General features: G+C 65.5%; 108 protein-coding genes and 2 pseudogenes (1 of these 110 cut by a window edge). 44 read left to right on the top strand and 66 right to left on the bottom strand.

Annotated features, from left to right (window positions below):
* Nucleotides 1-470, top strand: partial view of a bifunctional helix-turn-helix transcriptional regulator/GNAT family N-acetyltransferase gene (locus tag AC24YW_RS18740; RefSeq protein WP_487484093.1) — the end only. The gene continues 490 nt to the left of window position 1, outside the view; only the last 470 of its 960 coding nucleotides appear in the window; its start codon lies beyond the left edge, outside the window; its stop codon occupies nt 468-470.
* Between the two features lie 226 nt (nt 471-696).
* Here AC24YW_RS18740 and moaB read toward each other — a convergent pair whose 3' ends face one another.
* Both moaB and ypfJ read right to left on the bottom strand, forming a co-directional pair.
* Nucleotides 697-1,260, bottom strand: a complete 564-nt coding sequence (gene moaB, locus AC24YW_RS18735) for a molybdenum cofactor biosynthesis protein B (protein WP_487484092.1) — start codon at nt 1,258-1,260, stop codon at nt 697-699.
* 35 nt (nt 1,261-1,295) lie between these two features.
* Nucleotides 1,296-2,237 carry a KPN_02809 family neutral zinc metallopeptidase gene (ypfJ, locus tag AC24YW_RS18730; RefSeq protein ID WP_487484091.1) on the bottom strand — a complete coding sequence of 314 codons (942 nt, stop codon included), beginning with the start codon at nt 2,235-2,237 and terminating at the stop codon, nt 1,296-1,298.
* 419 nt (nt 2,238-2,656) lie between these two features.
* Here ypfJ and AC24YW_RS18725 point away from each other — a divergent pair, with 419 nt between their 5' ends.
* From AC24YW_RS18725 to AC24YW_RS18715, 3 genes are all read left to right on the top strand, one after another.
* Nucleotides 2,657-3,787 carry a DNA methyltransferase gene (locus AC24YW_RS18725; protein ID WP_487484090.1) on the top strand — a complete coding sequence of 377 codons (1,131 nt, stop codon included), beginning with the start codon at nt 2,657-2,659 and terminating at the stop codon, nt 3,785-3,787.
* A 194-nt stretch (nt 3,788-3,981) separates the two neighbouring features.
* Entirely contained in the window at nt 3,982-4,308 is a 327-nt protein-coding gene (locus AC24YW_RS18720) for a hypothetical protein (RefSeq protein WP_487484089.1), read from the top strand.
* 128 nt (nt 4,309-4,436) lie between these two features.
* Nucleotides 4,437-5,117, top strand: a complete 681-nt coding sequence (locus AC24YW_RS18715) for a glutathione S-transferase family protein (RefSeq protein WP_487484088.1) — start codon at nt 4,437-4,439, stop codon at nt 5,115-5,117.
* A gap of 59 nt (nt 5,118-5,176) precedes the next feature.
* Here AC24YW_RS18715 and AC24YW_RS18710 read toward each other — a convergent pair whose 3' ends face one another.
* The 5 genes from AC24YW_RS18710 to AC24YW_RS18690 form a co-directional block, all read right to left on the bottom strand.
* A complete protein-coding gene (locus AC24YW_RS18710; RefSeq protein ID WP_487484087.1) occupies nt 5,177-7,186 on the bottom strand; it encodes a HAMP domain-containing methyl-accepting chemotaxis protein in 2,010 nt (669 codons plus the stop codon).
* Nucleotides 7,187-7,453: 267 nt separating this feature from the next.
* Nucleotides 7,454-10,000: an HWE histidine kinase domain-containing protein gene (locus AC24YW_RS18705; protein ID WP_487484086.1), complete on the bottom strand. Its 2,547-nt coding sequence runs from the start codon at nt 9,998-10,000 to the stop codon at nt 7,454-7,456.
* On the bottom strand, nt 9,997-10,653 hold the full coding sequence (locus AC24YW_RS18700) for a biliverdin-producing heme oxygenase (RefSeq protein WP_487484085.1): 657 nt from the start codon (nt 10,651-10,653) through the stop codon (nt 9,997-9,999). The genes AC24YW_RS18705 and AC24YW_RS18700 overlap by 4 nt, the downstream gene beginning before the upstream one ends.
* Entirely contained in the window at nt 10,545-10,793 is a 249-nt protein-coding gene (locus AC24YW_RS18695) for a DUF1127 domain-containing protein (protein WP_487484232.1), read from the bottom strand. Before AC24YW_RS18695 ends, AC24YW_RS18700 begins: the two co-directional genes overlap by 109 nt.
* Nucleotides 10,794-10,881: 88 nt before the next feature.
* Nucleotides 10,882-11,325 carry a nuclear transport factor 2 family protein gene (locus AC24YW_RS18690; RefSeq protein ID WP_487484084.1) on the bottom strand — a complete coding sequence of 148 codons (444 nt, stop codon included), beginning with the start codon at nt 11,323-11,325 and terminating at the stop codon, nt 10,882-10,884.
* 92 nt (nt 11,326-11,417) lie between these two features.
* Here AC24YW_RS18690 and AC24YW_RS18685 point away from each other — a divergent pair, with 92 nt between their 5' ends.
* Nucleotides 11,418-12,341, top strand: a complete 924-nt coding sequence (locus AC24YW_RS18685; protein ID WP_487484083.1) for a LysR family transcriptional regulator — start codon at nt 11,418-11,420, stop codon at nt 12,339-12,341.
* A gap of 103 nt (nt 12,342-12,444) precedes the next feature.
* Here AC24YW_RS18685 and AC24YW_RS18680 read toward each other — a convergent pair whose 3' ends face one another.
* Complete coding sequence (locus AC24YW_RS18680; RefSeq protein ID WP_487484231.1) at nt 12,445-13,065, bottom strand: glutathione S-transferase family protein; 621 nt, start codon at nt 13,063-13,065, stop codon at nt 12,445-12,447.
* A 127-nt stretch (nt 13,066-13,192) separates the two neighbouring features.
* Between AC24YW_RS18680 and AC24YW_RS18675 the strand changes: the two genes are divergently transcribed.
* Entirely contained in the window at nt 13,193-14,470 is a 1,278-nt protein-coding gene (locus AC24YW_RS18675) for a flavin-dependent oxidoreductase (RefSeq protein WP_487484082.1), read from the top strand.
* Nucleotides 14,471-14,664: 194 nt separating this feature from the next.
* Here the strand turns inward: AC24YW_RS18675 and AC24YW_RS18670 are convergent, their stop codons facing one another.
* Complete coding sequence (locus tag AC24YW_RS18670) at nt 14,665-15,084, bottom strand: PaaI family thioesterase (protein ID WP_487484081.1); 420 nt, start codon at nt 15,082-15,084, stop codon at nt 14,665-14,667.
* 66 nt (nt 15,085-15,150) lie between these two features.
* A complete protein-coding gene (mutY, locus tag AC24YW_RS18665) occupies nt 15,151-16,251 on the bottom strand; it encodes an A/G-specific adenine glycosylase (protein ID WP_487484080.1) in 1,101 nt (366 codons plus the stop codon).
* Between the two features lie 162 nt (nt 16,252-16,413).
* Between mutY and AC24YW_RS18660 the strand changes: the two genes are divergently transcribed.
* The 8 genes from AC24YW_RS18660 (at nt 16,414) to AC24YW_RS18625 (ending at nt 26,224) form a co-directional block, all read left to right on the top strand.
* Nucleotides 16,414-16,911 carry a DUF721 domain-containing protein gene (locus tag AC24YW_RS18660; protein ID WP_487484079.1) on the top strand — a complete coding sequence of 166 codons (498 nt, stop codon included), beginning with the start codon at nt 16,414-16,416 and terminating at the stop codon, nt 16,909-16,911.
* A gap of 139 nt (nt 16,912-17,050) precedes the next feature.
* On the top strand, nt 17,051-17,707 hold the full coding sequence (locus AC24YW_RS18655; protein ID WP_487484078.1) for a DsbA family protein: 657 nt from the start codon (nt 17,051-17,053) through the stop codon (nt 17,705-17,707).
* A 217-nt stretch (nt 17,708-17,924) separates the two neighbouring features.
* Nucleotides 17,925-21,389 carry a chromosome segregation protein SMC gene (gene smc, locus AC24YW_RS18650; RefSeq protein ID WP_487484077.1) on the top strand — a complete coding sequence of 1,155 codons (3,465 nt, stop codon included), beginning with the start codon at nt 17,925-17,927 and terminating at the stop codon, nt 21,387-21,389.
* A 121-nt stretch (nt 21,390-21,510) separates the two neighbouring features.
* Complete coding sequence (locus AC24YW_RS18645; protein WP_487484076.1) at nt 21,511-22,485, top strand: small ribosomal subunit Rsm22 family protein; 975 nt, start codon at nt 21,511-21,513, stop codon at nt 22,483-22,485.
* 138 nt (nt 22,486-22,623) lie between these two features.
* A complete protein-coding gene (locus AC24YW_RS18640; protein WP_025038150.1) occupies nt 22,624-23,184 on the top strand; it encodes a LemA family protein in 561 nt (186 codons plus the stop codon).
* Nucleotides 23,185-23,316: 132 nt separating this feature from the next.
* Entirely contained in the window at nt 23,317-24,531 is a 1,215-nt protein-coding gene (locus tag AC24YW_RS18635) for a M48 family metallopeptidase (protein WP_487484075.1), read from the top strand.
* A 208-nt stretch (nt 24,532-24,739) separates the two neighbouring features.
* Complete coding sequence (locus AC24YW_RS18630) at nt 24,740-25,492, top strand: P-loop NTPase family protein (RefSeq protein WP_291630595.1); 753 nt, start codon at nt 24,740-24,742, stop codon at nt 25,490-25,492.
* A gap of 63 nt (nt 25,493-25,555) precedes the next feature.
* A complete protein-coding gene (locus AC24YW_RS18625) occupies nt 25,556-26,224 on the top strand; it encodes a hypothetical protein (RefSeq protein ID WP_487484074.1) in 669 nt (222 codons plus the stop codon).
* Between the two features lie 18 nt (nt 26,225-26,242).
* Here AC24YW_RS18625 and AC24YW_RS18620 read toward each other — a convergent pair whose 3' ends face one another.
* From AC24YW_RS18620 to petA, 8 genes are all read right to left on the bottom strand, one after another.
* Entirely contained in the window at nt 26,243-26,782 is a 540-nt protein-coding gene (locus AC24YW_RS18620; RefSeq protein ID WP_018323310.1) for an adenine phosphoribosyltransferase, read from the bottom strand.
* Nucleotides 26,783-26,901: 119 nt separating this feature from the next.
* Nucleotides 26,902-29,067: an anthranilate synthase component I gene (locus AC24YW_RS18615; protein WP_487484073.1), complete on the bottom strand. Its 2,166-nt coding sequence runs from the start codon at nt 29,065-29,067 to the stop codon at nt 26,902-26,904.
* A 256-nt stretch (nt 29,068-29,323) separates the two neighbouring features.
* Nucleotides 29,324-29,608 carry a hypothetical protein gene (locus AC24YW_RS18610; protein ID WP_487484072.1) on the bottom strand — a complete coding sequence of 95 codons (285 nt, stop codon included), beginning with the start codon at nt 29,606-29,608 and terminating at the stop codon, nt 29,324-29,326.
* A gap of 33 nt (nt 29,609-29,641) precedes the next feature.
* Nucleotides 29,642-30,160 carry a hypothetical protein gene (locus AC24YW_RS18605; RefSeq protein ID WP_487484071.1) on the bottom strand — a complete coding sequence of 173 codons (519 nt, stop codon included), beginning with the start codon at nt 30,158-30,160 and terminating at the stop codon, nt 29,642-29,644.
* A gap of 24 nt (nt 30,161-30,184) precedes the next feature.
* The gene (locus tag AC24YW_RS18600; RefSeq protein WP_487484070.1) at nt 30,185-30,526 is read right to left on the bottom strand and encodes a DMP19 family protein; all 342 of its coding nucleotides are present in this window, start codon (nt 30,524-30,526) and stop codon (nt 30,185-30,187) included.
* Between the two features lie 117 nt (nt 30,527-30,643).
* Nucleotides 30,644-31,318, bottom strand: a complete 675-nt coding sequence (locus tag AC24YW_RS18595) for a dienelactone hydrolase family protein (protein ID WP_197949347.1) — start codon at nt 31,316-31,318, stop codon at nt 30,644-30,646.
* A gap of 259 nt (nt 31,319-31,577) precedes the next feature.
* Nucleotides 31,578-33,650: a cytochrome b/c1 gene (gene fbcH / locus AC24YW_RS18590; protein ID WP_487484069.1), complete on the bottom strand. Its 2,073-nt coding sequence runs from the start codon at nt 33,648-33,650 to the stop codon at nt 31,578-31,580.
* 62 nt (nt 33,651-33,712) lie between these two features.
* A complete protein-coding gene (gene petA, locus AC24YW_RS18585; RefSeq protein WP_487484068.1) occupies nt 33,713-34,243 on the bottom strand; it encodes a ubiquinol-cytochrome c reductase iron-sulfur subunit in 531 nt (176 codons plus the stop codon).
* 279 nt (nt 34,244-34,522) lie between these two features.
* Here petA and AC24YW_RS18580 point away from each other — a divergent pair, with 279 nt between their 5' ends.
* Genes AC24YW_RS18580 through AC24YW_RS18565 form a run of 4 tightly spaced genes read left to right on the top strand, consistent with a single transcriptional unit; the run spans nt 34,523 to nt 37,281 of the window.
* Nucleotides 34,523-34,990 carry a tRNA (cytidine(34)-2'-O)-methyltransferase gene (locus tag AC24YW_RS18580; protein ID WP_487484067.1) on the top strand — a complete coding sequence of 156 codons (468 nt, stop codon included), beginning with the start codon at nt 34,523-34,525 and terminating at the stop codon, nt 34,988-34,990.
* A 10-nt stretch (nt 34,991-35,000) separates the two neighbouring features.
* Nucleotides 35,001-35,633, top strand: coding sequence for a 7-carboxy-7-deazaguanine synthase (queE, locus tag AC24YW_RS18575; protein WP_487484066.1), 633 nt, complete (start codon nt 35,001-35,003; stop codon nt 35,631-35,633).
* A 20-nt stretch (nt 35,634-35,653) separates the two neighbouring features.
* Nucleotides 35,654-36,541 (top strand): oxygen-dependent coproporphyrinogen oxidase, encoded by an 888-nt coding sequence (gene hemF / locus AC24YW_RS18570; RefSeq protein ID WP_487484230.1) that lies wholly within the window; start codon nt 35,654-35,656, stop codon nt 36,539-36,541.
* Nucleotides 36,538-37,281, top strand: a complete 744-nt coding sequence (locus AC24YW_RS18565) for an HAD family hydrolase (protein ID WP_487484065.1) — start codon at nt 36,538-36,540, stop codon at nt 37,279-37,281. Before hemF ends, AC24YW_RS18565 begins: the two co-directional genes overlap by 4 nt.
* A gap of 189 nt (nt 37,282-37,470) precedes the next feature.
* Here the strand turns inward: AC24YW_RS18565 and AC24YW_RS18560 are convergent, their stop codons facing one another.
* Nucleotides 37,471-38,454, bottom strand: a complete 984-nt coding sequence (locus tag AC24YW_RS18560) for a Bug family tripartite tricarboxylate transporter substrate binding protein (RefSeq protein ID WP_487484064.1) — start codon at nt 38,452-38,454, stop codon at nt 37,471-37,473.
* 523 nt (nt 38,455-38,977) lie between these two features.
* Here AC24YW_RS18560 and AC24YW_RS18555 point away from each other — a divergent pair.
* On the top strand, nt 38,978-39,181 hold the full coding sequence (locus tag AC24YW_RS18555) for a YodC family protein (RefSeq protein ID WP_487484063.1): 204 nt from the start codon (nt 38,978-38,980) through the stop codon (nt 39,179-39,181).
* Nucleotides 39,182-39,376: 195 nt separating this feature from the next.
* Here AC24YW_RS18555 and AC24YW_RS18550 read toward each other — a convergent pair whose 3' ends face one another.
* Entirely contained in the window at nt 39,377-39,730 is a 354-nt protein-coding gene (locus AC24YW_RS18550) for a cupin domain-containing protein (RefSeq protein WP_487484062.1), read from the bottom strand.
* Nucleotides 39,731-39,872: 142 nt separating this feature from the next.
* On the bottom strand, nt 39,873-40,763 hold the full coding sequence (locus AC24YW_RS18545) for a LysR family transcriptional regulator (protein ID WP_487484061.1): 891 nt from the start codon (nt 40,761-40,763) through the stop codon (nt 39,873-39,875).
* A gap of 175 nt (nt 40,764-40,938) precedes the next feature.
* On the opposite strand from AC24YW_RS18545, the gene AC24YW_RS18540 reads away from it, so the two are divergent.
* Nucleotides 40,939-41,412 (top strand): SRPBCC family protein, encoded by a 474-nt coding sequence (locus AC24YW_RS18540; RefSeq protein ID WP_487484060.1) that lies wholly within the window; start codon nt 40,939-40,941, stop codon nt 41,410-41,412.
* Between the two features lie 82 nt (nt 41,413-41,494).
* Entirely contained in the window at nt 41,495-42,163 is a 669-nt protein-coding gene (locus tag AC24YW_RS18535) for an NAD(P)-dependent oxidoreductase (protein ID WP_487484059.1), read from the top strand.
* Nucleotides 42,164-42,290: 127 nt separating this feature from the next.
* Here AC24YW_RS18535 and AC24YW_RS18530 read toward each other — a convergent pair whose 3' ends face one another.
* From AC24YW_RS18530 to AC24YW_RS18505, 6 genes are all read right to left on the bottom strand, one after another.
* Nucleotides 42,291-43,121: an outer membrane protein gene (locus AC24YW_RS18530; protein ID WP_487484058.1), complete on the bottom strand. Its 831-nt coding sequence runs from the start codon at nt 43,119-43,121 to the stop codon at nt 42,291-42,293.
* A gap of 244 nt (nt 43,122-43,365) precedes the next feature.
* Nucleotides 43,366-44,136 carry a sulfite exporter TauE/SafE family protein gene (locus tag AC24YW_RS18525; protein WP_487484057.1) on the bottom strand — a complete coding sequence of 257 codons (771 nt, stop codon included), beginning with the start codon at nt 44,134-44,136 and terminating at the stop codon, nt 43,366-43,368.
* The gene (locus AC24YW_RS18520) at nt 44,133-45,389 is read right to left on the bottom strand and encodes a CCA tRNA nucleotidyltransferase (RefSeq protein WP_487484056.1); all 1,257 of its coding nucleotides are present in this window, start codon (nt 45,387-45,389) and stop codon (nt 44,133-44,135) included. Before AC24YW_RS18520 ends, AC24YW_RS18525 begins: the two co-directional genes overlap by 4 nt.
* A 10-nt stretch (nt 45,390-45,399) precedes the next feature.
* Nucleotides 45,400-45,663 (bottom strand): DUF6111 family protein, encoded by a 264-nt coding sequence (locus AC24YW_RS18515; RefSeq protein ID WP_487484055.1) that lies wholly within the window; start codon nt 45,661-45,663, stop codon nt 45,400-45,402.
* A complete protein-coding gene (locus AC24YW_RS18510) occupies nt 45,660-46,331 on the bottom strand; it encodes a CoA pyrophosphatase (protein WP_487484229.1) in 672 nt (223 codons plus the stop codon). The genes AC24YW_RS18515 and AC24YW_RS18510 overlap by 4 nt, the downstream gene beginning before the upstream one ends.
* Nucleotides 46,332-46,333: 2 nt before the next feature.
* The gene (locus tag AC24YW_RS18505; RefSeq protein WP_487484054.1) at nt 46,334-46,945 is read right to left on the bottom strand and encodes a DUF1285 domain-containing protein; all 612 of its coding nucleotides are present in this window, start codon (nt 46,943-46,945) and stop codon (nt 46,334-46,336) included.
* Nucleotides 46,946-47,241: 296 nt separating this feature from the next.
* Here AC24YW_RS18505 and AC24YW_RS18500 point away from each other — a divergent pair, with 296 nt between their 5' ends.
* The 6 genes from AC24YW_RS18500 (at nt 47,242) to AC24YW_RS18475 (ending at nt 57,388) form a co-directional block, all read left to right on the top strand.
* Nucleotides 47,242-48,240, top strand: a complete 999-nt coding sequence (locus AC24YW_RS18500; RefSeq protein WP_487484053.1) for an AAA family ATPase — start codon at nt 47,242-47,244, stop codon at nt 48,238-48,240.
* Complete coding sequence (locus AC24YW_RS18495) at nt 48,240-49,184, top strand: DUF58 domain-containing protein (protein WP_487484052.1); 945 nt, start codon at nt 48,240-48,242, stop codon at nt 49,182-49,184. The genes AC24YW_RS18500 and AC24YW_RS18495 overlap by 1 nt, the downstream gene beginning before the upstream one ends.
* On the top strand, nt 49,181-51,991 hold the full coding sequence (locus AC24YW_RS18490) for a DUF4159 domain-containing protein (RefSeq protein ID WP_487484051.1): 2,811 nt from the start codon (nt 49,181-49,183) through the stop codon (nt 51,989-51,991). The genes AC24YW_RS18495 and AC24YW_RS18490 overlap by 4 nt, the downstream gene beginning before the upstream one ends.
* 142 nt (nt 51,992-52,133) lie before the next feature.
* Complete coding sequence (locus AC24YW_RS18485) at nt 52,134-54,197, top strand: hypothetical protein (protein WP_487484050.1); 2,064 nt, start codon at nt 52,134-52,136, stop codon at nt 54,195-54,197.
* Between the two features lie 255 nt (nt 54,198-54,452).
* A complete protein-coding gene (locus AC24YW_RS18480; RefSeq protein ID WP_487484049.1) occupies nt 54,453-54,869 on the top strand; it encodes a DUF2946 domain-containing protein in 417 nt (138 codons plus the stop codon).
* Between the two features lie 143 nt (nt 54,870-55,012).
* Nucleotides 55,013-57,388 (top strand): TonB-dependent receptor, encoded by a 2,376-nt coding sequence (locus AC24YW_RS18475; protein ID WP_487484048.1) that lies wholly within the window; start codon nt 55,013-55,015, stop codon nt 57,386-57,388.
* Nucleotides 57,389-57,441: 53 nt separating this feature from the next.
* On the opposite strand, the gene AC24YW_RS18470 is transcribed toward AC24YW_RS18475, so the two are convergent.
* From AC24YW_RS18470 to AC24YW_RS18460, 3 genes are all read right to left on the bottom strand, one after another.
* Complete coding sequence (locus AC24YW_RS18470) at nt 57,442-57,957, bottom strand: GNAT family N-acetyltransferase (protein ID WP_487484047.1); 516 nt, start codon at nt 57,955-57,957, stop codon at nt 57,442-57,444.
* 263 nt (nt 57,958-58,220) lie between these two features.
* Nucleotides 58,221-59,162, bottom strand: coding sequence for a glycosyltransferase family 2 protein (locus AC24YW_RS18465; protein WP_487484046.1), 942 nt, complete (start codon nt 59,160-59,162; stop codon nt 58,221-58,223).
* Nucleotides 59,163-59,248: 86 nt separating this feature from the next.
* Entirely contained in the window at nt 59,249-59,740 is a 492-nt protein-coding gene (locus AC24YW_RS18460) for an NUDIX domain-containing protein (RefSeq protein WP_487484045.1), read from the bottom strand.
* Between the two features lie 107 nt (nt 59,741-59,847).
* On the opposite strand from AC24YW_RS18460, the gene AC24YW_RS18455 reads away from it, so the two are divergent.
* Nucleotides 59,848-60,732 carry a metallophosphoesterase family protein gene (locus tag AC24YW_RS18455; protein WP_487484228.1) on the top strand — a complete coding sequence of 295 codons (885 nt, stop codon included), beginning with the start codon at nt 59,848-59,850 and terminating at the stop codon, nt 60,730-60,732.
* A 98-nt stretch (nt 60,733-60,830) separates the two neighbouring features.
* On the opposite strand, the gene AC24YW_RS18450 is transcribed toward AC24YW_RS18455, so the two are convergent.
* The 3 genes from AC24YW_RS18450 to AC24YW_RS18440 all read right to left on the bottom strand — a co-directional run bounded on the left by AC24YW_RS18450 (nt 60,831) and on the right by AC24YW_RS18440 (nt 63,447).
* Nucleotides 60,831-61,376 carry a hypothetical protein gene (locus AC24YW_RS18450; protein WP_487484044.1) on the bottom strand — a complete coding sequence of 182 codons (546 nt, stop codon included), beginning with the start codon at nt 61,374-61,376 and terminating at the stop codon, nt 60,831-60,833.
* A 193-nt stretch (nt 61,377-61,569) separates the two neighbouring features.
* Nucleotides 61,570-61,782 (bottom strand): DUF4170 domain-containing protein, encoded by a 213-nt coding sequence (locus tag AC24YW_RS18445; RefSeq protein ID WP_487484043.1) that lies wholly within the window; start codon nt 61,780-61,782, stop codon nt 61,570-61,572.
* A 30-nt stretch (nt 61,783-61,812) separates the two neighbouring features.
* Complete coding sequence (locus AC24YW_RS18440) at nt 61,813-63,447, bottom strand: isocitrate lyase (protein ID WP_487484042.1); 1,635 nt, start codon at nt 63,445-63,447, stop codon at nt 61,813-61,815.
* 228 nt (nt 63,448-63,675) lie between these two features.
* Here AC24YW_RS18440 and AC24YW_RS18435 point away from each other — a divergent pair, with 228 nt between their 5' ends.
* Nucleotides 63,676-65,121 carry a helix-turn-helix domain-containing protein gene (locus tag AC24YW_RS18435; protein ID WP_487484041.1) on the top strand — a complete coding sequence of 482 codons (1,446 nt, stop codon included), beginning with the start codon at nt 63,676-63,678 and terminating at the stop codon, nt 65,119-65,121.
* A gap of 148 nt (nt 65,122-65,269) precedes the next feature.
* On the opposite strand, the gene AC24YW_RS18430 is transcribed toward AC24YW_RS18435, so the two are convergent.
* Nucleotides 65,270-65,563, bottom strand: a complete 294-nt coding sequence (locus tag AC24YW_RS18430) for an antibiotic biosynthesis monooxygenase (RefSeq protein WP_018648871.1) — start codon at nt 65,561-65,563, stop codon at nt 65,270-65,272.
* Between the two features lie 232 nt (nt 65,564-65,795).
* Between AC24YW_RS18430 and AC24YW_RS18425 the strand changes: the two genes are divergently transcribed.
* Together AC24YW_RS18425 and AC24YW_RS18420 are read left to right on the top strand one after the other, a co-directional pair.
* The gene (locus AC24YW_RS18425) at nt 65,796-66,596 is read left to right on the top strand and encodes a hypothetical protein (RefSeq protein WP_487484040.1); all 801 of its coding nucleotides are present in this window, start codon (nt 65,796-65,798) and stop codon (nt 66,594-66,596) included.
* Between the two features lie 165 nt (nt 66,597-66,761).
* The gene (locus AC24YW_RS18420; RefSeq protein WP_487484039.1) at nt 66,762-67,097 is read left to right on the top strand and encodes a hypothetical protein; all 336 of its coding nucleotides are present in this window, start codon (nt 66,762-66,764) and stop codon (nt 67,095-67,097) included.
* 209 nt (nt 67,098-67,306) lie between these two features.
* On the opposite strand, the gene AC24YW_RS18415 is transcribed toward AC24YW_RS18420, so the two are convergent.
* The 3 genes from AC24YW_RS18415 to htpX all read right to left on the bottom strand — a co-directional run bounded on the left by AC24YW_RS18415 (nt 67,307) and on the right by htpX (nt 69,643).
* Nucleotides 67,307-67,699, bottom strand: a complete 393-nt coding sequence (locus AC24YW_RS18415) for a DUF3551 domain-containing protein (protein WP_487484038.1) — start codon at nt 67,697-67,699, stop codon at nt 67,307-67,309.
* A gap of 206 nt (nt 67,700-67,905) precedes the next feature.
* Nucleotides 67,906-68,547, bottom strand: a complete 642-nt coding sequence (locus tag AC24YW_RS18410; protein WP_487484037.1) for a tetratricopeptide repeat protein — start codon at nt 68,545-68,547, stop codon at nt 67,906-67,908.
* 136 nt (nt 68,548-68,683) lie between these two features.
* On the bottom strand, nt 68,684-69,643 hold the full coding sequence (gene htpX, locus AC24YW_RS18405) for a zinc metalloprotease HtpX (protein WP_487484036.1): 960 nt from the start codon (nt 69,641-69,643) through the stop codon (nt 68,684-68,686).
* Between the two features lie 390 nt (nt 69,644-70,033).
* On the opposite strand from htpX, the gene AC24YW_RS18400 reads away from it, so the two are divergent.
* From AC24YW_RS18400 to AC24YW_RS18385, 4 genes are all read left to right on the top strand, one after another.
* Complete coding sequence (locus AC24YW_RS18400) at nt 70,034-70,261, top strand: hypothetical protein (RefSeq protein ID WP_487484035.1); 228 nt, start codon at nt 70,034-70,036, stop codon at nt 70,259-70,261.
* Nucleotides 70,262-70,328: 67 nt separating this feature from the next.
* Nucleotides 70,329-71,597, top strand: a complete 1,269-nt coding sequence (locus AC24YW_RS18395; protein WP_487484034.1) for a lytic murein transglycosylase — start codon at nt 70,329-70,331, stop codon at nt 71,595-71,597.
* 111 nt (nt 71,598-71,708) lie between these two features.
* Nucleotides 71,709-72,212 (top strand): DUF1993 domain-containing protein, encoded by a 504-nt coding sequence (locus AC24YW_RS18390; RefSeq protein WP_487484033.1) that lies wholly within the window; start codon nt 71,709-71,711, stop codon nt 72,210-72,212.
* A gap of 180 nt (nt 72,213-72,392) precedes the next feature.
* A complete protein-coding gene (locus tag AC24YW_RS18385; RefSeq protein WP_487484032.1) occupies nt 72,393-73,493 on the top strand; it encodes an alkene reductase in 1,101 nt (366 codons plus the stop codon).
* Between the two features lie 197 nt (nt 73,494-73,690).
* Here AC24YW_RS18385 and AC24YW_RS18380 read toward each other — a convergent pair whose 3' ends face one another.
* The 7 genes from AC24YW_RS18380 to glpD form a co-directional block, all read right to left on the bottom strand.
* Nucleotides 73,691-75,433, bottom strand: coding sequence for an ABC transporter substrate-binding protein (locus AC24YW_RS18380; protein ID WP_487484227.1), 1,743 nt, complete (start codon nt 75,431-75,433; stop codon nt 73,691-73,693).
* 129 nt (nt 75,434-75,562) lie between these two features.
* Nucleotides 75,563-75,892 carry a DUF2160 domain-containing protein gene (locus AC24YW_RS18375; RefSeq protein ID WP_487484031.1) on the bottom strand — a complete coding sequence of 110 codons (330 nt, stop codon included), beginning with the start codon at nt 75,890-75,892 and terminating at the stop codon, nt 75,563-75,565.
* 10 nt (nt 75,893-75,902) lie between these two features.
* Nucleotides 75,903-76,709: a carbohydrate ABC transporter permease gene (locus AC24YW_RS18370; protein WP_036013847.1), complete on the bottom strand. Its 807-nt coding sequence runs from the start codon at nt 76,707-76,709 to the stop codon at nt 75,903-75,905.
* Entirely contained in the window at nt 76,709-77,611 is a 903-nt protein-coding gene (locus AC24YW_RS18365) for a carbohydrate ABC transporter permease (RefSeq protein ID WP_487484030.1), read from the bottom strand. Before AC24YW_RS18365 ends, AC24YW_RS18370 begins: the two co-directional genes overlap by 1 nt.
* Nucleotides 77,611-78,696, bottom strand: coding sequence for an ABC transporter ATP-binding protein (locus AC24YW_RS18360; protein ID WP_487484029.1), 1,086 nt, complete (start codon nt 78,694-78,696; stop codon nt 77,611-77,613). Before AC24YW_RS18360 ends, AC24YW_RS18365 begins: the two co-directional genes overlap by 1 nt.
* Before the next feature lie 12 nt (nt 78,697-78,708).
* Nucleotides 78,709-79,848 carry an ABC transporter ATP-binding protein gene (locus tag AC24YW_RS18355; RefSeq protein WP_487484028.1) on the bottom strand — a complete coding sequence of 380 codons (1,140 nt, stop codon included), beginning with the start codon at nt 79,846-79,848 and terminating at the stop codon, nt 78,709-78,711.
* Nucleotides 79,845-81,395, bottom strand: coding sequence for a glycerol-3-phosphate dehydrogenase (gene glpD, locus AC24YW_RS18350; RefSeq protein ID WP_487484027.1), 1,551 nt, complete (start codon nt 81,393-81,395; stop codon nt 79,845-79,847). Before glpD ends, AC24YW_RS18355 begins: the two co-directional genes overlap by 4 nt.
* Nucleotides 81,396-81,673: 278 nt before the next feature.
* Here glpD and AC24YW_RS18345 point away from each other — a divergent pair, with 278 nt between their 5' ends.
* The 4 genes and pseudogenes from AC24YW_RS18345 to AC24YW_RS18330 all read left to right on the top strand — a co-directional run bounded on the left by AC24YW_RS18345 (nt 81,674) and on the right by AC24YW_RS18330 (nt 82,824).
* On the top strand, nt 81,674-81,925 hold the full coding sequence (locus AC24YW_RS18345) for a type II toxin-antitoxin system prevent-host-death family antitoxin (protein WP_487484026.1): 252 nt from the start codon (nt 81,674-81,676) through the stop codon (nt 81,923-81,925).
* Complete coding sequence (locus AC24YW_RS18340) at nt 81,925-82,341, top strand: PIN domain-containing protein (protein WP_487484025.1); 417 nt, start codon at nt 81,925-81,927, stop codon at nt 82,339-82,341. The genes AC24YW_RS18345 and AC24YW_RS18340 overlap by 1 nt, the downstream gene beginning before the upstream one ends.
* Nucleotides 82,342-82,365: 24 nt before the next feature.
* Nucleotides 82,366-82,503 (top strand): annotated as a pseudogene (locus AC24YW_RS18335) (prevent-host-death protein); the annotation flags it as partial.
* A pseudogene (locus AC24YW_RS18330) lies at nt 82,500-82,824 on the top strand (VapC toxin family PIN domain ribonuclease). The pseudogenes AC24YW_RS18335 and AC24YW_RS18330, both read left to right, overlap by 4 nt.
* Nucleotides 82,825-82,826: 2 nt before the next feature.
* On the opposite strand, the gene AC24YW_RS18325 reads toward AC24YW_RS18330, so the two are convergent.
* The gene (locus tag AC24YW_RS18325) at nt 82,827-83,672 is read right to left on the bottom strand and encodes a DeoR/GlpR family DNA-binding transcription regulator (RefSeq protein ID WP_487484024.1); all 846 of its coding nucleotides are present in this window, start codon (nt 83,670-83,672) and stop codon (nt 82,827-82,829) included.
* 105 nt (nt 83,673-83,777) lie between these two features.
* Nucleotides 83,778-84,464: an HAD family hydrolase gene (locus AC24YW_RS18320; protein ID WP_487484023.1), complete on the bottom strand. Its 687-nt coding sequence runs from the start codon at nt 84,462-84,464 to the stop codon at nt 83,778-83,780.
* Nucleotides 84,465-84,619: 155 nt separating this feature from the next.
* On the opposite strand from AC24YW_RS18320, the gene AC24YW_RS18315 reads away from it, so the two are divergent.
* On the top strand, nt 84,620-85,072 hold the full coding sequence (locus tag AC24YW_RS18315) for a nuclear transport factor 2 family protein (protein WP_036013866.1): 453 nt from the start codon (nt 84,620-84,622) through the stop codon (nt 85,070-85,072).
* A 276-nt stretch (nt 85,073-85,348) separates the two neighbouring features.
* Here AC24YW_RS18315 and AC24YW_RS18310 read toward each other — a convergent pair whose 3' ends face one another.
* The 12 genes from AC24YW_RS18310 to AC24YW_RS18255 form a co-directional block, all read right to left on the bottom strand.
* Nucleotides 85,349-85,540, bottom strand: coding sequence for a hypothetical protein (locus AC24YW_RS18310; RefSeq protein ID WP_028134810.1), 192 nt, complete (start codon nt 85,538-85,540; stop codon nt 85,349-85,351).
* 233 nt (nt 85,541-85,773) lie between these two features.
* Nucleotides 85,774-86,181 (bottom strand): acyl-CoA thioesterase, encoded by a 408-nt coding sequence (locus tag AC24YW_RS18305; RefSeq protein WP_487484022.1) that lies wholly within the window; start codon nt 86,179-86,181, stop codon nt 85,774-85,776.
* Nucleotides 86,182-86,188: 7 nt separating this feature from the next.
* Nucleotides 86,189-88,285: a 3-hydroxyacyl-CoA dehydrogenase NAD-binding domain-containing protein gene (locus AC24YW_RS18300; protein ID WP_487484226.1), complete on the bottom strand. Its 2,097-nt coding sequence runs from the start codon at nt 88,283-88,285 to the stop codon at nt 86,189-86,191.
* 2 nt (nt 88,286-88,287) lie between these two features.
* Complete coding sequence (locus AC24YW_RS18295) at nt 88,288-89,571, bottom strand: acetyl-CoA C-acetyltransferase (protein ID WP_487484021.1); 1,284 nt, start codon at nt 89,569-89,571, stop codon at nt 88,288-88,290.
* Nucleotides 89,571-91,838: an acyl-CoA dehydrogenase gene (locus tag AC24YW_RS18290; RefSeq protein ID WP_487484020.1), complete on the bottom strand. Its 2,268-nt coding sequence runs from the start codon at nt 91,836-91,838 to the stop codon at nt 89,571-89,573. The genes AC24YW_RS18295 and AC24YW_RS18290 overlap by 1 nt, the downstream gene beginning before the upstream one ends.
* Before the next feature lie 217 nt (nt 91,839-92,055).
* The gene (locus tag AC24YW_RS18285) at nt 92,056-92,679 is read right to left on the bottom strand and encodes a flavin reductase family protein (RefSeq protein ID WP_487484019.1); all 624 of its coding nucleotides are present in this window, start codon (nt 92,677-92,679) and stop codon (nt 92,056-92,058) included.
* A 178-nt stretch (nt 92,680-92,857) separates the two neighbouring features.
* Nucleotides 92,858-93,457: a TetR/AcrR family transcriptional regulator gene (locus AC24YW_RS18280; RefSeq protein WP_487484018.1), complete on the bottom strand. Its 600-nt coding sequence runs from the start codon at nt 93,455-93,457 to the stop codon at nt 92,858-92,860.
* A gap of 33 nt (nt 93,458-93,490) precedes the next feature.
* Nucleotides 93,491-96,628 carry an efflux RND transporter permease subunit gene (locus AC24YW_RS18275; RefSeq protein ID WP_487484017.1) on the bottom strand — a complete coding sequence of 1,046 codons (3,138 nt, stop codon included), beginning with the start codon at nt 96,626-96,628 and terminating at the stop codon, nt 93,491-93,493.
* 220 nt (nt 96,629-96,848) lie between these two features.
* Nucleotides 96,849-97,955 (bottom strand): efflux RND transporter periplasmic adaptor subunit, encoded by a 1,107-nt coding sequence (locus tag AC24YW_RS18270; protein ID WP_487484016.1) that lies wholly within the window; start codon nt 97,953-97,955, stop codon nt 96,849-96,851.
* Between the two features lie 235 nt (nt 97,956-98,190).
* On the bottom strand, nt 98,191-99,531 hold the full coding sequence (locus tag AC24YW_RS18265; protein WP_487484015.1) for an MFS transporter: 1,341 nt from the start codon (nt 99,529-99,531) through the stop codon (nt 98,191-98,193).
* Between the two features lie 121 nt (nt 99,532-99,652).
* Nucleotides 99,653-100,813: a winged helix-turn-helix domain-containing protein gene (locus tag AC24YW_RS18260; protein ID WP_487484014.1), complete on the bottom strand. Its 1,161-nt coding sequence runs from the start codon at nt 100,811-100,813 to the stop codon at nt 99,653-99,655.
* 110 nt (nt 100,814-100,923) lie between these two features.
* Nucleotides 100,924-101,172, bottom strand: a complete 249-nt coding sequence (locus tag AC24YW_RS18255) for a hypothetical protein (protein WP_487484013.1) — start codon at nt 101,170-101,172, stop codon at nt 100,924-100,926.
* 319 nt (nt 101,173-101,491) lie between these two features.
* On the opposite strand from AC24YW_RS18255, the gene AC24YW_RS18250 reads away from it, so the two are divergent.
* Nucleotides 101,492-102,133 carry an OmpA family protein gene (locus tag AC24YW_RS18250; protein ID WP_487484012.1) on the top strand — a complete coding sequence of 214 codons (642 nt, stop codon included), beginning with the start codon at nt 101,492-101,494 and terminating at the stop codon, nt 102,131-102,133.
* Between the two features lie 54 nt (nt 102,134-102,187).
* On the opposite strand, the gene AC24YW_RS18245 is transcribed toward AC24YW_RS18250, so the two are convergent.
* Nucleotides 102,188-103,477 (bottom strand): phospholipid carrier-dependent glycosyltransferase, encoded by a 1,290-nt coding sequence (locus tag AC24YW_RS18245; RefSeq protein WP_487484011.1) that lies wholly within the window; start codon nt 103,475-103,477, stop codon nt 102,188-102,190.
* 191 nt (nt 103,478-103,668) lie between these two features.
* Here AC24YW_RS18245 and AC24YW_RS18240 point away from each other — a divergent pair, with 191 nt between their 5' ends.
* Nucleotides 103,669-104,370 (top strand): FecR family protein, encoded by a 702-nt coding sequence (locus AC24YW_RS18240; RefSeq protein WP_487484010.1) that lies wholly within the window; start codon nt 103,669-103,671, stop codon nt 104,368-104,370.
* Between the two features lie 2 nt (nt 104,371-104,372).
* Entirely contained in the window at nt 104,373-105,548 is a 1,176-nt protein-coding gene (locus AC24YW_RS18235) for a hypothetical protein (protein WP_487484009.1), read from the top strand.
* 122 nt (nt 105,549-105,670) lie between these two features.
* Here the strand turns inward: AC24YW_RS18235 and AC24YW_RS18230 are convergent, their stop codons facing one another.
* The 3 genes from AC24YW_RS18230 to AC24YW_RS18220 form a co-directional block, all read right to left on the bottom strand.
* Nucleotides 105,671-106,159, bottom strand: coding sequence for a VOC family protein (locus tag AC24YW_RS18230; RefSeq protein WP_487484008.1), 489 nt, complete (start codon nt 106,157-106,159; stop codon nt 105,671-105,673).
* Nucleotides 106,160-106,195: 36 nt separating this feature from the next.
* Nucleotides 106,196-106,624 carry a VOC family protein gene (locus AC24YW_RS18225; protein ID WP_487484007.1) on the bottom strand — a complete coding sequence of 143 codons (429 nt, stop codon included), beginning with the start codon at nt 106,622-106,624 and terminating at the stop codon, nt 106,196-106,198.
* 128 nt (nt 106,625-106,752) lie between these two features.
* Nucleotides 106,753-107,271, bottom strand: a complete 519-nt coding sequence (locus AC24YW_RS18220) for a cupin domain-containing protein (RefSeq protein ID WP_128262978.1) — start codon at nt 107,269-107,271, stop codon at nt 106,753-106,755.
* Nucleotides 107,272-107,399: 128 nt separating this feature from the next.
* Here AC24YW_RS18220 and AC24YW_RS18215 point away from each other — a divergent pair, with 128 nt between their 5' ends.
* Nucleotides 107,400-107,618 carry a CsbD family protein gene (locus tag AC24YW_RS18215; RefSeq protein ID WP_145638967.1) on the top strand — a complete coding sequence of 73 codons (219 nt, stop codon included), beginning with the start codon at nt 107,400-107,402 and terminating at the stop codon, nt 107,616-107,618.
* Between the two features lie 166 nt (nt 107,619-107,784).
* Here the strand turns inward: AC24YW_RS18215 and AC24YW_RS18210 are convergent, their stop codons facing one another.
* Genes AC24YW_RS18210 through AC24YW_RS18195 form a run of 4 tightly spaced genes read right to left on the bottom strand, consistent with a single transcriptional unit; the run spans nt 107,785 to nt 112,185 of the window.
* Nucleotides 107,785-108,249, bottom strand: a complete 465-nt coding sequence (locus AC24YW_RS18210) for an FKBP-type peptidyl-prolyl cis-trans isomerase (RefSeq protein ID WP_487484006.1) — start codon at nt 108,247-108,249, stop codon at nt 107,785-107,787.
* A 60-nt stretch (nt 108,250-108,309) separates the two neighbouring features.
* Entirely contained in the window at nt 108,310-110,601 is a 2,292-nt protein-coding gene (locus tag AC24YW_RS18205) for a xanthine dehydrogenase family protein molybdopterin-binding subunit (protein ID WP_487484005.1), read from the bottom strand.
* 2 nt (nt 110,602-110,603) lie between these two features.
* Nucleotides 110,604-111,617: an FAD binding domain-containing protein gene (locus AC24YW_RS18200; RefSeq protein WP_487484004.1), complete on the bottom strand. Its 1,014-nt coding sequence runs from the start codon at nt 111,615-111,617 to the stop codon at nt 110,604-110,606.
* 4 nt (nt 111,618-111,621) lie between these two features.
* Entirely contained in the window at nt 111,622-112,185 is a 564-nt protein-coding gene (locus AC24YW_RS18195; protein ID WP_487484225.1) for a (2Fe-2S)-binding protein, read from the bottom strand.
* Between the last annotated feature and the right edge of the window lie 242 nt (nt 112,186-112,427).

The raw sequence follows: 112,427 nt of genomic DNA, 5'->3' as shown, positions 1-112,427 counted from the left end.
TGCTGCGCAGCCATCGCGTCGGCGACATGGGCTGGGTCGTCTCCCGGCAGGCTGCCGCCTACGCCGCGGACTACAATTGGGACATCAGCTACGAGGCGCTGGTCGCCGAGATCTGCGCGCAGTTCATCAGGAATTACGACGCCGCGCGCGAGCATTGCTGGATCGCGGAAGCCGGCGGCGAGCCGGTCGGCTCGGTGTTCCTGGTCAAGGCCACGGACGAGATCGCAAAACTCCGCCTGTTGCAGGTGGAGAAGAAGGCACGCGGCCTCGGCGTCGGCCGCGCCCTCGTCGAGCAATGCATCCAGGGCGCCCGCGAGCGCGGCTACAGCAAGATGACGCTGTGGACGCAGAGCATCCTGGTCGCCGCACGCGGCATCTACAAGAGCGCGGGCTTCAAGCTGGTCGCGACCGAGCCGCATCGCAGCTTCGGGCAGGATCTCGTTGGCGAGACCTGGGAGCGGGATCTCTGACTGTTTTTATTCAACAACGCGCGCCTTCTTACCCTCCCCTGGAGGGGGAGGGTCGGCTCACATGGAGCGCAGCGACATGTGAGACGGGGTGGGGTGACGGTCTCTCCACATCCGACACTGCCCGAGTGGAGAGATCACCCCACCCCGCTCGCGCTGCGCGCGATCGACCCTCCCCCTCCAGGGGAGGGTGAGCTCGATCAGCTAGACAACACCATCGCCAACGCACTCACACCGTCGCGCCCTGCGCTTTCGGCCGGCGCAGATGCTCGTCCAGCCGCGGCATGATCTCGACGAAGTTGCAGGGGCGGGTGCGGTAGTCGAGCTGAGCCGCCAGGATGCCGTCCCAGCCGTCGCGGCAGGCGCCGGGCGAGCCCGGCAGGCAGAAGATGTAGGTCGCGCCCGCGACGCCCGCGGTGGCGCGGCTCTGGATCGTCGACGTGCCGATCTTGGCGTGGCTCAGCATGTGAAACGCGATCGAGAAGCCGTCCATGCGCTTCTCGAACAGCGGCTCGATCGCCTCCGGCGTGACGTCGCGCCCGGTGAAGCCGGTGCCGCCGGTGGTGATGACGACGTCGACGCCGCTATCGGCGATCCAGCGCCGGATCACAACGCGGATCGCCTCGACATCATCGGTGACGATCTCGCGCGCGGCGAGATGATGACCCGCAGCGGTGAGACGATCGGCGAGGGTCTGACCGGACTTGTCGTCGCTGAGCGCGCGCGTGTCGGACACCGTGAGCACCGCAATGTTGAGCGGGATGAATTGTTTGGATTCGTCGATGGAGGCCATTCTTCTCCCTCGCTCGTCGTTCCGGGGCTGATGCACTACAACGCTCCCGCGCCGAACGTGTTGCAGGCCTGGACCGTGCCCTGCTGGTAGCCGATCATGAACCATTGCTTGCGTTGCGCCGCCGAGCCGTGGGTGAAGGAGTCGGGTACCACGCGGCCGGTGGCCTGGCGCTGCAGCGTGTCGTCGCCGATCGCGCTCGCCGTGGTCAGCGCGGCCTCGATGTCGCCGGGCTCGAGGAAGTTCGGACGCTTCTTCGCCTCGCGGTTGACCCAGACGCCGGACAGACAGTCGGCCTGCAGCTCCACCTTGACCTGGAGCGCATTGGCCTCGGCCTTCGAGCCGACCTGCTGCTGCAGCCGCGTCACGCGCGGAATGATGCCGAGCAGGTTCTGGATGTGATGGCCGACCTCGTGCGCGATGATGTAAGCGGTGGTGAAATTGCACGCCGACTTGCCGGAGCAGCCGCGAAAGCGCGTTTCGACCTCGCGGAAGAAGGCGGTATCGAGGAAGATGGTCCGGTCGGGCGGGCAATAGAACGGCCCCATGGCCGACTGCGCCATGCCGCACCGCCCGCCATTGGTGGCGTTGCGGAACAGCACGATCTTCGGGCCGGTATAGGTCTGTCCGTTGGCCTGGAAGATCTCGGTCCAGCGGTCGTCGATCTCGCCGAGGATGCCCGAGATCATGCTGCCCATCTCGTCGGTCGGCGCGCCGCGCTTGCCCGAGGAGGCCTGGCGATCGGTCTGGTAAGTCGGCGCATGGCCGCCGCCGGTGAGGATCTCGGCGCCGCCGATCAGGATGCGGGGATCGATGCCGAAGGCGTAGCCGACCAGGCCGAGGATGATGATGGTGCCGATGCCGAGCCCGCCGCCGCCCATCGGCAGGCCGAACCCGCCGCCTCCGCCGCCGCCAAAGCCGCCACCTTCATCGCGACGATCCTCGATGTCGTCGCTGCGGCGGAAGTCATCGTAGCGCATGGCGGCCTTTCCTCTGAGGTCCCTGATCTCAAGTTTCGACGGCGCACGGAAACGCGAAAGCTCAACGCGCCACATACGTAAAATTTCCGTTGCCTTTATCAATATCGTGGCCGGCAAAAATTGCCTAGTGCGACAGCCTGTCGATGCCAGCAAATTTTTCCGAGGGCCGAGCAGTTTTTTCCGAGAGAAATTTACGGCCTTTTTCCCGCCACGATCGAATCCGCGAGCCGCGCAAGCGCGAAATACACTGCAAAACAAGGAGAATGCGCGCAGCAATTTGTGCGCGAACGATGATGCGAGGCGTGCTCACGAAAGCGGCGGATTAAGTCGATTTTTACTTTGCCCCTGCAATGTAACGGCCAGTCGGTTGTTTGGTCCCGCGTCGCCGACAGCGTCGCCTGAGTCAGAGTTCTTGAGTCATGGTAGAGTCGCGTCGCGGGGCGTCTGCAAGGGCGCCCCGCACAAATTTTGAGTCCGCCTCGCATCGCATCATCGTCGGCGATTGCGTCGCCGAGATGTCGAAGCTCCAGGCAGGCAGCGTCGACCTGGTGTTCGCCGACCCGCCCTACAATCTGCAGCTCAAGGGCGATCTCAAGCGCCCCGACGAATCCCATGTCGATGCCGTCAACGACGACTGGGACAAGTTCGATTCGTTTGCCGCCTACGACGATTTCACCCGCGCCTGGCTGCTCGCCGCACGTCGCGCCATGAAGCCGTCGGCGACGATCTGGGTGATCGGCTCCTATCACAACATCTTCCGCGTCGGCGCCATCATGCAGGACCTCGGCTTCTGGCTGCTGAACGACATCGTCTGGCGCAAGACCAATCCGATGCCGAATTTCCGCGGCCGCCGCTTCACCAACGCGCACGAAACCATGATCTGGGCCGCGCGCGACGAGAAGGCCAAGGGCTACACGTTCAACTACGAGGCGCTGAAGGCCGCCAACGAGGACGTGCAGGCGCGGTCCGACTGGCTGATTCCGCTCTGCACCGGCGAGGAGCGCCTCAAGGGCGCCGACGGCAAGAAAGTGCATCCGACCCAGAAGCCGGAAGGCCTGCTGGCGCGCGTGCTGCTGTCGTCCTCCAAGCCCGGCGATCTCGTGATCGACCCGTTCAACGGCACCGGCACGACCGGTGCGGTCGCCAAGCGCCTCGGCCGCTCCTATATCGGCTTCGAGCGCGACAAGACCTACGCCAGGGCGGCCGAAGCACGCATCGCCAAGGTCGAGCCGTTGCCGGAGGAGAGCCTCGCCCCGTTCATGACCGCGCGCGAGGCACCGCGCGTTGCGTTCTCCGAGCTGATCGAGCGCGGCATGATCATGCCCGGCACCAAGCTGTTCGACGCCAAGAAGAAGCTCGGGGCATTGGTGCGCGCCGACGGCGCCATCATGCTCGGCGACAAGGTCGGCTCGATCCACCGCATCGGCGCGGTGGCGCAAGGCGCGCAGGCCTGCAACGGCTGGACCTTCTGGCACGTCGAGACCAAGAAGGGCCTCAAGCTGATCGACGAGCTGCGCGCCGAGATTCGCGCCGGCATGGCGGCGGAGTAGTTTCCCCACGGCCTCATTCCGGGCGCGCGCAAAGCGCGCGAGCCCGGAAATCCATCCAACCGCGTCCCATGCCGCCCAATGGATTTCCGGGCTCGCGCTACGCGCGCCCCGGAATGACAGCGGCGTGAGTTGAAAGCGGCGTCAGCCAGGACTAGCATCTCCGGATCAGCCCCCTCCAGACCGGTTGGGCTCCCATGCGACGACAGTCCGAGACACTGCTGCTGGTGCCGCTTCTTCCGATCTTCCTGATCGGCATGTTTCCGATGTTCCTGATCGCGCTGCTCGGGTTTTTCGGCCTGGCGCTGTTCGGCGTGCTCGTGATCTGCGTCGGGCTCGCCAGCAGCAACGAGGCGCACGACAACTTCAACCACGACGTCATCGTTCACGGCTATGCGCGCGGTTCGGAGCGCGCGGCGCGCGCCTCCGACATGCACCTCGCCGCGCGGCTCGGCCTGCGGCTGGAGGCCGCGGGCGCGGCCATGGTCGTCGCGGCGGCCATCGGCCTCTGTTACGCCGCCTGATCTGCGCACCGCGCAGACACCGCCCGGCAAACTCGCCGGTTGCTCTCTCGGGCGAGGTTCAGGCAAGACAGGCTCGCCCAACGACGCCGCCTCTGCGCGCGGCAATGTAGACACCGGGGAGATGCTTGATGCTCAAATTCTATTTCAATGGATCACCGAACCCGACCAAGGTCGCGCTCTATCTCGAAGAATCCGGCCTGCCGTTCGAGCCGGTGAAGATCGACACCCGCAAGGGCGAGCAGTTCACGCCGGAATTCCTCAAGATCAATCCGAACGGCAAGGTGCCGGCGATCGACGATGGCGGCACCATCGTGTTCGACTCGAACGCCATCCTGCTCTATCTCGCCGAGAAGACCGGCAAATTCCTCCCCTCCAACCGCGCCGAACTCTTGTCCTGGCTGATGTTCGTCGCGAGCGGCGTCGGGCCCTTTTCCGGTCAGGCCGTGCACTTCAAGCATTTTGCGCCGAAGGACCAGAATCACGATTACGCCCATAACCGCTATCAGTACGAGACCGACCGCCACTACAAGATTCTCGACGCGCACCTGAAGGATCGCCGCTACATGGTCGGCGACAGCTATTCGATCGTCGACATGGCGCTGTGGGGCTGGGCGCGGATGGTGCCGTTCAAGCTCGGCGACGACGCCTTCGCGCGATACCCGAACGTGAAACGGCTGGTCGACGAGATCTCGGCGCGCCCGGCAGCCGCGCGCGCCATCGCCCTGAAGGACAAGTTCACTTTCAAGGCCGAGATGGACGACGAAGCCAGGGCAAACATGTTCAAGCACATGACGACCAGGGTGGCCTGATCGCGCCGCGCCTTCTTCGAGGCCACGCGCATGCGCGTGGCCTTTTGCTTTTCGAGACGTCAGGCGGCGTGGACCGAGCTCAGGAACTTGGCGACTTCCTGCTTCAAACGGTTGCTGTCGGCCGACAGCGAGCGCGCCGCTGACAACACCTGCGAGGAGGCCGAGCCGGTCTCGGAGGCACCGCGCTGCACGTCGCCGATGTTGGACGAGACGAGCTGCGTGCCCTGGGCCGCCTGCTGGACGTTGCGGGAGATCTCCTGCGTTGCCGCGCCCTGCTGCTCCACGGCCGCGGCGACCGTCGAGGCGATCTCCGACAGCCGCTCGATGGTGCCACTGATCTCCCGGATCGAGCCGACCGACTCCTCGGTCGCGGCCTGGATGCCGGAGACCTGCTGGGCGATCTCGCCGGTGGCCCTGGCCGTCTGCTCGGCGAGCGCCTTGACCTCGGTCGCGACCACCGCAAAGCCGCGGCCGGCTTCGCCCGCACGCGCCGCCTCGATCGTGGCGTTCAGCGCCAAGAGGTTGGTCTGGCCGGCAATGGTGCTGATCAGCTCGACCACGTCGCCGATCCGCGCGGCGGCCTTGGAGAGCGCGCCGACGCGCTCGTTGGTCCGGCTCGCCTGACCGACAGCCTCGGTGGCGATGCGGGCGGATTCCTGCACCTGGCGGGCGATCTCGGAGACCGAGGAGGAGAGCTCCTCGGTCGCAGAGGCGACCGCCTGCACATTGGCCGAGGCCTCCTGCGAGGCGCTTGCGACCTCCGTCGACAGGTCCTGGGCGCGCGCGGCAGTCGTGGTCAACGTGCCGGCGGAGGCTTCAAGCTCGCTAGATGCCGACGACACCGTGTTGACGATCTCCCCCACGGCCTGCTCGAACTGATCGGCGAGCCTGGCCATGTCTTTCCGGCGGTTCTCGGCCTGCCGCGCCTCGAGTTCGGCCTGCTCGGCGCGCATGCTCTCGGTCTCGATCATGTTGTCCTTGAAGACCTGGATCGCCTTGGCCATGTCGCCGATCTCGTCGGCCCGGCCGCGGCCGGGAATCTCGACCTCCAGATTGCCGCCGGCAAGCCGCCCCATCGCCTGCGTCATCGAGGTCAGCGGACCGACGATGCTGCGGGCGATCAGAAACGCAACGATGCCGCCGAACAGGACGGCGAGGCCGCCGGCGATCTCCTGCACGGTCGTCGTTCCCGCGATCACGGCCTCGGCGGTGGCGCGCGATGCCTGGTAGTCCTCCTTCAGCGTCGTTTCCGCCACCTTGAGCTTGCCGATACTGTCGGCGATGAGAGGCGCGAGGCTCTTGTGATAGATCTCGTCCGCCTTAAGCATCGCTGCGGAGGTCGTCTCGAACGCCGTCTTGTAGGTTTCAAGCGAGGTCTTCACCGGCGCCAGGGTGGCGCGCAACGCCGCCGCCTGCGGGCTCTTTTCGAGTGCCCCGAGCCGTTGCAATGCCCTGTCGATGCTCGCCCTGAAGGTCGCAGGGCCCTGCGCATCGCGAAGGGCCAGAAAACGCCAGTTTACGATCCTCACGAGCAGGATTCGGGATTCGAGATCGGCGACGAGGGAAGCGGTATCTTCATCGACGGCGGCGCGCGCCACGTCGACGAGCTTGTTCGTCTTGGTGGCCAGGTCCTCGCCGCTCGGCAGCAGCGTCGCCTTGCCCGTTCTGGTCTCGTTGACGGCGTCGCTGAGATTGTCACGCAGGAGTCGCATTTTCGCGATCTCGTCGATCAGGCTGTTGTAGAGCGCGCGCCGCTGCTCGGAGAGCGCCCCCTTCGCGCCGACCCGGAGCAGCTCGCTCGCCGCGGTCTCGCGCTCTTGCGCTTCCTTCATTGCGGACTCGTTGCCGTCGTAGACGTAGCGCAAATTGGCCCGCTGAATCGCCTGCAGATCGGCCGATATTTCCAGCACCCGCGCCGTGCTGTCCGAGAGGGCGGATTGTCTTGCGACCTGATCCTGCACGTCCCGCAAATTCCAGACGGCAACCACTGCCATCACGAGACCGACCGCCACCAGGGCCATGAAGCCTGCGTACAGGCGTCCCCTGATCCGCAAACGAAATTTCGGCATTCCCACTGTCCACCCAGATGCATGTGAATTCGAGGGACCGAACGACTCCGGCGATCGTCACGGCCACTCCGGCAGCCGCACGCCGCGCCCCCGCGGCCTACGCTGCACCGCGACACAATGGGGGACACTTCTTAATTGAACCTTCAAATTTCTCGCGCGCCCCGTCTCCACCCGCAGCAAATTTGCTGATTTCGTCGGCAGCTATGCAAAGCCGCATGCGAATCCGCCGGGCTATGCAGGATGATGCATGCTGCCCGTCAGAGATTCCTATTGGGCGCCAGCCTGCTGCAACTTGCCGAGTGCATTCTCGACCACTTCCAGCGTGTAGGGCTTCTGGACCACCGGCGCGGAGGCCAATGGCTCGGGGATCGGCGCGCGCTCGCCATAGCCGGTCGCGAAGATGAAGGGCACTCCGATCTCCTTCAGCTTGTGTGCGACCTTGATGCTGCTCTCGCTGCCGAGATTGAGATCGAGCAGGGCAAAGCTCGGCCGCGAACGCTCGATCGAGCGCAGTGCCTGGTCGACGGTTGCGGCGGTGTCGACGTGGCGGGCGCCGAGGTCGAGCAGGATGACCTCCGCGGCCATCGCGATGATCAGGTTGTCCTCCACGATCAGGGCCGTGTCGGAAATCCGTGGACGGGCAGATTGCTGCTCCTCGATACGCATGGCGGCTCCCGCGATGGATGGGACGAGTTGGACGAAGTTGGGCGGAATGACGAACGTCGCCTGGACGCCCAGCAGGTCGAAACGGATCTCGGCATCGCCCTTGAGATCGAACGGCACCGACCGCTCGATGATGGTGGTGCCGAAGCCACGCCGTGACGGCGGCTGCACGGGCGGACCGCCGCTCTCCTTCCACTCGATGACGAGGCTGGAAGACGGATCGAGGCGCCAGACCACCTCGACACTCCCGGTGGAATCGGCAAGCGCGCCATACTTGGCGGAATTGGTCATCATCTCATGCACGACGAGCGCCAGCGTCGCGAACGCCTTGGGATCGAGGGCGACGTCCGGACCGCCCATCTTCACCCGTTCCGCACGCGCGCCGAGATAGGCGCCGGCCTCGGATTCGACCAGGGTGCGGAGCGCGACAGGTGCCCAGTTCAGGTTGGTGATCTGGTCGTGGGCGCGTGCGAGAGCCTGGATGCGGCCGCCGAGCACGCTGGCAAACTCCTCGACGCTCGTTGCGGTGTCCTTGCTCTGCGCCACCAGGGCGCGGACCAGGCTCAGGATGTTGCGGACGCGATGATTGAGCTCGGCGATCATCAGTTCCTGCCGCTCCTGCGCCCCGCGGCGCTCGCGCGCGGCGAGGTCGGACATTTGCAGGATCACCTCCAGCAGCGTGACGCGCAGGCTCTCGGCGATGCGGATGTCGGCCGCCGACCACGGCTTGGACTGGCCCGCCACCGTCTCCTGCCAGAGCTCGAAACTCTTGCGCGGGGTCAGCCGAGGCCCGTTCGGCCCCTCGTCGTAGACCTTGTTGGGAGCACCGGCCCAGTTCACCGAGCGCATCAGCTCGCGGCGAAAGAAGATCAGACAGTCGCGCGGGGTGCGCGAGATCGGGATGGCGAGAAAGCCAGCCGCGCGGGCGCGGAACGCCTGACCGGCGGCGTAGACCTTGGCGATCTCGGCGCTGGCGAAGATCCGGCCGGGCGAAGTCCGGTTGATGAAGGCGACGAGATCCTTCACCTCGTCTTCGGTCGGGGTCTCGCCTTGAAGCGCGATGGTGTTGTCGGACCAGACCGCTACGCCGTCGCACGCGATCATCTTGCGATAGTCGGCCAGGAAATCGACGATCGCCCGCCGGCTGTGCTCATGCGAGGCCGCGATCTCGATCAATCGCTCCTGGACCTGATGCGCGCGGGCCTCATAGGCGACGTCGCCCTCGCGCTCGCGGCCTTCCACGATCCACGAGAACATCTGCCCGAACAGCTCGGAGGCCGTGCGCTTGTCGAACGAGATGTAGCGCGGCGAATAATGATGGCAGGCAAACAGACCCCACAGTTTGCCGTCGCGCAGGATCGACACCGACATGGAGGCGGCAACGCCCATGTTGCGGAGATATTCGATGTGGATCGGCGACACCGAGCGCAGCACGCTCATCGACAGGTCGAGAAGTCCCGCATTGTGCGTGGCCGTGGACATCAGCGCGGCAGGCCGCGCGTCGATGTCGGCGATGATGCGCAGCCAGTTGCGCTGATAGAGCGCGCGCGCCTGCCTCGGGATGTCGGAGGCGGGATAACGCAGGCCGAAAAAGGATTCGAGCCCGGATTCCGCCGTCTCGGCGATCACCTCGCCGGACCCGTCCGGGTGAAACTGATAGACCATGACACGGTCGAAGCCGGTCAGCACCTTGAGCTGACGCGCCGCCTCGCGCGCAAGATCGGCCATTCCGCGCGTCTTGCGGATCCGTTCGAGCATCAGGCGCACGAGCTCGCCGGAATTGACGCCGGGCTCGTGGACGCTCGGCTCCGCCTCGATGACGAGGTAGACGCCGGAGAGATGAATCGAAAGATCGAAGGGCGGCTTGCCGGGCTGCAGCTCGACGCCGAACAGGCGTTCGGTCGCATCCGGACCGCCGAGATGATCGACCCGGCTGCGGATCGTTTCGACCGCCGCCTCGGAGATCACGCCCGACAGCGGCCGCTGCAGCAGGTCGGCAACATCGGTTCCAAGGAAGCTCCCGACATTGTCCGAGGCCATGCAGATCGTGAAATCCGAGAGCACGGCCAGCAGGAAGCCAAACGGCTGCACGCTGCCGGGAATGTGGATCGGCTCGCGGTCGCAATTGGTGAGATCGACGGCCTCGTTCATGCCCGGTCCGCCGCCTGCTCGAATGCGGCGAAGGCGATGCGAGCGGCCTCGATCGCCTCGTCTTCGTCCCAGCGCTCGTCGGTTGCAAGCTTCGCCAGGAAACTTTGCCAAAACCGCCTGCCGGTGCCGTGACCGAGATAGGCGACAGCTTCGCGGAGGCGCGGATCGGCGGAATCCGCAACCATCTTCAGCAGGAATTTGGCCCCGAGACGGGATCCTTCGAGCACATACATCGTGCCCACAATGCCGCTGCGCGTCAGTGGGGGTACGGACACCAGGCGCGGCACCGCGCTGCCGAGACGCTCGAGATCAGCCAGAATCGCCGCGCTTCGCGACCGCTCCGGCCAGTCCGGGAAAGCCTTGCTGACGCGGGCCTCGACGAGTGCCGTCTCGAGCGGCAACAGAGCGCCGGCACTGGCTTGCAGAAAGCGCCGATAGCCGGAGAGCTCGGTCAGCTCGAATGCCGAGAGCTGCGCGTCGAGGTCGCGGTGCGCGGCCGACGTCGCGTCTCTTAATCGTTCGCGCAGTCCGGAGAAGCTGCGGCCTACCTGCGTTGAAACGTCCGAAGCCCCAGCCAGCATGAAATTCCCGAGAACGCAGGTTGCCGCGGGCGCGGCGCGCCCGGCAACCAAGGGAACGCCGGCGGCACGCAATAGTTCCGCCGGCCTTGGCACCGCGGCTTTCTGAGCTCGTGCTCGATCTCGCTCCGGGACATCCCGAAATCCTGAAGCTCGCGTTCGGTCATGGCCGCGAGTTGGCAGCGGGCTCGAGACCGCTCGCGCCGGGCCTGCATAAGTTCCAGCAGCGTCCGACAGGCCCGCACAAATATCGCGGGCCGTGACGAACAGGAGTGGCCGGTGGACACGACCTCGTCCAAGCCGTTAGCCCGCGGCCCTCGCCGGGGCTTGCGGAAACGGACCGAGCGCCTTCTCCGTCAGCACGGAGTCGCAATACTCGCGAATCTCCTTGATCTTGCCGTCCTCCAGACGAAAGACCAGGCAATAGTCGTTGTCATAACGCACGCCCTCGGGCGTGACGTTGTCGCCCTTGGCTTCCACCACCACGATGTCGCCATCGGCGATGAAGCGATGGGCGACGGTCCGCGTGCGGTCGCGCAGGCGCGTGCGGACATAGCCGTGCAGATCTCTAAGAATCGCCTCCTTGCCGGCAAAGGTGCGCGACCAGGAATATTGCCCGGTGACGACCCATTTGGCGTCGTCGGCGAGACTTGCTGTGAACAGGGCGCGGTCGCGCGCGGCCGGATCGGGATTGGCGGCCGCGGCAAAGATGTCCTGCAGCAGTTTCTTGTTGGCGCTCGCGTTCATGACGGCATCTCCTCGTGGTGACAACGGAAGAGATCATCGCCGGGCCAATGTCATTCTTCAAATCGATATGAAATATGATATCTATTCACCTCATGAATTTGAATTCACTCGACCTCAACCTGTTGACCGCCCTCGACGCATTGCTCCGCGAGGCCAATGTCAGCCGCGCGGCCATGAGGATCGGCCTGTCACAGCCGGCCACGAGCCACGCTCTCCAGCGCCTGCGCGACATCTGCGGTGACCCGCTGCTGGTGCGCACGGGCGCACGGATGGAGCTGACGCCGCGGGCGCTGGCCCTGCGCGCGCCGCTGGCGCAGGCGCTCGACCAGGTCCGCGGGCTGTTCGTGCCCGATGACTTCGATGCCGCGCGCAGCGAGCGGCAGTTCCGCCTGATGATGCCGGATCTCGCAGTCGAGCTGTTGATGCCGCCCTTGATGGCGAAAGTCACGCGCCTTGCCCCCAACGTCCGCATCGACGTGGTGCCGTGGCGGGGACCTGCGATCTTCCACGCCGAGTTCGCCCGCACCATCGACCTCGTGATCTCGATCGGCAATGCCTTCAAGGGCTTTCATCGCCAGCTGCTCTACACCGACAGCGACGCGCTGGCGGTGCGGCGCGGTCACCCTGTGGGAGCGAAGCTGAAGCGGCGCGAGGCGTTCCTGGCCGCCCGCCATGTCGGCGTGGTCATCCGCGGCCAGCCGGAGGATCTCATCGACACCTGGCTGCGCCGCAAGGGGATCGAGCGACACATCTCGCTGGTGGTGTCGGGCTATCTCGAAGCCTTGCACGTCGCCGCGCGCACCGATCTCGTCGCCTTCGTGCCGCGCCGGCTGATCGCCGCGCTGTCGAAGCAGCTCGGCCTCGTCGCGGTGACGCCGCCGCTCGACCCCGGGATCGACGAGCAGTTCATGTTCCATCCGACGCGCGCGCAGATGGACCCCGGCTCGATCTGGCTGAGAAGGCTGATGCTGGAGACGGGGCGGGAGCTGGAGCAAGCCAGGCGGAAACTCCCGTAGGGTGGGCAAAGCGAAGCGTGCCCACCACCTTTGTTGCTATCTTGGAAAGATGGTGGGCACGGCGCTCTGCGCCTTTGCCCACCCTACAAGAATCGTCGCGTGGTTACGCCTTCTGCGCCGCCATCACCTTGCTGACCGCGGGGCGATCGGACATGCGCTTGAAGTGATCGGCGATCTTCGGCGTCGCATTGATGTCGACGCTGTCGCCTTCGAGCCAGGTCGAGAGCGTGTAGAGATAGGGATCGCAGATCGTGTACTGATCGCCCATCACCCACGGCCCCCGAAACATCTTCTGCTCGATCAGCTTGAAGCAGGCGGCCATGGTCTTCGGCACCATCGCCTTCATGTCGGCGAACGAGCTCTCCTCCGTCGCCCAGCGGGCGCCGCGCATCTTGTGGGCGTGGTTGATGTGCACGGTCGAGCAGAGATAGGAGTTGAACGACTGCACCTGGGCGAAGTCGAAGGGATCGTCGAGCGGCGCGAGCTTCGCCTTGGGGAACACTTGCGCGAGATAGGCCAGCATCGCCGGCGTCTCGGTCAGGACGCCGCGGTCGGTGACCAGCGCCGGCACGCGGCCCTTCGGGTTGATGGCGAGATAGTCCGGGCTGTTCTGCTGGTTGTCCTTGAAGCTCAGCCGCTCGGCGGTGTAGTCGGCACCGGCCTCTTCCAGGGTGATGTAGGTGGCGAGCGCACAGGTGCCGGTGGCGTAGTAGAGCTTGAGCATGTCGGACCTCATGGGGAAAACCGGAGGTTAACGGTCCTCCGCCGCGCCGTCCATAGGCGGCCTGTTCGCAGTTGCCCACGGCCGCCCGGCTGTGCGAAGACGCCGACAATTGGAGGGGGGACTTGTCATGACCGTACTCATCGCCGGTGGCGGCATCGGCGGCCTGGCGCTTGCGCTCAGTTTGCACCAGATCGGCGTTGCCGTGAAAGTGTTCGAGAGCGTCGCGGAACCGAAGCCGCTCGGCGTCGGCATCAACGTGCTGCCGCATGCCGTGCGCGAGCTGATCGAGCTCGGCCTGCTGGACAGGCTGGACGCCAGCGGCGTGCGGACGCGCGAGCTCGCCTATTTCTCCAAGCACGGCAAGCCGATCTGGAGCGAGCCGCGCGGCCTGGAGGCCGGTTACAAATGGCCGCAATTCTCGATCCATCGCGGCACCCTGCAGCAGATCCTGCTCGACACCGCGATCGAGCGGCTGGGCCGCGACAACATCCTCACCAGCCATCATCTGACCGGCTGGACCGAGACGGCCGCCGGCGTGCGCGCCGACTTCATCGACAGGGCGACCGGCAAGGCCGCCGGCACTTACGAGGGCGCGATCCTGATCGCCGCCGATGGCATCCATTCCGCCGCACGCGAAAAGCTCTATCCGAACGAAGGCGCGCCGATCTGGAACGGCCGCATCCTCTGGCGCGGCGTCACGCCGGCAAAAGCCTTCCTCACCGGCCGCACCATGATCATGGCCGGCCACGAGATCCTGAAATTCGTCTGCTATCCGATCTCGAAAGAACCGGACGCCAACGGCAATTATCAGATCAATTGGGTCGCGGAGCGCCACATGCCTCCGACCTATCAGTGGCGGCGCGAGGACTACAACCGCACGGCGCGGCTGGAAGAGTTCCTGCCCTGGTTCGAAAGCTGGCAGTTCGACTGGCTCGACGTGCCCGCCCTGATCAGGAACTGTCCTCACGCCTACGAATATCCGCTGGTCGACCGCGATCCGGTGTCGCAATGGACCTTCGGCCGCGTCACGCTGATGGGCGATGCCGCGCATCCGATGTACCCGATCGGCTCGAACGGCGCCTCGCAGGCGATCCTCGACGCGCGCGTCATCACCCGCGAGATCCTGGCGCATGGTCCGACGCAGGCGGCACTGCTCGCCTATGAAGCCGAGCGGCGGCCCGCGACCACCGACCTCGTCCTGCTCAACCGCAAGAACGGCCCCGAGCAGGTGATGCAGCTGGTCGAGGAGCGCGCGCCTGATGGCTTTGAGGTCGTCACCGACGTCTTGTCGCAACAGGAGCTGGAAGACATCGCCGCCAACTACAAGCGCGTTGCGGGATTCCAGGTCGAGGCGCTGAATGCGAAGCCGCCGATCGTGAGCAAGGACGCGCGCGCGAGCGCTTGAGGGTCTGGTCAATCAACTCGCGCGGCGCATTCCTCTTCACCTCTCCCCGCTTGCGGGGAGAGGTCGGATTGCATCGAAGATGCAATCCGGGTGAGGGGGTACAGGTCTCTCGTGGATCTCTCGTGTTGAGAGAGGCTCTCACCCCACCCTCTCCCCGTAAGAACGGGGCGAGGGAGCGAGAGACCAGTGCCCGCTCACTTCACCACCCTCGCCGTCTCCAGCAATCGCTCGCTGGCGCTGGCCGTCGCCAGCACGGTGCCGTCCTCAGCCATCAGCTTGGCCTCGACGAAGGCGATGGTCTTGCCGAGCTGCGTCACCTTGGCTTCACCGACGATCGGACCGGGCCTGGCCGGTGCCAAAAAATTCACGGTCATGCTGATCGTGGTGGTGTAGAGCCGGCCCTCGCTCATCACCAGCACCGCCGGCCCCATGGTGTCGTCGAGCATGGCCGAGAGCATGCCGCCCTGGATGAAGCCCGCGGGATTGCAGAACTCCGGCTTGCCTTCGAAGCCGAGCTTGATCCAGCCCTCCTGCGGGCGGGCATCGAGCAGGTGCCAGCCGAGCAGCTCGGCGCATGGGGGCCTTGGGAAGTTATCGAGCGCGGTCTTGACCATGCGAGATCTCCTGTGCCCCGCTGTTAGCGCAAGGCTGCTGACAGCCTATTGTCAGCAGGATGGATTCTACAGACCCAATCCGTGCGCGATCACCTTGCGCATGACGTTGGGCAGCGCTTCGCCGGCCAGCGTTGCGATCGGCACCCAGCGCATGCCCTCGGGGGCGCGGGTGCAGGCCTCCACCTTCGCGGTGTAGACCACCAGCTCGAGCGGAAAATGCGTGAAGATGTGGGTGACGACGCCCACCTTGCGCTGCCAGCGCGACAGCCCCTTCAGCTGCGGCGCCTGCTGCTTGGCCGTTGCATCGTCCTGGCCGGCGAGCCAGTCCGAGCACGGCACCTCCGTCATGCCGCCGAGCAGGCCCTTTTCGGGCCGCGAGCGGACGAGCAGTTCGTCGCCGCGCGTAACCACGAAGGCGGCGCCGCGCCTGAGCGTCCCGCTCTTCTTCGGCGCCTTGCGCGGGAACGTCTCCTGGGTGCCCTGCGCGCGCGCCGTGCAGTCCTCGTTCAGCGGACACAGCGAGCAGGCCGGCTTCTTCGGGGTGCAGATCGAGGCGCCGAGATCCATCAGCGCCTGCGCGCTGTCGCCGGCGCGAGACTCCGCCAGCAGCGTCGCGGCGAGTTGCTGGATCAGCGGCTTGGCTTGCGGCAGCTCCTCCTCGACCGCGAACAGCCGCGACACCACGCGCTCGATATTGCCGTCGACCGGCATGGTGCGGCGGTCGAACGCGATCGCCGCAATCGCCGCCGCCGTGTAGGGCCCGATCCCCGGCAGCGCGCGCAGGCCCTCCTCGGTATCCGGAAACACGCCGCCATGCTCGCGCGTCACCACGACCGCGCAGGCATGAAGGTTGCGTGCGCGCGAATAATAGCCGAGCCCCGCCCACATCCGCAGCACATCGTCGAGCGAAGCCCGCCCCAGCGCCGTGACATCAGGCCAGCGCGCGACGAATTTTTCGAAATAGGGGCCGACCGCCTTCACGGTGGTCTGCTGGAGCATGATCTCGGAGAGCCATACGCGGTAGGGATCGGACGCCTCCCCGGGCGCGGCGCGCCAGGGCAGTCGGCGGCGATGGCGGTCGTACCATTGCAGGAGCGCGAGCGGGCGCGATGAGGTCTCCAACTGAGAAGGTTCCGGCTTCGGCTTGCGTGCGGATCTGGGGCTCATTCCTCACTGTAGCGGCAATGCACGGGCCTCTCCACGTCATGCCCGCGCTCGTCGCGGGCATCCACGTCTTTCTTCGCAGGAAGAACGTGGATGGCCGGGACAAGCCCGGCCATGACGGGCCCGGGGGTCTGTGGCCCGACGCCCGAAGTGCTATAAGGCCCCATGTCCAAATCCGGCCCCATCTTCAAGCCCGGCCCCATCAGCGCCAAACCGCTCGGGATCCTGCTCGACGACGTCTTCGCCGAGGCCTATGCCAAGCAGGGCTTTGCCGCGCGCGAGCTGGTGACACGGTGGGCGCAGATCGCGGGGCCGGAGATCGCGGCCCATGCCGAGCCGCTCAAGATGCAATGGCCGCGCCCGGTCGAGGGGCAGCCGCAGGAGCCGGCAACCCTGGTGCTGCGGGTCGAGGGGCCGATGGCGCTGGAGATCCAGCATTCGGCCGACGTGATCCTGGAGCGGGTCAACCGCTTCTTCGGCTGGAGCGCGGTCGGCAAGCTCGCCTTCCGCCAGGCGCCCCTGTCACGGCCGCAGGCTCGGAAGCGCCCCGGCCCGCCCGACCCCAAGGCCGTCGCCAAGGTGGCGGAGAACCTGACCGACATCGAAGATGAAGAACTGAAGACGGCGCTGGCGCGCCTCGGGGCCGCCATCAAGCGAAATTGAGCCTCATTCCGCGGCCAAACTGGACCCGTTCTTGCCGCCCGCCATTGCCTCAAGCGACGTTTCAAGCTAGCGACAGGCCGTCCAAAGGGGAACCTTGACCCGTCCTTTGGGCGAACCTTGCCAATCTCGGGAGCCGACCTTGATCATCACCCGCCGCGCCTTCACTACGATGCTGTCGCTGACCGGGCTTGCCGCGTTCGCCGGGCTCTCGCCGCTGCGGTTCATCTCGGAAGCGATGGCTCAGTCGGCCGCCGATGTGGCCAAGCCGGTGTCGCTGCCCGACATGGCGCTCGGCCCGAAGGACGCCGCCGTCACCATCACCGAATACGCCTCGATGACCTGCCCGCACTGCGCCGCCTTCAACGAGCAGGTGTTCCCGAAGATCAAGACGGAATACATCGACACCGGCAAGGTGCGTTACATCTTCCGCGAGTTCCCGCTGGACATCAAAGCCGCCGCCGGCTCGATGCTGTCGCGCTGCATCGCCAAGGACGACGCGCCGAAATATTTCGCGGTCACCGACATGCTGTTCCGCCAGCAGAACGACTGGGTGATGAAGAACACCACCGAGACCCTGACGCGGATCGGCAAGCAGGCCGGCCTCACGCAAGCGCAGGTCGAGGCCTGCCTGAAGGATCAGGCGCTGCTCGACAAGATTGCCGCCGACCAGAAATATGCCAGCGACGTGCTCAAGGTGGATTCGACGCCGACCTTCTTCATCAACGGCGAGAAGATCAAGGGCGACACCTCGTTCGAGGAGTTCGCCAAGAAGATCAATCCGCTGCTGAAGAGCTGATTCGCGCGTCAAGATCCTGATTCGCATCTCGAAAGCCGTATCTTTCCCGGCATAAATCCCTTGGGAAAAGCAGCTTTCGCCGGTTGCCCTCGCGGCGCACCACGGCCATTGTCCAGCCGCATGAGCCGCCTCGCGCGACTCACCCGGACAGCGACATTGCCTTCCATGGTATTGTCCAGGCAGGGGGATTCGTGCCTGCCAACAGAGATGCGTGCTTATGAAAATCACCCGCCTGCGCCTTCACGGTTTCAAGTCCTTCGTTGAGCCCACGGACTTCGTCATCGAGCCCGGCCTGACCGGCGTGGTCGGCCCCAATGGCTGCGGCAAGTCCAATCTCGTCGAGGCGCTGCGCTGGGCGATGGGCGAGACCTCCTACAAGAGCTTGCGCGCCGCCGACATGGACGCGGTGATCTTCGCCGGCTCCGGCAACCGTCCGGCGCGCAACCACGCCGAAGTGACGATGACGATCGACAATGCCGATCGCACCGCGCCGGCGGCGATGAACGACAGCCAGATCCTGGAAATCTCCCGCCGCATCGAGCGCGAGGCCGGCTCGGTCTATCGCATCAACGGCCGCGACGTGCGCGCCCGCGACGTGCAGATCCTGTTCGCGGACGCCGCCACCGGCGCGCGCTCGCCCGCCCTCGTCCACCAGGGCAAGATCGGCGAGATCATCCAGGCCAAGCCCGAGCAGCGCCGCCGCGTGCTGGAAGATGCCGCCGGTGTTGCCGGCCTGCATGCCCGCCGCCACGAGGCCGAGCTGCGGCTGAAGGCGGCCGAAACCAACCTCACCCGCGTCGAGGACGTGATCGGCCAGCTCGCAGGGCAGATGGAAGGCCTGAAAAAGCAGGCCCGCCAGGCCGTGCGCTATCGCGAGGTCGCGGCCAAGGTTCGCAAGGCCGAAGCCACCCTGTTCCATCTGCGCTGGATCGGCGCCCATGCCGACGTCAACGAATCCGGCCAGACCCACGATCTCGCCGTGCGCGAGATGGCCGAGCGCACCCAGCACCAGGCCGAGGCCGCCCGCATCCAGGCGATCCGCGCCGCCGAGATGCCGGCGCTGCGCGATGCCGAAGCGCGCGCCGCCGCCGGCCTGCAGCGCCTGACCAATGCCCGCGAGCAGCTCGACCGCGAGGAAGAGCGCGCCAAGGAGCGCGTCGCCGAGCTGGAGCGCCGCCTCGCCCAGTTCGAGGGCGACATCTCCCGCGCGCAGCAGCAGACCATGGATGCGGACGTCGCGCTGCAGCGGCTCGATGCGGAAGATGCCGAGCTGAAGGAAGAGATCAAGTCGCGCGTCGAGAAGCGCTCCGGCGTCGACGAGCGCGTTGCCGAAGCCGAGGCGGTGCTGACCGAAACCGAGCAGCGCTTCGCCGAGCTCACCACCGCGCTCGCCGACCTCACCGCCAAGCGCAATCAGTTAGAGGCCAACGTCCGCACCCATCGCGACAAGCTCGCCCGGCTCGATCAGGAGATCGCGAGCGTCGCGGCGGAAGAGCAGAAGCTTGCCGCCGATACCGGCGGCTTCGGCGATCTCGACGAGCTGACCGCGCTGGTCGAGACCGCGGAAGAGGCGCTGGCGGCTTCCGAAGCTGCCGCGCAGGCGAGCGAAGCGGCGCATGTCGCGGCACGCCAGACGCTGGAATCCTCGCGCTCGCCGCTGGTCGAGGCCGACAAGCGCGTGCAGCGGCTCGAGACCGAGGCGCGCACGATCTCCAAGATCGTCAACGGCGAGACCAAGAATTTGTGGCCGCCGATCATCGACGGCATCACCGTCGACAAGGGTTTTGAAAAGGCGATCGGCGCGGCACTCGGCGACGATCTCGATGCGCCGATCGATCCGTCGGCGCCGATGCGCTGGACCAATGTCGGACACACCGAGGGTGATCCGGAGCTGCCCGAAGGCGCCGTTCCGCTCGCGAGCCATGTCCAGGCGCCGGCCGAGCTGGCCCGCCGTCTCGCCCAGATCGGCGTCGTCCCGCGCGAGCGCGGCGCCGAGCTGGTGTCGCAGCTCAAGAGCGGCCAGCGGCTGGTCTCGCCCGAGGGCGACGTCTGGCGCTGGGACGGTTTTGTCGCCGCAGCACATGCCCCGACTGGCGCTGCCCGGCGTCTCGCGGAGCGAGCCCGTCTCGTCGACATCGAGAACGAGCTTGAGCAGGCCCGCATCGACGCGCAGATCAAGCGTCAGGCGCTGGAGAACGCCGAGTCCGAGCTGCAGATGGCGGCGAGCACCGAAGGCGCCAGCCGCGAAGCCTGGCGCGCCGCCCAGCGCGAGCTCAACGTCGCGCGCGAGCGCCACGCCAATGCCGAGCGCGAGATCAGCCGCCATGCCGCGCGCAAGGCGACGCTGTCGGAAGCGCACAGCCGGCTCGCCGCCGACCGCGCCGAAGCCGAGGCCGCTTACGAATACGCCCAGGCCGGCATCGGCGAACTGCCGTCGAGTGAGGACACTGAAACCCAGCTCGCCGCCGTCCGCAGCGACATCGAAGGCCGCCGCCGCATGGCCGCCCAGGTCCGCGCCGAGGCGCAGGCGCTGGCACGCGAGGCCGAGCTCGCCGATCGCCGCGTGCAGGCGATCCTCGCCGAGCGCACCGAGTGGCAGAACCGCAAGGAGAGCGCGGCCTCCCACATCGACACCATTCAGGCCCGCATCGCCGAGCTCACCATCGAGCGCAGCGAGCTCGAAAACGCCCCGGCCGTGTTCGCCGAGAAGCGCAGCGCGCTGATCACCGAGATCGAATACGCCGAGAACGACCGCCGCATGGCCGCCGACGCGCTCGCCACCGCGGAAACCGCGATGGCCGAGACCGACCGTGTCGCCAAGCTGACGCTCGAAGCCTTGTCGAGCGCCCGCGAGGCCACTGCCCGCGCCGAGGAGCGCATGGAAGGCGCCCGCCGCCGGCTCGAGGACATCGAGCGCGAGATCCGCGACATGCTCGAGGTCGAGCCGCAGGCCGTCGCCGGCCTTGCCGAGATCGAGCCCGGCGCCGAGCTGCCGCCGCTGCACGAGATCGAGGAAGACCTCGAGAAGATGCGCCGCGACCGCGAGCGCCTCGGCGCCGTCAATCTGCGCGCCGAGGAAGAGCTGCGCGAGGTCGAGACCCAGCACACCGGCCTCGTCACCGAGCGCGACGACCTCGTGGAAGCCATCAAGCGGTTGCGCCAGGGCATCCAGAGCCTCAACAAGGAGGCCCGCGAGCGGCTGCTGACCTCGTTCGAGGTCGTCAACGACCACTTCAAGCGCCTGTTCGTCGAGCTGTTCGGCGGCGGCGAGGCCGCGCTGCACCTGATCGAGAGCGACGACCCCTTGGAAGCCGGCCTCGAAATCATCGCCAAGCCGCCGGGCAAGAAGCCGCAGACGCTGTCGCTGCTCTCGGGCGGCGAGCAGGCGCTGACCGCGATGGCGCTGATCTTCGCGGTGTTCCTCACCAACCCGTCGCCGATCTGCGTGCTGGACGAAGTCGACGCGCCGCTCGACGACCACAACGTCGAACGGTACTGCAACCTTCTCCACGAGATGACCGGCTCGACCGACACGCGCTTCATCATCATCACGCACAACCCGATCACGATGGCGCGGATGAACCGCCTGTTCGGCGTCACCATGGCCGAGCGCGGCGTCTCGCAGCTGGTGTCGGTGAGCCTGCAAGAGGCGGTGGATATCCTCGACCAGAACGTGGCTTAAGGTGGCTGTCATTCCGGGGCTCGCGCAGCGAGAACCCGGAATCCATTCCTCGACCGACTCTGCTGCGCAATGGATTCCGGGTTCGATGCTACGCATCGCCCCGGAATGACGGTGGGCCAACATGATTCCCCCCACCCTCCCCGCCGAACTGAAAGCCGCTCTCGACGGCAAGCTGCAGGGGTTCTCCCGCAGCGACGCGGCCCAGCGCTCGCAAAAGATCTCGACTACGTATCGGGCCGGCGGCACCTCCGGCACGATCAAGTCCGAAGCCGATGCGCTCGCTTATGCGCTGGCGCGCATGCCTGCGACCTACGCGGCGGTGGCGGCCAGCCTCAATGCACTGACCGAGACCGCGCCCGATCTCGCCCCCGAAACGTTGCTCGACGTCGGCGCCGGCCCGGGCACCGCCAGCTGGGCGGCCGCCGAAGCCTTTCCGTCGCTGCAGGATTTCACGCTGCTCGACGCCAATGCCGCGCTGAGCCGGCTCGCGCTCGAACTGGCACACGGCAGCTCGCGATTGGCGCAGTGCCGTTATCTGCCCGGCGATGCCGGCGGCAATCTCGCCGAGGTCTCACAGGCCGATCTCGTCCTCGCCAGCTACGTCATCGGCGAGCTCAGCGCGGGTGATCAGCGCAAGCTGGCCGAGGCGATGTGGGCCAGGGCGCGCCACGCGCTGGTGGTGATCGAGCCCGGCACGCCCGCCGGCTATGCCCGCATCCTCGCCCTGCGGCAGCAGCTGATCAAAGCCGGCGCCTTCGTCGCTGCGCCCTGCCCGCACGAAAGGCCATGCCCGCTCATCGCGCCCGACTGGTGCCATTTTTCCCAGCGCCTACCGCGCTCGCAGGCGCACCGCCAGATCAAAGGCGCCGAGGTGCCGTTCGAGGACGAGCGCTTCATCTATGTCGCCCTGACCCGGACACCACCCGCGCGTGCCGCGCGCATACTGGCGCCGCCGGACATAAGTAAGGCCGAGATCACGGTGAAGCTCTGCACCGGGAACGGTGTCGCGCTGACGAAGGTCCCACGGCGCGATAAGGCCGCCTATGCGAGTGCGCGGCGCTGGCGCTGGGGCGACGCGGTCGTTGCCGAACGTTAACCTCGTTCAGGGCTTTCGCCTTGAACTCCGATGGCGCCTCATCCGACCAAATCCTACCTCCCCTCCGCGGCGGGCTCTCGTTCCGCGCCGATTTGGTCTACCCTGGCGCCCGCCTTCTTCCCTCTTCAGGAGTTCTCCATGTCGACCGGCTGGATCGTTCTCGGCGTCATCGTCGTCCTCGCGCTGTTCGCCTTCAGCGCCTACAACCGCCTGGTAGCGCTGAGCCAACGTGTCGGCCAGGCCTTTGCCGACATCGACGTGCAGCTCAAGCAGCGTCACGACCTGATCCCGAACCTGGTCGAGACGGTGAAGGGCTACGCCTCGCACGAGCGCGGCACGCTCGACGACGTCATCAAAGCGCGCAATTCGGCGATGTCGGCGCAGGGCCCGGCGCAGGTGTCCGCGGCGGAGACCCAGCTCTCCGGCGCGCTCGGCCGGCTGATCGCGCTGTCGGAGGCCTATCCCGACCTCAAGGCCAACGCCAATTTCCAGCAGCTCGCGTCCGAGCTCTCCGACCTCGAAAACAAGATCGCGGCGAGCCGCCGCTTCTTCAACAATGCGGTGCAGGAATACAATACCGGCATCCAGCAGCTTCCCGCAGCCCTGTTCGCCGGCATGTTCGGCTTCACCAAAAAGGACTTCTTCGATCTCGGCGCCAGCCGCACCGAGGTCGAGACCGTGCCGCAGGTGAAGTTCTGACGTTATCTCACCTTCGTCATTTCGGGGCGCGTCGCAGACGCGAACCCGGAATCTCGATCGAGCAACAAAGCTCGGGATTCCGGGTTCGATGCTATCGCATCGCCCCGGAATGACAGGGAAACGGAAGCAGCCATGGCCGCGTATGGTCTCTACACGCACATCGCCTCGAACAAGTTTCGTTCGATGCTGCTGCTCGCCGGCCTGTTCGCGCTGGTCTATGTGCTGGTCTATGCCGGCGCGCTGGTGGCCGAGGTCGTCATCAACGGCAATGGGACCGTCGCCTACTACCTGAGCCGCGCCTTCTCCGACCTCCTCAAGGCTGCACCGTTTGCGACCGTTGCGGCGATCGCCTGGATCGTGATCGCCTATTTCTTCCACCAGTCGATGATCGACGCCGTGACCGGCGGCCACGACGTTTTTCGGCAGGAACAGCCGCGGCTCTACAATCTGCTCGAGAACCTCTGCATCTCGCGCGGCCTCACCATGCCGAAGCTGAAGATCATGGAGAGCCCAGCGCTGAACGCATTCGCGACCGGCCTCAATCCCAGGCAATATTCCATCACCGTCACCACCGGCCTCCTCGATGCGCTCAACGACAAGGAGATCGAGGCGGTGCTCGGCCACGAGCTGACCCACATCAAGAACGGCGACGTGCAGCTCATGGTGGTTGCCGTCATCATCGCCGGCGTGGTCGGCTTCTTCGGCGAATTGTTCTTCCGTCTGTTCACGAATCTCAACTGGAGCTCGAGCTCCGGCGGCTCGTGGTCATCAGGCTCGTCCTCGTCGTCGCGGTCGTCCTCGTCGTCGAGCGACAGCAAGAGCTCCGGGGGCGGCGCGATCATCGTCATCATCATCGCGATCGTGCTGATCGTGCTGGCCTGGCTGCTGTCGCAGGTGGTGAAGCTCGCGCTGTCGCGGTCGCGCGAATATCTCGCCGATGCCGGCTCGGTCGAGCTGACGAAAGATCCCGACGCGATGATCTCGGCCCTGCGCAAGATCGAGGGCCGCGGCGAGCTGCCGGGCGCCACCTCGGCGGTGATGGAGCTCTGCGTCGACAATCCGCGCGAGGGCTTTGCCGATCTGTTCGCAACCCATCCTTCCGTGCAGTCCCGGGTCGACGCGCTGGTCAAGTTCGCCGGCGGCCGCGATCCCGGTCCGCTGCCGGATCCCGCCGAAGAGACGGAACAGCCCGAGACCGAACAGGCCGACGCGCAGGGCGGGACGCCGCCGCTCTCGCAGGGGCCGTGGAGCGATGCGGCCGGTGCCGCCAATCCGCCGCCCGTTCCCGCGCCCAGCCCTTCAGGAGCCCCGGCAGCCAATCCAATGGGACCGTGGGGCCGCCACTAACGGCGTGATTTGCCGCTTCATGTGGCGGATTTCCCGGCAATCGGGAAAATCCTCGGGAATTGCCGCAAGTGGCGCGCAAGGAATTGAATTCTCCCTTGTTTCTGCCATGTTCGCGCCCAACAGCAGACTCGGGACGTCCTTTGGGACATCGATTTGGGGCCCGGCCGATTGCGACCTCGCGATCGGGGGCGCGCGTTAGGGGACAGCAATGGCAAAGCCGGCAGTGGTTGTGGTGGGCGCGGACAAGGGCGGGGTCGGCAAGACCACGGTATCGCGCACCCTGCTCGATTATTTCTCGGCCAACAACGTGCCGACGCGGGCGTTCGACACGGAGTCGCCGCGCGGAACCCTGAAACGCTTCCACCCTGATATCACCGAGATCGTCGACATGACGACGACGTCGGACCAGATGAAGATCTTCGACACGCTCAACGCTGTCAGCCCTTCGGTTACCGTGATCGACGTCCGCGCCGGCCTGCTCTCGCCGGCGCTGGCCTCGCTCCGGGACATCGGCTTCCTCGACGCCGCCAAGGCCGGCCAGATCACCTTCGCCGTGTTCCACATCCTCGGACCCTCGATCGCCTCGCTGGAGGAGATCGCCGAGACCGCGGGCTTCATGGGCGGCGCAAAATATTTCCTGGTGAAGAACTTCATCAACGACACCCAGTTCTTCCAGTGGGACCAGGCGACCTATAATTCCTACTTCCACCGCATCAAGGACGCGACCGAGCTGACCATCCCCAAGCTCAACGAGATGGCCTATGAGCAGGTCGAGGTGTCCTCCGTCCCGTTCCTGAAATTCGTCGCCAACAAGGGCATCAACGACGAGGCCGCGAACTATTCCTTCGTGCTGCGCGGCTATGTCCGGCATTGGCTCGCCAATGTCTGGAGCGAGTTCGACCGCATCCGCCTGACCGACATCGTCGGTTCGAAGCCGGTGACCCGCAACAGCGAAAAATAGTTGCGCAAGCCGGACTGATACGGCTGGATTGGGGCGGTGACTTGGCCCAGATAATAGCTGTCGATGCCCGCAACGCCCGTCTACATCATCTGCTCGCCTCGCCCGCAGGTCGGCAAGACCTTGCTGGCGCGGCTGCTGACGGAATTCCTGCTGCTCAAGAACGGCAACGTCGCGGCCTTCGACGTCAACCTGAAAGAGCCGTCGCTGCTCGATTACCTGCCGAAGGTGACCGAGACCGCCGACGTGATCGATACCTTCGGCAAGATGCAGCTGATGGACCGCGTCATCGTCGATGACGGTGTTGCCAAGGTGATCGACCTCGGCTTCCACGCCTTCGACGAGTTCTTCAAGATGACCGAGGAGATCGGCCTCTTGAAGGAGGCGGCGCGCCGGCATGTGGCGCCGATGATCCTGTTCGTCGCCGACACCGACCGCGTCTCGGCCCGCGCCCACGAGATGCTGCGCGGGCAGATCCCGCGGATGAACCTGGTCACGGTGGACAACGAATATGTCGTCCGCGGCGAGCTGCCCGCCGCGATGGGAGGCGGCCGGCTGTTCCGCCTGCCCGCGCTGCCGGGCTTCCTGAAGACCTATATCGACCGGCTGAGTTTCTCCTTCACCGGCTATTTGCGCCAGGAGAAGGATTCGTCAACCGAACTCCACCAATGGACGCGGCGCAATTACATCGCGTTCCGGGAGCTCGAGCTCAGCCTGATCCTGCAGCGGTCGTAGGCGAATCGACCAGAACGCTCAATGCCCCTCGAACGTCATCAGCGTGCGCACCGGCACGTCCATGGCGCGCAGCTTGGCGGCGCCGCCGAGCTCGGGCAGGTCGATGATGAAACAGGCGGCGACGACGTTGGCGCCGATCTGGCGCAGCAGCTTCACCGCGCCTTCCGCGGTGCCACCGGTGGCGATGAGGTCGTCGACCAGGATCACGCGCTCGCCGGGCTGAATCGCGTCGACATGCATCTCCATCTCGTCGATGCCGTATTCGAGCGAATAGGCGATGCGCACGGTGGTGTGCGGCAGCTTGCCCTTCTTGCGGATCGGCACGAACCCGGCCGAGAGCTGATGCGCCACGGCGCCGCCGATGATGAAGCCGCGCGCCTCCATGCCGGCGACCTTGTCGATCTTGTTGCCGGCCCAGGGATTGACGAGCTCGTCGACGGCGCGGCGGAACGCGCGCGCATCCGCGAGCAAGGTGGTGATGTCGCGGAACATGATCCCGGGCTTGGGATAATCCGGGATGGTACGGACGCTCGCCTTGATGTCGTGGTCAAAGGTCATTCGGTTCTCATCTCAGTTGTCATTCCGGGGCGATGCGTCAGCATCGAACCCGGAATCTCGAGATTCCGGGTCTGGTGCTGGCGCACCATCCCGGAATGACGAGGTGAAATATCCTGCACTCAAATCGCCCCAGCATCCAGCCGGAACGCATTTTCGACAATACGTAGCCCCACCTCGCCGCCGAGCGACATCAGCGATTCCGGATGGAATTGAACGCCGGCGACCGGCAGGGTCTTGTGCTCCAGCGCCATGGCGACGCCGTCCTCGGTGCTGGCGGTGACGCTGAGCACCTCCGGCATGCTGTCGCGCTCGACATAGAGCGAGTGATAGCGGCCGATGACGATCTCGTTCGGCAGGTTGCGCATCAGCCGGCCACCGCGGACCTGCACCCGCGAGGGCCGGCCGTGGGCGGGATGGGTGAGCTGGCCGAGCTCGCCGCCGAAATACTCCCCGATCGCCTGCACGCCGAGGCAGACGCCGAACACCGGCAGCTTCTTCTCCAGCGCCGCATCGATGGTCTTCTTGATCCCAAAATCCTCAGGGCGCCCGGGGCCCGGCGACAACACCAGCAAATCCCACCTCTTCCGCTCCAGCATGTCGAGCGCATGCACATAGCGGACCACGGTGACGCTGGCGCCGACCTGGCGGAAATAGTCGGCGAGCATGTGCACGAAGCTGTCGTCGTGGTCGATCAGCAGCACCTGCTTGCCCGAGCCGGTGGCATCGGGTGCAAAGGTCGAGAGCGGCTTCGGTGGATCGCCGCGCAGCGCCTGGAACAGCGCGGCGGCCTTGACCTGGCACTCGCGGTCTTCTGCGGCGGGGTCGGAATCGAACAGGCAGGTGGCGCCGACGCGCACTTCGGCGAGACCGTCCTTCATGCGGATGGTGCGGATGGTGAGGCCGGTGTTGATGCTGCCGTCGAAATTCACCGCGCCGATCGCACCGGCATACCAGCGCCGCGGCGAGCGCTCGTGATCCTCGACGAACTGCATCGCCCACAGCTTCGGCGCGCCTGTCACGGTGACGGCCCAGGCGTGGGTGAGGAAGGCATCCAGCGCGTCGAAGCCGGGGCGCAGCATGCCTTCGACATGATCGACGGTGTGGAACAGTTTTGAGTAGGTCTCGATCTGGCGGCGCGCCAGCACCTTGATCGTGCCGGGCACGCAGACGCGCGCCTTGTCGTTGCGGTCGACGTCGGTGCACATGTTGAGCTCGAACTCGTCCTTCTCCGAGTTCAGGAGCTGGCGGATCTGCTCGGCATCGCCGATCGCATCCCTGCCGCGCGCGATCGTGCCCGAGATCGGGCAGGTCTCGACGCGGCGGCCGTCCGAGCGCACGAACATTTCGGGCGAAGCCGAGACCAGGAATTCGCCCTCGCCGAGATTCATCAGCGCACCATAGGGCGATGGGTTGATGACGCAGAGGCGCTGAAACACTTCGGCCGGCGAGCGGTCGCAGGGCTCGGCGAACAGCTGGCCGGGCACCGCCTCGAACAGATCGCCACGGGCGAAGGCCGCGCGCGCGGTCTCGACCGTGGCCTGATATTCGCCCGGCGCGTGATCGGCAAAGCCCTGGCGCGGCGTCTTCTGATAGAGGCTGTCGGCGGTCTCGCGCGGTCGGCCTTCGGTGGATTTGCCGTTCCAGGCGAAATCATAAGAGAGCACCACGCCGCGGCCGGTGGCGCGATCATAGGCCAGCAGGCGATCGGGCACGTAGAGCACGATATCGCGCTGGTCGGCCTCGCGCGGGCGTTTCTGCACGAGGTCCTCGATCTGGAACACGAGGTCGTAGGCGAAGGCGCCGAACAGGCCGAGCAGGCCGTCGTCATTGGCGGAGAAGGCGGCGACGAGATCGCGCACCAGCGACATCACGCTGGCGCGCCGGGTGCGCTGGTCCTCCTCGACCGGGGCATCGCCGCGGATGATGTGGCCGGCAAGGCGCGTTGCCGTCTTCTCGGAGATGACGACGCAGGGCTCACGCAGCACGTCGCCGAGGAAGGCGATCAGCACCTCTCCGCGCGCGTTCAGCGCTTCCAGCCTGAAATTGACGCCCACCGTCTCGAGCTTGAGCGGCGGATCGGAGAAGCCGAGGTCGAAGCTCTCGTAGCGACCGGGCACGGTGGTGCCCGAGGACAGCACCACGCCGCGGCGGCGGTCGAGCAGGCTGACGAGATCGTCGAGCCGGCTGGCGCCGCCGGTGAATTGCTCGGCCACGCGCGTGATCGCCAGACCCGCGCGGGTCACATAGTCGCTACGGGCCGGAAGGGCAAAGACGGTCCTGTTCATGTCGTCCTCTTACGAAACTTGCCGAGGGAACGCCACACAGGACAAACGATCAGGCCGCCGCACTGCGTGGGCGACCTTCGACGATTTTGGGAAAAGAAATCGCACCGGCCACCTCGTCAGGAGGTGCGCCACCAAAGACGGGCTGGGCGGACGGCGGTGCTCATGGGCGGATACTCACCATGGCCCGGCGGCGGCGTCAAGGGCGGCCGGGGCGGCTTCAATCGCCAAAATGGCGGACGGCCAGGTCTCAGCCGCTTTAAGCCCGCATCTGCAGGCTGTCGCGTCCTATGGCCGCGTCCGCGGCATGACGCTCAATCTCGGCTCGCGTTACCGTGAGCAGAAGTTCACCGTCGGGTTCGACGACATTGCCACGGTCAGCCAAGGTTTCAACCATGACACCTGTCTTTCCTGTGACCGCACACCATGTGGCACGATCGTCGCTCACGCGCAGCGCCGTGATCATCGCGGCCGGATCCAGATCCAACTTTCGCAACAGGAGGTCGATCGCTTCGGCCGCCAGATTTTGCTCGGCAATTCTCAAGAAATTCCGGATCGTGTCAGCGCCTACAGTCGACTAACGCGCGCCCACCAGTGTGGGCGGAAAGCTCTTCAATACTTCATGCATGTCCGACGGCTTCGGGCTCTGGCTCCCCGGGCCGAATTCGTAAAATTCTCCACCCGCCCGCTCGTAGACGCACAGGCGCGAACCCTTGTCGGTCTTGACGCCAATGGCAATGCCCTGCGCCCCTTCAGCATCCATATTGCTTCCCGCGAACACCTGAAGCTTGAGCTCCGGGTCAGGCCTCACCGCCCCGCACGCGGCGGCGATCGTGAGCTGCAGGCGGTCAGTGATCTGGTAGCTGATGTGGCGAACGCTCAGCCAGATCCGACGTTGCGACAGATGTGGATTAAGTTGCGCAAGCCGTTCGATTTCGGAGGCGTACTGTTCCTGCGCGACAGCATGCAATTCAGGCCAGCTTGCGATCCATCGGGCCGCAAGTTGTGTCATTGGTTGCTGTCCTTCTGCTTCATAGAAGCGACGATCAAGCGCATCGAGCGCCGAGGCTCGTTTCTCGAAGCCATTCTGCTGCACGCTCTCTTGGGGATTATCCCGTACTCAAGCGATCATTTCCTGCAATATACGATGTTGCGCGCTCGCTCCCATCGCTTCGAGTCCGGCGAGCGCATCGCCAGGCGTCGTGGGAAGCATCGAAACGCCCGTGTTACCGATGAACTGGCTGTGACCGCCGTTGTTGACCTGAGCCAGATAGTAGTCGGCGTGATAGGCCTGCATGGCCACAGCGGGCAGTTCACGTCCGGAGTACACACCGACGCGTTGCATTTGGTTGACGTAGTCGACCACCGCGTGGGTTAGACATTCGGCCTTCTCAGGGTCCTGGGCCGCCTCCAGCCGCTCGCGAGGCAAAACAACCGTCGTCAACCGACCATCCACAATCATCACCCCCTCCACAGTCGCGTAGCGAAGCGCTACACGGCTGCAGCCTATGATTGCAGCGAGCCGTTATCAATGGCGATGCAACACGTGCGCAGATCAACCCGCGCACTACCGCTAGTGCTACCCCAGATGCTTCCGGAAAAACTCGGTCGCCCGGCCCCAGGCGAGCTCGGCGGCTTCGCGGTCGTGCACGGCCTGGCGCTGCTCGTTGACGAAGGCGTGCTCGGCGTCATAGCGGAACAGCTCCAGCGACTTGCCGGCGGCCTTCATGGCCTTTTCGAAGCCGCCCACCAGCTCCGGCGTGCACCAATCGTCCTTGTTGGCGAAATGGGCCTGGAGCGGGATCTTGACGTCGGCGGGCTTGGCCGCCTGCTCGGGCGGAATGCCGTAGAACACGACGCCAGCCGCGAGCTCCGGGATTTTGGTCGCGCCGATGATGGTGACGGCGCCGCCGAGGCAGAAGCCGGTCAGCCCGACCTTGGCACCGTTGCGCGACAGATATTGCGCGGCGCCGCGCACGGTCTGCGTGGTGGCGTCCATGAAATCGAGCGAGTTCATCTCCTTGTTGGCGCTGTCCGTGTCGTGATACGGCACCACCTTGCCCTTGTAGAGGTCGGGCGCCAGCGCATCGAAGCCGGCGAGCGCGAAGCGGTCGCACAGGCCCTTGATCTGATCCGACAGGCCCCACCATTCCTGGATCACGACCACGCCCGGCGCATTGCCGCGTGCGGCATTGGCAAGATAGCCCGAGGCGTCCTTACCGTCCGGGCGCTTGAAGGTGATGCTGGTTCCCATGGTGTCCTCCGGTGAGTTTCTGGGGGATCGGTTGGCGGCATTTTGGCGGGTGAGAGCGGGCGGCGCAATCCACACTCTCGTCATTCCGGGGCGATGCGTCAGCATCGAGCCCGGAATCCATTCATCACCGTCTCTGCCACGCAATGGATTCTCAGGTGCGCAATTGCGCACCATAGCTCGCGCTATCGCGCGCCCCGGAATGACAGCCAACAAAAAAGCCCCCTTGCGGGGGGCTTTTGCATTTCTCGTCTTTCACCGCTCAGTGCGAGTCGGCCCAGACCTTCTTCTTGGTGAAGTACATCAGGCCCGCGAAGACGATCAGGAACGCGAAGACCTGGGCGCCGAGGCGCTTGCGCGCTTCCATGTGCGGCTCGGCGGTCCACATCAGGAAGGTGGTGACGTCCTTGGAATACTGCGCGACCGTGGCCGGCGCACCGTCGTCGTAGGTCACCTGACCGTCGCTCAGCGGTTTCGGCATCTTGATGGCGTGACCGGGGAAGTACTTGTTGTAGTAGGAGCCCTCCGGAATGGTGACGCCCTCCGGCACCTTCTCCTCATAGCCCTGGAGCAATGCGGTGACATAGTCAGGCCCCTGCTCCTGGTACTGGGTGAAGACGTCGAAGATGAACCAGGGGAAGCCGCGCTTGTAGGAGCGCGCCTTGGTAATCAGCGACAGGTCCGGCGGCGCCGCACCGCCGTTCGCGGCACGCGCGGCCTGCTCGTTCGGGAATGGCGAGGGGAAATAGTCCGCCGGCCGGCCCGGCCGCTCGAACATGTCCCCTGCATCGTTCGGGCCGTCCTTGACCTTGTACTCGGATGCAAAGGCAGCGGCCTGCGCCACCGAATAGCCGGGCCCGCCGGGCTCGGCGAGGTTGCGGAAGGCGACGTAGGACAGGCCGTGGCAACTGGCGCAGACCTCCTTGTAGACCTTGAGGCCGCGCTGCAGCGCGCCGCGGTCGAACTTACCGAAAGGGCCCGAGAACGACCATTTGTTGCCCGGCGGCTTGTCGCCGCCCTCAGCCGCCTTCGCGCTGTCCATCGAGCCCGCGAACAGCGAAGCGGCGAGTGCCAGCACGATCGCGGTCGAAACCATCGGTGTCGACCTGCTCCCGGTCTTGGCCAGCACCGCATCCGAGATCGAGTTCGGCACCGGCCGCGGCTTCTCGATGCGTGCGAGCAGCGGCAGCACGATCAGGAAGTAAGCGAAGTAGCAGAACGTCAGGATCCGGCCGGCAATGACGTAGATGCCCTCCGGCGGCTGTGCCCCGAGATAGCCGAGCAGGATGCAGACCGCGACGAAGATCCAGAAGAACTGCTTGGCCAGCGGACGGTACTTCGACGACCTGGTCTTCGCGCTGTCGAGCCAGGGCAGGAAGCACAGGATGATGATCGCGCCGAACATCGCGATGACGCCCGCGAGCTTGTCCGGGATCGAGCGCAGGATCGCGTAGAACGGCAGGTAATACCATTCCGGCACGATGTGCGGCGGCGTCACGCCCGGGTTCGCCGGAATGTAATTGTCGGCGTCGCCGAGATAGTTCGGCATGTAAAAGATGAACCAGGCATACAGCAGCATGAAGCAGGTGACGCCGAACATGTCCTTTATGGTCGCGTGCGGCGTGAACGGCACCGTGTCCTTTTCCGTCTTCGGCTCGACGCCATCAGGATTGTTCTGGCCGGCGACGTGCAGCGCCCAGACGTGGAGCACGACGACGCCGGCGATCACGAACGGCAAGAGATAGTGCAGCGAGAAGAAGCGGTTCAGCGTCGGGTTGCCGACCGCATAGCCGCCCCACAGCAGCGTCACGATGCTCTCGCCGACATAGGGAACGGCCGAGAACAGGTTGGTGATGACGGTGGCGCCCCAGAAGCTCATCTGGCCCCAGGGCAGCACGTAGCCCATGAAGCCGGTCGCCATCATCAGGAGGTAGATGATGACGCCGAGGATCCACAGCACCTCGCGCGGCTCCTTGTACGACCCGTAGTACAGGCCGCGGAACATGTGGACGTAGACGGCGACGAAGAACATCGAGGCGCCGACCGCGTGCATGTTGCGCAGCAGCCAGCCGTAGTTCACGTCGCGGACGATCAGCTCGACCGACTTGAAGGCGAGATCGGCGTTCGGCGTGTAGTGCATCGCCAGGATCACGCCGGTCAGGATCTGCATCCCGAGCATGAAGGAGAGAATGGCGCCGAAGGTCCACCAATAGTTCAGGTTGCGCGGGGTGGGATAGGCGACGAAAGAGGAATGGATGAGACCAAAGATCGGCAGGCGCCGCTCGATCCATTGCAGGGCCGGATTGCTCGGCTGGTAGTCGGATGGTCCGCTCATGATGCGATCCTGAGGAAATAATACGACGAGACGGCGCGAAGCTTCGGACTAAGGTCCGAAGCTCAGCCGATCTGGATTTTGGTGTCGGAAACGAACTGGTACGGCGGCACGGGCAGGTTCGAGGGCGCAGGGCCCTGGCGGATGCGGCCGGACGTATCGTAAACCGAACCATGGCAGGGGCAGAAGAACCCGTCGTAGCTGCCTTCATGAGCGATCGGGATGCAGCCGAGATGGGTGCAGATGCCGATCACGACCAGCCACTGCTCGTGGCCGGACTTGACCCGGGCCTCGTCGGTCTGCGGATCCGGCAGGCTCGCGACGTTGACCGCGCGCGCCTCGTCGATCTGCTTCTTGGTGCGGTGGCTGATGTAGATCGGCTTGCCGCGCCAGAACACCTTGATGTCCTGGCCTTCCGCGATCGGGCTGAGATCGACCTCGATCGGCGCACCGGCGGCGATGGTCGAGGCATCGGGATTCATTTGGGAGATGAAGGGCCAGAGCGCGGCCGCGCCCCCTACTGCTGCAGCTGCCCCCGTTGCAACGAATAAGAAATCACGGCGTGTCGGATGGTCCGCCGAAGACGCTGTCGTCACGATTCCAACCCTTTCTTCTTGCGCTACCGGTGGAACCGCTCCGAGGGGCGCCCAAGAGGTCCCCGGAAAGGCTGCCGGCGCCCGCGGCCCCCCGCGGCGGCAGAACTTGGCTTGTTCACCTCTAAACGGGTGAAACAGCAGTCCAGAATCGTTCTATTGGCACCCTTGCCGGGCGAGCGCAAGCCCGCTAACGGCGTGGGAGCGTGCCATGCACGAATTCCCGGGCGGGCGATGTTTTATTGAGACATTTTGCGCCCGCAAGCCAACTCGCGGCCACCCATGCAGATCGCGCTTTTCCAGCCTGACATCCCCCAGAACACCGGCACGATTCTTCGCCTCTGCGCCTGCCTGGGGCTTGATGCCCATATCGTCGAACCGGCGGGCTTTCCCATCTCGGACCGCCTGTTCCGCCGGGCGGGAATGGATTACCTCGACCATGTCAGGCTGACCCGCCACGTCTCCTGGACGGCATTCGAGGACTGGCGCGCAGGCCAGGGTCACCGGCTGCTGCTGTTCACCACCAGGGCCGCCACCGACTACCGCGATTTTCATTACCAGAGCTCGGACATCCTGCTATTCGGGCGCGAGAGCGCCGGCGTCACCGATGCGGTGGTCGAGGCCGCCGATGCGCGCCTGGTGATCCCGATCAAGGCGGGGCTGCGGTCGCTCAATGTGGCCATGAGCGTGGCCATGGCCGCCGGCGAGGCGCTGCGGCAGATCCGGAACCCGCAAGGCTTGGCAGATTGAGGAGAGAGGCTTGAGTTACGCGGTCAAGGAAATCTTCCTGACCCTGCAAGGCGAAGGCGCCCATGCCGGGCGCGCGTCGGTGTTCTGCCGCTTTGCCGGCTGCAACCTCTGGAGCGGGCGGGAGGCCGACCGCGCGGATGCAACCTGCAAGTTCTGCGACACCGATTTCGTCGGCACCGACGGCACGCTCGGCGGGCGCTACGGTTCGGCTGCGGAACTCGCCGACACCATCGCCGCGCAATGGACGGCGGCGGCCGCCAATCGCTATGTGGTGCTGACCGGCGGCGAGCCGCTGCTCCAGGTCGACGCCGCGCTGATCGAGGCGCTGCACGAAAGAGGCTTCGAGATCGGCGTCGAGACTAACGGCACGATCGCGGCCCCTGATGGCCTCGACTGGATCTGCGTCAGCCCCAAGGGCGGCAGCGAGTTGGTCCTGCGGCGGGGCCACGAGCTGAAGCTGGTCTATCCGCAGGCGCTGGCGGCGCCTGAGACGTTCGAGGGTCTCGCCTTCGAGCGCTTCTCGCTGCAGCCGATGGACGGGCCCGAAATCATCGAGAACACCGCGCGCGCGATCGACTATTGCCTGCGCCATCCGCAATGGCGGCTCAGCGTGCAGACCCACAAATCGCTCGGCATCAGATAGGACGCGGCGTGCGAATGCAGATGGACGTCACGACGATCGAAGACCGCAAGTCCCGCGCCCGCGCCTGGTTCGAGCGCTTGCGCGACGACATCTGCGCGAGCTTCGAGCGGCTCGAGGACGAGGCCCCGCAAGGCCTCTATCCGGGCGAGGCCGGCCGCTTCCGGCGCACGCCTTGGCAGCGCGCCGACCATTCCGGCGCGCCCGGCGGCGGCGGCGTGATGTCGATGATGCACGGCCGGCTGTTCGAGAAGGTCGGCGTGCACTGCTCGACCGTGCACGGCGAGTTCGCACCCGAATTCCGGGCCCAGATCCCCGGCGCCGCGGAGGATCCAAAATTCTGGGCCTCCGGCATCTCGCTGATCGCGCACATGCGCAATCCGAACGTTCCCGCCGTGCACATGAACACGCGCTTCGTCGTCACCACGAAGGCCTGGTTCGGCGGCGGCGCCGACCTGACGCCGGTGCTGGAGCGCAGGCGGACGCAGGACGATCCCGACAGCACCGCCTTCCACGCCGCAATGAGAGAGGCCTGCGCGCAACCGAGCGGCGTTGCCGATTACGACAAGTACAAGAAGTGGTGCGACGAGTATTTCTACCTGCCGCACCGGAAAGAGGCGCGCGGCATCGGCGGCATCTTCTACGACTGGCACGACAGCGGCGACTGGGACGCCGACCTCGCCTTCACCCAGGACGTCGGCCGCGCCTTCCTGAAGATCTATCCCGAGATCGTTCGGCGCAACTTCGCGAGCGCCTGGACCGCTGCGGACCGCGAGGAGCAATTGATCCGCCGCGGCCGCTACGTCGAGTTCAACCTGCTCTACGACCGCGGCACCATCTTCGGGCTGAGGACGGGCGGCAACGTGGACTCCATCCTGTCGTCGCTGCCGCCGGAGGTGAAGTGGCCATGAACGCAGTGCTGCCGCCGCTGCCCCGCGCCATGCTGATCGACATGGACGACACCATCCTGTCGGCCTATGGCCGGCCCGAGATTGCCTGGAACACGATCACGGCCGAGTTTGCCGAAGAGCTCGCCCCGCTGCCGCCGCCGATGGTCGCGACTGCGGTGCTGGCCTTCGCGCGGAACTTCTGGGCCAATGCCGAGCCGGCATGGCGGATGAAGCTCGCCGAGGCGCGGCACCTGACGGTGAAGGGCGGCTTCGCGGCGCTCGCGGCCGCAGGCCACCGCGCCCTGCCCGACGACCTCGCCATCCGCCTCGCCGACCGCTTCACCGCCTATCGCGAGGAGGAGATGTTCGTCTTTCCCGGCGCGCACGAGGCGATCGACCAGTTCAAGGCGCTCGGCATCAAGCTTGCGCTGGTCACCAACGGCGCTGCCGACATGCAGCGCGCCAAGGTCGAGCGCTTCGAGCTGGCGCATCGCTTCGACCACATCCAGATCGAAGGCGAGCACGGCTTCGGCAAGCCCGAGGAGCGCGCCTATCTGCACGCGATGCAGGCGCTCGGCGTCACGCCTGCGGACACCTGGATGATCGGCGACAATCTTGAATGGGAAGTCGTGACGCCGCAACGCCTCGGCATCTATGCGATCTGGATGGACGTGCATGGCGAGGGCCTGCCCGAGGGATCGACGGTCAAGCCCGACCGCATCATCCGCTCGCTCGGCGAGCTGCTGCCCGACCGGGCATGATCGAGGCCCCAAAACAAAACTGCGAAAACAACCCCATGCACAGTAGCCGGCGGCTGCAAAATCAACGCCTTACGGATTTTGCGAAAAATTTCTGATCCGTCGGGCAAAACAGGGGTAGTATGGCATCGTCGCGAGGGGTGGACGAGCCTGGTCGCGCTGCCGCGACAGGCCCGAGCACGCCAAGGCAACCTATTCCACGGTGATATTGCCGGTCTCGATGACCCGCTTCCAGCGGGCGAGCTCGGAGACCAGAAACTCCCGAAATTGCTCCGGGGTGTTGGCCACGATTTCGAGGCCGATATCCTCCATTCGTTTGCGTACGTCCGGTGCCTTCAGCGCCGCGACGATCTCGCCATGCAATTTTGCTTTCACGTCGGCAGGAAGGCCCTTCGGAGCAGCCACCGCCTGCCACGAAAAGACGTCGACACCATCGATCCCAAGTTCCTTCAAGGTAGCCACTTCGGGCAAAAGAGGGGATCTGGCATCGCCGGTGATGGCGAGCGCCTTGAGCTGCTTGGATTGAATTTGCCCGATGACGGCGTTGATGTTTTGAAACGATACGTTGACATGCCCCGCGATGAGATCACTCACGGCAGGCGCCCCGCCGCGATACGGCACGTGGAGACCGGTCGTCCCAGTGCGCTGCCAGAACAGCGCCGCCGTGAGATGATCGGACGAACCCGCACCCGAGCTTGCAAAAGTGATCTTGCCGGGGGCCTTCTTCAGTTGGTCCACCAGTTCGGCGACCGTGTTTGCCGGAAAGTTCAAGTTGGCGACCAGGACGTTCGGTGCGCGTACAGCGACCGTCAAGAGGTCGAAGTCCTTCAGAGGATCATACTTCAGATTAGGCTGAAGAAATGGATTCGTCGCATAGACACCGATCGAGCCGACGAGAACGGTGTAGCCATCCGCTGCCGCCCGGGCCACCGCTGTTGCTCCAAGAGCGCCCGTTGCGCCGGAGCGGTTTTCGACGACCACCGGCTGCCCCAGCGTATCGGAGACCTTCTGTCCGATTGCTCGCGCGACCATGTCGGACGAGCCTCCCGCCGGGAATGGAACGATGAAGGTGATACTCCTTTCCGGCCAGGCCGCGCATGCCATCGTGGTTGCGGCAAGAAGCATGATGCCGGCTGCACCAAATCGGACCTTCGATAAGAGAGTTGCATTGCCCATTGTCGATCCTCCGTTGCAATATTTTTTGGAGGTCTATTTTACGTGCTCATGCCATCCCGATCGATGCTCAGACTGTATTGATTGATCCACTGTTTATCATCGGCGTTTTGTCGTCGCGAAATCGCCGATGTGCAAACCTGCCGAAGGGACGGCGCTTCGCTCTTCCAAGCTCTGTCGAGTTTTGCCTCCGCACTGGGCGTCGCAGGTTTTGCAGCCCTTCGTCGAACGGCCTTGCTCCAAGAGGCGCATCACGATGTCGAAACGGCGATTGCCGTCGACGATCTGGGAGACCTTCCGGCCGTTGAACAGCGCGTCGGGTGCCTGGGTGACCGTAGCCGGCGTCGGGCCGTGGAGCGCGGCACGCCAAGCTGCCGCTGCACGAAGCCCGGCAGCCCGTCTGCCTTATTCGAAGTGAAATGCTTACAAGCTGCCATCCCGGAATTGCGGACCTTTACGGCGTGATCGGCCTGTCATGACGGCCTGTTAGCGTCACGGCCGTAGTGATCAACCGAAAGGACAATCCATGGATCTGAAGGCCGGCGATGTCGTGATGCTGAAATCCGGCGGTCAACCGCTGACCGTCGCGGAGGTGAAGGACAACGAGGCGCTGTGCCTGTGGATGGGCATGGAGGGCGACCTGTTCCGCGAGACGCTGCCGCTCGCCGTGCTCGTGCAGGTGGAAGAAGACGACGAGGACGACGAAGACGAGGATGACGACGAGGAGTAGGCCTTTCTCGGACTGCATTCTCGTGCGAGCCGAGCTCGGCCCCGGCGCGCCGATGTCGGCTCTGTCAACACAGGGCGATAGCGGACCCAGCAGGAGCGCAAGCGATCGATTTCGCCAGCGAAGCTCGCCGCCAACGGATCGGCGGTGAGGACCTTGTTCGTCCTCACCGCGCCACTGACGGCGGGCGCGGGTCGATCAGACGAGGATACGAGGCGCCGCCGTGGCCTTGTCGCCGGAATTCGGCGTCCCCGTCGGTTCGATCAAGAGGATGTGCACTTCCCCACGCGCCACCGGCCGGTGCTCAACGCCCTTCGGCACGACGAAAACCTCCCCGGGATTGAGGGTGACCGTGCGGTCCCGCAGTTCGATGTCGAGCGTCCCGCTGAGCACGAGAAAGAAGTCGTCGGTGTCCTCATGCTTGTGCCAATGAAATGGCCCGTCGAGCTTGGCCACCATGATGTCGTTGTCGTTATAGGTCGCCACCGTGCGCGGGGAGAAACGATCAGTGAACGTTGCAAGCTTCTCGGCGAGATTTGCGGGTGCTTTCATCGCGTTTCCTCAGGTGAAGACGTCCAGCCCGCATATGGTGACGGACGACACGCCTGGAAGGGATCCCACGCCCCTATTTCGGAGCACGAGACTGCGCGCGGTGGAATAAGGAAAACCGCTATGCACGTTTCCGGATCCCGCCCTAATCGATAAAGGCTGCAAGCTCCTCGGGCGCACCCGCGGGAAAGGCTTCCTTGAGAAAGTCGAGGAACGCCGAGACGCGGGCGCTCAGGAGTCTGCGCGAGGGGTAAAGCGCCCAGAGCGCGATGGGCGGGCCCTCGACATCGCCCCAATGGACGAGCCTGCCGGCGCGGAGGTCGTGACTGACGAGCGATACGGGAAGGCGCGCGGCGCCGACGCCGGCGCGGACGGCATCGCGGATCATGATGAGCGAGGACAGGCGAAGCACCGGGTCGGTCGCGATCCTCACGTTGCGGCCTCGGGCCGTCACGTCCCAGGCAGGACTGAGATCACTCGCGCCTCTGACGACGGTCGGAACGGCGCGATCGCCCTTCGGACGCTTGAGGCCTGGACTCGCCACCACCGCCAGCCGGTCGCGCATCAGGATCCGACCGACGAGCGTTTCATCCGGGTCCGGATTGACCCTGATCACGAGATCGTAGCCTTCCTCGATCATGTCGACGGCGCGATCCTCGGTCGTGACCTCGAGCCGGACTTGCGGATATCTGAGGGCGAAGCCGGCGGCCAGCTTCCCCATCGCGGTCTGCGAAAACAGCAGCGGGGCGCTGACCCGCAACCGGCCGCGCGGCTTGTCGCCGCCCGAGGCGATTGCCGCCGCGCTCTCTTCGAGCTCGGCGAGCAGCGCGCCCGTCCGCTCGTGGAGCGCACGCCCTTCCTGAGTGAGCTTCAATGTGCGCGCTCCGCGTTCGAACAGCCGCAGGTCGAGGCCGCTTTCGAGCTCGGACACCCGGCGGGACAGCGTGGCCTTCGGGCGCCCGGAGGCGCGCGCCGCGCGCCCGAAGCCACCGTGCCGGGCGACGAGGTTGAAATCGGCGAGGGCAAGCAAGTCCATGCGTTCCATCCTTGAGGCGATCTGTCCGGATATAGCCGATCCTGATCGTTCCACCAATGAGACGGTGCGTCCAAAATGGGCGACTATCGGTATTTTTCTGGATCACTACCTTGATGATCACCAACCGGCAGCCGTCGCTGCCGCTCCGGCAACCCCAGAGACAAGGACCATCGTCATGATCTATTCGACCGCCACCGTCCCGGTGAATCCGGCAGGCGAAACCAGGCTGACCCGCGCGCAGGTCTGGAAGGGGCTCGAGCTGAAGGCCCGCGACGCCCGCCTGTTCCTGCCGCCCGGCCTCTGCACGCGCAGTGACGTCATCGAGGAAAGCGCGACGCACTTCGTGCGCGAGGCCACGATCGGCGGCGCCGATCTGCGCGAGATCATCACGCTCGAGGCGCTGAGCAAGGTCACGTTCTTCCAGGCCACAGGTCCGCGCGAAGGCGCCATCATCAACGAGATCATCGAGACCGAATCCGGCGAGCTGCAGCTCAGGTTCTACTGCTACCTCGGCCTGCGCGGACGGGAGCCGAACGGTCCCGAGGAGCAGGCCGAGCAGGCGCAGTTCGACAGCGACAAGGGCTACAAGGCCGCGCTCCTGTCGACGCTCAAGCGCACCCGCGAGCTGCTCGCCGACGGCACGCTCTGACCGATCCCCATCCGAACCTCTCGCGAAGACTGAGACAGCGGGACCGCCTCCTGCGAGGCGTCTCCCATTCATGGAGACAACAATGAACATTGCCACCGACAACAACGCGAAAACTTCCCGAGCGAAGATTCTGGTTCTTGGCGCGACCGGCGGCACCGGACGCCTGATCGTGCGCGAGGCGCTGGCGCGCGGCCATCAGGTCACCGCGCTGGTGCGGTCGCCGGACAAGGCGAAGGAAATAAACGGCGCCAGGATCATCGTCGGCGACGTCAGCGACGAAGAGGCGTTGCGTGAAGCGGTGAAAGGCCAGGAGGGCGTCGTCAGCGCACTCGGCACCTCAGCGAGCCCCTTCCGCGAGGTGACGCTGCTTTCGACCGCGACGCGCTTGCTCGTTCAGGCGATGAAGGCCGAGCACGTCTCTCGCCTGGTCGCCATCACCGGGATCGGCGCCGGCGACAGCCGCGGGCACGGCGGCTTCGTCTTCGACAAGCTGATCTTCCCGCTTCTCCTGAAGGAGGTGTATGCCGATAAGGACAGGCAGGAAGCCATCGTCAGGGACAGCGGCCTCGACTGGGTCCTCGTTCGCCCCACCGTCCTGAACGACAAGCCCGGCCGCGGCGCGGTGCGGGCGCTGACGGACCTCTCCGGCTTTCGCGGCGGAACCATCTCGCGAGAAGACGTTGCGAAATTCGTGCTGGATCAACTGCGCAGCCATGAATGGCTGCACCGTTCGCCCTTGATCACGTCGTGACCGCCACGAGCTGCCTCACTGACGATGCTGCTCACCGCACCGGCGGTGCGCAAATGACGACCCGGATCGAGGCGATGGGTTTCGCAAGGGCTCGACCCATCCTCGCTACGAGCTGATGTCGGTCGGATCAGAACCGATAGTTGATGCCGCCCTTGGCGGTATGAAGCTGAACCTCGGTGTCCGTGAAGGACGCTCCGGGGAATGCAAGAGCATTGCCGTTCGACTTTCCGAGATTGATGTAGATGTACTCGGCCTTGAACGTCCAGCGCGAATCGAAAGCCCATTCCAGGCCGCCGCCCGCGGAGAAGCCCACCTGGACCTCCGACGAGGACGCGCTTCGCGTCAGGGCCGGGAAGAAGCCGTTGAAATTGGCAATGTTCGGCGTGGCGAGATTGGAGGTGAAGATGCTGTTCTTGACGTGGCCCCAGGCGAAGCCACCGGTACCGTAGATCAGCACATTGTTCGCCGCGTATCCGAGACGTCCGCGGACCGTGCCGAAGACATCGATTTCCTGCTTGAGATTGAACACGCCGGTGAAGGCGCCATTGTCGCCGCCGATCGTTCCGGTGACGCTGAAGGGGCGGCTCGCCGTCTCCCTGATGGCTGCGCCGCTGACATCCGCTTCCAGACCGTACACAAACGTGCCGGACTGCCAGTTATAGCCGATCTGGCCGCCGCCAAATCCACCCTTGGGACTCACATCCAGGGAGAACGGCCCAGTGCCACCCGTGACGACATAGCCGGGGACCGTCCCGGTTGCGAGCGCGCCCGGATCGAAGGTCGCCGTCGGATCGCTCCAGCCATAACCGCCATGCACGCCGGCATAAAAACCGGTCCAGCTGAATGCGACCGGCACCGGCGGCGCCTTGGTGTAAGCCCTGCCGAGATCGGCCGCGAAGGCGCCCTGGGACAGACAGAGAGTCGAGACCAGGAGAGCAGCAGAAACGGTGGACTTCATAACTTCCCTCAAACGTTGGTGCGCCGTGACAGGGCGGTCGCCGTGCGAGCGCCGCTAGAACCGCCGATGACCGGCCGTCCGCTTCAGCCAACTTGTAGAGGTAATCTCGCGTTGCTGCTGTAGCGTCGGCGACACAGGATGGAGCTGTCAAATACGGATTATGCGCGCGACATTTGCTCGACGCGACGCAGCCAGGACTGCAGCGACATCAAATGATCCCAGGGCGCCAAGAGGCCGGCGTCGTCTAGACCATCGACTGCCGCACCGCCACCGAGATCATCACCAGCCCGCCGGCGATGACGGCGGCATCGAGGATGGCGGTGTGGATGCGCACCGGCATCCGTTCGACGAAAGCCCTGGCCAGGAACGCGCCGGGCAGGGCCATGCCGCCGATCAGCAGCGCCAAGGCGAGCACCTGTGCGGTGACGGCGCCGGCGAGGCCGAACACCGCGATCTTGATCAGGCCGGTGCCGAGCGAGATCATCGCATCGGTCGCGATCACGGCGGCGCCTTCGAGCCCTGCAGCCATCAGCAGCGAGAGCAGGATCACGCCGGAGCCCGAGGTGCCGCCGACCAGGACGCCGTAGCCGACCGAGCCGGCGGCAAGGCCGGCATCGCCGATCCTGACATCGCGGCGGCGGAGCACGCGGCGCAGCGGCACGCTGAGGATCAGCATGGCGCCGATCACGAGCGCGGCGCCGGCATTGGTGAGGCGCGTATAGCCATAGGCGCCGAGTGCGGTGGTCAAGCCTGCGCAGGCCAGCACGATAGCTGCGCGGCGGCGGTCGGCATGGCGGACATAGGCCAGCGCACGGCTCGCATTGGTCAGCATCGCGGAGATCGCGATGATCGGCACCACGGGCTCGGCCCCGACCAGCGGCACCAGCACCAGGGGCATCAAGGCGCCGGTGCCGTAACCGGCGAGACCGCCGATGATCGAAGCAAACAACGCCATCGCTGCGACCAGCAGAAGCTGCGGAAGCGAGATATCGGCGAAGCCCGAGAGGATGGTCAATCTTTCTGGTCGCGCTTGACGCGGGCGACGGCTTGATCGGCGATGGCGGCGAGTGCGGCTTGCTCTAATGGGAAATCCGCCGCGAGCCAAGCGTCTTCGGCGAGCGTCAGCACATGGCCGAGCGCGGGTCCTTCGGCGAGACCGCGGGCGATGAAGTCGGCGGCCTTCAGCGGGAATTTCGGCGCGCTCCAGCGCTGCGGCAGCTCGGCGAGTGCGCGCCAGCGCGGCGAATGCACGTCAGCGGCGGCGCGTGCCCAGCCCAGCAATACGCGGTCCTGATAGCGCTCGGGCCCGAGCCGGTACAGCAAGCGCCGTGCCTTGGCTTCGTCCTTGGTGGCGAAGCGCCACCAGCGGTGCCCCATCGAGTCCAGCGCCTTGGCCTCGGCATTGGAGAGCCGCAGGCGCACGGCGAGGCGCTTGGCGTCTTCGGTGACGGCGACCGAGAGCGCGGCCAGGCGCCGCGTGCTGCCGGGGCTGAGGCCGAGCTCGCGCTCGATCGCGATCATCGTGTCCAGGGGACCGGTATAGACGACGCCGCCGATCAGCGTCTGCAACAATCCGCCCTCGGCCATGGCCCGCACGGCCGCAGCCGCACCGCGGGCGACCAGCAGCTTGAGCATCTCCATGCGCACCCGCTCGGCCGACAGGCTCGCCAGGCCCGCGCGTCCGCGGATGCAGGCGAGATAGCCGTCCCGGTCGGGCTCACCGGCGCCGAAGGCGGCGTGGATGCGGAAGAAGCGCAGGATGCGTAAGTAATCCTCGGCGATGCGCTGGTCGGGATCGCCGATGAAGCGCACGCGCCGCGCTTTGGCGTCGTTAATGCCGCCGACATGATCGTAGACGACGCCGCGCGCATCGACCGACAGGCCGTTCATGGTGAAGTCGCGCCGCTCGGCATCCTTGACCCAGTCGCGGCCGAACGCGACCCTGGCCTTGCGGCCGAAGGTCTCGGTGTCCTCGCGCAGCGTCGTGACTTCATAGGGGTGGGCATCGATCACCAGCGTGACGGTGCCGTGGTCGATGCCGGTCGGCACGCTCTTGATGCCGGCCGCCTTGGCACGCCGGATCACCTCATCCGGCAGCGCCGTCGTCGCGATGTCGATGTCACCCGGCGCAAGGCCGAGCAGCGCGTTGCGCACGGCGCCGCCGACCACCCGCGCCTCCTCGCCATCGGTGCCGAGCAGCGCCAGGACGCGCGCGGTCCCCCCTGCGGTCAGCCAGGGGGCATGGGCGAATAGCGGCTCGGCGCTCATCGGCTGGCCCCTACTTGTCCGTACCCGGCACGAGCTTGCCGTTCTCGATATGGGCGGGAACGTAGGTCGAATCCGGCGGCGCGCCGGAGTAATGCGCAAGGCCGATCAGGCCGGCGATGACGAGGGCGAGCGCAACCAGGGTGAGGCGCGAAACGATCGTAACCGGCCAGGACGATCGCGCGAACACGCCGGAGCGCGTGGCGGCCAGGAACAGCGCATAGACGGCAAACGGGATGAGGAAGATTCCGATCTCGGTCAGAACCGTCCGGATCATGACGAGTAGATCCGCTCATACAGCACACGCAGCATGCCCGCCGTCGCTCCCCAGATGTAGCGTTCCGCGAATGGCATCGCGTAATAGGACCGCGGCGTGCCGCGGAACTCCTTGCTGTGCACCTGATGGTTCACCGGATTCATCAGGAAGGATAGCGGCACCTCGAAGGCATCATCAACCTCGGAATGGTTGATGCTGAGCGAAAAGCCCGGCCGGACCTTCGCCACCGTCGGCAGGATGCGGAAGCCGAAGCCGGTACCGTAGAGATCGAGATAGCCGAGCGGCTCGACGAAGTCTCTGGACAGCCCGACCTCCTCCTCGGCCTCGCGCAGCGCCGCATCCAGCGGCGAGGCATCGGTGGCGTCGATCTTGCCACCGGGAAAGGCGATCTGGCCGGCATGATCGTTGAGATGCGCCGAGCGCTGCGTCAGGAGGATGGTCGGCTCGGGATGGTCGACCACCGCGATCAGGACCGCTGCGGGACGCACCGGCTGCTCCCGCGCGATGATCTCGAGCATCTTGTCGGTGCCGGGATCGCCCGAGGCGGGGATGACGTTGGGATCATAGAGGCCGGGCGGCACGTCGAAGCCGAGCCGCGCCCTGGAGCGGGCAAAGAAATCCGCAGCGCCAAGCGCGACCGGCTCGTTCGTCAGGATCGGGTTGTTCAAATTCAAAGCGCCGCCCTCACCTGCTCCGCATCGGCCATGGCGAAGAACTCGCCGGCCGACTCGACACCGAACATCGGCTGGCCATCGACCATCCGCTCCTCACCCATGTCAACCAGATCGTAATAGAGCGCGCGCGTCACCTTGGCCCAGAGGTCGGCGCGAACGTGCAGATAGGGCGTCAGCCCGCCATCCTCCGCCTCTTCGAAACGCAACCGGTGCGCCGCGTCGCAGGTGACCCAGTCATCGACATTGGTGCGGAAGCGGAGCACACGATGGCCGCCCTCGCCGTCCGTCTGCATCTCGACCGCCATGAACGGCGCATCGTCGACGCGGATGCCGACCTTCTCCACCGGCGTGACCAGGAAATGCTTGTCACCCTCGCGCTTCAAGATAGTCGAAAACAGCCGGACCAGGGCGGGACGCCCGATTGGCGTCCCCATGTAGAACCAAGTACCATCGGAGGCGATTCGGATGTCGAGATCGCCGCAAAACGGCGGATTCCACAGATGCACCGGAGGCAGGCCCTTCTTGGCGCCTTCGGCATTGGCAGCGCTTTTGGCGGCGGCCGTCAGTCCCTCCAGACCCCGATCGGCGCTCTGCCCTTGGTTCGCCATGGTTTGCCCTGACTTTGTGATTGGCACGATTGGTGCAGGTCTACGTTGTACTTAGGCGCGCGGTTCCATCCGGAAAAGTCCGGTGTGGAGGTCGCCACTTCGTGATGCCCTACATAACCCGAAGCCGATAAGGTGGGGATAGGTTAATTCAACGAATACATGGCCTTCCTGCAAGTCTAGCATGGGGCCCATGATCTTGGCGTGATGATCTTGGCGTGATGATCTTGGTGCGATGATCTTGGCGTGCTGATCTGACGATGCAAGCGAGCCGCGTGGCAGGCTGAAGGAGCAAGCGAATGGCGGAGAGTGTCGAGAAACTCGAGGACGGGATCGTCCGTTCGGCCGAGCAGGTGTCGAGCCAGGTTCGCGCGGCCAAGGACGCGATCGCCTCGGTCATCTTCGGCCAGGATCGCGTGATCGAGAACACGCTGGTCACCATCCTCTCCGGCGGCCATGCGCTGCTGATCGGCGTGCCGGGCCTTGCCAAGACCAAGCTGGTGGAGACGCTCGGCGTCACGCTCGGTCTCGACGCCAAGCGCATCCAGTTCACGCCCGATCTGATGCCCTCCGACATTCTCGGCGCCGAAGTGCTGGACGAGAGCACCGCGGGAAGGCGCGCCTTCCGCTTCATTTCCGGTCCCGTGTTCGCGCAGCTATTGATGGCCGACGAGATCAACCGCGCCTCACCGCGCACGCAATCGGCGCTGCTGCAGGCGATGCAGGAGCAGCACATCACCGTCGCCGGCGCGCGTCATGATCTGCCGAAACCGTTCCACGTGCTCGCGACGCAGAACCCGCTGGAGCAGGAAGGCACCTATCCGCTGCCCGAAGCCCAGCTCGACCGCTTCCTGATGGAGATCGACGTCGACTATCCCGACCGCGATGCCGAGCGCCGCATCCTGTTCGAGACCACGGGCGCGGAGGAGACGCTGGCCAAGGGCGCGATGACGCCGGATGCGCTGATCACCGCGCAGCGCCTGATCCGGCGCCTGCCGGTCGGCGATTCCGTTGTGGAGGCGATCCTGTCGCTGGTGCGCTCGGCCCGCCCGGGACCGGACGCCGGCGAAGCCGGCAAGTTCATCGCCTGGGGTCCCGGCCCGCGCGCCAGCCAATCCCTGATGCTGGCAGTGCGCGCGCGTGCGCTGATCGACGGGCGCCTTTCGCCCTCGATCGACGACGTGCTCGATCTTGCCGAGCCCGTGCTGAAGCACCGCATGGCGCTGACGTTCCAGGCGCGCGCCGAAGGCCGCACGATTCCGGACGTGATCCGGCAATTGAAAACACGGATCGGTTGATGGCAGCGGAGAACGGGCGGGCAGCGAAGGAGATCCTGGCGATCCGACGTGCCGATGGCGAAAGCCGCACGCTCGCCGCTTCGTTGCCGCGCCTGGTGCTCGAGGCCCGCCGCATCGCCGCCAACGTCATCCACGGCCTGCATGGACGGCGCCGCGCCGGCTCGGGCGAAAATTTCTGGCAGTACCGCCGTTTCGTCTCGGGCGAACCGTCGCAGAACGTCGACTGGCGCCGCTCGGCGCGCGACGACCACCTGTACGTGCGCGAGCTGGAATGGGAAGCCTCGCACACGGTCTGGATCTGGCCGGACCGCTCGCCCTCGATGGCGTTCGCCTCGAAGACTGCGCGCGAGTCCAAGCTCGAGCGGACACTGATCGTCGCCTTCGCACTGGCCGAGCTGCTCGTCGCCGGCGGCGAGCGCGTCGGCATTCCCGGGCTGATGGCGCCGACCGCAAGCCGCAGCGTCATCGACAGGATGGCGCAGGCGATGCTGCATGACGATGCCGACCGCCTCAGCCTGCCGCCATCCTTCGTGCCGGCCGCGCTGGCCGAGATCATCGTGCTGTCGGATTTCTGGTCGCCGATCGCCGAGATCAGGACGACGCTCGCCGGGCTGTCCAGCTCCGGCGCGCACGGCACGATGGTGCAGGTGGTCGATCCCGCCGAGGAATCGTTCCCCTATTCCGGCCGCGTCGAGTTCGTCGAGCCGGAAGGCTTTGGCGTGATCACCGCCGGCCGCGCCGAGAGCTGGGCGCAGGACTACACCGCGCGCCTCGCGCTGCACCGCGACCAGATCCGCGCCGAGACGGGCAAGCTCGACTGGCTGTTCACCACGCACGCGACCGACCGCTCCGCCGCCGAGCTCTTGCTGTTCCTGCATGCCGGCATGCAGGTGAGCAAGTCGGGCGCCCGCACCACGACGATCAAGGCGGGGCCGGCCGCATGATGGGATTGCCGCTCGCCTTCACGCAACCGCTGCTCCTGATCGGCCTCCTCAGCCTGCCCGTGCTGTGGTGGCTCCTGCGCGTGATGCCGCCGCGGCCGCGCCGCATCGAGTTTCCGCCGACACGGCTGTTGTTCGACATCACGCCGCGCGAAGAGACGCCCTCACGGACACCTTGGTGGCTGACCGCGCTCCGCCTGCTCGCCGCCGCGCTGGTGATCTTCGCCGCCGCCGGCCCGATCTGGAATCCGCAGACGGGCCTCGCCGGCAGCAAGGCGCCGCTGATGATCATGATCGACGACGGCTGGAGCGCCGCATCGCACTGGGACGTCAGGATCAGGACCGCGGACGAGCTGATCGCCAATGCCGACAACGAGGGCCGCGGCATCGCGCTGGTGCCGCTGTCCGAGCCGAACCGCGACATCACCTTGATGCCGGCAGGTGCGGCGCGCGTGGCGCTGCGGCAGCTGGCGCCGAAGCCCTATTCGATCGACCGCGTCGAGACGCTGGCCGCGGTGGACCGTTTCCTCAAGGTCACCGGCGACTGCGAGATCGCCTGGCTCTCGGACGGCGTCGACACCGGCCGCGGCGAGGACTTCGTGGCCGGCCTCGGCAAGACCATCGGCGACCGCAGCCTGACCGTGTTCGCAGGCGGCACCTCCTCGCCGCTGGCCCTGGTCGCCGCAGAGAACGCCGCAGCGAAGATGACGGTGAAGGTGCTGCGCACCGACGGCGGGATCGCGGTCGGCACGGTGCGCGCGCTGGACCAGAAGGCCTCGCCGATCGGCGAGGCGCGCTATTCGTTCGGTCCGCAGGACAAGGAAACCGAAGCGGCGTTCGACCTGCCGGTCGAGCTGCGCAACGACATCACGCGACTGGAAATCTCCGGCGAGCGCTCCGCCGGCGCGGTGCAACTGCTCGACAAGCGCTGGCGCCGCCGCGCCATCGGCGTCGTCTCGGGCGCGACCAGCGAGACCGCACAGCCGCTGCTGGCGCCGACCTTCTATCTCACCCGCGCGCTGGCGCCGTTCGCCGATGTCAGGCTCGCCGACAAGGGCTCGCCGCAACAGGGCATCACGCAGTTTCTGGACCAGAAGCTGCCGATGATCATCCTCGCCGATGTCGGCACCATCTCGCCCGAGCTGCGCGAGCGCCTCAATGCCTGGGTCGACCAGGGCGGCGTGCTGGTGCGGTTCGCTGGGCCCCGGCTGGCACAGGCGGAGGATGACCTCGTGCCGGTCAAGCTGCGCAAGGGCGGCCGCACGCTCGGCGGCAGCCTGACCTGGGAGAAGCCGCAGCGTCTCGCCTCCTTCGCCGCCGACGGCCCGTTCGCCGGCGTCGCGGTGCCGAAGGACGTCACCGTGAGCCGGCAGGTGCTGGCCGAGCCCGACGCCGTGCTCGCCACCAAGAGCTGGGCCTCGCTGGAAGACGGCACGCCACTCGTCACCGGCGAGCATCGCGGCAAGGGGCTCGTCAGCCTGTTCCACGTCAGCGCCGACATGCGCTGGTCTGACCTGCCGATGTCGGGCACCTTCGTCGAAATGCTGCGGCGGGTGGTCGACATGTCCGGCTACACCGCAAAGCCCGGCGCCGGCGTTGCCGGCGAAGCGAGCACCGAGACGGTGGCGCCGCTGCACATCCTCGACGGATTTGGCGCGTTCGGTCCGCCGCCCGCGACCGCAAAGCCCCTGCCTGCCGACTATCGCGACCGCGCCACATCAGATCATCCGCCCGGCTTCTACGGTCCGGCAGAAGGACCGCTCGCCGTGAACACGCTTGCCAGCGCCGACCGCATCGCCGCCCTGAACACCGCGAGCCTGCGCGCCCGGCACGCCACCTACACCAATGCCGAGCCGCGCGACTTGCGCGGCTGGCTGCTGTCGACCGCGCTCGCGCTGTTCCTGATCGACGCCATCATCATCGCGGTGCTCGGCGGCGGCATTGCCGCGCTGCTGCGCCGCCGTGCCGCGCCCGCGGCGATCGCACTCGCTTTGCTCGCGGGATTTGCGGCGCTCTCGCCGGCGCCGTCGCGTGCCGACGGCGTCACGGACGAGTTCGCGATGAAGTCGGTGTCGCAGACCCGCCTCGCCTATGTCGTCACGGGCAATGCCGACGTCGATTCCATCGTCAAGGCGGGCATGAACGGGCTGACGCTGTTCCTGGCGCAGCGCACGGCGCTCGAGGCAGGCGATCCCGTCGGCGTCGATCCCACGCGCGACGAACTCGCCTTCTTCCCGCTGATCTACTGGCCGATCGTGCCGGGCGCGCCGAAGCCGCCGCAGGACGCCATCAACAAGATCGACGCCTACATGAAGCAGGGTGGCACCGTGCTGTTCGACACCCGCGACGCGATCGAGGCGCCGCCCGGCGCCAACGGCGCGGCGCAGACGCCGGCCATGCAGACGCTGCGCGAGATCCTGTCCTCGCTCGACGTGCCCGAGCTCGAGCCGGTGCCGCGCGAGCACGTGCTGACCAAGACTTTCTATCTGCTGCGCGACTTCCCCGGCCGCTTCACCGCCGGCCAGACCTGGGTCGAGACCTTGCCGCGCGAAGACGACGACGAGAGCGCGCAGCGGCCGGCGCGCGGCGGCGACGGCGTCTCGCCGATCATCATCACCTCGAACGACCTGGCCGGCGCCTGGGCGGTGCGGCCCGACGGACAGGCCATGCTGCCGGTGACCGGCGGCGACCCCCGCCAGCGCGAATTCGCCTACCGCGCCGGCGCCAACATCGTGATGTACACGCTGACCGGCAATTACAAGGCCGACCAGGTCCACGCTCCGGCGCTGATCGAACGGCTGGGGCAATGATGCGAATTTCGAGATTGAACAGCCGCCAAACAGAAGCCGTCATGCCCGGCCTTGTGCCGGGCATCCACGTTCTTCGCGGCCCGTGGCAAGGCGTGGATGGCCGGGACAAGCCCGGCCATGACGATGCCGAGAGAGCGAAACCATGAACTACGGCATCGCGTTCACACCGCTTGTCCCCTCGATCGTGCTGTGGCTCGCGCTCGCCGCGATCGTCGTCGTCGCGCTCGTGCTGCTGCTGGCGCGCGCGCGGGGGGCCGCGGTGCGCGTGGCCGCGCTGGCGCTGTTCCTGCTGGCGCTTTCCAATCCCTCCTTCACCCGCGAGGACCGCGATCCGCTCACCTCGGTCGCCGCTGTCGTCGTCGACAAGAGCCCGAGCCAGAACTTCGGCAACCGCAACCGCGAAGCTGCGCAAGCGCAGGAGGCGCTGGTCGACAGCCTGAAGAAGATCAAGGGCCTCGAGGTCCGTGTCGTCGAGGCCGGACAGGCCGACGGCGAGACCGACGGCACCAAACTGTTCGGCGCGCTGGCCTCGGCATTGGCGGACGTCCCGGTCGACCGCGTCGCCGGCGCGTTCCTGATCACCGACGGCCGCGTCCACGACATTCCCGCGAACGCCGCTGCGCTCGGCTTCCAGGCGCCGGTGCACGCGCTGGTCACCGGGCAGAAGGACGAGCGTGACCGCCGCATCGCGATCACCGCCGCGCCGCGCTTCGGCATCGTCGGGCAGAGCCAGACCATCAGCTACCGCCTCGACGACCAGGGCGTCTCCGGCGAGCGCGCCAGAATCACGGTCCGCCGCGACGGCGAGGTCATCAACGAGCGCACGCTCTCCAGCGGCCAGGCTGCGAGCGTCGACGTCGACATCAAGCATGCCGGGCCGAACATCGTCGAGATCGAGGCCTCGCCGCTGGAGCGCGAATTGACACCGGTGAACAACCGCGCCGTCGTCGCCATCGACGGCGTGCGCGACAAGCTGCGCGTGCTGCTGGTCTCGGGCGAGCCGCATTCGGGCGAGCGCACCTGGCGCAACCTGCTCAAGTCCGACGCCAGCGTCGACCTCGTGCATTTCACCATTCTGCGCCCGCCGGAGAAGCAGGACGGCACGCCGATCAACGAATTGTCGCTGATCGCGTTTCCGACCCGCGAGCTGTTCCAGCAGAAGATCAACGAATTCCAGCTGATCATCTTCGACCGCTATGCCCGCCAGGGCGTGCTGCCGATCCCCTATTTCGAGAACATGGCGCGTTACGTGCGCGCGGGCGGCGCCGTGCTGGTCTCGGCCGGCCCCGACTATGCCTCGAACAGCAGCATCTGGCGCACGCCGCTCGATTCGGTGCTGCCGGCCGAACCCGTCGGCGTCACCGAGAAGCCGTTCCATGCGCATCTGTCCGACATCGGCAAACGCCATCCCGTCACGCGCGGGCTGGAAGGCTCCGCCAGCGAGCCGCCGCGCTGGAGCCGGTTCTTCCGCACCGTCGACACCCGCAATGCGGTCAACCCGCCGGTCATGACCGGCGTCGACGGCAAGCCGCTCTTGTTCCTGTCGCGCTTCGGCGAGGGCCGCGTCGCGCTCCTGCTGTCCGACCACATCTGGCTGTGGGCCCGCGGCTACGAGGGCGGCGGTCCGCATCTCGACCTGCTCAGGCGGATGTCGCACTGGCTGATGAAGCAGCCCGATCTCGACGAAGAAGCGCTGCGCCTCCAGGTGCAGGGCAAGGACCTCGTCGTGGTGCGTCAGACCATGGCGGACAGCGTCCAGCCCGTCAGCGTGACCTCGCCGTCGGGCGTATCGCAGGATCTGACGCTGAGCGCCGGCGATCCCGGCGAGTGGCGCGCCAGCCTGCCGGCGAGCGAGCTCGGCCTGTGGCAGGCCACCGACGGTACGCTGAAGGCGCTGATCAATGTCGGCCCGACCAACCCGAGGGAATTTTCGGAAGTGACCTCCACGGTCGATACGTTGAAGCCGCTGACACAGGCGACCGGCGGCGACGCCGTGCGCGTGGCGAGCGGCTCGAGCGTCGAGCTGCCGCGCATCCTGCCCGTGCGCTCGGTCGGCATGTTCCACGGCGACGGCTGGATGGGCGTGCGGATGCGCGACGCCAGCGTGGTCAAGGGCGTCGGCGTGCTGCCGATCTTCTCCGGCCTGATCGGCCTGCTGCTGCTGCTCGGCGCGTTTGCGGCGACCTGGGTGCGCGAGGGGCGGTGAGCTCCGAGGCGCGATGAAATTCGGCCGACTGTCCATGGATCACCTCTCCCTGCGGGAGAGGTGATCCGAGCTCCTCGCCGGCATCGATTCAACCAAAGCCAAGTCCGCGTTAGTTGCCCGAACGACACATCAGCTCGGCGGCGAGCCTTCGCCGATCCGCCCGCCGTTGACATCGGTGAACCGATCGGGCGATGTTACTTTATAACATCGCGGCGTCCTGGGATTGGCGCCCCGGTGTGGGGGTGGCGTTTTCAGATGAAGTGGTTCCGGTCGAACAGCAGGCACGGCGCCCGGCTCGCGTTGTTCGCGATGCTGGTGCAGTTCGCGCTGACGTTCGGCCACAGCCATTGGTTCGCGCAGGCCGCGCCCCTGGCTCAATCCACGGTCCAGCAGTCCGACGGCACCAAGGACGGCACCATAGGCGTTGCTGCGATCGACCGCGCAGCGGCGCAGAAGCAATCGCCTGGAGATTCCGACCACGAGCATCCGGGCGGAAACTATTGCGCCATCTGCACCATCATTGCGATGGCGGGCGCCGTCGTGTCGGCGACGCCGCCCGTGCTGCTGCTGCCGCAGGCGATCGGGCTGCTCCGGCGCAGCCTCGACGCCGAATTCGCTCATCTGAAATCGGCCGGCACGGCGTTCCAGCCGCGCGCCCCTCCTGCATCCTGACTCCAACGCTTGATCACGCCCAGCCTCGCCGCGCATCGGCAAAGTCTGGGAGAAGTTGAAGTCGAATTCCGTCGCATTGCGACGGCAGGCCGCCTCCGATCAGCAGACCATCATCCGGACGGCGCCTGAGTGGAATCAGGACCATGTCAACTCAATCGCGACGCGCGCAACGCCTTGGCGGAGCAAGCCTGCTCCTGCTCGGCGCCGCCGCCACGCCCGCCTTCGCTCAAGCGCCGCAGGGCACATCAACGACCGAGCTTCCCGCCGTCACCGTGACCGCCCCAAGTCCGATCGTGCGTCGCGCGGTGGTGCCGTCGCGCACCGCGGGCCGTGGCACGCGGACCGCGCGGGTGCGCAGCCGCGAGCAGACGGCGGAAGCGGCACCGGCAGCTCCCGTGCCCGCCGCGCCTCAGCAAGGCGTGCTGCCAGTCGTCACCGATCAGTTTGCGACCGTCACCGTGGTGCCGAACGAGGAGATTCGCCGCATCGGCGGCGGCACGCTCGGCGACCTCCTGTTCGCGAAGCCGGGCATTACCGGCTCTGAATTCGCACCCGGCGCATCCAGCCGCCCGATCATTCGCGGTCTTGATAACAACCGGGTCGGCATTGTCGAGAACGGAATCGGCAGCAATGGCGCGTCCGATCTCGGCGAGGATCACTTCGTGCCGATCGATCCGCTGGCAACCAACCAGGTCGAGGTCATCCGCGGACCGGCGACGCTGCGCTACGGCTCCACCGCAATCGGCGGCGTGGTCAGCGCAACCAACAATCGCATTCCGGATGCCCTGCCGCCCTGCACGGCGCCGTTTCCGACTTACGGACTTCCCACCAAGGCGCCGCTGGCCAACGTGGGATCGCCGGGCTGCATCACCGCGGAAACGCGGACGGCCGTGACGTCGGTCGATCGCGGGACCGAAGGCGCCGTGCTGCTCGACGCCGGCGGCGGCAACTTTGCCTTCCATGCCGATGCCTTTGGCCGCAAGGCCGGCGACTACAACATCCCGAGCTACCCGTTCCTGACGGACCCGACGCTGCCGTTCAACGGACGCCAGCCGAATTCGGCATCGCAGGCCTACGGCGGATCTGTCGGCGGCTCCTACATCTTCCACGGCGGCTATGTGGGCGCGGCGATCACACAGCACAACGCGCTCTACCACATTCCCGGTATCGAAGGCAGCGAGTTCCTGACGCGGATCGACGGACGACAAACCAGGTTCACGACCAAGGGCGAATATCGACCGGACTCGGCGGCGATCGATGCGATCCGGTTCTGGGCCGGCGCCACCGACTACAAGCACGATGAGGTCGGGCTTGCCGATTCCGCCGACCTCGGCTCCCTCGGCGTGAGACAGACCTTCACCAACAAGGAGCAGGAAGGCCGCGTCGAGGTGCAGCTTGCGCCGTTCGACGTCCGCTTTGCCGCGCTGACCACCGCTGTCGGCGTTCAGGCCTCGCACCAGAAGCTGACCGCGCCGAGCCCGGACGATCCAGGCAGCCCGGTCAACGGACTGTTCGATCCGAACAAGAACACAAAGGTCGCCGGGTACATCTTCAACGAGTTCAAGTTCAGCGAACTCACCAAGGCTCAGATCGCCGGGCGCGTCGAGAGCGCCCGGTTGAGCGGCACGGCACCGGCCTTCGTTCCCGACGTGTTCGACCTCACCGCCGATCCCACCGCGATCGGCCCCGCGACCGCGGTCAACCGCAACTTCACGCCGGTAAGCGGAAGCATCGGCCTGATCCACAACCTTCCTTGGGACCTCGTCGCCAGCATCACCGGCCAATATGTCGAGCGTGCGCCGAGGCCGGCGGAATTGTTTTCGCGCGGCGGCCACGATGCCACCACCACTTTCGACATCGGCAATCCCAATCTCGGCATCGAGACCGCCAAGTCGGTCGAGGCGGGACTGCGGCGGGCGGTAGGGCCGCTTCGCTTCGAAATCACCGGCTACTACACCAAGTTCAACGGTTTCATCTACCGGCGCCTGACCGGCAACACGTGTGAGGACGGTGTTTGCCAGCTCGGCGCTGGCCTCGAACTGAACCAGGCGGTCTATTCGCAACGCGACGCGACGTTTCGTGGCGGCGAATTCCAGTTCCAGTACGACGTGATGCCGGTCTGGAACGGAATCTGGGGCATCGAGGGTCAATACGACATCGTGCGCGCGACCTTCGACGACGGCACCAACGTGCCGCGCATTCCGCCCCAGCGGCTGGGCGGTGGCCTGTACTATCGCGACGCCGAATGGTTTGCCCGGATCAACCTGCTGCACGCCTTCGCGCAAAACGACATCGCACCGATCGGGGAGACGCCAACGCCCGGCTACAACCTGCTCAGGGCCGAGGTCAGCTACAAGACCATGCTCGATCGAAGCTGGTTCGGCGCCCGCGAGATGCATGTCGGGCTCCTCGGCAACAACCTCTTGAACGAGAACATCCGCAACGCCGTCTCCTTCAACAAGGACCAGGTGCTGTTGCCGGGAATCGGCGTGCGGGCTTTCGCGAACTTCAAGTTCTGATGCAGAGGCGGTCGGGGCCTAAAGGCCCCGACCCGCACCGTCATTACGAGGGCCTACACCCGCGCCTTGCTCCAGTCGGGGCCGACCGCGCCCGACACGCCCTCGAAGGCGCCGTCGACGAGTTCGAACACCAGGATGCGCGCCGCATCGACCGGGCCTGGCATGGTGACGCGGCCCTTGGGGACCTGCTTGAAGCCGACGCGGCCGTAATAGGGCTCGTCGCCGACCAGCAGCACCAGGCGATGACCTTTCTCCCCGGCGTCCTTCAGCGCGCGCTCCATCAATTGACGGCCGATGCCGCGGGCGCGGAACGGCGGCTCGACCGTGAGGGGCCCGAGCAGCAGCGCCGGCGTGTCGCCGATCAGGATCGGCAATTGCCTGACGGAGCCGACCAGCAGCGTGCCGATGCGGGCCGTGAAGGACAGTTCGAGCAGATGGTCGACGTGCTCGCGGATCCGGTAGGCGCTCAGCACGAAGCGGCCGGGGCCGAAGGTGCGTTCGTGGAGCCGCTCGATCGCCTGGGCGTCGCCGGCGGCTTCGGGAAGGATGGTCAGTGAGAGATCGTTCATGTCAATTCGCGGAGTAGCACTTGCGCCTGCGAAGGTCCATGGGCGGCGTCCGTTTCGCTGCCCCGGCCGGGTAGCTATAGCGTTTGAGAGCTCTTCCCTGCGGCCATCCTTCGAGACGCCCGCTGAGGCGGGCTCCTCAGGATGAGGGCGGAGTGCGCGGCCGAACTTTCGAAGGGGCCGCTGACGTTGATCAGCCTCATCCTGAGGAGGCGCGTAAGTGCTGTCTCGAAGGACGAGGCGCTTGCTCAGACCGGTCCGAGATCTCAACCCGCGTCCCGTCTCGTCGCCGGCTGGGACAGATAGGCCAGCATCTTCATCTCCCGCCGCCCTCGCGTCACCGTATCGAGCACGAGCCCCGACGACACCGACAGCAGGGCCATGATCATCAGGCCCATCGACAGCACGGCGGTGGGCAAGCGCGGCACGAGGCCGGTTTCGATGAAGGTAATCACGATCGGAATCGCGAGGATGATCGACGCCAGCGCCAGCAGGATTCCGATTACCGTGAAGAAGCGCAACGGCCGTTCGGCGCGATAGAGCTTCAGCATGGTGCCGAGGATGCGAAAGCCGTCGCGCCAGGTGTTGAGCTTCGAGAACGAGCCTTCGGGGCGTGCGTAATAGGGCGTCTCGACCTCGGCGACCGGCAGCGACAATTCCAGCGCATAGACCGCAAGCTCGGTCTCGATCTCGAAGCCATCGGAGAGGACGGGAAAGGACTTGACGAAGCGGCGCGAGAACACCCGGTAGCCGGACAGGATGTCCTTGAAGGCGTGACCGAAGGTCGAGGACAGGAAGCCGGTCAGCATGCGGTTGCCGGTGCGGTGGCCGAGCCGGTAGGCGGCCTGGACCTGATCGACGCGAAGGCCGACCACCATGTCGAGATACTCGTCGAGCAGCCTGTCGATCATGATCGGTGCGCTCGGCGCATCGTAGGTGGCATCGCCATCGACCAGCACATAGACGTCGGCCTCGACGTCCGCGAACATACGGCGCACGACGTGGCCCTTGCCCTGCCGGCGCTCGCTGCGCACGATCGCACCGGCTTCGCGCGCGACCGCGGCGGTCCGGTCGCGTGAATTGTTGTCGTAGACGTAGATCTCCGCCGCGGGCAGCGCCTTGCGGAAATCGGCCACGACGGTCGCCACCGCGGCCTCCTCGTTGTAGCAGGGCACTAGCACCGCGATACGAAGTTGCGTTGAGCTCATCAGGACGGCACTCCGAGGCTTGTCGGCTCGCGCCCGAGCGGCGTGGCCTGCCGTGCGCGTCGAGCGGTTACTAGCACAGGCCGCCCTCAGCGCCACGTCGCAATCACGGGCCTGCCGTCGATCACTTCGGCGATCCTCAACCGCGTGCCGGGCGTGGTGCCCTCGGGCAACGCGGCATTGTCGAAGAACCCGCATTCGACGATCTCGCGGTTGGGCTCGGGGACGCGGTCCTGCCTGAACTGCCTGACCACGTAGACCGCGACGTGGTCGCGGCGGGAGACGTGGCTGTTGAGGAAGACCCCGTGCAGGATCGCCTCGCCGGTCAGATCGATGTCGCCCTCCTCCTTGAGCTCGCGACGCAACGCCTCTTCCATGGTCTCGCCGAAATCGACGCCGCCGCCAGGCAAATACCAGCCGCTGACGTAGCTATGCCTGACCAGGAAGACGCGATTGTCGGCATCCAGCACCACGGCGCGGACGCCGAGCGTCATGCCGCGGACGAGCAGGAAATAGACGTGGAAGAACCGCCGCAGCAGCGGCTCGGCTTTCCGTCGGGCTTGGTTCAGACGTTCTCGCATCAGGCTCCTCGACGCACCCCGTTCAGGCCCTGCTTGCGCGGCACGCGCGACCTTGCCATTACAGCGGAGCAATAGCGAGGCATTCGCGCGCCATGACTCCCTCCACGCTGGCCCCCTTCACGCTCGCCCACCTGTCCGACCCGCATCTGGCGCCTCTGCCGAAGCCGCGGCTGATCGAGCTCGCCGGCAAGCGCGCGCTCGGCTATGTCAACTGGACGCGCAACCGCCACAAGTACCAGCGCCGCGAGGTTCTCGACGCGCTCGTCGCCGACATGAAGGCGCAGGCGCCCGACCACATCGCAGTGACGGGCGATCTCGTCAACCTGGCGCTGGAGGCGGAATTCGCGCCGGCGCTGGCCTGGCTCGAAAGCGTCGGCCCGCCCGACCGCGTGACCGCGATCCCCGGCAATCACGACGCCTATGTCAGCGCGACGCGTCATCGCTTCGGCGAGACGTTCCTGCACTACATCGCCGCGGACGCACCCGGCGGCGCAGCCTTCCCCGCGGTGCGCCGGCGCGGGCCGCTGGCCCTGATCAGCCTGTCCACGGCGGTGCCGACCCTGCCGCTGATGGCGACCGGCACGCTCGGGCGCGATCAGCTCGCTGCGCTTGCGGAGGTGCTCGAGCGGCTCGCCGCGGAAGACGTTTTCCGCGTGCTGCTGGTGCATCATCCGCTGAAGTCGAGCGCACGGGCGAAGCGGATGACGGACGCTGCCGATCTGCTGGCGCTGTTGAAGCGCCACGGCGTCGAGCTGGTCCTGCACGGGCACGACCACGTTCATTCGACGATGTGGTTCGAGGGTCCGAGCGGCGACATTCCCGCGCTCGGCGTGCCCTCGGCCTCCGCGCTCGCGCACGGACGCTATCCGGCGGCGGCGTACAATCTGTTGACCATCGGGAAGGACAATGCCGGCTGGCGCTGCGAGCAGACGGTGCGAAGCCTCGGGGCCGGATTTCAGGTCGGGCAGATCAAGCATGTGCGGTTGATTTAATTCACCGTCATTGCGAGCGCAGCGAAGCAATCCAGAGTCCCTCCGCGGAAAGATTCCTGGATTGCTTCGCTGTGCTCGCAATGACGACTGGGAGTGCCTTACCAGCTCCGCAACGCCGCGACCAACGCCACCCCGAACAGCGCGGCAGCGCCGAGCACGAAGCCGAACACGAACGGCCACAGGCGCGAGCGGCGCGGCGGCGCGGCGGGCGTGGCCTGCGGTTCGGGCGGGACCACCATCGCACGCTCGCGCTCGACCATGCGGCGCGCGACATAGTCGGTGACGGCCTCGACGATCATTGCGGTGTCGTGCGATTCGGCGAGCACGATGCGGCCGAAGCGGGTGTCCTGGACGAAGCGGTACATCCGCTTGTCGCGGCCCATCACGATGTGGGCGACGACGTCGATCCACAGCCGCGGCGTATCGCCCTGGCTGATGCCGCGGTCGAACAGGTCGACGTGGTCGGGCACCTGCGCGAACAGGGGATCGAGCGCGTCGTTGAGGATCTCGAGCCGCGCCACCTCGGCGTCGCGCAAATCGACCACGACGCCGGTGCGGTCGGCCGCCTCGATCCGGGCGCGCAGCAGCGCATCGCGCAGCCGCACCGGGTGCGGCTGGGTCCCGCTGGTCTCGGGCTCTGACATTGTCGGCCTCGTCCTCGACTTCTCCCCATTAACCTATCAGCAACCACACCCTCCGCAAAGGCCCACAATTCCAGAGACTTACGGCGCCCACAGCCGTTTCACCTGTGCAAAAGCAGACGATCCCACCCAGGCTAGGCCTGGATGGGACCATCCGTCCTTGGACGTCTTCTTGTTTCAGCTCGGCAGCGGCCGATCAGGCTGCCGGGGCGCGCTGCGGCTCTTCCACGATCGAGAAGCGGACGCCGGCCTTGTGACGGCTCTCTTCCGAGACTTCCTTCCAGCACTCTTCGGCTTCCTTGCGGGTCTTGAACGGACCTTTGACCTGGGCCGAGCCCTCCACGAGCTTGTGGAAGTTCATCGAGCCGAACTCGCCGCCGATCACCCAGAAATTGCTGCCTTTGGTCATTGTCAGTCTCCTCTCGAACTGTCGCGATGCTTAGCCGAACTGGTTCATCGTGTTGTGGGCGCCGCCCGCCTTCAGCGCGGCTTCGCCCGCGAAGTACTCCTTGTGGTCGTCGCCGATGTCGGAGCCGGCCATGTTCTGGTGCTTCACGCAGGCGATGCCCTGACGGATCTCGGCGCGCTGGACGTTCTTGACGTAGCCCAGCATGCCCTGCTCGCCGAAATACTCGCGGGCGAGATTGTCGGTCGAGAGCGCCGCCGTGTGATAGGTCGGCAGCGTGATCAGGTGGTGGAAGATGCCGGCGCGCTTGGCCGAATCCGCCTGGAAGGTACGGATGCGCTCGTCGGCTTCCTTCGCCAGCGGCGTGTCGTCGTACTCCGCCTTCATCAGCTCGGCACGGTTGTACTTGCTGACGTCCTGGCCCGCTTCCTTCCAGGCGTCGTAGACCTGCCAACGGAAGTTCAGCGTCCAGTTGAACGACGGCGAGTTGTTGTAGGCGAGCTTGGCGTTCGGCACCACCTTGCGGATGCGATCGACCATGCTGGCGATCTGCTCGATATGCGGCTTCTCGGTCTCGATCCAGAGCAGGTCGGCGCCGTTCTGCAGCGAGGTGATGCAGTCGAGCACGCAGCGGTCCGCGCCGGTGCCGGGGCGGAACTGGTAGAGGTTCGAGGGCAGCCGCTTCGGACGCATCAGCTTGCCGTTGCGGTTGATGATGACGTCGCCGTTCCTGGCGTTCTCCGCGGTGATTTCCTCGCAATCGAGGAAGCTGTTGTACTGGTCGCCGATGTCGCCGGGCTTGTGGCTGACGGCGATCTGCTGCGTCAGGCCGGCGCCGAGCGAGTCGGTGCGGGTCACCACGATGCCGTCTTCGACGCCGAGCTCGAGGAAGGCGTGGCGGCAGGCGCGGATCTTCGCCAGGAAGACGTCATGCGGCACGGTGACCTTGCCGTCCTGGTGGCCGCACTGCTTCTCGTCCGAGACCTGGTTCTCGATCTGCAGCGCGCAGGCACCCGCCTCGATCATCTTCTTGGCGAGCAGATAGGTCGCCTCCGCGTTGCCGAAGCCGGCATCGATGTCGGCGATGACGGGGACGACATGGGTCTGGAAGTTGTCGATCTTCTCGATCAGCTCCTTCTCGCGGGTCTTGTCGCCTTCCTTGCGCGCCTTGTCGAGCAGACGGAAGATGTCGTTGAGCTCGCGCGAATCGGCCTGACGCAGGAAGGTGTAGAGCTCCTCGATCAGCGCCGGCACCGCGGTCTTCTCGTGCATGGACTGGTCGGGCAGCGGACCGAATTCGGAGCGCAGCGCCGCGATCATCCAGCCGGAGAGATAAAGATAGGTGCGGTCGGTCTTGCCGCCGAAATGCTTCTTGACCGAGATCAGCTTCTGCTGGGCGATGAAGCCGTGCCAGCAGCCCAGCGACTGGGTGTACTTGGTGGGATCCTTGTCATAGGCGGCCATGTCGGCGCGCATCACGGCGGCGGTGTAGCGGGCGATGTCGAGGCCGGTCTTGAAACGGTTCTGCAGGCGCATGCGCGCGACGGCCTCGGCCGACACGCCGTTCCAGGTCGGCTGGGTCTCGAGGAGTGCCTGAGCCGCCTTGACCTCGTCCTGATAGGAGGACGGACCCTGGAGGGTGCTGATACCGCGGGGCTGGTAGTTCATGTGCCTGATCCTTTCGCTGACGATGGCGATCGCAGCCATCGACATTCTTGACAATGCATTGCGAGATGCGTGTCAGGAGCTAAACGCGAAAACACAAACTTCGTATAGATGACTTGTTTTTTATTGGTGATGTCATGTAACATTTGAACGTGTAATAGATGTCACTTTGTAAAGTTTGTAAATAATAGGTCAATCTTTCTGACCTAATTGAGTCCGGAGACCTGAGACATGCCCGCCGATTCCGGCAAGAAACTTTTCGTCGGCCCGCGCTTCCGGCGGATCCGGCAGCAATTGGGGCTGTCGCAGACCCAGATCGCCGAGGGGCTCGGGATCTCGCCGAGCTACGTCAACCTGATCGAGCGCAACCAGCGCCCGGTCACGGCGCAGATCCTGCTGCGGCTCGCCGAGACCTATGACCTCGACCTCCGCGACCTCGCCACTGCGGACGAGGACCGCTTCTTCGCCGAGCTGAACGAGATCTTCTCCGATCCCCTGTTCCGACAGATCGACGTGCCCAAGCAGGAGCTGCGCGACCTCGCCGAGCTCTGCCCGGGCGTCACCCACGCGCTGCAGCGGCTCTACGCGGCCTATACCGAGGCGCGCCAGGGCGAGACGCTGGCGGCGGCGCAGATGGCCGACCGCGACGTCGGCACGCGCTTTGAAGCCAATCCGGTCGAGCGGGTGCGCGAGCTGATCGAGGCCAACCGCAACTATTTTCCGGAGCTGGAGCAGGCCGCGGAAAATCTGCGCGACGAGCTGAACGTGCCTGCGGAGGGACTCTATGCCGCGCTCGCCGCGCGCTTGCGTGAGAAGCACTCGATCCAGACCCGCATCATGCCGGTCGACGTGATGCGCGAGACGCTCCGCCGATTCGACCGCCACCGCCGTCAGCTCTTGATCTCGGAGCTGGTCGATCCGCCCGGCCGCGCATTCCAGCTCGCCTTCCAGCTGGGCCTGGCGGAATGCGCGCAGGCGCTGGAGACCATCATCGGCCGGGCCGGCCCGCTGGACGATGCGCCGCGGCGGTTGTTCCGGATCACGCTCGGCAATTACTTCGCGGCCGCCGTGATGATGCCCTACCCCGCGTTCCTCGCGGCCGCCGAGGCGCTGAACTACGACATCCACGTGCTGGCGCAACGCTTCAATTCCGGCTTCGAGCAGGTCTGCCATCGCCTCACCACGCTGCAGCGGCCGAACGCGCGCGGCATTCCGTTCTTCCTCTTGCGCGTCGACAATGCCGGCAACGTCTCCAAGCGCTTCTCCTCCGGCACCTTCCCGTTCTCGAAATTCGGCGGCACCTGTCCGCTCTGGAACGTGCATTCGACCTTCGACACGCCGGACCGCCTGCTCAAGCAGGTGATCGAGCTGCCCGACGGCACGCGCTATTTCTCGATCGCGCAGATGGTGCGCCGCCCCGTGGCGCCGCATCCGCTGCCGCAGCCGCGCTTCGCCATCGGCCTCGGCTGCGAGATCCGCCACGCCGTCCGCCTGACCTACGCCACCGGCATCGACCTGGAGAAGGCCGAGGGCACCCCGATCGGCGTCAACTGCCGCCTCTGCGAGCGCGAGAACTGCGCCCAGCGCGCCGAGCCGCCGATCACGCGCACGCTGATCCTGGACGAGACGACGCGGCGGGTGTCGAGCTTTGCGTTCTCGAATGCAAGGGAGTTGTGAGGGACGCACTCTCTCTTCCGTCATGGCCGGGCTTGACCCGGCCATCCCCGCGCTTCCGCGTGCGCAGAAAGACGTGGATGCCCGGGTCAAGCCCGGGCATGACGACCGAGTGTGTGGTCGCCGCTCCGATCATCAATAGCGTGCGCCCTCACGCAAGCGTATGCACGATCACCGGTCCCGCCACGGCGCGGGCATCGCCGGCGAGCAGCGGGCCGAGATCCTTCTCGATCCAGGCGATGGCGCGCTTGTTCGCTTCCTCGGCCTGCTCGAACTTGTCGAAGATCGAGATCGCGGTGACCGTGTCGTCGCCGGCATAGACGACGTAATAGGCGCGGAAACCTTCGACGTCGCTGATGATGGGAACGGCGCCGTCCTTGATGCGGCGCGTCAGCTCTTCCGCGCTCCCGCTTTTCGCCTTGGCCTGACGGATGGCGGCATACATGGCATCCTCCCCTTCCGGCTGTCTGGACTTCCGGGCCTGTTGCCCGGAGGCGGATGGTACGCCGAACCGTGCCGCCGATCCACGCTTGGTTAACCCGGCCCTAATCCGTCTCCGCGATCTGCAACCAACGGTTAAGCACGCCTCAACATCGGCGCCTTAGTCTCGCCGCACTCACTTTTCGCAAACAAGGGCGGCCTAATCTGCCGGGCGAAGTGACATCAGGGGGTTCATCATGCGCATTGCGTTGCTGCTGACCGCAACCATCGTCGGCGCGCTCTTCGCCAGTCCAAGCATCGCCGGTTCGCTCGATGCCAACGCGGCGCAGCCGCTGCCGCCGGGATTCCAGAGCTACCGCGGCTACATGTTCGACATCTCCGAGAACCGCGACCGCAAGGACGTCGACAAGCTCACCGAAAACCTGAAGAGCCAGATCGACGTCGTCGAAGGCGTCGGCCTCTCTCCGCGCGTGCTGCGCTTCTTCCACACCGTTCCGATCGTCGCGAGCGAGCTCGCCTGCCTCGACGAAGGCGCCGCCACCGCCTGCTACGGCCGGGTCACGCCGGACATGCAGCGCACCGCGCCCCGGACCCTGACGGTCTGGGATCCCGCCAAGCAGCGCTGGACCAATCCAAATGCCATCGACCTCGCGGTCGATTCGGGCCTCGGCGTGATCATGCTGCGGCCGGACATGATGCGTTACGAAAAGGAGGCCGTGCTGCTGCACGAGCTGCTGCACGCCTTCCACGCGCGGCTGCTGCCGGACGGCTACGCCAACAAGGGCGTGATCGCCTATTACGCCCTCGCCAAGTCCAAGGATCTCTTGCCGAAGGAATCCTATGCGATGAAGAATCCGATGGAGTTCTTCGCGGTCACCGCCAGCATCTTCCTGGCCGGAAAGAGTGAATTCCACGATCCGAAGTCGCGCGAGGCGCTCAAGGAGAAGATGCCGGACTACTACAAATATCTGGTCGGCGTGTTCGGCTTCGACCCGGAGCCGGCGGCCTCGAACGGCCCGGTCGCCTCGCTCAAGTGAGTGGAAGGCGCCAAGCCAAGCCAAAGAGCCGCGCGCACAGCGCGGCTTTTTTGTTGCGCTCGCTCGGTAAGCTGCGGATGACGCACAGCCGGGAATTGCCAAGCCGGGGTCCGATCTGCATAGTCCCGCCCGCATCGATACCGTTTTCGAAGGGGATGAGAGACCATGGCGGACGCCGACCTGGATGTCGTGATCCGGCAACTGGCCAGACAGCTGCATACGGGCCTGATGACCCGTGCCAAGGAGCGGCGGGATCGCTTCAACAGCCTTGCGGCCAAGGCCAAGGGCAAGGAGACCGGCGAGCGTTTCAAGATGATGGCCAAGGCCACCATGGAGCAGGCCAATGCGGCCGCCAAGCGCCTGCAGATGTCTGCCGACAACGTCGCCGACAGCTACGCGCGGTCGATGCGCCTGGCCGCCAGCACGCCTGTTACGGTGAAGGCGGAGAAGGCAAAGAACGAGAAGGCCGCAAAGAAAGCCAAAGCGAAAAAGAAGACGTAGCCGTTGCTCCTCCCTGATCGCCGCCGCGGGTTGGCGGTCGGCAGGCTCGCCGTCCTGTCTGCCTTGTCATATCCGAATGGAATCGGATCGCCGCGTTGCGCTTTCGCAGAACGCGCTCGCGCGCCCGCCGCAATCGGGGGGCGGCTGCGACCTCGACGATCCCTGCCACCCCAGGCATGCGCTGCGCCAACACGGTCGAGCGACATCCCTTACATGTATTGTCTCACGCTCTGGAGAAATCGCTCTTTCTCGCCAGGCGCGTAACCTTGGGACGCTCCATAATAGGGTTCATTGAACTGGTTGTATGGTGCAGCCCGGTAGTGGACCGGCGGCCTCGGGGGCGCATAGGTCTGGCGATGCTGACGCCGAGCGTTTCCTTTCGCCGCAGGACCGGCGTAATAGGGATTGAGAACGCACATCTGGCCGTTTGCCGACGCCCTGCATTGATCCATCGTCGTGAAGCTGCACCGGTAGTAAGGGGTCATTCCGCGAGAAACGACGTTCAGGCAAACGGGATAAGCCGGGTCATATTTTTGGGCCCGAGCCTGCCCCGCTGTCAGGGCGATAGTCACGGTCAAAATCGTCAAAGCCCATTTGCACATGGTACCCTCCTCCAGAGACGCACGACAGGGGTGCACTCTGGCCCCCCGCCAGTCTTGATCCAACTCAAGACTTGATGAATTGGTTCATACGCGCAGCAGACGACCGCGACAGTCTCGCTGTCGGCATCTCCCACCAGTCTCGCCGTTATACGGCAAGCCGCCTGTCCTAAAGACGTGAGAAGGTGTCGCGAATGCCGCGCCAGACGTCACCTTCGCGGCGCGGCAACCAATGTCGGCTCGGCGCTGGCGAGTTCGGCGAGCATGGCGCGCGCGGTCTCTCGCGCCTGACCGTCCTTGCCGGCGGGCAGCGCCAGCGCAGCCTCGAAATCGGCGCGGGCGTCGTCCGTCTGGCCGCGGGCGAGCAACGCAAGGCCGCGATCGAGACGAGCCTGCACATCGGAGGGGTCGAGCCGGACCGCGGTGCTGTAGCTCAGGATGGCGCGATCGAGATCGCCGGTGGCGGCAAGCGCAAGACCGCGCTGGTGATAGGGTGCGGCGCGCTTGGGATCATGCGCGATCGCCTCGTCGTAATCGGCAATGGCGAGCTCGAGGTCGCCATTCTGCCGCCGCGCCAGCGCCCGGTCGCGATAGAGCGAAGCGCGGTTGGGATTGAGGCGGATGGCCTCGTCGAAATCGGCGATCGCCCGCTTGAAATCGCCGTGACGCAGCGCGATCCGCCCGCGCCCCGCATAGGCGAAGGCGATCAGCGAGCCGCGCAGCGGCGAGAAGCCGATCACGGCCGAGCAGATGTCGGGATCGTCCTCGTCGCCGCAATTGACGACCATGTGCGTGGACAAGCCGACGAGCACGCAAACGACGATCAGCAATGGCACGGCAATTCTGGTCATCTTCGACGGTGGCCGGCTGCGGGCCGGCCACGCATCCCCTTTCGAAGGAATGGTCACGCCGAGGGTGTTAGCACCAGTCGAAATGACCCTGTGTGCGCCAGATCACAAAGCCGGCCGCAATCCCTTGCCGGCTGCGTCAGCCCCAAGGGCCACGTGAAGGACCGCGTGAGGGACCGCGTGAGGCGGAGCGGCCCCACGGCCCGCGCGGCGGATAGTTCTCGTTGGCGCCGACCGACGGCGCCGCGCGCGCGCCGAGCTCGGCCGCCAATTGCTGGAGCGCGGCGACGCGGTTCTGCGTCGAGGGGTGGGTGGCGAACAGATTGTCCACCCCGTGGCCCGACAGCGGATTGATGATGAACATATGCGCAGTCGCAGGGTTTCGCTCGGCTTCAAAGTTCGGGACCTGGTGCGCGGCGCCCTCGATCTTCACCAGCGCAGAGGCCAGCCACATCGGTTGTCCCACGATGCGCGCGCCGAGATCGTCGGCGGCATATTCGCGGGTACGGCTGATCGCCATCTGCACTAGCATGGCGCCGAGCGGAGCGAGGATCATCATCAGGATCGAGCCGACGATGCCGAGACCATTGTTGTTCTCGCGGTTGCCGCCGAAGAACATGCCGAACTGCGCCAGCATCGAGATCGCGCCGGCGATGGTCGCGGTGATGGTCATCAGCAGCGTGTCGTGATGCTTGATGTGCGCGAGCTCGTGCGCGATGACGCCGGCGAGTTCCTCGCGGCTGAGCTGGTTCATCAGGCCGGTGGTGACCGCGACCGCGGCATTCTCCGGATTGCGGCCGGTGGCGAACGCGTTGGGCTGGATCTCGTCCATCACGAACACGCGCGGCATCGGCAGGCCGGCCCGGCCCGCGAGCTCGGCGACGAGGCCGACCAGCTCCGGCGCGGTCGAACGATCGACCTCATGGGCGCCGTACATCGACAGCACCATGCGGTCGGAGTTCCAGTAGGTGAAGAGGTTCATTGCGGCGGCAATGACGAGCGCGATCATGGCGCCCGAGGCGCCGCCGATCAGATAGCCGACGCCCATGAACAGGGCGGTCAGGCCTGCGAGCAGCATTGCGGTACGAAAATAGTTCATGGCCGTCTCTCCTGGCCGGCCGCGTCCGCTGGAAGCGCTGCAGGCCGGCCCACATCAGGTGGGGATGACCCCGCCCGGGATGCAAGGTTTCGGGGTGCGTCGCGGAGCCGCGGCACTTGACCCAACCTGAGCCCCCCGGGCACCATCATTTCCATGCATTTCGAGATTCTCGGCGACATTACCGAGGTCGAAAACCTTCGCCAGCGGCTCGGACATCCGCGAGGTCGCACGGCTGCGACGGATCTATGGTCGGGGACGCTGGCGCAAGCGCAAGGGCATTGCGCGGGTGCGATTATCCGATGGCTCTACCTGTCTTGCTGAGATACATTGGTATGAGGCTGCGGGCATTGGCCGCAAGGAATACAAGATCAAGAACCTGTTCCGGGAATCATGACGAAGTCGCGAAGCAAGCAATTGGTCATCTGCGTGGACAATGAGGGCTACGAAGCCTCCCTCGAGAAGCGCAAGGTCTATGTCACGCCGCGCGATCCCGCGGCCGACAAACTCGGCATGCTGCGGATTGTCGATGAATCGGGCGAGGACTACCTTTATCCGAAAGCCTTCTTTCGCGAAATCGCCCTTCCCCTCGCTGTGAAACGCGCCGTCTTGGCCGCCTAGCAGCTCCGCGTCAGCACCAGAGATATTGATGCCGATGAACTGCTTTGGTTCTCGACTTGCGGCCGCAATGATCGCCGTCTCGCTTGCCCCTCCCGCCTTCGCCCAGTTCGCCCCGCCGCCCCCCAAGCCCGCTGCCCCCAAGGCGGCGCCCTCGCCGCGCGCCGCTGCGTGCCACAATGGCGCGAGCTTCGATCGCTTCCTGGCCGAGGTGAAGCAACAGGCATTGGCCGCCGGCGTGTCGCAGCGTACGATCGCCGAGGCCTCGCCCTATCTCGTCTACGACCAGGGCATCGTCAACCGCGACCGCGGCCAGCGCGTGTTCGGCCAGCTCTTCACCGAGTTTGCCGGCCGCATGGCGGCGGCCTATCGCATGCAGAACGGACAGCAGCACATCAAGCAATACGCCGCGGCGTTTGCGCGCGCGGAAAAGGAATACGGCGTGCCGCCCGCCGTGATCGCCGCGTTCTGGGGCCTCGAGAGCGATTTCGGCGCCAACATGGGCAATTTGCCGACGCTGAAATCGCTCGTGTCGCTGGCCTATGATTGCCGCCGCTCCGAGATGTTCGTGAACGAGACCATCGCGGCCCTGAAGATCATCGACCGCGGCGATCTGCATCCCGACGAGATGATCGGCTCCTGGGCCGGCGAGCTCGGCCAGACTCAATTCCTGCCCGTGCACTACGTCAACTACGCCGTCGACTACGACGGCGACGGACGGCGCGACCTGTTGCGCTCGCCGGCCGACGTGATCGGCTCGACCGCAAACTACATCGCAAACGGGCTGAAATGGCGGCGCGGCGAGCCGTGGCTGGAGGAGATCAAGGTGCCGCCGAACCTGCCGTGGGAAAAGACCGATCTCACCGTGCGCGAGCCGCGCTCGACATGGGCGCAACTCGGCGTCACCTATCCCGACGGCCGGCCCTTGCCGAACGACAATCTCGCAGCGTCCGTGCTGCTGCCGATGGGGCGTTTCGGCCCGGCCTTCATGGCCTATCCGAACTTCGCGGCCTACACCGAGTGGAACAACTCCCTGATCTACGCGACCACCGCGGGCTATCTCGCCTCGCGCATCGCCGGGGCCGCGCCGATGCGCAAGCCGGCGGCGCCGGTCGCGCAATTGCCGTTCAACGAGCTCAAGGAATTGCAGCAATTGCTGGTGCGCGCCGGCTTCAACGTGGGCAAGGTCGACGGTGTGCTGGGCCAGCAGAGCCGCACTGCCGTGAAGGCGATGCAGATCAAGTACGGCCTGCCGGCGGATTCCTGGCCGACCGCCGAGCTGCTTGCGCGCATGCGCGGCGGCACGGCGCAGGCGCAGCCACAGGCGACGGTGCGGTAGAATTTTCGCATCGCACAAGCCGCTGTCCGCAATTGTATTTTTCCATGAGGCTCCCATGTGAGTGGCTCAGGTATTCTCCTGAGATTTCCCACCATTTGAAGCGAGCATCACATGTCCTTCTACGACGCCGTCGTCCCCGCCTATTTGCAGATGCTGAACAGCGTGACCGGACTGCTCACCAAAGCTGAGGCGCATTGCGCGGCCAGGAAGATCGATCCCAGCGTCCTGCTCGGCTCGCGCCTCTTCCCGGACATGCTGCCGCTGTCGCGTCAGGTCCAGCTCGTCACCGACTATGCGACCAGAGGCTGTGCGCGGCTGACGCAAAGCGAGGTGCCCGCGACGCCCGACACCGAAACGAGCTTCGCTGAGTTGAAGCAGCGGCTGGCGAAGACGATCGACTACGTCAAATCCTTCAAGCCCGAGCAGTTCGAGGGCGCCGACGGCAAGGACGTCACCTTTCCGATCGGCCCCGGCAAGACCATCACCATGAATGGACAGCAATTCCTGAGCTCGTTCTCGCTGCCGAACCTCTATTTCCACGCCGCGATCGCCCACGGCATCTTGCGTCACAACGGCGTCGAGATCGGCAAGCGCGATTTCCTCGGCGCGAACTGATTTGCGAGATCGCACGGCCGCGACAGCAGGATTTCGCTGTCGCAGCCGAGATTGCACATGAATTATGCTACGCGCGCCCTGCCGCGTAGCTCGCCTGCACTTTCCGTATGGCTCATCCCTTGCGCCCGATGCCGCGATGCACAAGTGTTCGAGACCTCTCACCGCCCGGATGCATTCCCCATGAGCCGTTCGACCAAATTGTTTGAGACCTACAAGCTCGGCCCGATCACGCTGGCCAACCGCCTCGTCATGGCGCCGCTGACGCGCAACCGCGCCGTACCCGGCACCTTCGTGCCCGGTCCGCTCGCCGCCGATTATTACGCCCAGCGCGCCTCCGCAGGCCTCTTGATCACCGAGGCGAGCCAGGTCTCGCAACAAGGTCAGGGCTACCAGGACACACCCGGCATCTATAGCAAGGAGCAGGTCGCCGGCTGGCGCAAGGTCACCGACAAGGTGCATGAACGCGGCGGCAAGATCTTCATCCAGCTCTGGCATGTCGGCCGCATCTCGCACGTCGATCTGCAGGCGAATGGCGCAGCCCCGGTGGCACCGAGCGCGATCCGCGCCAAGGGCAAGACCTTCGTCAATGGCGGCTTCGCCGACGTCTCCGAGCCGCGCGCGCTCGAGCTCTCCGAAATCCCTGCAATCATCGACGACTTCAAGCGCGCCACGAAGAACGCGCTGGAAGCCGGCTTCGACGGGGTCGAGATCCACGGCGCCAACGGCTATCTGCTCGAGCAATTCGCCAAGGACGGCGCCAACAAGCGCAACGACGCCTATGGCGGCTCGATCGAGAACCGCGCGAAGCTGATGTTGGAGGTCTCCAGGGCCGTCGTCGCCGAGGCCGGCGCCGAGCGCACCGGCATCCGGATCTCCCCGGTGACGCCGGCCAACGACATCTCGGATTCCAATCCGCAGGCCCTGTACGATCACATCGTCGACGGCCTCAGCGCGCTGAAGCTGGTCTATCTCCACGTGGTCGAAGGCGCCACCGGCGGGCCGCGCGACATCGCGCCGTTCGACTATGCCTCGTTGCGCAAGCGCTTCTCGGGCGCCTATGTCGCCAACAACGGCTACGATTTCGACCTCGCCAGCAAGGTGCTGGAGGCGAACGCCGCCGACCTCATCGCCTTCGGCAAGCCGTTCATCTCCAACCCCGACCTCGTCGAGCGGCTGAAGCAGGGAGCGGCGCTGAACGACTGGGACAAGAACACCTTCTACGGCGGCGGCGCCAAGGGTTACACGGATTATCCGACGCTCGCGGCCGAGCCGGCGGAGTAGCGGCGCGTCGGTCGCTCCGTCCTCCGTCATTGCGAGGAGCGAAGCGACGAAGCAATCCAGACTGCCTCTGCGGAAAGATTCTGGATTGGTTCGCTGCGCTCGCAAGGACGATGTGGAAGCGGCGCGGCGAACTCACGGAAGAGAAAAGGCCGGGATCGCTCCCGGCCTTTCGTGTTTGATGTCGCTCTACGCGCCGCTTACTTCGCTTCCGCGCGCTTCGGGGGCTGCGCCGGCCACGACTTGATCAGGGTGTCGTAGTCCACCGTCTCGCCCTTCGGCTTCTCGTTGGCGAGCTTGCGCTGCGGCGCGATGGTGCCGTCCTTCTGGGCCTTGGCGAACCAGAATTCGGCCGACTCCTTCTTGTGCAGCTTCGGACCGCAAGCGCCCTGCACGCCGGACTTCTCCAGACGCTCCAACACGGAGTCCTGGGCCGCCGCGAGAGCATCCATCGCCTGCTGCGGCGTCTTCGCACCGGACGACGCATCGCCGATGTTCTGCCACCACAGCTGCGCGAGCTTCGGATAGTCGGGCACGTTGTTGCCGGTCGGGGTCCACTGCACGCGCGCGGGCGAGCGGTAGAACTCGATCAGGCCGCCGAGCTTCGGCGCACGCTCGGTGAACGACTTGTCCCAGATGTCGGATTCACGGATGAAGGTGAGACCGACATGGCTCTTCTTCAGGCTCACCGACTTGGAGACGATGAACTGGAGATAGAGCCAGGCTGCCTTGCGGCGATCCGGCGGCGTCGACTTCAGCAGCGTGGCGGAGCCGGCGTCCTGGTAGCCGAGCTTCATGCCTTCCTTCCAGTAGGAGCCGTGCGGCGAGGGAGCCATACGCCACTTCGGCGTACCGTCCGCATTCACGACCGGCAGACCGGGCTTCACCATGTCGGCAGTGAAGGCGGTGTACCAGAACATCTGCTGGGCGATGTTGCCCTGCGACGGCACGGGGCCGGACTCGGAGAAGGTCATGCCCTGCGCCTGCGGCGGCGCATACTTCTTCATCCACTCGAGATACTTCGTGATCGAGTAGACTGCGGCCGGACCATTGGTGTCGCCGCCACGCTCCACCGAAGAGCCGACCGGGCGGCAGCCCTCCATGCGGATGCCCCATTCGTCGACCGGCAGACCGTTCGGAATGCCCTTGTCACCGTTGCCGGCCATCGACAGCCAGGCGTCGGTGAAGCGCCATCCGAGCGAAGGATCCTTCTTGCCATAGTCCATATGGCCGTAGACCTTGACGCCGTTGATCTCCTTGATGTCGTTGGTGAAGAACTCGGCGATGTCCTCATAGGCCGACCAGTTCACGGGCACGCCGAGCTCGTAGCCATACTTGGCCTTGAACTTGGCCTTGTAGTCGGGATTGGTGAACCAGTCGTAGCGGAACCAGTAGAGGTTCGCGAACTGCTGGTCGGGCAGCTGGTAGAGCTTGCCGTCCGGCCCGGTGCCGAACGACTTGCCGATGAAGTCGTTGACGTCGAGCATGGGGTTGGTGACGTCCTTGCCCTCGCCGGTCATGTAGTCCGACAGCGCAATGGTCTGGCCGTAGCGGAAATGCGTGCCGATCAGGTCGGAATCGTTGATCCAGCCGTCATAGACGTTCTTGCCCGACTGCATCTGGGTCTGCAGCTTCTCGACGACGTCACCTTCCTGGATGAGATCGTGCTTGAGCTTGATGCCGGTGAGCTCGGAGAACGCCTTGGCGAGAGTCTGCGCCTCGTATTCGTGAGTCGTGATCGTCTCGGAGACGACGTTGATCTCCATGCCCTTGAACGGTTCGGCCGCCTTGGCGAACCACTCCAGCTCCTTCTTCTGGTCTTCCTTCGACAGCGTCGAGGGCGTGAATTCCGCGATCCACTTCTGGATCACGGCCTCGTCGGCGGCACGAACCGGTGCCGAGACGGCGAACGACACTGCGATGATCGCAGCGGCGCTGGACATGGTCAAAAAACGATTCTTGGTCAATGGACCTTTCCTTCTCCTAAACTGTCGCATGTTGTTCCTCCGTTGCAGCGACAAACTTTATACAGGCCCGGGTTGGTCCCGGATCTGGCCGTCCCTTCGCGAGCTTCAGACCGTGCGGAAAATGAGCGCGGCCGTGACCAGCGAAATTCCTGATGCGAGCCACAGGCTCGAGATTTCAAACCCCTCCTCGCCGACGGGCAGCGTGGCGATCGCGTCGGTGCCGACGAGGCCGATCCATGCGAGGTGGATGACGGCGGCCGCGATCAGCGAGATGAACAGGCGGTCGCCGCGCGTGGTCGGGATGCGCAGCACGCCAACGCGCTCGGCCTCGGGATAGACCGCGGCGAGCCAGGTCATCAGCGCCAGCGTGCACGCGAGCGCGGCGAAGAAGATCGCGGTCGGCAGCGTCCAGGCCATCCATGCGATGGATTCCATTGATGCCTCCTCAAACCCGGCCGAGCGCGAAGCCGCGCGCGATGTAGTTGCGGACGAACCAGATCACCAGCGCGCCCGGGATGATGGTGAGCACGCCGGCGGCGGCGAGCAGGCCCCAGTCCATGCCGGCGGCCGAGACTGTGCGCGTCATGATCGCGGCAATGGGCTTTGCGTGCACCGAGGTCAGCGTGCGCGCCAGCAGCAGCTCGACCCAGGAGAACATGAAGCAGAAGAATGCGGCGACGCCGATGCCGCTCGCAATCAGCGGCACCAGGATCTTGATGAAGAAGCGCGGGAACGAATAGCCGTCGAGGAAGGCGGTCTCGTCGATCTCGCGCGGCACGCCGGAGACGAAGCCTTCGAGGATCCACACCGCCAGCGGCACGTTGAAGATGCAGTGCGCGAGCGCGACGGCCCAGGGCGTGTCGAACAGCCCGATCGCCGAATAGAGATTGAAGAACGGCAGCGCATAGACCGCGGCCGGCGCCATGCGGTTCGACAGCAGCCAGAAGAACAAATGCTTGTCGCCGAGGAAACGGTAGCGCGAGAAGGCGTAAGCCGCCGGCAGCGCCACGGCGATCGAGATGATGGTGTTGAGGACGACGTATTCGAGCGAATTGATGTAGCCCGAATACCAGCTCTCGTCGGTGAAGATGCGCTTGTAGTGCTGCAGCGTCGGGGTGTGCGGCCACAGCGTCATCGTCGAGACGATCTCGCTGTTGGTCTTGAAGCTCATGTTGACCAGCCAGTAGATCGGCAGCAGCAGGAAGATCAGGAACAGCCCCATGATGAGGCGGCGGCCGGGGATCGAATGCATCACGCGGCTCCTTCCTTCACGGCGCGCTCGGCGCCGGCATTGGTCATCACGGTGTAGAAGATCCAGCAGACGATCAGGATGATCAGGTTGTAGACCAGCGACAGCGCGGCGGCCTTGCCGAGGTCGAACTGGCCGAGCGCGATCTTGACGAGCTCGATCGACACGAAGGTGGTGGAATTGCCGGGCCCGCCGCCGGTGACGACGAACGGCTCGGTGTAGATCATGAAGCTGTCCATGAAGCGCAGCAGCACCGCGATCAAGAGCACGCGATTCATCTTCGGCAGCTGGATCGCCTTGAACACGGCCCAGCGCGAGGCGCCGTCGATCTGGGCGGCCTGATAATAGGCTTCGGGAATCGACTTCAGGCCGGCATAGCACAGCAGCGCGACGAGGCTGGTCCAATGCCAGACGTCCATCACGATGACCGTGACCCAGGCATCGACGTCGTTGGAGACGTAATTGTAGTCGATGCCCATGGCATTGAGGACGTAGCCGAGCAGGCCGATGTCGGGACGCCCGAAGATCTGCCAGATGGTGCCGACCACATTCCAGGGGATCAGCAGCGGCAGCGCGAGAATCACGAGGCAGGCCGCCACCGTCCAGCCCTCGCGCGGCATCGACAACGCAACGACGATGCCGAGCGGCACCTCGATGGCGAGGATGACGAGCGAGAAGAACAGGTTGCGGCCGAGCGAGGCGAGGAAGCGGCCGCCGAGATCGGTGGAGGGATCGAGCAGCTCCTTGAACCAGCCGACGCCGTTCCAGAAGAACTGGTTGTTGCCGAAGGTGTCCTGCATCGAATAGTTCACCACCGTCATCAGCGGCAGCACCGCCGAGAAGGCGACGACCAGGAACACCGGCAGCACCAGGAACCAGGCTTTTTGGTTGACGGTCTTGTCCATCAGGCGGCTCCCTCCAGCAGAAGGCTGTCGGCATAGACGTGGACGTGCGACGGATCGAATTTCAGCCCGGCGCTGCCGTCCGCGCTGGTGAAGCCGCCAGGAGCGCGCGCCGCGAGCTTGGCCTCGCCGACGCGCACGCGCGCGAAACGGATGCGGCCGAGATCGTCGATGCGCTCGATCCTGGCCGTGAGCAAGCCGGGTGCGGGCGCGACCACCTCGACGAATTCGGGACGGACGCCGATCTCGATCTTCGCCCCTGCAGGCAGGTTGTCGTAGCTGCGGTTCAGCGCGATGACGTGGCCGTCGATCCTGGCCTCGCGCCCCCTCACCTCGGCCGGCAGGATGTTCATGCCTGGCGAGCCGATGAAATAGCCGACGAACGTATGCGCCGGCTTGTCGAACAGCTCGGCGGGGGTGCCGCTCTGCACCACGCGGCCGTCATGCATGACCACGACGGTGTCGGCGAAGGTCAGCGCCTCGGTCTGGTCGTGGGTGACGTAGATCATCGTGAGGTCGAGCTCGCGATGCAGCGCCTTCAGCTTGGAGCGGAGCTGCCATTTCAGCTCGGGATCGATCACGGTCAGCGGCTCGTCGAACAGCACGGCGGCAACGTCGTTGCGCACGAGACCGCGGCCGAGCGAGATCTTCTGCTTGGCGTCGGCAGTCAGGCGCGTGGCCTTGCGGTTCAGATAGGGCTCGAGATCGAGCAGGCGGCCGATCTCGGCGACGCGCCTGTCGATGTCGGCCTTCGGCACGCCGCGGTTCTTCAGCGGGAACGCCAGGTTCTGCCCCACCGTCATGGTGTCGTAGATCACCGGAAACTGGAACACCTGCGCGATGTTGCGCTTCTGGGTTGACAGCGGTGTGATGTCCTTGCCGTCGAACAGGATCTTCCCCCGCGACGGCGTGATGATGCCGGAGATGACGTTGAGCAGCGTGGTCTTGCCGCAGCCGCTAGGGCCAAGCAGCGCATAGGCGCCGCCCTGTCGCCAGGTCATGGTCACCGGCTTGAGCGCAAAGCTCTCCTGCGGCGCATCGTTGCCGCCGTAGGAATGGGCGAGATCGACGAGGTCAATGCGGGCCATGGCGCATCTCCCTCAAGAGCTTCTTCTGTTTGACGCGTTTTCTTCGCGCGAACCGCTACGCACTTCGCTTGAAAACGCTATGCCCGGCGCGGCGACCAGCCGGTCCGCCGCGTCGAATACGAAAACATCATTGGGATCGAGCACGGCATCCAACGTCTGGCCGGGCTCGAACTCGTGCACGCCGTGCAGCACCGCCACCCAGTTCGATCCGTCGCGGGTCAAATGCACGAAGCTCTCCGAACCGGTGATCTCGGTCACCGTGACAGTGGCGTGGAAGGCGTGGCGATCGGTCTCGCCATTGGCGAGCCCGAGCTGATGGGCGCGGAAGCCGACGCGGTAGGTGCCGTCGGCGAGCGAGGCATAGAGACCCGAGGCCGGCGAGGACGTGCCGCCGGCATATTGCACGGAGCCGTTCTTCTTCTCGATGCCGACGAGGTTGAGCGGCGGATCGGAGAACACCTGGGCGACACGAAGCGTCTGCGGGCGGCGGTAGACGTTTGCGGTCTCGCCCATCTGCAGCGCCTGGCCCTCCCACATGCACACCGTGTTGCCGCCGAGCAGCAGCGCTTCGGTCGGCTCGGTGGTGGCATAGACAAAGATCGCGCCGGAGGCCTCGAAGATGCGCGGCAGCTCCGCCCGCAGTTCCTCGCGCAGCTTGTAATCGAGATTGGCGAGCGGCTCGTCGAGCAGCACCAGGTCGGCACCCTTGACAAGCGCGCGCGCGATCGCGGTGCGCTGTTGCTGGCCGCCGGAGAGCTGGAGCGGCGTGCGCTTCAGGAACGGCTCGAGCCGCAGCAGCTTTGCGGCTTCCGCGACGCGTGCCTCGATCTCGTCGCGGGGCTTGCCCTGCACGCGCAAGGGCGAGGCGATGTTCTCGTAGACCGTGAACGAGGGGTAGTTGATGAACTGCTGATAGACCATCGCAACCGAGCGCTGGCGCACGTCGGCGCCGGTGACGTCTTTGCCGTTGACGAACACCTTGCCCGTGGTCGGCTTGTCGAGGCCGGCGAGCAACCGCATGATCGAGGTCTTGCCCGACAGCGTCGGCCCGAGCAGCACGTTGAGGGTTCCGCTCTCGAGCGTCAGCGAGACGTCGCGGATGTGCGGCACGCCCTCCACGGTCCGGGTCACGTGATCGAGTGTCACGGTCATGAGCGTCCTCCCGCTTCCAGCAGGGGACTTTGCGCCACGGCGTGGCTCCTGATCCAGTCGTCGAGGGTCGCGATCTCATCGGCAGATAGTCGCAGGCCGAGCTTGGAACGGCGCCAGACCACGTCCTCGGCGGTGACGGCCCATTCGTTGGCCATGAGATAGCGGACCTCGCGCTCGGTCAGCGTGGCGCCAAAGGCCTGGCCGAGATCCGCAGCCGATTTTGCATCGCCGAGCAGCTTGGTGGCACGGGTGCCATAGGCGCGCGCCAGGCGCCGCGCATGCTCATGGCTGAGGAAGGGATAGCCGCGCTGCAGCTCGGCGATCAGGCCGTCGATGTCGGATACGTTCATGTCGCCGCCCGGCAGCGGCCATTTGCCGGTCCAGCCCTCGCGCGCTTTCGCACTGCGTAAGTAGGGCGCAAGGCGCTCCAAGGCCTCCTCGGCGAGCCTGCGATAGGTCGTGATCTTGCCGCCATAGATCGACAGCAGCGGCACGCCGCCGGGCGTGTCGAGCTCGAACACGTAATCCCGCGTCGCGGCCTTGGCCTCGCTGGCGCCGTCGTCATAGAGCGGACGCACGCCGGAATAGGTCCAGACCACGTCGCCAGGCGCGACGGGCCTCGCCAGATATTCGCTGGCCGCCTTGCAGAGATACTCGATCTCTTCGGTCGTCGCCTTCACCTTGGCGGGATCGCCGTCGTAGTCGCGGTCGGTGGTGCCGATCAGCGTGAAGTCGTCCTGGTACGGGATCACGAAGATGATGCGGCCGTCGGCATTCTGGAACATGTAGGCGCGGTCGTGGTCGTAGAGCTTCTTCACGACGATGTGCGAGCCCTGCACCAGACGCACCTTGGCTTTCGCATTCACGCCGGCGCCGCGGCCGAGCACGTCCTCGACCCAGGGCCCGCCGGCATTGATCAGCGCCTTGGCCTGGATCTGCGACCGCGCGCCAGTCAGCGTATCGACCAGGCTGACGGTCCAGAGGCCGTCCGACTGGCGAATCTCGGTGGCGCGGGTGCGGGTCCGGATCTCGGCGCCCTTGTCGGCGGCATCGCGCGCATTGAGGACGACGAGGCGGGCGTCGTCGACGAAGCAGTCGGAATATTCGAAGGCCCGGCTGTAGCGATTCGGGATCAACGGCTTGCCGACCTCATCGCGCTTGAGATCGACCGAGCGGGTCGCCGGCAGCAGGTGACGGCCGCCAATGTGATCATAGAGGAAGAGGCCGAGGCGCAGCAGCCAGGCCGGGCGCAGGCCAGCGTGATGCGGCAAAACGAAACGCAGGGGCCGGATGATGTGGGGTGCGATGCCCCAGAGGATCTCGCGCTCGATCAGCGCCTCACGGACCAGCCGAAATTCGTAATATTCGAGATAGCGCAGGCCGCCATGCACGAGCTTGGTCGACCAGGACGAGGTCCCGCTCGCCAGATCATTCATTTCGCACAGGAAAACCGTGTTGCCGCGGCCTACCGCGTCGCGCGCGATGCCGCAGCCGTTAACACCGCCTCCAATGATGGCGAGATCGAAAATACGCTCCAACAGACGCATCCCCCGGCGACCGCTCGTTCCATCGGGCGGCTACTTTCGTTTTTGATTAGATCACACCGAAAAACGAAAGCAAGATGAAAGAGAGGCGAAAGGAAGCGAAAGAGGGACTTTTTTGGTGGGCAACGAGGTGACGAAATCGGCAGGTGGATCGATGGAGTTGCGTCAAGCCGCACGATTGAACGGCAGCCCCGGTATGGTCAAACCGGCCGGCTTGTATGTAGCAACATTTCTACATACATTCCCCAATCCGACGTGCCACGGATTTCGAGCCTCAGACGATGGTGACCACCCTGACCAGCCGAGAATTCAATCAAGACACCAGCGGCGCCAAGAAAGCGGCATCGCAAGGACCCGTTTTCATTACGGACCGCGGCCGCCCAGCCCACGTCCTGCTGACCATCGAGGATTACTTGCGCCTGACCGGCGGACAGATGAGCCTTGCGGAAGCTCTGGCGCAGACGAATGCGGATTTTGATTTCGATCCGCCTCGCATCGACGAGGGGATCTTCAGGGCTGCTGAACTCGACTGATGTTCCTGCTGGACACCAATGTCATTTCGGAATTGAGGCGACCGGATCGAGCGGATCGCAAAGTCCTCGCTTGGGCCAACACAGTGCCCGCGGCAAGCTTCTTCATCTCCGTCATCTCGATCCTCGAAATCGAGCTGGGCGCACGCCTGATCGAGCGCAACGACGCGGCGCAAGGCGCTGTCCTGCGCGCCTGGATCGACCAACACATTCTGGCCCGCTTCAAGGGGCGAATACTGCCGATCGATACGGCCGTGGCACAGCGTTGTGCCCAACTTCACGTTCCCAACCGGAGGGCCGAACGCGACGCCCTCATTGCGGCGACCGCGCTCGTTCACGGCTTGACAGTCGTGACGCGCAATGTGGGGGATCTCGAACCGACGGGCTCTCCGCTGCTCAATCCTTGGGACGCCGTGTAATCGCGCCCTTGAATGGTGAGGCGCATCGTTTCCGTCGAGGAATGGGCGCGCAAGACAGCCCGCAAGGGCACCCTGGCCGAATTCCTGCTGGCCTCGCCATTGCGCGGCGTCGACGTTGAACTCGACCGGGTCCACGACGTGCCACGCGACGAAGTGCCATGAACCTTCTGCTGGACACCAACGTGCTTTCGGAAGTTCAGCGGCCCGTGCCTTCGCCAAATGTTGTGGCATGGCTCGATGCGATCGACGAGGACCGTGCGTTCATCAGCGTCGCCTCGATCGCCGAGCTTCTTAGACCAAACAGTGGCCGAGCGCTGGGGTGACCTGATGGCGCAGAGCCGCAAGAGCGGCGTCGCATTGTCCGTCATGGATGGCTTCTTTGCGGCGACTGCGCTCGTCAACGATCTCACGCTCGTTACACGCAACGTGAAGGATCTTACGGCCTTCGGCGTTCCGCTGCTCAACCCGTGGGACGAGGCTTAGCCCTATCTCAGCCGCACCACCGGTGCGGATTCCGGCGCGGCTTCCTGGGCGTCGGCCGGCGTATCGTCGATATCGGCGCCCTTCGGCATCGCCTCGACCACCTCGATGCCCTTGCTGTGGCAGATGGTGGCGAGGCGCTCGGGCAGCTCCTGGTCGGTGACGAAGGTCTGGATCTGGGTGATGTGCGCGATGCGCACCGGCGCGCTGCGGCGTAGCTTGGTGGAGTCGGCGACCAGCATGACGCTACGGGCATTGGCGATGATGGCCTGCGCCACCTGCACCTCGCGATAGTCGAAGTCGAGCAGCGCGCCCTCCTCGTCGATCGCGGAGGCGCCGATGATAGCGTAGTCGACCTTGAACTGGCCGATCAGCTGCGTCGCGGTCGAGCCGACCACGGCGCCATCGGCGCGCCGCACCGTGCCGCCGGCGACCACCACCTCGATGCGGGGATGGCGGTACAGCAGCATCGCGACATTGAGGTTGTTGGTGATGACGAGCAGATCCTCATGCGAGGTCAGCGCGCTCGCCACCTCCTCCGTCGTGGTGCCGATGTTGATGAACAGCGAGCAGCCGTTCGGGATCAGCGAAGCGGCGGCAGCCCCAATGGCTTTCTTCTCGTCGGCGGCGACGAAGCGGCGCGCCTCATAGGCGAGGTTTTCCACGCCCGAGGCGATGATGGCGCCGCCATGGATGCGGGTCAGCGAACGCCGCTCACAGAGATCGTTGAGATCCTTGCGGATGGTCTGCGCGGACACCTCGAAGCGGCGCGCGAGCTCCTCGACCATGACGCGGCCGGAGGCGCGCGCGATGTTGAGGATTTCGGCTTGGCGATGGGTCAATCCGGTCACGGCAAAGGCCTCACATCAGAATGATGCATGGTGCGGCGGTTTGCGCCCTCGGTCAATGCGGACGCCGATCACGGTTAACCGATGGAGGCCTTACCACGCCAGTTCTTACCAAGCCATGACACTTGCGAGACGCGCGAGCAGCGTCGGATCGTCGAAGGCGCTCGCGGACGTGACCGCGCCTGCTCCAACCAGGTCAGCATGGCTGAGGCTGGTTCGGATGCCGATGGTCGGAATGCCCGCGGCCGTTGCGGACTGTACGCCGGTGCGGGAATCCTCGAATGCGATCGAGCTTTCCGGCCGCGCACCGACGAAACGCAGCCCTTCCTGATAGGGCAGCGGATGCGGCTTGCCGTGCGGCAGCTCCGCGCCGATCACGAGCGCCTTGAAGCGATGCGTGATGCCGAGGCCGGAGAGCAGCAGCTCGGCGTTGAGACGCGGCGCATTGGTCACGGCGACCATGGGAATGCCGGCGTCGTCGGCGCGGTCGAGCAGGGCCATCAGGCCCGGCAGCGGCGCGATCTGCCCGGCGACCAGCGTGCGGAAGACCTCCTCCTTCTCTTCGAGAATCAGGGCGCGACGCTCCGGCGCCTCGTGGGACAGGAAACGATCGCCGATCGCGATGTTGGCGAAGCCCTGCAGCTCGCGGGAGAAACGTGCGTGATCGAAGACATGCCCGTGCGGGCCGAGCACCTGGTTGAAAGCCTTCAAGTGCAACGGGTCGGTGTCCGCGAGCGTGCCGTCGATGTCGAACAACAAAGCCCGGCCCGTTCCATCGTGTTTGGTCTCGATCATTTCCTTAACTTCCCAAATGCGCGACGCATCGATGCGGAAGGCGTATCAATACAGCCCCGATCGCGCAATGACGCATCCACATGACCAGCAGGCGACACTCGACAAAGCCGCGCGCGACTGCAACACTGGTTGCAAGATCAAAAAAGGAGGAAACGATGACGATCAATCGACGCGATCTGGCTCTCTCGACGCTCGCCGTCTCCGCGCTTGCGTTCGCGACGCCGGCGCTCGCCGCTTCGGCAGACGAGGACGCGGTGGCGAAGAGGGTCGAGGCCTTCCGCCTCGCCCAGATCGCGGCCGATCCCAAGGCGCTCGGCGCGCTATGCGCGGAAGAGCTGAGTTATAGCCATTCCAGCGGTAAGGTCGAGGACAAGGCGGCGTTCATCGCCAACGCGACCGACGGCAAGTCGAAGTTTCTGTCCATCGAATACAAGGATCCCACCATCAAGGTCGTGGGTCCCGCAGCCATCGTGCGTTTCCACTGGCTGGGCGAGCAGGAGATGGCGGCCGATGGGAAGAAAGTATCGACCAACCTTCACATCCTGATGAACTGGCAGAAACAAGGCGACGAGTGGAAGCTGTTGTCGCGGGCGGCGACGAAGTTGTGATGCGCATTAACCCTCTCCCCCTGTGGGAGAGGGTGGCTCGCCGCGTAGCGGCGATACGGGTGAGGGGTTGCTTCTGCGAAGCAATCTCTAGCTTGTGAACGCGCCGATAGAACCCCTCATCCGGCGCCATAGCCGATGCGAAGCATCGGCGTCCAATTGGACAGCGGCCGAAGGCCGCCTATGCCACCTTCTCCTACAAGGGGAGAAGGAAGCAACATCAAGGGCGGCAAAAAATTCCCACCACGCTTCGCGCGCCCCGGAATGACCAGACGGCGGCTACGCCGCCTCCTTCACATCACCGTTCACCAGCTTGCGCGCGGCGCGCTCGGCTTCGCGGGCGTTGCGAAACAGCTGGCCTTCAAGGCGGTTGAAGCGGTGGGATGATGCGAAGAAGCAGTAGCCCCCTTGAGAACGAACGACGATACCCGCGGTCTGCGAATCGACTTCGATGATGTAGCTGTCCGGCATAGTCCGTGGCTTCCTCAGTGCGGGCAAATAACGGTGCTCCTGCCCAAAGGTTCCCAGGGCATTTGGCCCGTTTCCACCCCGAATCGACACGCATTTGAGTACGCCGGGACCTCATCCGTTTTATGACTGGTTCTTGACTGGTTCTTGGCGGAGCCGCGACGATGTGACCTGCTCGTGCCGCGTTCTGCGGCGCTGCAAGGCCTTCGCAAGATGGGACAGTGCGTCGCGCGCGATTACGTCGCGATCGGCGGATCGTTTCGCTGGATCGCCTGCGGACGGCCGTCGTCGTCGATCGAGACGTAGGTGAAATGACCGTCGGTGACGAGGAACGGATGCAGCTCCTTGCGCCGCAATGCCCAGGCCTCGAGATGCACGGTCAGCGAGGTGCGCCCGACGCGCACGAGGTTGGCATAGACCGAGACGAGATCGCCGACATAGACCGCTTTGCGAAAATTCATCGCCTCGATCGCGACCGTCACGGTGCGCGACCGCGCGACCTTCGAGGCGAACACGCCGCCGCCGACGTCCATCTGGCTGAGCAGCCAGCCGCCGAAGATGTCGCCGTTGGCATTGGTGTCGGCCGGCATCGCCAGCGTGCGGATGCAGAGATCCCCGCTCGGCCCGGTCGCTTGTTCGCTCATATGCCTCTCACTTGAAATTGTCCCAGCCCGGGTCGGGCGCGAAACGCGCGCCGAATCGTTCCGCCAGCGCGCGCAGAGTGGATACGATGTTTTCCACGCCGCGTGCGCGCGCGTAATTCAGTGGGCCACCGCGGAAGGGGGCATAACCCGTGCCGAAAATCATGGCGCCGTCGACGGCATCGGCGTCGTCGACGATGCCCTCGCGAAGCGCCGCGACGCAGACGTTGGACATCGGCAGCACCAGGCGGTCGATCATCTGGTCGGTGACGCGCGGTCCGGTCTCCGGCAATGGTGCTTTCTCCGCCTTGCCGTCCTTCCAGGTGTAAAAACCCTTGCCGGTCTTGCGGCCGAGCTCGCCCTTGGCGACCTTCTCGCGCAGCCAGGCCGGCGTCGGCGGCAGGAGATCGCCGAACTTGGTGCGCAGCATGTCGCCGACGTCGAGACAGATGTCGAGCCCGACCTGATCGGCCAGCTCGATCGGACCCATCGGCATGCCGAACTGCTCGGCCGCTTCATCGATCAGGCGCTGGTCGATCTTCTCGTCCAGCATCACCATCGCTTCCAGCATGTAGGGCGTCAGCGCGCGATTGACGAGAAAGCCGGGCGAGCTCTTTACAGGCAAAGGCAGGCGGTCGATCGCTCCGACGAAGGCGAGCGCCTCTTTCAGAACCTGTGCATCGTTGCCGTCATGGCTGACGACCTCGACCAATTGCAGCCGCGACACCGGATTGAAGAAATGCAGGCCGACCAGGCGGTCCGGCCGCGCCAGCGTGGCGCGCAGGTCCTGCAGCGGAATGCTGGACGTGTTGGTCGCAAGGATCGCGCCGGGCTTCATGCGCGGCTCGATGCCGGCATAGACCTTCTGTTTCAGCTCCAGCTTTTCCGGCACCGCCTCGATGATGAGGTCGGCGCTGCGAATGCCCTCGCCGTCCATATCCGGCATCAGGCGATCGAGCGCGTCGCGTACGTCGGTGGGCTTGCGGATGATCTTGCCGTAGAGGTCGGCCGCGCGCTTCACCGCGCCTGCGATCGGCTCCGGCTTCATGTCGGCGAGCGAGACGCGAAGGCCCTGCCCCGCACACCAGGCGGCGATGTCTCCGCCCATCGCGCCGGCGCCAATGACATGGACATGCTTCACTGAGCTGCCGGCGCCTGCCACCTTCTTCATCTGCTCGCGCAGGAAGAAGACGCGGATCAAATTCTGCGCGGTCGGCGTCACCATCAGCCTGGCGAACGAGGCCTGCTCGGCCTTCAGCATCGCGGATTTGCTGCCGCCATGCGTTTGCCAGAGATCGATCAGCGCGTAAGGCGCGGGATAATGCTCGCGCGATGCGGCCTTCGCTGCCTCCGCGCGCATGCGCTTGGCCAGCAGGCCGCGCACCGGCCCGAGATTGGCGGCGCGCGTCAGCAGTCCAGGCTTGGCCCGCTTCAGGCGGCCGAACAGCGCATCCTTCACCGCGCCTTGGACATGCCGCTCCTGCGTCACGGTGTCGACGAGGCCGAGCGCCTTGGCGCGGCGGGCGTCAATGGTGCGGCCGGTCAGCATCAGGGCCATCGACTGGGTCGGGTTGACCAGCGCCGTGAACCGCGCCGTGCCGCCAAGACCAGGATGCAGGCCGAGCATCACCTCCGGAAAGCCGAAACGCGCCCCCTCGATGGCGATGCGCACCTGGCAGGCCAGCGCCACCTCGAGCCCGCCGCCGAGGCAGAAGCCGTGGATGACCGCGACCGTCGGCAGCTTGAGCGCTTCCAGATGGTCGACCACCGCGTGCGCGGCGCGGATGCGCGTCTCCACCATGCCGGGATCGCTGGCACCGCGGAATTCATTGACGTCGGCGCCGGCAATGAAGCCGGACGGCTTGGCCGAGCGGATGACGAGACCAGCGGGACGCTCGGTCTCGATCGCCGCGAGCACGGCGTCGAACTCCTCCATCACGTCGGAGGACAGCGTGTTGGCGCTGGCGTCAGCGCGGTCGAACAGCAGCCAGGCGACACCGCCTTCATCTCGCGTCAGCTTGAAGTGCTTGTAGGGCCCCTCCGGCGCCGGGCGCGGCCCGAGCTCCAGCACGCGCTCGGCGAGCACGGTCATGATCTTTGAATCCATGGTCATACCGCCTCGATCAGCATGGCGCCGCCGAGCCCGCCGCCGATGCATTCGGTGGCAATTCCGCGCCGCGTGCCGAGCCGCTTCATCGCGTTGACGAGATGCAGCACGATGCGGTTGCCGGAGGTGCCGACGGGGTGGCCGAGCGAAATCGCGCCGCCGTCGACGTTCAGCCTCTCGCGGTCGATCTCGCCGGCCGCGCCGTCGAGCCGCAATATTTCGCGGCAGAACTTGTCGTCATTCCAGGCGGCGAGACAGCCGAGCACCTGCGTTGCGAAGGCCTCGTTCAGCTCCCAGGTCTCGACGTCCTTGAGGGTGAGGTCGTTGCGCTTCAGCAGCGGCGTCACCGACATCACCGGACCGAGCCCCATGATGCTGGGGTCGAGCGCGGCCCAATGGCTGTCGACGATCGCAGCCTTCGGCGTCAGCTTGTGCTTTGCAACGGCGGCGTCGGAGGCGAGGATCACCCAGGAAGCACCGTCGGTGATCTGCGAGGAATTGCCGGCGGTGACCTGGCCCCAGGGGCGCTCGAACACCGGCCGGAGTTTTGCCAGTGTCTCGGCGGTGGAGTCCGGACGAACGCCATCGTCATGGTCGAAGAATTTGCCGTCGCGGGAAAACGCAGTCTCGACCTCGCCCTTCAGATAGCCTGCGCTTTGCGCATGCGCGAGCCGGCGATGGCTCTCGGCCGCATAGGCATCCGCCTGCGCGCGCGTGATGCCGAAGAGATGGCCGACGACCTCGGCGGTCTGGCCCATGTTCAGCTCGGTGACGGGATCGGTCAGCCCGCGCTCGAGGCCGATGATCGGCTTGAGATCGCGCGGCCTCAGCCTGAACGCCGAGGCGAGCTTCGCGGCCATGCCCTTGGCGGTGGCAAGGCCGGCGAACCAGCGCACGCCGGAATTCGGCCAGACCAGCGGCGCGTGGCTGAGCGCCTCGGTGCCGCCGGCCAAAATCATGTCGGCATGGCCTTCGCGGATATAGCGGTAGGCGGTGTCGATCGACTGCATGCCCGAGCCGCAATTGATCTGCACGGTGAAGGCGACCATGTCCTCGCCCATGCTGAGCCGGAGCGCGGCGACGCGGGCAGGGTTCATCTCGTCCGCGATCACGTTGACGCAGCCGAGGATGACCTGGTCGAAGCTGTCGGGCGAGAACGGCTGGCGCGCCAGCAGCGGCCGGCCGCATTGCACGGCGAGATCGACCGGCGTGAAGGGCCCGGGCCCCGAACGCGCCTTCAGGAACGGCGTCCGGCTGCCGTCGACGATGAATACCGGTCGTGCCATCAGCTCGCCGCCCTCTGCTCACCGAGTTCCTGGAAGAACTGATGCACATTGACCGTTTTCTTGTAAATCGGCGACAGCGCGTCCGGCGCAAAATCGTCGACCTCTATCACTTTTGTGACGGCCTGGCGGGCAGCGGCGAGTTGCTCGCCCTCGGCTTGCGTGATCACGCCCTTCGTGACCGCCTCCTTCCAGTCGCGGATATGCGCAGCACGCATGCGCCTGGCGATCGCATCCGTCGCCGCGACCAGCGTGAACGCGCGCTCCAGCCGGGCGAAGCCGCCGTCGTCCTCGACATGGGCCAGATCCGGCGTGAGGCGCTCGCGTGCCGCTGACGGCTCCAGCACGATGGCAGCGCATTGGTGCACGACGCGATCGGACGGGCCGAGCACGCGAGCGCCGAACGGCTGGACCACGAGCCTGAGGAAGCCGGCGACGAAGCGGTTCGGCAGATTGGCGAGGATTTCGGCGAGCCGGTTCTCGATGGTTTTGAACCCGGTCGCCATGCACCATTCCAGCGCGGCAAAGTCCTCCTTCTGCCGCCCCTCGTCCTGCCAGCGCTTCAGCGCGGCCGAGAGCAGATAGAGCTCGGACAGGATGTCGCCGAAGCGGGCCGACAGCATTTCCTTGCGCTTGAGCGCGCCGCCGAGCGTCAGCAGCGCCATGTCGGCGCAGAGCGCGAAAGCCGCGGAGTAGCGCGAGAGCTGGCGATAGAACGTGGTGGCATCGCCCGCATCGGGCGCTGGGGCGAATGCGCCGAAGGTCCAGCTGCGCCCCAAGGCGCGGAAGAGGGTCCGGAAGCTGTGGCCGACATGCTTCCAGAACGCCTTGTCGAACGCGCTGAGGCCGCGCTCGCGATCGCTATCGGCGAGCGCGTTCATCTCGTCGAGCAGGTGAGGATGGGCGCGGATGGCTCCTTGCCCGAACACGATGAGATTGCGGGTCAGGATGTTGGCGCCCTCCACCGTGATGCCGACCGGCACGGCGCGGTGCAGATTGCCGAGATAGTTTTGCGGGCCGTCGATCACGGCCTTGCCGCCATGGATGTCCATGGCGTCATCGATCGCGGTGCGCATCCGCTCGGTCGCATGCAACTTCATGATGCCGGAGATGACGGCGGGATGAATGCCGGCATTCAGGGCCGCGCAGGTCAGCCGGCGCGCGGCGTCGAGCTGGTAGGCGGTCGCGACGATGCGGGCGAGCGGCTCCTCGACGCCTTCGAACTTGGAGATCGAGATGCCGAACTGCTCGCGGATGCGCGCATAGGCGCCGGTGGTGCGCGCGGCATAGGCGGCCCCGGCGGCCGACAGGGACGGCAGCGAGATGCCGCGGCCGGCCGCGAGCGCGGTCATCAGCATCTTCCAGCCCTGCCCCAGCCGCTCCTTGCCGCCGATGACGTAGTCGAGCGGGATGAAGACGTCGCGGCCCCAGTTCGGGCCGTTCTGAAAGACCTGCATCGAGGGCAGATGACGCTGCCCGATCTCGACGCCGGCCAGGTTCGTCGGGATCAGCGCCACGGTGATGCCGAGCTCTTCCCGGCTCGCCACGAGATGATCGGGATCATAGGCCTTGAAGGCGAGGCCAAGCAGCGTCGCGACGGGACCGAGCGTGATGTAGCGCTTGTGCCAGTTGAGGCGGAGGCCGACGACCTCGCGACCCTCGAACTCGCCCTTGCAGATGATGCCGGTGTCGACCATCGAGGCGGCGTCGGAGCCGGCTTCCGGGCTGGTGAGGCCGAAGCAGGGAATCTCGCGGCCGTCGGCGAGGCGCGGCAGCCAGCGCTGCTGCTGCTCAATGGTGCCGAAGCGCATCAGGAGCTCGCCCGGGCCGAGCGAGTTCGGCACCATCACCGTGACCGCGGCGGCGATCGAGCGGGTCGAGATCTTGCGCACCACTTCCGAATGCGCGTAAGGCGAGAAGCCGAGGCCGCCGTACTCCTTCGGAATGATCATGCCGAAGAACTTCTCGCGCTTGACGAAGTGCCAGACGTCCGGCGGCAGGTCGCGCGATTCCCAGAAAATCTTCCACTCGTCGAGCATGGCGCAGAGCTCGTCGACGGGGCCATTGAGGAAGGCCCGCTCCTCGTCCGTCAGCGTCGCCTGCGGGACCTTCAGCAGCTTCGACCAGTCGGGGTTGCCGGTGAAGAGATCGGCATCCCACCAGACGTCACCCGCCTCCAGCGCTTCGCGCTCGGTTTCGGACATCGCCGGCAGCACGCCGCGCGCCCATGAGAAGATCGGCTTTGTGATGGTGTCGCGGCGGAAGCTCATGGCGGACCTCATGCATCGGCGCGGTTGTCGGGCATTTTAGCGGAAATCAGCTGGCGGAGGCGAACATCTCGCCTGCAACATTGCCGCGGCCGGGCGGCCGCCCGAGCCATAACGGCGGGGGCGCGGGGACAGTTCCGGGAGGGGAAACGGGTTAACTATCTGTCGACGTCATTCCGGGCTCGCGCCTGACGGCGCGCCCCGGAATGACGGAAGTGGCCTAATCCGGCCGCACCATCTCGAACATGTTTTCCGGCTTGATCTCGAAATAATCGCCGCGCCGGCCGGCGCGGACGATGGGGCGGGCGGCGGCGGTCTGGTAGACGCCGTCCTGGATCAAGGCCTTGTCGATGTGGACGGCGACGACTTCGCCGAGCGTCAGCCAGGCGTCGGCCTCCTTGCCGTCGGCGCCCTTGAGGCGGACGATGTCGGACACCTTGCACTCGAAGGCGACGGGGCTCTCAGCCACGCGCGGCACGTTGACGAGCTTGCCGGCCACGGCGGTGAGGCCCGCGACCTCGAACTCGTCGACCTCGGGGGCGACATGCGCCGCGGTCGCGTTCATGTGCTTGGCCAGATCCATCGTCGTGAGATTCCAGACGAACTCCCGGGTCTGCTCCATGTTCGCCACCGTGTCCTTCCAGTTGGTCGAGGAGAAGCCGATGATCGGCGGCACGTAGCAGAACGCGTTGAAGAAGCTGTAGGGCGCGAGGTTGACATGGCCCCTGGCGTCGCGCGAGGAGATCCAGCCGATCGGCCGCGGCGCGATGATGGCGTTGAAGGGATCGTGCTTGAGGCCGTGGCCCTTGGAGGGCTCGTAGAAGTACAGGTCTTTGTCGGTCACGCGCTGCTTCCTTTTCGTCATTGCGAGCGCAGCCAAGCAATCCAGAACCCCTCCGCGGAGACAGTCTGGATTGCTTCGCTGCGCTCGCAATGACGGAGTTTGTGGGTCCGTCCCGGTCCGCCTCCGGCGGTCGTGCCGGGGCGATCAGTCTGCTTATATGAGAAAACGCCCCGCCCCGTCAGTGGCGCGGCGACAGACCCGCGATGACGAAATCGATCATCTGGTCGATGGTCGGGCCCGGCTTGGTGGCGCACTGGGCGATCATCTGGGGGTGGAAGAAGCGGATCATCGCGGAGCAGGAGCAGAGCGCGGCCAGTTGCAGGTCCGGCGCTTCGAACTCCCCGGAGGCGACGCCTTGCTCGATCATCTGGCCGATCATGCCGGCAATGCACTCCATATGGGTGACGCAGACATCCCAGTCCTCCTCCATCGCGATCGCAACCATCTCGTGCAACTTGTTGTCGCCGACATAGCGCTCGGTGTTCATGCGATTGATGGTGGTGAGCAGCTCGCGGAAGCGCTCCTTGACCGGACCGGGCCTTGCCACGATCCGCTGCGCCTCCAGCTCGACCTCGCCCATCAGCGAGCGGGCCACCGCCTGATGGATCGCCTTCTTCGATTCGAAGAAGCGATACACGTTGGCGGGGCTCATTCTGAGCTCTTTGGCGATGTCGCCGACGGTCGTCTTCTGGTAGCCGATCTGGCGGAACAGCCGCTCGGCCACCTCGAGGATGCGATCCCGGGTGTCGACTTCGATATGTTCCGAAACAAGGGCCATCAGTCAGGACTCGCTGGTCAGCAGTCTTCTCATCTATTCAGCCGCTTCGGCAAGCGGAATTGCGTGCGGGTCATCGCTCCCATGCTGCGGCGCGGCGGGCTGCTCGGGCGTTCCGGCCTCGTCCAGGCTCTTGCGGAACCACAGGGCGTAGAGGCCCGGCAGGTAGAGCAGCGTCAGGAAGGTCGCGACGAACAGGCCGCCCATGATGGTGATCGCCATCGGGCCCCAGAAGGCCGAGCGCGACAGCGGGATCATGGCGAGAATGGCGGCGAGCGCCGTCAGCACCACCGGGCGGGCGCGGCGGACGGTTGCCTCGACGATCGCCTCGCGCCGGGTCAGGCCGTGGGAGACGTCGGTCTCGATCTGGTCGACCAGGATGACCGTGTTGCGCATGATCATGCCGGCGAGCGCGATCAGGCCGAGCAGCGCCACGAAGCCGAACGGGGCATTGGCGACGTTGAGGCCGAGCGAGGCACCGACGATGCCGAGCGGCGCGGTCAGGAACACCAGGATCAGGCGTGAGAAGCTCTGCAGCTGGATCATCAGCAGCGTCAGCATCACCATGACCATCACCGGGAAGAGGATGAAGATCGAGGCGTTGCCCTTGGCGGATTCTTCGAAAGCGCCGCCCGGCTCGATCCGGTAGGCCGGCTCGAGGTGATCCTTGATCGCCTTCAGCTTCGGCGTGATCTGGTTGGTGACATCAGGGGCCTGCACGCCGTCGACGACGTCGGAGCGCACGGTGATCGCCATGTCGCGGTTGCGCCGCCACATGATCGGCTCCTCATGGGCATATTCAATTCGAGCGATCTGCTGCAGCGGCACGGCGACGCCGTTGCGCGAGGTGATGGTGAGATCGCCGACGCCGCCGAGGTCGAGGCGCTCGGACGGGATCGCGCGGGCGACCACGCCGACCTTCTCGATGCCGTCGCGCACGGTCGTGACCTGCGCGCCCGAGATCAGCATCGCGAGCGCCTGCGAGACGTCCTGCGGGGTCAGGCCCATGGCGCGGGCGCGGTCCTGGTCGACGACGAGCTTGAGGTAGGGCGACTGCTCGTTCCAGTCGAGCTGGACGTCCTTGACGCTCTTGTTCTCCCGCATGACGTCGCGGACCTGGTAGGCGATCTCGCGGACCTTGTTGGCATCGGGGCCGATCACGCGGAACTGCACGGGGAAGCCGACCGGCGGACCGAAATTGAAGCGGTCGACGCGCACGCGTGCCTCGGTCAGGAAGCCCTCCGCAGCCGCGGTCTCGATCTTGGCCTTGATGCGCTCGCGCGCCTCGACGCCCTTGGCGACGATGACGATTTCGGCAAAGGCCTCGTTCGGAAGCTGCGGGTTGAGGCCGAGCCAGAAGCGCGGCGAGCCCTGGCCGACATAGGCGGTATAGGTCTCGATGTCCTTGTCGTCCTTGAGCAGCGTCTCGGCCTGCTTCACCGCCTTCTCGGTGACGTTGAAGGCGGTGCCTTCCGGCAGGCGCAGCTGCAGGAACAGCTCGGGGCGCTCCGAGAGCGGGAAGAACTGCTGCTGGACCTGGCCGAAGCCGACGATCGAGGCGACGAAGACGCCGACGGTCGCGACCACCACGGTGATGCGGTGGTTGACGCACCATTTCACGATGGCGCGCAGGCCCCGGTACATGCGGGTCTCATAGACCGCATGCGGATCATGGTTGTGGTGCGCCTTCATCTCCGGCAGCAGCTTGACGCCGATATAGGGCGTGAAGATCACCGCCACGAACCAGGAGGCGACCAGCGCGATCGCCACGATCCAGAAGATGCTGCCGGCATATTCGCCCACTGCGGAATTGGCAAAGCCGATGGGGAGGAAGCCAGCGGCCGTGACCAGCGTTCCCGTGAGCATCGGAAACGCAGTAGATTCCCAGGCAAAGGACGCCGCACGCATGCGGTCCCAGCCCTGCTCCATCTTCACCACCATCATCTCGACCGCAATAATGGCATCATCGACCAAGAGCCCGAGCGCGATGATCAGCGCGCCGAGCGTGATGCGGTGCAGGTCGAGCGACATCGTGTTCATGACGATGAAGACGATGCCGAGCACCAGGGGCACCGACAGTGCGACCACGATGCCGGTGCGCCAGCCGAGCGCCAGGAACGAGACGAACAGCACGATGACGAGCGCTTCCATGAAGGAATGCACGAACTCGCCGACGGCGTGCTCGACCACCTTGGGCTGATCGGCGATCAGCTTGACGTCGATGCCCTGCGGCACGGCCTTCATGAAGTCGGCGGTGGCCTTCTCGACCTCCTTGCCGAGGTCGAGGATGTTGGCGCCCTTGGCGGTGACGACGCCGATGCCGATGGCGGGCTTGCCTTCCTGGCGCACCACGAAGCTCGGCGGATCGACATAGCCGTGGGTGACGGTGGCGATATCGCCGAGACGGAACACGCGGCCGTTGCTCTCGACCGGCGTTTCGGCGACGGCCTTGGCACCATCGAGCGCGCCGGTGACGCGCAGCGGCACGCGCTGCGAGGAGGTCTCGACCGTGCCGGCCGGCGTCACGTTGTTCTGCTTGGCGAGCGAATCGAACAGCGCCTGCGGCGTGATGCCGAGCGTGGCGAGCTTGGCGTGGCTGAACTCGACGAAAATGCGCTCATCCTGGTTGCCGTAGACGTCGACCTTGGTGACGCCGGGCACCTTGAGCAGGCGCTGGCGAAAACCTTCGGAGACCTTCTTGAGCTGGGCATAATCGGCGCCGTCGCCCGTCATCATGTAGAGGATCGAATCGACGTCGGAGAACTCGTCGTTGACGACGGGCCCGAGGATTCCGGACGGCAGCTGGCCCTGCACGTCGACCAGCTTCTTGCGCAGGAGATAGAAGAGATAGGGCACGTCCTTCGGCGGCGTGTTGTCGCGGAAGGTGACCTGGAGCGCGGTGAAGCCGGGCTTGGAATAGGTCTGCACCTTCTCGAAATAGGGCAGCTCCTGGATCTTCTTCTCGATGGGGTCGGCAACCTGGGTCTGAATTTCCTGCGCGGTCGCGCCGGGCCACATCACGGAGACGTTGACCACCTTCACCGTGAAGAACGGATCTTCGGCGCGGCCGAGCTTCTCATAGGAGAAGAAGCCGGCGACGCCGAGGATGATCATCAGGAAGAGCACCAGCGTCGGATGGCTGACGGCCCAGGCCGAAAGGTTGAAGCGCTTCATCGCACTCTCCGAAAGACGATCCAGTTGCAAACAACGACAGCCGCTCTGTTCAAACCGTCGTCGCGAGGCAGCGAAGCAATCCAGGGGGCTGGGCAGGTTCTGGATCGCTTCGCCGCTTCAGCCTTTGCTTAGGGACAAAGGCCGAAACTCACCTCACACGACGTTACTCACTTCTCTTGCCGTTCCGGGGCGACCACAGGGCGACCCCGGAATGACAGGACTAGAAACTCAGCGACGACACGATCCGCACCCGCTGGCCGGGATCGAGCTTCTGCACGCCGAGGGCGACGATCTTGGCGCCCTCGTCCACGCCGCCGGTGATGACGACGTCCTTGCTCTCGTAGGACTTCACCGTGACCGGCTTGAGCGTGACGCCACCGTTGTCGTCGACGACGTAAAAGGAGGGCTTGCCGCCTTCGTTGAAGAGTGCCGACAGCGGCAGCCGCGCGACCCGCTCACTGGCGGCATCCGACAGCGTCAGCGTCGCCGTCATGCCGAGCGCGACCTTGTCGTCGGCCTCGGGCAGCGAGAACTTTGCAAGATAGGTGCGCGTGGCGGGATCGGCCGCCGGCGCGATCTCGCGCAGCTTGGCCGTGTATTTCTTGTTCGGCTCGGACCAAAGAGTGACGCTGGCGACGCCCGACTTGGCGCGTCCGACCAGCGTCTCAGGGATCGCGACGACCGCTTCCTTCTCGGCAAAGCGGGCGACACGGATCGAAGCCTGGCCCGCGGCAACCACCTGGCCGGGCTCGATCAGCGTTGCGGTGACGACGCCACGGGCGTCGGCGTTGAGCGTCGCGTAGGAAAGGGAATTCTTGGTCAGTTCGACCGAGCGCTCGGCCCGGTTCAAGCGCGCACGGGCTTCATCGGCGGCGGCGCGACTCGAATCCAGCTGCGCATCGGTGGTCCAGCCCTTGGCCTTGAGGTCCTTGGCGCGCTGCTCGGCGGCGGCGGCCTGGGCCAGCACGCCGGTTGCGGCGGTCTGCTCGGCAACGGCCTGCTCGGCCTGCAGCTTCAGGTCGACCTCGTCGAGGGTAGCGAGCGGCTGGCCGATCTCGACCGTCTGGCCGACTTCGACGAGGCGCTTGGCAACCTTGCCGGCGACGCGGAAGCCGAGATCGCTCTCGATCCTGGGACGGATGGTGCCGACGAAGCTGCGCTCCGGGGTCTCGGCGGCGTAATGGGCGGTTGCCACCAGAACCGGCCGCGGCGGTTCGGCCTTCTCGGCGACAGTATCATTGCACCCGGCCAGCGAAACGGCCATCAGGGCGAGCGCGGCTCCTGCCAAAAGCTTGAAATAGCTCGACAAAATCGACCGGACGAACATCGAAGGACACTCCTGCATCTCGATTGAGAGGAATGTCAACTGTTCACTGATAAAAGTCAATAATCGTCAGTCATCAGGAATGCGTGATCGTTAAGGGGTGGTGAGGAGGATTCAGTCTAACGCGAGGTACTATTGTAGGACGGACAAAGCGAGCGTGCCCACAGGAGCGATCTTTCGGGCAGGACGGTGGGTACGGTGCGAAGAGCGCCCCCGCCCACCCGAGAGCAACGAGCCTCTACCGCCCCTGGTCGGCGAATTCGTGCTTGCTGTCGTGGCCGCCGAGGAACACCAGGATGCCGGCGAGCAGCGGCAGCACGGCGAGCACCAGCAGTCCCGTGGAGGTCTGCCCCGTGGCTTCCTTGACCCAGCCGATCAGGTACGGCCCGCCGAAGCCGGCGAGATTGCCGACCGAGTTGATCAGCGCGATGGCGCCGGCGACCGCCGTGCCGGACAGCCAAGCGGTCGGCAGCGTCCAGAACACGCCGAAGCAGCAGAACACGCCGATCGCGGCCACCGTCAGCACGACCATCGTCAGCGTGGGATCCGTGAGATAGGAGGAGACGCCGAGCGCAATCGCGGTGAGCAGCAGCGGCGCGCCGACATGCATGACCCGCTCGCGGCTCGCATCCGAATGCCTCGCCCACAGGATCATGGCGATGGTGCCGAACAGATACGGGACCGCCGTGACGAATCCGGTCTGGGCGTTGGTGAGGCCGAACGCCTTGACGATCTGCGGCAGCCAGAACTGCATGCCGTAGAGCGCGCCGACGAAGCCGAAATAGACCAGGCTGAGCGCGATCACCTTCGGTGAAGACAGCGCCTCGCCGAGCGAGAAATGCTTCACCGCCTGCTTGGCCGCTACTTCCGAATCCAGCTTCGCCTTCAGCCAGGCCTTCTGCTCGGCCGAGAGCCAGTCCGCCTTCTCCGGCTTGTCGGTGAGATAGAACCAGGTGACGATGCCGAGCAGTACCGACGGGATGCCCTCGATGATGAACAGCCACTGCCAGCCTTTCAGCCCCATCATGCCGTCGAGTCCGAGCAACAGGCCCGAGATCGGCGCGCCGATCACGGTCGAGACCGGCACCGCGATGGCGAAGGCCGCAAGAAAGCGGGCGCGATATTCGGCCGGATACCAATAGGTGAGATAGAGGATGATGCCGGGGAAGAAGCCGGCCTCGGCTACGCCGAGCAAGAAGCGCAGGACGTAGAAGCTGGTGACCCCGCTGACCACCGCCATCAGCGCCGAGATGATGCCCCAGGTCAACATGATGCGGGCGATCCAGCGGCTCGCGCCGAATTTCTCCAGCGCGAGGTTGCTCGGCACTTCGAAGATGAAATAGCCGATGAAGAAGATGCCGGCGCCCCAGGAGAAGATCAGCGGCGTGAATTTCAGGTCCGCGTTCATGGTCAGCGCGGCGAAGCCGAGATTGACGCGGTCGAGATAGGAGAAGAAGTAGGCCAGCACCAGGAACGGAATCAGGCGCCAGGAGATGACGCGGATGGTCGAGGTTTCGATGTCGCTCTTGCTGGCGCTTTCCGCACCGCCGGCGGAACCGGCATAGGTGGTCTGGCTCATGGCTTCCCAGGTTGTTGCTTTTCTTGAGCCGCGGTTTTGAGCATCGCGCGCGAAGAGTCAATGGAGCGAGCAATGCACGGAGCGCAGCCGGATCAAGCCGTTGCGCCGATGCAGAAGCCTCTCACTCCGCGAGCTGGAACCGCTCGAAGCGATCGAGCTCGTCTTCGATCTTGCGCTTCAATTCCTTGCGACCCGCCGTCTTCCTGCCTTGCCCGACCCAGGTCCATTTCTGCATCAACAGCTTCTTGTTCTGCCGGTCGGTCTTGAGATCGAGTGCGGCGACGATCTCGTCGCCGACCAGCACGGGCAGCGCGAAATAGCCGAGCTTGCGCTTTTCTTTCGGCACATAGGCTTCGAACAGGTGGTTGTAGCCGAAGATGAGATTGGTGCGCTTGCGCTGGATGATCAGGGGATCGAACGGCGAGAGGATGTGGACGAGATCGGGAGACACCTCATGCGGCTCCAGCGCTGCGAGCGAGGCCCAGTGCTCCTGCTTGCCCGCGCCCTCGATCGCGACGGGCACGAGCTCGCCGCGGCGGACGCGCGAGGCGATCAGGCGCGCGACCGGCTTCTTGCTGGGCGCATCGAGATGGCAGACCGAATCGAGGCTGACCACGCCCTGCGAGCGCAACGCGCGGTCGAGCAGATAGGCCGTGATCTCGCTTGCCGGCGCCGGCTTCGGCAGCCTGTCCCAGCCGAAATGACGCGTCGTCAGCTCGTAGGTCTTGAGCATGCCCTGGCGCGCGCTGATGGTGACGGCGCCGGTATAGAAGGCGAGCTGCAGCGCCTGCTTCGACGGCTTGCGGCTCTGCCACAGATGCTCCTTCTCGACGAGCACGTCGTCGTCGATGTCACGGATCGTCAGTGGACCTGCGCGCAGCAGCCGCATCACCTTGCGCGTGTCGGCCGGCTTCACCGAGCCGAACCATTTGTGCCCCTCGCGGCGGTGCTCGCGCATCGCCGGCAGGAAGAAGCGGAAGTCGTTCGCCGGCACGTAGGAGAGCGCGTGCGTCCAGTACTCGAACACGGTCTTGTCGATGCTCTGGGCATGGCGCAGATCGGCGCGGCGGTAGGACGGGATCCGGCTGAACAGGATGTGGTGATGGCAACGCTCGATGACGTTGATGGTGTCGATCTGCACATAGCCGAGATGGGCGACAGCGGCCGAGACGGCCAGTGCGCCTTCGCCGAACGGAGCGCGGTCGGTCAGCCGCTGGGCATGCAGCCAGATCTGCCGGGCCCGTGTCGTCGAGAGCGGAAGGGGTTTGGGCGTGCGGGACATTGCAGCGTGCAATGTAGCGGGATTCGCCGCGAGGGAAAAAGCGGGGCACGAAAAAGCCGCGCTGCCATCTGCTGCCAGCGCGGCCATGACGTGTGGGATCAGGCGGAAGCCTACTTCTTCATCGCCATCGACTTCTCGGCGCTCATATAGTGCTTGCACGCTCCACGCATGTTGCCCTTGCTCATGTCGGAATTGGCCGCGGCCATCGACTTCCTCGCCGCGATCTTGGCGGGCGTGTCTTCGCCGCCCATGCCGGCAACGAGCTTTGCCATGTTTGCACTGGTGCACGCCATCTTGGCAGCAGATGCGGGGGACAGAGCAAGTGCGGCGAATGCCGTCGCGAGCAACAGGGTCTTCATCAAGATCTCTCCTCGAATAGGAAGCCGGCCTGATGCCGGTCAACGCGACTGCCATTCTTCAGCCACAAGTTTGCAGGGAAAAGACAATTTCGTTGCTGCACTGCGGTGATAGCCGCTTTTCAGCGTGCGGCTTTTGGGCGCTCCCCGACGCCGGAAACACAGTGCGGCCTGCTCGAAAGCAGACCGCCAATGATCGACTCGCACCAGAGTGCCCTGGGCTTGCCACTTCGAATGTGACCAATATCACATCAGAGCCATTGAACCTGCCCTACGCTCGCAGCATCAAATCGCCATCAGGCGTAACAGCGAGGATACCACGATGACCCATTTCAATAAGTCTTTTGGACTGACGGCGATCACCCTGACAGCCGTCCTGTCGATGACGGCGAGCCTTGCGCTGGCTGGCGACGCCAAGTTCTCAGCCGACCAGATCGTCGATGCGCTGAAGCCGAAGCCGGCGACCCGTGGCCTGTCCGTTGGCCCCCAGACCGACACGACCGTGCAGGCCAAGGAAGCGACCTTCCTGAACACCGTGCGCAACCGCTCGACGCGGTCACTCTCGACCGGCGAACGCGAGCAGATCGCCGAGCTGGCTGCCACCAAGCCGAAGATCGATCTGGAGATCCAGTTCGACTACAATTCGGCCGACATCGCCAAGACCTCGATGGCCTCGGTGCAGGCGCTCGGCAAGGCGCTGTCCGATCCGGCGCTGAAGGGCTCGACCTTCGTCGTCGCCGGCCACACCGACGCGACCGGCGGCGAAGCATACAATCAAGGTCTCTCCGAACGGCGTGCCGACACCATCAAGAAGTACCTGATGCAGAATTACGGCCTCAACGGCAACGATCTCGTCACCGTCGGCTACGGCGAGACCAAGCTGAAGGATGCCGCCAACGGCGCTGACGCCGTCAACCGCCGGGTCCAGGTCGTGAACATGGACACCAAGACCGCGGCGAAGTAACTCGCGGCTCCTGGGAAAAACACGCCGCCTGCCGCAGCCCGGCAGGCGGCGAAATCATATCCAGCTTTGGAACAGCATCAGCCGGTTGAAGCTCCCCATCGACGTTCCGACGAAGGCCGCGGAGATCGGCAGCATCACCGCAAAGCCGATCACCGCGACGCCGACATAGGCCCACAACAGCCAGCGCGGCAGCCCCTCGCCGCGAAGCACATAGACCAGTGCCAGGGACGCCGTGGTCGCGGCCGGCAGATAGTAATAGATGAAGCCCAGCGTGCGCGGCAGCAACGCCCAGGCCAGCCAGGGACCGAAGTAGAATGCCGCGATCAGGAATGCGTCCCAGCGCCGCGCCACGATGAAATCGCGGAGCACCATGGCGATTGCGGGCAGAGCCGGCCACAGCACGAGCGGATTGCCGAGGAAGACGATCGCGGCGATGTGGTCCTCCGCGGTCTTGTCGAACAGGAACCAGACCGGCCGCGCAAGCAGCGGCCAGGACGGCCACGCGCTCATATAGGTGTGGCCGGCGATGGCCATCGTGGTGTTGTCGGCAAAGATCCGCCGCTGCGCCTCGATCAGGTCCGGCAGCGACAATCCGTAGAGCGGAACGAAGGCGGCAAGATAAGCCACCGCCGGCAGGACGGCGAAGCAGAGCGCGACATGATGCAGCTTCAGGCCGGGCCAAAGCTCCGGTCGATACCAGTCGTCCGGCTTTGCATCCTCGAACAGCGTGTGCCAGCCCTGCATCAGGCGGATCACCGCAACAACGACGATGCAGACACCAAGCGGGAACAGGCCGCTCCATTTACACGCGGCCGCAAGACCGAACAGGCTGCCCGCCGCCGCGAACAGCGCTTGCGGCCGGTCTCGTCGAAACCCATGCATGAAGGCGGCGGTGGCGAGCAGGCCGAAGCCGAGCGCGAAGACATCGAGCATCGCGATGCGCGCCTGGACGTACAGCATCTGGTTGAAGGCTGCGATCAGCGCGGCGGCGATCGCCGGCGACTGCGCGGCGAACAGCGCGAGTCCGCACAGATAGATCGCGACGATCGCGAACGCGCCGAACAAGGTCGCGGGATAACGCCAGCCAAGCGCGTTGTCGCCGAACGTTGCGATCGATGCCGCGATCAGCTCCTTGGCCAGCGGCGGATGCATCGGGTTGAGCATCGGCTGCGACATCGCAGGCGCAAGCGTTTGGCGCGCCGCCGGCACGTAATGCACCTCGTCGAACACGAATTTTTCCGGCGTGGTGACTCCGATCAGCAGCGCCAGATGCGCGATCAGGAAAATCGCGACAGCAATCACTGCGCTCCGCGACACCTCAGGAACCGCAGGCAATTCGCGCATCTTTTGTGGGGCTGTCTTGCGTGGCAAATTGGCTTCACCGCGGAGAAAAATAAACTGCTTCCCGTCATTGAACGCATTCTGCCGCAACTGTCACTAAGCATGACGCACGTCCCGCGCCGCTTGTGATAATTCCGCCACATCAGAAGCGTGCGCGATCCGGTACGATCAGGGACACATCGATCGGTTGCGAAATGAATTTGCGTTTTTGGCTTTTCTCCACACTGCTCACGGCCGCAATCTGCGTGGCATCCGGCGCCCAAGCGCAGACGCGCGTCGGCCAGGCCGTCGTCATCCAGAACGAAGTGGTGCGCGTCGCCACGACCACGACGCCGATCAATGTCGGCGACAGCATGCTGCGCGACGAGACCGTGCGGACCGGCGCCGACAGCGCGGCGCGTTTCGTGATGGCCGACAGCACCAATCTGTCGCTCGGGCCGAGCGCCACGCTGAAGCTCGACCGCACCGTCTTCAACGACGAGCGCAGCTATCGCGACGTCGCGATCCGCATGACCACCGGCGCGTTCCGCTTCGTCACCGGCAATTCCGATAAGTCCGCCTACAAGATCACGACACCGCTCGCCACGATCGGCGTGCGCGGCACCACGCTGGACATCCTCTCGCAGCGCGGGCGCTCCGTCGTCGTGCTTCAGGACGGTGCAGCCAGCGTGTGCACGAGAAGCGGCCAATGCGTGCAGCTCACCCAGCCCGGCGAGACCGCGGTCATCACCTCGACCGGCGGCAAGGTGAGCATCACCAAGTCCAACACGCCGCCCTGGACCTTCGCCGCCAATTGCGCCGCCAGCGCCGGTTTGTGCGCAATCAACCAGTACGCCGGCGCCTCGCCGACCATCACGCCTGCCGTCGAGGACGACGCCATGCTGTGCGGGCGCTGACGATGGCGAAATTCGACTTCCGGCTCTTCCTCACCGGCCTGCTGACCATGGCCGCCGCGCTTGCGTTTGTCGCGCTCGATGTTCGTCAAGCGGCAGCCCAGGCGGCCTGCGAAACCGGATGCGGCGAGCCGATCCCCAACCCGACCTATTCGCCGTCGCCAACGCCGACTTATTCGCCGTCCCCGACACCGACATACTCTCCGTCGCCCAACCCGTCGCCTTCGCCGAGCCCCAATCCCTCGCCCTCGCCTAGTCCGTCTCCGGCACCGAGCCCGACGCCGACCGGCGCGGATTCCAGTGGCAATTCGATCGGCGGCCTGGCCAATCAGCGCTTCAACCAGATGATCACCAACCGGGTGCTCGGCACGGTGCTGCTCGGCGTCAACGAGCAGATCAATTGCGGCGACTGCATCAGCGCGTTCGGCTCGGCCGGCTCGTTCTCGGCCGGCATCCACGGCCGCAAGGCGCTCACCAACAATCTCTCGCTGCTCGCCGGCATCGCCTATACGCACTACGAAGGGCGCGGCTACGAGATCACGAGCGCACCGATCGGCGCTTTCGCGCTACGCTACGACTTCACCGATTGGGGCTCGTCGCGCCCGTTCTTCGACGTCGGCACGATCCTGACGCCGTGGGAGAAGGCGCGGTACACCCGCAGCTACGACACCAGCCTCGGCCCGGTGAGCGTGACCAGTTCGGCCAACGCCTCGAATTACGCCGTCTATGGCCGGGCCGGCTGGATCAGCCGCCTCTCGCCGCGCGACGAGGTCGCGGCCTCGATCGAGGTCTGGCAGCTCTGGCAACGCGTCTCCGGCTATCGCGACAGCGCGGTCGGGTTCAATCCGTTCGACGCCAGCATCGCTGATGGCACCGACCGCACCAGCCTCGTCAAGATCGGCGGCCAGTGGACGCATCTGTTCGGCAGCAACATCGAGACCAACATCAATGGCGGCTGGGTGCAGTCCTTCGCCAGCCACAGCGGCATCGTCGCCACCGTGACCGGCCAGGGCACCGTGGTACCGACCATGGGCAACCAGGGCTGGTTCGAATATGGCGGCCGCCTCGGCTTCCGCGTGCAGAAGGGCTGGATCGTGGACCTCTTCGCCAACGGCACGCTGGGCCCGCAGCCGGTCGGCAACACGATCCACGGCGGCGTGGGGCTGCGGATTAATTATTAACGCCGGGCACAGTCTCGTAGGGTGGGCAAAGCGAAGCGTGCCCACCAACTCTCGCGATCGGGGATGGATGGTGGGCACGGCGCAAGAGCGCCTTTGCCCACCCTACGGCACCTGTGCTGGTCTCACGCCGCCGACTTGCCCTCGAACGCGCGCCGCAGCACCTCGACGTCCAGCTTCACCATCTTCATCATCGCCTGCATCGCGCGCGCCGCTGCGGCCTTGTCCGGGCTCGACAGGAACCCGAACATCGCCTTCGGCACGATCTGCCAGGCCACGCCCCAGCGATCCCTCAGCCAGCCGCACTGCTCCGCCTTGCCGCCATGGGCGAGGAACGCGTTCCAGACGCTGTCGACCTCTGCCTGGTCGTCGCAATGGATCATCAGCGAGATGGCGTGGGTGTATTCCATCTTCATGCCGCCATTGAGCGCGACCAGCTTCTGTCCGGCCACGGTGAACTCGACGACGAGCACGGAGCCTTCCTTGCCGGAGGGGCCGTCCGAAACGTTGCGCTGAACGTGCGTGATCGCCGAATTCGGGACCAGGGAGACGTAGAATTTTGCAGCGTCCTCGGCATCGCCGTCGAACCACATGCAGGGCACGAGCTTGGACATGGTGAATGCTCCTCTTCAGGTCTGCGGGGTGTCGGCTCAGGCGTTCGCCATATCGGGCTGCAGAGGGGCGGCCGAAAGATCCATCCAGTTCACGCCCCACATGTGGCCATCCGGATCCTCGAAGCTGCGGCCGTACATGAAGCTGTATTCGTCCTTGGGGCCGGGATCGGCCACCCCGCCTGCAGCTGCGGCCCTGGCGACGAGATCGTCGACATCGCCGCGGCTGTCCGCCGACAGGCAAAACAGCACCTGGTTCGAGGTCCTGGCGTCCGCAATCGGCTTCGGCGTGAACTGGCGGAATTTGTCGTGGGTCAGCAGCATGGCGAAAATGGTCTCGGAAAAGACCATGCAGCTCGCGGTCTCGTCGCTGAACTGCGGGTTCTTGACCGCGCCGACCGCCTCGTAGAAGGCGGTCGCACGCTTGAGGTCGGTCACCGGCAGGTTGACGAAGATCATCTTGGGCATCGGACGCTCCTTGGCGGGGTTCTGGCCAAGGACGGATGGCCAGGCAGCCATCCGACATCACTTCCGACAAATTTTTCGGACCCCGACTGCGGGCCCCTATCGCACCGCTCTCCGCGCCCTGAAGAGACTTACTTCTTCTCGTTGGGATCCCGGTGCACCGGGTCGATCCACAGCACGGTCTCGGGCTTCTCCACCGGCTCGATGTCCAGGTTGATGGCCACGGCCTCGCCGTCGCTGCGCACCAGCACGCATTCCAGCACCTCGTCGGGGCTGGCGTTGATCTCCTGGTGCGGCACGTAGGGCGGCACGAAGATGAAATCGCCCGGACCGGCTTCCGCGGTGAATTGCAGGCTCTCGCCCCAGCGCATGCGCGCCTTGCCTTTCACGACATAAATGACGCTTTCGAGATGGCCGTGGTGATGCGCGCCGGTCTTGGCGTCCGGCTTGATGCTGACGGTGCCCGCCCACAATTTCTGGGCGCCGACGCGGGCGAAATTGATCGCGGCCGCACGGTCCATGCCCGCCGTCGAGGGCACGTTGGTATCGAGCTGATTGCCGGGAATGACGCGAACGCCGTCATGTTTCCAGCGATCATCATGATGATGACCATGGTCATGGTGGGAATGCGAATGGTCATGGCCGGTCATGGGACTTGCTTTCTGTTGGTTCCGTGCGCGGCAAACTAACCCAAAGCCGCCACCGCAAGCCATACCAAATTCGGAACCCTCGTAGCCATCAGGCGTTGTCATTCCAAGCAAACTGAAAGGAGATTTCCATGGGCAGCACGACTGACAAGATCAAGGGCACCGCCAATGAGGCGATCGGCAAGGCCAAGCAGGGCATCGGTGAAGCCACCGGATCCGATCGCATGAAGGGCGAGGGCGTGGTACAGGAAGTGAAGGGCAAGGGCCAGCAGGCCATGGGCGATGCCAAGGACGCCGCGAAGGATGCGATGGATCGCGCGGCCGCTGCGGCTCGCCGCGCGGCGGAGTAACGCGCGTTGGATTGAAAATGAAAAGACCGGCCGCAAGGCCGGTCTTTTTGTTTTGTCTTGCTCCGTCATCCCGGGGCGATCGAACCCGGGATCTCGAGATTCTCAGGTGCGCAAGCGCGCACCAGAGTTTGGTGCTACGCACCGCCCCGGAATGACGGCTGCGCCGTCACTTCACCGCGAGCAATTCCACGTCGAACATCAGCGTCGCGTTCGGCGGGATCACGCCGCCGGCACCGCGGGCGCCATAGCCGAGCTGCGGCGGGATGATCAGCGTGCGCTTGCCGCCGACCTTCATCGAGGCGACGCCCTCGTCCCAGCCGGCGATGACGCGGCCCTTGCCGATCGGGAATTCGAACGGCTCCTTGCGATCGACGGAGCTGTCGAATTTCTTGCCCTTCTGGCCGTTCTCATAGAGCCAGCCGGTATAGTGCATCACGCAGATCTGACCGGGCTGCGGCGAGGCGCCAGTGCCCACGGCGGAGTCGATGATCTGCAAGCCTGAAGCTGTGGTCATGGTCTTTCCTGCGGTCTGGGCCGAGGCCGTGGTGGTAACGAAATGCGACACGCTGGCGATCACGGTGATCGCGAGTGCCGACATCAGGGCGAGGAGCGCGCGCTGGAAACGCTGCATAAGACACCTTCCGTTTGAGGCGGGAGGTGTCTAACCCAGGGCGGGCGAGGATTCCACCCCTCACACCTCGATATTTTCCAGCCGGACCGGCAGCCTGCGGATGCGCTGCCCCGTGGCATGGTAGATCGCATTGCAGATCGCAGCATTGGTGCCGACATTTCCGAGCTCGCCGAGGCCCTTCACGCCGACGGGGTTGATGCGATCGTCCTCCTCGGACAGCAGAATGACCTCGACACCGGGCACGTCGGCATTCACGGGGACGAGGTAATCGGCAAGATTGTCGTTGACGTAACGTGCATTGCGCTCGTCGATCTCGGTGGCCTCGAGCAGCGCCGAGGACATGCCCCAGATCAGGCCGCCCATGAGCTGGCTGCGCGCGGTGCGCGGATTCATGATCCTGCCTGCCGCGAACGCGCCGACCAGGCGGGGGCAGCGGATCTCGTGCGTGAAGCGATTGATGCGGACCTCGACGAACTCGGCGCCGAAGGCATAGGCGATCTGGTCCTTCATTTGGTGGCCGCCGACCAGCCGCACCTGCCCGCTGTGCATGGCCCTGAATGAGTCCATCGGCGCGCCTTCCGGCTTCCACTCGCCATATTCTTCGACCACGCCGACGCCGAGCGCATCGAACGCCTTCTCGATGTCGAGCGGACGATCGCCCTTGGCCGCCTGGGTCGAGGGTGCCGGGCTGATGCCGACGGTCTCCTTGGCCTTGTCGGCAAGGCTGTCGCTCGGCATCAGCGCCTTGAACAGCCGCTGTCGGATCTGATCGCACACCATCATCACGGCCGAGCAGGTGCTGGCGGTGGAATTGGAGCCGCCGGCAACCGGCGCGGGCGGCAGGTCGCTATCGCCCATGAACACCGCGACCTTCTCCAGGGGCACGCCGAGCCGCTCGGCCGCGGTCTGGGCTATGACGGTGTAGGCGCCGGTCCCGATCTCATGGCCCGCGATCTCGACGCGCGTGCGGCCGTCGCGCTGCAGGCGCACGCGCGCCGCGGACGGCGCCATCGCCGTCGGATAGCAAGTGGCGGCGCAGCCGTAGCCGATCAACCAGTCGCCGTCGGACATCGATTTCGGCTGCGGCGAGCGCTGCGACCAGCCGAACGCCCTGGCGGCTTCGTCGAAGCACGCCATGAGCGATCGCGAGGTGTAGGGTTTGCCATCGATGGGATCCCTGGTGGCGTCGTTGACGCGGCGCAGCTCGACCGGATCCATGTTCAGCTTCACCGCGAGCTCGTCCAGCGCGCTCTCCAGCGCGAACAGGTACGGCACTTCCGGGGGCGAGCGCATGAAGCCGGGCGTGTTGCGATCGGCACGCACGATCGAGACCAGACTGTCCACGTTCGGGCAGGCATAGAGCCGCGTCGTGGTCTTGGTGCCGCCGACGCAATAGGGGTCGGGGCGCGAGGAGACTTCGGCCCCCTCATGCCTCAAAGCGACCAGCTTGCCGTCGCGGCTCGCACCGAGCTTGATCTCGTGACGGGTCTCGGCGCGATGAGTGGTAATCGTGAAGCCCTGGTCGCGGGTCGGGACCAGCTTGATCGGACGGTTCAGACGCCTTGCGATGGCGGCGATGATGGCGGTGCGCGGCGTCATCGAGCCGCGCGCGCCGAATCCGCCGCCGACATAGGGATTGACCACGCGCACCTTGTCGGCGTCGATGCCGAGCTGCTCGGCCACGCCGTTCTTCAGGCCATGGACATACTGGCTGCCCTCGTAGATGACGAGATTGTCGCCCATCCAGGTGCAGCTGGTCGTGAACAGCTCCAGCGGATTGTGATGCTGCGTCGGCGTCTCGTAGGAGGCAACGAGCTTGACCTCGGCCGCATCGAACGCCTTGGCGAAATCACCGACCTTCGGGTCTTCCTTGAACTGCGAGTTTTGGCCTTTCGCGGCGGCTGTCGTCGTCCCCGGCGAGTCGAAGGTCGCGCTGGGCGCAACGGCGGTATAGCTGACCTTGACGCGGTTGGCCGCTTCGCGCGCGGCCTCGTAGCTCTCAGCGACCACCACCGCGATGATCTGGCCGTCATGGGCGATCTCGGCCGATTTCAGCGGCTGGATCGTGGTGCCGGCATAGCCGCCATTGCTGAACAGTTTCGACTCCTTCAGCTTCGGGGCGTTCTCGTGCGTGACGATCTCGACCACGCCGCGGACGCGCTTGGCATCGTCAAGCTCGAAGCGCTCGATGCGGCCCTTGGCGATGGCGCTGGTGACCAGGAACGCGTAGGCCGGATTGTCCAGCGGCATGTCGGAGGCATACGTCGCCCGCCCCGTGACCTTGGCGGCCGCATCATAGCGCGGTACGGGCTGCCCCATATTCGTCTTGGGCCCTGGAGCTGCAGCGGTCATGATCAGATCTCCATCGTTACGGCCTGCTGCAGCGCGCGTGCCACGACACGCTTGCCGAGCGCGATCTTGAAGTTGTTGTGCTTGCGGCCCTTGGCGTCCGCAAACGCTGCATCGGCAACGCGTTGCGCAAGGCCGTCGTCGAACTTCTGTCCCTTCAACAGCGCCTCGGCCTCACGCGCCCGCCACGGCACGGTGGCGACGCCGCCCAGTGCGACGCGCGCGTCCCGGATCGTGCCGTCCTGGACGTCGAGCGCAATCGCGGCCGACGACAGCGCGAATTCGTAGGATTGCCGGTCGCGGGCCTTCAGATATACGGACCGTGGCCAGCGGCCGGAAACGGAGAACGCCGAGATCAGTTCGCCGGGCTGAAGCGCGGTCTCGATGTCAGGCGTGCTGCCCGGCGCCTTGTGAAGCTGCGCGAACGGCATACTGCGCGTACCGGCCTTGCCGGTGATCTCGACCATGGCATCGAGCGCGATCAGCGCCTGCGCGAAATCGCCGGGATACGTCGCGATGCACTGATCGGAGGTCCCGAGCACCGCATGCATGCGGTTGACCCCATCCATTGCGGCACAGCCGGAGCCGGGATCGCGCTTGTTGCAGTTCTCGTAGGAGACATCGCGGAAGTAGTTGCAGCGCGTCCGCTGCATCACGTTGCCGCCGAGCGTTGCCATGTTGCGGAGCTGGGCACTGGCGGCCAGCTTCAGCGAATCCGCGATCACGGGATAGAAGCGCTGGATCTCGGCGTGCGCGGCGACGTCGGACATCTTGGCCAGCGCGCCGAGGCGCAAGCCGTCGCCGCCTGGCGCGATCGCCGACCAGGCTTGGGCCAGCGGAGTGATGTCGACGATCGCGGCGGGCCGCATCACGTCGAGCTTCATCAGATCGATCAGCGTAGTTCCGCCGGCAAGCGGCTGCGCCGTCGCCTTCGTCAGCGGTTCGTTGGCGGCCGCGGCGCCGAGCGCCTGCACGGCCATGTCGGGGTCCGATGCTCTCTGATACGAAAACGGTCGCATGCGCCTAGCCTTTCATGATCTCGGGCGCGGCCTGCTTCACGGCGGCGACGATGTTGGGATAGGCGGCGCAGCGGCAGATGTTGCCGCTCATATATTCGCGGATGTCGGCCTCGTTGCCGGCATGGCCCTCCTTCACGCACGCGATCGCCGACATGATCTGACCGGGCGTGCAATAGCCGCACTGGAACGCATCCTGGTCGATGAAGGCCTGCTGCATCGGGTGCAGGCGATCGTCGGTGGCGAGGCCCTCGATCGTCGTGATCTCCTGCCCCTGGGCGGCGAGTGCCAGCGTCAGGCACGACAGCACACGGCGATCGTCGAGCAGCACCGTGCAGGCGCCGCACTGGCCGTGGTCGCAGCCCTTCTTGCTGCCCGTGAGCTTGAGGTGTTCGCGTAAGGCATCGAGCACCGTGGTGCGCGCATCGATGCTCAAGCGCTTGTCCTTGCCGTTGACGTTCAGCGTGACCTCGACCGGAAGCGACGGATCCTGCGCCGCCGGCGCCCGGGCATCCTCCGACGCCGCGCGCGCCGTCATCGGGATCAGCGCGCTGCCAGCGGCGCCGGCCATGAAGGCACGCCGGTCGAATCCGGACGATCTGGAACCTGGGTTGTCGGGCATGACAGGCCTCCGCTGCTGATCTGCAAAGCAGCGCACGCCTGCACCGCTCATCGCCCCTTAACCTGGAGCAATGAGCGCAGTTCCGGATGAGAGAAGGGGGGGGGGGGGGAGGGGAGAGAAGAGCGGCGTAAACCTTTCCTGAGCTGCAAAAGAGAAAGGAAAGAGAGAGACATAAACCAAAAGGCAAGAGG

This window comes from Bradyrhizobium sp. USDA3516 (genome assembly GCF_057651995.1).
This window is presented reverse-complemented; position numbering and strand designations above follow the sequence as displayed.

Coding starts and splice junctions, on each gene's coding strand:
- AC24YW_RS18550 (WP_487484062.1), bottom strand. CDS start 39,730: ATGAAAGCACCCGCAAATCTCGCCGAGAAGCTTGCAACGTTCACTGAT.
- AC24YW_RS18365 (WP_487484030.1), bottom strand. CDS start 77,611: ATGGACAAGACCGTCAACCAAAAAGCCTGGTTCCTGGTGCTGCCGGTG.
- AC24YW_RS18275 (WP_487484017.1), bottom strand. CDS start 96,628: ATGAAGCGCTTCAACCTTTCGGCCTGGGCCGTCAGCCATCCGACGCTG.
- AC24YW_RS18625 (WP_487484074.1), top strand. CDS start 25,556: ATGCCCGCAACGCCCGTCTACATCATCTGCTCGCCTCGCCCGCAGGTC.
- htpX (WP_487484036.1), bottom strand. CDS start 69,643: ATGAACTATTTTCGTACCGCAATGCTGCTCGCAGGCCTGACCGCCCTG.
- AC24YW_RS18410 (WP_487484037.1), bottom strand. CDS start 68,547: ATGACCAGAATTGCCGTGCCATTGCTGATCGTCGTTTGCGTGCTCGTC.
- AC24YW_RS18680 (WP_487484231.1), bottom strand. CDS start 13,065: ATGCTCAAGCTCTACTACGCCACCGGCACCTGTGCGCTCGCCACCTAC.
- AC24YW_RS18620 (WP_018323310.1), bottom strand. CDS start 26,782: ATGACCTTTGACCACGACATCAAGGCGAGCGTCCGTACCATCCCGGAT.
- AC24YW_RS18400 (WP_487484035.1), top strand. CDS start 70,034: ATGACGAAGTCGCGAAGCAAGCAATTGGTCATCTGCGTGGACAATGAG.
- AC24YW_RS18685 (WP_487484083.1), top strand. CDS start 11,418: ATGAATTTGAATTCACTCGACCTCAACCTGTTGACCGCCCTCGACGCA.
- fbcH (WP_487484069.1), bottom strand. CDS start 33,650: ATGAGCGGACCATCCGACTACCAGCCGAGCAATCCGGCCCTGCAATGG.
- AC24YW_RS18425 (WP_487484040.1), top strand. CDS start 65,796: ATGCGCATTGCGTTGCTGCTGACCGCAACCATCGTCGGCGCGCTCTTC.
- AC24YW_RS18670 (WP_487484081.1), bottom strand. CDS start 15,084: ATGGTCAAGACCGCGCTCGATAACTTCCCAAGGCCCCCATGCGCCGAG.
- moaB (WP_487484092.1), bottom strand. CDS start 1,260: ATGGCCTCCATCGACGAATCCAAACAATTCATCCCGCTCAACATTGCG.
- AC24YW_RS18225 (WP_487484007.1), bottom strand. CDS start 106,624: ATGCCCAAGATGATCTTCGTCAACCTGCCGGTGACCGACCTCAAGCGT.
- mutY (WP_487484080.1), bottom strand. CDS start 16,251: ATGAGCCCCAGATCCGCACGCAAGCCGAAGCCGGAACCTTCTCAGTTG.
- AC24YW_RS18545 (WP_487484061.1), bottom strand. CDS start 40,763: ATGGACTTGCTTGCCCTCGCCGATTTCAACCTCGTCGCCCGGCACGGT.
- AC24YW_RS18505 (WP_487484054.1), bottom strand. CDS start 46,945: ATGGCGAACCAAGGGCAGAGCGCCGATCGGGGTCTGGAGGGACTGACG.
- AC24YW_RS18210 (WP_487484006.1), bottom strand. CDS start 108,249: ATGCAGCGTTTCCAGCGCGCGCTCCTCGCCCTGATGTCGGCACTCGCG.
- AC24YW_RS18310 (WP_028134810.1), bottom strand. CDS start 85,540: ATGCCGGACAGCTACATCATCGAAGTCGATTCGCAGACCGCGGGTATC.
- AC24YW_RS18300 (WP_487484226.1), bottom strand. CDS start 88,285: ATGGATTCAAAGATCATGACCGTGCTCGCCGAGCGCGTGCTGGAGCTC.
- AC24YW_RS18555 (WP_487484063.1), top strand. CDS start 38,978: ATGGATCTGAAGGCCGGCGATGTCGTGATGCTGAAATCCGGCGGTCAA.
- AC24YW_RS18240 (WP_487484010.1), top strand. CDS start 103,669: ATGAATTTGCGTTTTTGGCTTTTCTCCACACTGCTCACGGCCGCAATC.
- AC24YW_RS18305 (WP_487484022.1), bottom strand. CDS start 86,181: ATGAGCGAACAAGCGACCGGGCCGAGCGGGGATCTCTGCATCCGCACG.
- AC24YW_RS18645 (WP_487484076.1), top strand. CDS start 21,511: ATGATTCCCCCCACCCTCCCCGCCGAACTGAAAGCCGCTCTCGACGGC.
- AC24YW_RS18560 (WP_487484064.1), bottom strand. CDS start 38,454: ATGGGCAATGCAACTCTCTTATCGAAGGTCCGATTTGGTGCAGCCGGC.
- AC24YW_RS18260 (WP_487484014.1), bottom strand. CDS start 100,813: ATGTCCCGCACGCCCAAACCCCTTCCGCTCTCGACGACACGGGCCCGG.
- AC24YW_RS18245 (WP_487484011.1), bottom strand. CDS start 103,477: ATGCGCGAATTGCCTGCGGTTCCTGAGGTGTCGCGGAGCGCAGTGATT.
- AC24YW_RS18345 (WP_487484026.1), top strand. CDS start 81,674: ATGGTGACCACCCTGACCAGCCGAGAATTCAATCAAGACACCAGCGGC.
- AC24YW_RS18445 (WP_487484043.1), bottom strand. CDS start 61,782: ATGACCAAAGGCAGCAATTTCTGGGTGATCGGCGGCGAGTTCGGCTCG.
- AC24YW_RS18475 (WP_487484048.1), top strand. CDS start 55,013: ATGTCAACTCAATCGCGACGCGCGCAACGCCTTGGCGGAGCAAGCCTG.
- AC24YW_RS18580 (WP_487484067.1), top strand. CDS start 34,523: ATGCAGATCGCGCTTTTCCAGCCTGACATCCCCCAGAACACCGGCACG.
- AC24YW_RS18390 (WP_487484033.1), top strand. CDS start 71,709: ATGTCCTTCTACGACGCCGTCGTCCCCGCCTATTTGCAGATGCTGAAC.
- AC24YW_RS18565 (WP_487484065.1), top strand. CDS start 36,538: ATGAACGCAGTGCTGCCGCCGCTGCCCCGCGCCATGCTGATCGACATG.
- AC24YW_RS18460 (WP_487484045.1), bottom strand. CDS start 59,740: ATGCGAGAACGTCTGAACCAAGCCCGACGGAAAGCCGAGCCGCTGCTG.
- AC24YW_RS18370 (WP_036013847.1), bottom strand. CDS start 76,709: ATGCATTCGATCCCCGGCCGCCGCCTCATCATGGGGCTGTTCCTGATC.
- AC24YW_RS18355 (WP_487484028.1), bottom strand. CDS start 79,848: ATGACCGTGACACTCGATCACGTGACCCGGACCGTGGAGGGCGTGCCG.
- AC24YW_RS18360 (WP_487484029.1), bottom strand. CDS start 78,696: ATGGCCCGCATTGACCTCGTCGATCTCGCCCATTCCTACGGCGGCAAC.
- AC24YW_RS18340 (WP_487484025.1), top strand. CDS start 81,925: ATGTTCCTGCTGGACACCAATGTCATTTCGGAATTGAGGCGACCGGAT.
- AC24YW_RS18535 (WP_487484059.1), top strand. CDS start 41,495: ATGAACATTGCCACCGACAACAACGCGAAAACTTCCCGAGCGAAGATT.
- AC24YW_RS18480 (WP_487484049.1), top strand. CDS start 54,453: ATGAAGTGGTTCCGGTCGAACAGCAGGCACGGCGCCCGGCTCGCGTTG.
- AC24YW_RS18615 (WP_487484073.1), bottom strand. CDS start 29,067: ATGAACAGGACCGTCTTTGCCCTTCCGGCCCGTAGCGACTATGTGACC.
- AC24YW_RS18485 (WP_487484050.1), top strand. CDS start 52,134: ATGAACTACGGCATCGCGTTCACACCGCTTGTCCCCTCGATCGTGCTG.
- AC24YW_RS18430 (WP_018648871.1), bottom strand. CDS start 65,563: ATGTATGCCGCCATCCGTCAGGCCAAGGCGAAAAGCGGGAGCGCGGAA.
- AC24YW_RS18420 (WP_487484039.1), top strand. CDS start 66,762: ATGGCGGACGCCGACCTGGATGTCGTGATCCGGCAACTGGCCAGACAG.
- AC24YW_RS18720 (WP_487484089.1), top strand. CDS start 3,982: ATGCGACGACAGTCCGAGACACTGCTGCTGGTGCCGCTTCTTCCGATC.
- AC24YW_RS18215 (WP_145638967.1), top strand. CDS start 107,400: ATGGGCAGCACGACTGACAAGATCAAGGGCACCGCCAATGAGGCGATC.
- AC24YW_RS18230 (WP_487484008.1), bottom strand. CDS start 106,159: ATGTCCAAGCTCGTGCCCTGCATGTGGTTCGACGGCGATGCCGAGGAC.
- AC24YW_RS18715 (WP_487484088.1), top strand. CDS start 4,437: ATGCTCAAATTCTATTTCAATGGATCACCGAACCCGACCAAGGTCGCG.
- AC24YW_RS18320 (WP_487484023.1), bottom strand. CDS start 84,464: ATGATCGAGACCAAACACGATGGAACGGGCCGGGCTTTGTTGTTCGAC.
- AC24YW_RS18255 (WP_487484013.1), bottom strand. CDS start 101,172: ATGAAGACCCTGTTGCTCGCGACGGCATTCGCCGCACTTGCTCTGTCC.
- hemF (WP_487484230.1), top strand. CDS start 35,654: ATGGACGTCACGACGATCGAAGACCGCAAGTCCCGCGCCCGCGCCTGG.
- AC24YW_RS18500 (WP_487484053.1), top strand. CDS start 47,242: ATGGCGGAGAGTGTCGAGAAACTCGAGGACGGGATCGTCCGTTCGGCC.
- AC24YW_RS18385 (WP_487484032.1), top strand. CDS start 72,393: ATGAGCCGTTCGACCAAATTGTTTGAGACCTACAAGCTCGGCCCGATC.
- AC24YW_RS18290 (WP_487484020.1), bottom strand. CDS start 91,838: ATGAGCTTCCGCCGCGACACCATCACAAAGCCGATCTTCTCATGGGCG.
- AC24YW_RS18705 (WP_487484086.1), bottom strand. CDS start 10,000: ATGAACGAGGCCGTCGATCTCACCAATTGCGACCGCGAGCCGATCCAC.
- AC24YW_RS18415 (WP_487484038.1), bottom strand. CDS start 67,699: ATGTGCAAATGGGCTTTGACGATTTTGACCGTGACTATCGCCCTGACA.
- AC24YW_RS18380 (WP_487484227.1), bottom strand. CDS start 75,433: ATGTCCAGCGCCGCTGCGATCATCGCAGTGTCGTTCGCCGTCTCGGCA.
- AC24YW_RS18595 (WP_197949347.1), bottom strand. CDS start 31,318: ATGGGAACCAGCATCACCTTCAAGCGCCCGGACGGTAAGGACGCCTCG.
- AC24YW_RS18235 (WP_487484009.1), top strand. CDS start 104,373: ATGGCGAAATTCGACTTCCGGCTCTTCCTCACCGGCCTGCTGACCATG.
- AC24YW_RS18465 (WP_487484046.1), bottom strand. CDS start 59,162: ATGAGCTCAACGCAACTTCGTATCGCGGTGCTAGTGCCCTGCTACAAC.
- AC24YW_RS18205 (WP_487484005.1), bottom strand. CDS start 110,601: ATGACCGCTGCAGCTCCAGGGCCCAAGACGAATATGGGGCAGCCCGTA.
- AC24YW_RS18440 (WP_487484042.1), bottom strand. CDS start 63,447: ATGAACTACCAGCCCCGCGGTATCAGCACCCTCCAGGGTCCGTCCTCC.
- AC24YW_RS18375 (WP_487484031.1), bottom strand. CDS start 75,892: ATGGAATCCATCGCATGGATGGCCTGGACGCTGCCGACCGCGATCTTC.
- AC24YW_RS18200 (WP_487484004.1), bottom strand. CDS start 111,617: ATGCGACCGTTTTCGTATCAGAGAGCATCGGACCCCGACATGGCCGTG.
- ypfJ (WP_487484091.1), bottom strand. CDS start 2,237: ATGCGCTACGATGACTTCCGCCGCAGCGACGACATCGAGGATCGTCGC.
- AC24YW_RS18630 (WP_291630595.1), top strand. CDS start 24,740: ATGGCAAAGCCGGCAGTGGTTGTGGTGGGCGCGGACAAGGGCGGGGTC.
- AC24YW_RS18640 (WP_025038150.1), top strand. CDS start 22,624: ATGTCGACCGGCTGGATCGTTCTCGGCGTCATCGTCGTCCTCGCGCTG.
- AC24YW_RS18725 (WP_487484090.1), top strand. CDS start 2,657: ATGGTAGAGTCGCGTCGCGGGGCGTCTGCAAGGGCGCCCCGCACAAAT.
- AC24YW_RS18600 (WP_487484070.1), bottom strand. CDS start 30,526: ATGATTGTGGATGGTCGGTTGACGACGGTTGTTTTGCCTCGCGAGCGG.
- AC24YW_RS18515 (WP_487484055.1), bottom strand. CDS start 45,663: ATGATCCGGACGGTTCTGACCGAGATCGGAATCTTCCTCATCCCGTTT.
- AC24YW_RS18220 (WP_128262978.1), bottom strand. CDS start 107,271: ATGACCGGCCATGACCATTCGCATTCCCACCATGACCATGGTCATCAT.
- AC24YW_RS18690 (WP_487484084.1), bottom strand. CDS start 11,325: ATGAACGCGAGCGCCAACAAGAAACTGCTGCAGGACATCTTTGCCGCG.
- glpD (WP_487484027.1), bottom strand. CDS start 81,395: ATGCGTCTGTTGGAGCGTATTTTCGATCTCGCCATCATTGGAGGCGGT.
- AC24YW_RS18635 (WP_487484075.1), top strand. CDS start 23,317: ATGGCCGCGTATGGTCTCTACACGCACATCGCCTCGAACAAGTTTCGT.
- AC24YW_RS18315 (WP_036013866.1), top strand. CDS start 84,620: ATGACGATCAATCGACGCGATCTGGCTCTCTCGACGCTCGCCGTCTCC.
- AC24YW_RS18250 (WP_487484012.1), top strand. CDS start 101,492: ATGACCCATTTCAATAAGTCTTTTGGACTGACGGCGATCACCCTGACA.
- AC24YW_RS18280 (WP_487484018.1), bottom strand. CDS start 93,457: ATGGCCCTTGTTTCGGAACATATCGAAGTCGACACCCGGGATCGCATC.
- AC24YW_RS18450 (WP_487484044.1), bottom strand. CDS start 61,376: ATGTCAGAGCCCGAGACCAGCGGGACCCAGCCGCACCCGGTGCGGCTG.
- AC24YW_RS18195 (WP_487484225.1), bottom strand. CDS start 112,185: ATGGCCGGCGCCGCTGGCAGCGCGCTGATCCCGATGACGGCGCGCGCG.
- AC24YW_RS18660 (WP_487484079.1), top strand. CDS start 16,414: ATGTCCAAATCCGGCCCCATCTTCAAGCCCGGCCCCATCAGCGCCAAA.
- AC24YW_RS18540 (WP_487484060.1), top strand. CDS start 40,939: ATGATCTATTCGACCGCCACCGTCCCGGTGAATCCGGCAGGCGAAACC.
- AC24YW_RS18695 (WP_487484232.1), bottom strand. CDS start 10,793: ATGCAGGCCCGGCGCGAGCGGTCTCGAGCCCGCTGCCAACTCGCGGCC.
- AC24YW_RS18530 (WP_487484058.1), bottom strand. CDS start 43,121: ATGAAGTCCACCGTTTCTGCTGCTCTCCTGGTCTCGACTCTCTGTCTG.
- AC24YW_RS18520 (WP_487484056.1), bottom strand. CDS start 45,389: ATGAGCGCCGAGCCGCTATTCGCCCATGCCCCCTGGCTGACCGCAGGG.
- smc (WP_487484077.1), top strand. CDS start 17,925: ATGAAAATCACCCGCCTGCGCCTTCACGGTTTCAAGTCCTTCGTTGAG.
- AC24YW_RS18495 (WP_487484052.1), top strand. CDS start 48,240: ATGGCAGCGGAGAACGGGCGGGCAGCGAAGGAGATCCTGGCGATCCGA.
- AC24YW_RS18490 (WP_487484051.1), top strand. CDS start 49,181: ATGATGGGATTGCCGCTCGCCTTCACGCAACCGCTGCTCCTGATCGGC.
- AC24YW_RS18395 (WP_487484034.1), top strand. CDS start 70,329: ATGATCGCCGTCTCGCTTGCCCCTCCCGCCTTCGCCCAGTTCGCCCCG.
- AC24YW_RS18675 (WP_487484082.1), top strand. CDS start 13,193: ATGACCGTACTCATCGCCGGTGGCGGCATCGGCGGCCTGGCGCTTGCG.
- AC24YW_RS18265 (WP_487484015.1), bottom strand. CDS start 99,531: ATGAGCCAGACCACCTATGCCGGTTCCGCCGGCGGTGCGGAAAGCGCC.
- AC24YW_RS18470 (WP_487484047.1), bottom strand. CDS start 57,957: ATGAACGATCTCTCACTGACCATCCTTCCCGAAGCCGCCGGCGACGCC.
- AC24YW_RS18270 (WP_487484016.1), bottom strand. CDS start 97,955: ATGTTCGTCCGGTCGATTTTGTCGAGCTATTTCAAGCTTTTGGCAGGA.
- AC24YW_RS18710 (WP_487484087.1), bottom strand. CDS start 7,186: ATGCCGAAATTTCGTTTGCGGATCAGGGGACGCCTGTACGCAGGCTTC.
- AC24YW_RS18435 (WP_487484041.1), top strand. CDS start 63,676: ATGCCCGCCGATTCCGGCAAGAAACTTTTCGTCGGCCCGCGCTTCCGG.
- AC24YW_RS18295 (WP_487484021.1), bottom strand. CDS start 89,571: ATGGCACGACCGGTATTCATCGTCGACGGCAGCCGGACGCCGTTCCTG.